We start from the raw sequence: 115343 nt of genomic DNA, 5'->3' as shown, positions 1-115343 counted from the left end.
TTCCACATATTTTGGGAATAGGAGATGGAATTTTAGTGCGAGATGCAGTAAATGATAGATTCGATTTGCAAAATTCGGAACTTGTTGTTGGATTTGGTTTAAATCCTGCCTGGTCAGCCATGGGAAATGCAACGCATTGGTATCTGGAAATGAAGAAAAAGGGATGTAAATTTGTAATTATTGATCCAGTATATACAGATACAGCAGCTACTTTAGAGGCTGAATGGATTCCAATTAGGCCTGGAACAGATATGACAATGCAGTTAGCAATGGCATACACAATGCTGGAGGAAGATGATCCTGTAACAAACCCATTAATTGATTGGGAGTTTCTAAATCACTATACCTATGGTTTTGATGCTGAACATATGCCGCCAGATGCAGAGCTAAATGAAAACTTTAAAGATTATTTGCTTGGCAGATATGATAATGTTCCTAAAACTCCTGAGTGGGCGGAAAAAATTTGCAGCGTACCAGCTGATACAATTCGTAAGCTGGCACGAAGAATAGGCAAAAATGTAAAAGTAGCATTATTAACTACCTGGGCACCTGCACGTACTCATGATAGTGATTCCATGCCTCAATTATTTATAACATTGGGTGCTATGGGCGGACATATTGGTAAAACTGGACATGCTACTGGGACATCCTGCTGGAATAATGCTGCTAATTTTGGAAAAGCATTAGTGGTTGCCGGCAGTGATGGTATGGTATCAAAGGCGAAGACTTATAAACCTCTTTATTTAAATGATACAGAAGGCTGGAAAGCTATTTTGGAAGGAAGTTATAATCCATCCTCAGTCTTTCCTTCTATTAATGGTAAACCAGCTGATTGGAAAAAAGTAGTGTCAAAAGTAGATTTGAAAAAGAAAATTGAGAGAAAATCAATTAATATCCAGATGATATGGCATAGTGGAAGTGCACTTCTTCAGACACGTGAAGGCATGAAGCAGGGTATAGAAGTACATAGAAAAGTAGAATTTGTATTAAGTCAGTCTTCATTTCTAACTACAAATTCAAAATATGCAGATATTGTTCTTCCTATTACTACTTGGTGGGAACGTGAAGGAAATTTTCCCTCTTCTGGCTGCAACCGTGATATTATGCTGGTATACAGCAATGTAATAAAACCTATTTATGAAGCGAAGGATGACGAATGGGTAAACCTTCAGCTTGGTAAATTGCTAGGTGTGTCAGAAAAAGATATGTATCCTATAAGTCAAAAACAAAGATTCTTTAATAAGTTAGCAAATTCTACCGTAATAAATAAGGAAGGTACAGCTTATGAATCTTTATTAGAGATTACAGCTAAAGATATAGAAGAGTGGGGGTGTGAGGGTAAGCCGCAATCAGGAAGAGTTCCTTTAAAGAAATTTTTAGAAGATGGTATTTATCAGGTGGAAAGACATGCGGGAGATAATTATGGGAATATTGCCTATGAAAAATTTATAAAAGATCCTGTAAAAAATCCTTTAAATTCTAAAACAGGTCTCATTGAAATTTACTCTCAGACAAAGGCTGATGTTTTATACAGTCAGGGTTATAATGAAGTTTCACCTCTGCCAAAATATGTGTCGCCAAGGGATGGGTATGAAAGTACATATTCAGATTTTCATGATAAGATTAAAGGGAAATATCCTTATCAGTTAATAAATCCTCATTATATCAGACGATCTCATTCTATTTATGATAATGTTCCATGGCTTAGAGAGGCTTTGAAGCAGCCTGCCTATATTTCAAAGAAAGATGCTGATAAAAAGAGAATTAAAAATGGAGATACTGTTTTAATTACAAGTGCCTATGGTAAAACACTTCGTCCTGCTTATGTAACAGAACGTATTGCTCCAGGGGTTATCGGTCTTCCACATGGCGCCTGGGCAGATATAGATGAATCTAATGAAATTGACAAAGCAGGGGCAGATAATTATTTATGTGGTAATATCTCCACAGGTGGAGGAGTTTCAGGATGGAATACGCAAAATGTAAACTTAGAGAAGTGGACAGGATCTCCATTGCCAGATGATGTGGATGTTCCGCAGCGAATTATATTTTAGGCATGTGAAAATAAATAAGAAGTCAAAGATGCGACGAATATTTTGAATTCAACAAGGAAACAGGTTCTGATGATAGCCTAAGCTATCAGAAGGTTCTGTTGACACAGTGGGATTCAAAATAGGCTAGCATACTGACTTAGTTATTTTTTAAAGATGACTTAAAGAAAGGTGTGAAATAAAATGAGTCAATATGGATTTTATTTTGATATGACAAAATGTATAGGATGCCGTACCTGTCAAATTGCATGTAAGGATAAAAATCGCTTGGAAGTGGGAAGTTTGTTTCGTAATGTAAAAACATACGAAACAGGTACTTTTCCCAATCCAAGTATTTATCATCTTTCTACTACTTGTAATCATTGTAAAAATCCTAAGTGTGCAGAAGGTTGTCCAACTGGAGCATTGCATAAGGTGGAACAAAACGGGATTGTAGATTATGAGCCGGATATGTGTATTGGATGCAAATATTGTATCTGGAATTGTCCTTATGGAGTACCACAGTATGTAGAGGATGAAGGAATTATAAACAAATGTGATGCATGCAAGGACTTGGTAGCTAAAGGGCAAAATCCAGCCTGCGTAGATGCTTGTCTTATGCGCTGTATTGAATTTGGCGAACTAGATGATTTAAAGAAAAAGTATGGCAAAGATGCAGTTAGTGAACTACCAATTTTACCATCAGCGTCTGTTACAAATCCATCGGTATTGATTAAGCCAAGAAAAGCAGCATATTCAAAGGTTTATGTTGAAAGAGAGGTATAACGTATGTCGGAATTAGGATTGCTAATATTTTCTATAGGAATTGAATCATCAGTAGGCATTATATTATTTTTAGCTATTATTAAATTAAAAAATAGAGATAGTATTAAAAAACTACCTATTATTATAGCAGCAGCATTCATAATTATTGCTGTATTTGCATATTGGTTGAATCTAGGTCAGCCATTTAAAATGGTGAACACTTTAAAAAACATTAAAAGCTCTTGGTTGTCTAGGGCAATTTTATTTTCTGGAATATTGGTAGCTTTAAATGTAATAAATACTATTGTTACATTTGTGAAACCTTCCCAAAGAATAACACAGATTATACTTACATTATTAGCAGTGGCTATAGGTCTTACAGGATTATCTAAAGAAATTTTATTCTTTGGAATATTAATAGCATTAATTGTGGCAAATGTTATAATAACATTTGTAAAACCTTCCTCAAGGCTTACACAAAATATATTTATCTGGTTATCATCAGTTATAGGCATTATAGATATAGCTATCATTGGAAATGTTTATACATTTACAGGTATTCCTTCTTGGAATGGCATAGGGACCTTTATAAATTTTTATACTAGTGTAATTTTGATTGGAGGAATATTATATTATTCTTCTGATTATAGATATCAGACAGAAAAGTCTAAAAAATTTATTGGTACAGCAATATTTTTGGCATTTATAATACAAATTGTAAGTGAAGTTTTTTATAGGTACAATTTATCTACATTAGGAACAGTATCTGCTAGTGGGAGCAGTATATTGGTTATATTAAAATATTTATTTGCAGTTTTTGCAGTTATATTTTTCTTCTGGAAGGGTATTTCAGGGAAAAAATATAATGGAATAAATTTGATAAGGGTGGGAAATGAAGCAAAGCTTTTAGCTGTTCTTTTTATAATAGTGTCAGCGATTATAAGTAAATATTTGTTCTATGCAGTATTTATAACCACTAAGATTGGAGAAATTTAACATGATAGATCAAAGAGAAAGTATTGAAATACTTATTGCAAGCAGAACTTATTTGTATGGAATATTTCACAATATATTTGGTGCTGAACCAAGCCGTGAACAATTAAAATTAGTAACCGCTCACACTACCACAGATGCTTTGGAGTTATTGGATATGGAAGATAATCATTCCATGGTGGATGCAGCAGAATTTTTGAAATCTATTGCCTATAAAATAAAGGATGATTTTATTGATAAACTTAAAATGGAGTATACAAGATTACTTATAGGACCGGAAAAAATGCCAGCCCCTCCCTGGGAATCTGTATATATAACAAAGGAACGTATTTTATTCAGGGAAAGCACTTTACAAGTCCGTAAAATTTATATGAAGCATGGCATTATTCCCACCAGATATCTTCATGTAGCAGATGACCATATTGCACTGGAATTAGAATTCATTTTCTGCTTAAGCAAAAAAATGCAAAAGGAATTTGAAAATGAAAATATGGAAATAGTAGTTCAACTGTTAAAGGATCAAAAAAATTTCTTGGAATATCATCTTCAAAAATGGATTCCTGATTTTGCAAATGCAATGCAAAAGTCAGATTCTAAATTATATTATCCAGAGATGGCTAATATTTTGAAGGAATTTTTAGTTATTGATTACGATATTATTATTGAGGTATTAGATAATATAAATTTAAAGAGGTGAATTGTTGTAAAACGTAAAATAATACCTATAAGTATTTCATACTGTTGATGAAACTGCTATATAGTATGAACAGTATGAAAATTTAAGTACTGAGTGCTATACGAATTAAAGTAGCTTCAACAAAATTTTAGTATATTGAACGGAAAATTAACCAAACTTATAGAGTTTTATAAGGTTTTGACAACGGTACTATAATGTTAAATGATCTGTTAACTAATTATTTATTCAATAAATTAATAGATGAAAATCATCCAACTATTGAATATGATGGTTGTATCAATAAAAATCAGAGGAAAAAGGTATGTACAGCATGTCAGACATTCTGCAGTCAGGGAATAATAAAATCTACAAATTTAAAAAAGATTGATTGGTATAAATGTATTAATTGTAATATATGTGTTTCTGTATGTCCATCAAGAACGATACGATCTTCTTCTAGTACCATGAATAAAATTCTAAATATTATATATGAAGTAAAGGGAGAGGAGATTATTTTAGCATGTCACAAGGAAGAAATATCTGTGGATATAAAATTACATTGTATAGCTTCCTATCCCTGGGAGATATTGGCTTGTTTAGCTTTAGAAAGACCAGTAATAATTGTCAGAAGAAGTTGTGATAGTTGTTCAGAAAAGTCTTCTGATGAAAAATTAATAGAAATAAAGCTAAAACGTGTAAGAGAATTTTTGGGAGAGGAATTATACAATAAGCGCATTATTATCAACGATATTGGGTCAGCAATGCCTCAAAAACATTTTTCTAGAAGGGATATGTTTGCATTTATATTGAAAAAAACAAAGGCGACAATTACTACTCTGCTGCCAGAAGATGCAAGTATTAAATTAGATGGAATACTTTATAGGAAAGTATTACTAAACAGATTAAAAAATATTAAATATCTGAATATTGATCAAAAAAAATTTGGATGGTATACACCTGTATTTGGCAGTAGATGCTGGGGGTGTGGAATTTGTGAAAAAGTTTGTCCTCAAAAAGCAATTCATATTTCTGAAGGAGAAAAGGGCACAAGGATTATAAATCATACTGTATGGAAATGTGACAGCTGCAGAGTATGTGAAAATGTCTGTATAAATAAAGCAATTGAAGGGATGAAATTAGTATATATTTACAATGCTTTTCTCCCAGTAAAAACAAAAATTAAGTCGGCAGTTTGTAAAGAATGTGGTGCACCTGTAAAGCCGGAGGCAGAAGAAGAGCTTTGCATGTCATGTTATAGTAAAAAGAAATACTTGAAACCAATTTAGTTATGGATGAGATTGTCTCAAAATGATTTTAGAAATCAGTAGGAAAGAAATCTCTTTTATATTGTTAAATGATGCTGTATTACAATAAATATATACATTGTAATACAGCTCTAATTTTAGAAGGATAAATTATATTATTATTGCATCAGATTCGTTTTTTAACTAATTTACATGCTAAAATACTGATTTCATAGAGAATTATAATGGGTATAGCCATTGAAATTTGGGAAACCACATCAGGTGGAGTTAATATGGCTGCAATAACAAATATAGCAAATATAACATATTTTCTATATTTTGAAAGCTTGCTGACAGTAATTATGCCTAATCGTGTTAAAATAATAAGTACTATTGGAAGTTCAAAAGTTATTCCAAAGGGTAGTAGAAAACTAAATAGGAAATCTACATATTTGCTTATGGAAATCATGGGAGTTGCCGAAGTACCACTGGTATAAACAAAAAAATTAATGGATAAATTTAGTACAACTAAATAGGCAAATACTACTCCCAAAATAAATAGGAAAATACCTGAAATAAACAGACTGCCAAATATTAATCGTTCTTTCGGGTAAAGAGCTGGTTTTAAAAAAGTCCAAACTTGCCAAAAAATAATTGGTGATACTACAATTACACCGGCAATTAAAGAAACCTTAACTTGTGAAGTAAAGGATTCAGACAATCCAGTATAGATAATTTCAATATGCATAGTTTTTAAAGGCCTAACTATAAAATCCATTATGTAGGTTACAAAAAAGATAAGAATTATATTAAAAGCAGCACCTATAGAAATAGAAATTATTAATAACATTTTACGCAGATCTTTTAAGTGATCTAATATAGTTTTTGGGGTTCCTAATTTATTGTCATTAAATTTTTCATATATTAGGAATTTAAAAATTTTTTGTATAAAAATATTGCCCGGCAGGGCTTGAAAAATCTAATGTTAGAAGTTTGAGGAAAATATTACAAGTAATATTTTGGAATAGGATTTTTGATATAATTATTAGCAAATTTAGTGATTGGTGATGATTATGCAAGGTGTTATAAAACAAATATTTGTGGATAATTGGGAAAAATTCAGTGAGATATATAAAGGGAAAATTAGAGCTAACATAAGTAGAGAAGTTGATAAGATGATTAATTGTAAATCCTTAGATAATGGATTTATTGAGTTTAAGTGTGAAAATTGTGGTCATATAAAAAGAGTTGGATTTAGCTGTAAAAGTAGATTTTGTACCTCATGTGGTAAGAAAAAATCTGAAGAATGGTCTGATGAAATGGTGGCAAGACTTATTAACTCAAAGCATAGACATATGGTATTTACAATTCCACAGGAACTTAGAATATATTTTGCTAGGGATAGAAAACTATTATCATTATTACCTAAATGTTCAGCAAAAGCAATTATGAGCTGGTTTAGAGATTTAAATAAAAAAGAATGTTTTACACCAGGAATAATCTCAGTAATTCATACTTTTGGAAGAGACTTAAAATGGAATCCACATGTTCACTTAATTGTCACCGAAGGTGGTGCTGGAGAAATTACAATTTGGAGGAATACAAAACATATAAATTATACAGCACTAAGGAAAAGATGGCAAAAAATATTGTTAGACGAAATAGGAATTAATCTTAAAAGTGGAAAAAAAGAATTTAAAAAATTAAAAAATAAGCTATATAAAAGGTTAGAGAATGGATTTTATGTATATGGAAAAGGTGAAATAAAAACAGCAAAGCAAGCAGGAAAGTATGTTGGAAGATATACAGCAAGACCAGCTATCGCTGAATCAAGAATAATAAAGTATGATGGTAAAAAAGTAACTTTTCGTTATGAAAGACATGAAGATGGTGAAGAAGTTGTAGAGGAAATAGATGTTATTGATTTTATAGGTAGAGTAATAAGACACATACCAGAAAAGAATTTTAAGATGATAAGATATTATGGAATATATGCTAAAAACACAAGACATAAAAATAAATTTTTTAAGTTGGTAAATGAAAAAGTTGCTGAGTTCAAAAGAAAAATTAATAATTGGCAAACAAGAATACTTCTTACATTTGGAGTGAATCCATTAAAATGTGAAAAGTGTGGAACACAGATGAAATTTCATGATATATACTATAAAAATGTAAGTGTAAGAGAAAAATTTAAAGAGAAAATAATAGGTGAAAACAAAATAAAAATTGAAGAGATAATGTACAATTATGGTGTGATTAAGGGAATAATTCGTGATAAAATAGAGCCATTATATGTATAAAGGAAGGTAGTTATTATGGCTAAAAAGAATAAAAAAATAAAAGATAAACAAAGGGCAAAATATAAAGCTAAATTGAAAGAAAATTTAATTGAAGAAGACGGAGTCTTATATATATGTACAGAATGTGGAGTTGAAGAATATATACCAAGGGATGTAGTTGAGATGTTTGATGAAATAGATGATGAAAATGTAATTGAACCTCCTACATTTAGTTGCGAGAAATGCGGAGCTATAATGAGACCAAGAAAATATGACGGAGTTCATGGTATAACTTATGAGTATTAAAATGCGGAGCATCAATATGCTTCGCAAAGGTTTTAGCTTTATAAAAATATTATGAAATAGATATGCTAAGAAATGGGTCTAATTAAAGGGCTTCGCCCAAAAGAAGTTGAGCGAAGCGAAATAACGCGGCTGTGGCCGCTTTTTTATTATAAATATGGATATGTTCTTCTAATTTATGCTTTCTCTTTATCATCAGATTCAGCCTTCTTAACTGTTTCTTTGTTATTATCTTTTATTTCTTCTTTGAACTCTTTTATACTTTTTCCAAGAGATTTACCCACGTTGCCAAGTTTCCCACCGCCAAAAAATATTAGTGCAAGCAATATAAGTAATAAAATTTCTGCTTTTCCAAATCTCATAAATTTTCCTCCTCATAGTATGATTATAAATTAAATAAGTTTTTCATTATGATTTTCTTTGATATAAATTAAGTTTTTAATTTATGTAATTCTTATGTAAAAATTATATGAATCAGAAATTACTTGATTTTTTTAATGTCTTTTCAGTTGATTTCAATTTCTCTTTTACGTCGTTTATTTCATTGTCAATATCATTTAACGGATTAACATTTTTTACTGTCTGTTGAATTTTACTTTTTACATTACTGATTTCAGTTAATTCTGAATCTAAGTTTACAGATTGTGTTATTTCACCTATAATACCATGAAAATACTTCAAGGCACGGGCAAGTGCTCTGGCAACTTTAGGTAAGTCCTGAGGACCAACTACAAGGAAAGCAATCAATAGAATTAAAATTAATTCACCAAAGCCAATATTAAACATAATAAATTTCCTCCTTTTCTATATGGAAAAATTACTTTTATTAACAAAAAATAAATATTAAAGATTAAAATAAAAAATATTTTAATAATTATTAAATTTAAATAAAATAAAAGGCTAATTTTTTCTTAAATATTTTTAAGAAAAAATTAGCCTCTAGTTTTTCTAGTCAACCATAATATTTTTATTTGTTTAATATATTTATATTATCCTTATTTTTTCCCTTTATGTCAATATGATTATAAACAAAACTGGTATTTATCTAAAAATTATTTTATTTAATTACAAATTTACAAAATTTATTTAAAACATATTGACATAATATAAAAAATGGTGATAATATATATCTTACTAAACACATAAGAATAATATGTTATATTGCTATTAAATTCTAAATTGGAATCATAATAATTATTTAGTTGACTAGAAGACACTAGAGACTAATTTTTCTTAAGCTTATTTCAGAAAAATTAGTCTCTTGTTTATATTATAGGGGGCTTAGTATGAATTTTTATAATGTAGTATCTGTAGAAGAGGCAAAGAATATTATAAACTGTAACTTTAAGTTAATTTTAAAAACAGAATTGATAGATATTAAAGAGTGCAATGGCAGAGTGTTATCCAAGGATATTACATCACCTTTAAACATTCCTGGATTTAAAAGATCTATGGTGGATGGATATGCTGTTAAGTTTAGAGATCTTCAGGGTGCTAGTGAAAGTATGCCTTCCTTGCTTGATTTAAAAGGAGAAGTTAAAATGGGGAAAATGCCAGTTAAATCACTAGAGTATCCAGGTGAATGTATGTATATACCAACTGGAGGAATGCTTCCTGAGGGTACTGATAGTGTGATTATGATAGAATACATAGATAAAATGGATGATGCTACTGTACTTGCCAATAAGTCTATTTCCTTTGGAGAAAATGTATTGAATGAAGATGAAGATGTGGAATTTGGAGAAACTGTGCTGAAACAGGGAACAATACTGAAACCTTACGGCATAAGTATGCTATCCAGCTTAGGAATCACTAAAGTACAAGTATTTTGTAAACCGAGGATTGGAATAATTTCTACAGGAGATGAAATTGTATCTCCTGAAAAACAGCCGCAGCTTGGTGAAATTAGAGATATTAACTCTTATCTTATTTATTCTTCGGTTATTGAAGATGGTGGACAACCTATACTATATGGGATCATTAAAGATAATTATGAAGAATTATTTGAAACTGTTAAAAGAGCTGTAAATGAATGTGATTTAGTGCTAGTATCTGGAGGCAGTTCTGTAGGGAAAAAAGATGAAACTGCAAAGGTTATTGATGAACTTGGAGCTCATGGAATACTTTTTCATGGAATATCTATAAAGCCAGGTAAGCCAACTATACTTGGGAAGATAAAAGATAAGCCTATCTTTGGTCTTCCAGGGCATCCACTTTCCTGTGCTGTGGTTTATAGAATACTAGTTAGATACATTATTAATGCAATGATGGGATTTGAGGATGTGGATTATCCTATTCCCTGTAAATTCAACATGAATTATCATAAAGCTAAGGGAAGAGAAGAATATCTTCCAGTTACTATTAACAATGTGAATGGAGAATATATAGCTGCACCTGTTTTGAGTAAATCTGCAGCTATCAGTGGATTTACAAAAGCATGGGGTTACATAAAAATCAATAAAAATGTGGAAGGAGTTTATGAACATGAAAAAGTATATGTTTATAAATTTCAGAGGTGATCATTATGGTGCAAAAAGTATATTTGTCAAATTATGAATTAAAAGAAGCTCTCAGTGAATATTTGGGAAGAATAAAACATTCATTTTTAAATAAGGAATTGCTAAATACAGAAGAAGCCTTAGGAAGGGTTACTTCAGAAGCAGTTTATTCAAAAATATCTTCTCCCTTCTATAATTGTTCTGCTATGGATGGTATTGCTGTCCAAAGCTTAAAAACTATAGGTGCTTCTGAAAAGAGGCCTATTACACTAGAAGAAGGCAAGGATTATTTAGTTGTAGATACAGGTGATCCAATTCCAAGAGAATATGATTGTGTAATAATGGTTGAGGATACAGTTAAAATAGATGGAGATAAAGTTAAAATATATAAAAGTGCAGCACCCTGGCAGCATATAAGGCCATTAGGTGAAGATATAGTTGAAAATCAACTTATTGTACCCTCTGGGCATATGATAAGACCGGTGGATATAGGAGCAATGTTAGCAGGAGGAGTAAATACCGTTGAAGTGTATAAAAAGCCTTTAATAGGTGTTATTCCAACCGGCACTGAACTTGTAGATCCGGGCAGCAATCTTAAAATAGGAGATATAATTGACTTTAATTCAAGAGTATTTAGTGCTCAAGTTACTCAATACGGCGGGATACCAAAACGATATGGGATAGTTAAGGATAATTATGATATTTTAAAAAGTATCTTAAAAAAGGCTGTTTCAGAATGTGATATAGTGATAATAAATGCGGGTTCTTCTGCAGGTAGGGAGGACTATACCAGCGATGTGATTTCGGATTTAGGAGAAGTTTATATACACGGTGTATCTATAAAGCCAGGTAAACCAGTTGTCCTGGGAGAAGTTGAAAACAAGCCGGTTCTTGGAATTCCTGGATATCCAGTTTCCGCTTATTTTATAATGGATAAGATTCTCAAAGTAATTATAGAAGGATATCAGGGAAAGAAAACTGAAAAAGTACAAAGGCTAGAGGCTACTCTATCGAGAAGAGTTATGTCTTCCTTAAAGTATTTGGAATTTGTGAGAATGAAGCTTGGATATGTGGGAAATAAATTCATTGCTACCCCACTTTCAAGAGGGGCAGGGTCTACCATGTCTCTTGTAAGAGCAGATGGAATATTGGAAATTCCACAAAATGTAGAGGGGATTGAGGCTGGAAGCAAGGTACAAATAAGCCTTATGAAAAATATAGATGAAATTAAAAATACTATTGTTTGTATAGGAAGCCATGATCCTATATTGGACATACTTTCCGATCTGATTCATGTAAAAAATCCTGATTATTACTTATCATCTGCTCATACTGGAAGTATGGGAGGTATAATGGCACTGAAAAATGGAGAAACCCATATCGCTCCAATTCATCTATTGGATATGGAAAGTGGAAAATATAATATTTTTTACATTAATAAATACTTAAAAGGTAAAAATATAGCCTTAATAAAGGTAGTAAATAGAATCCAAGGGCTTATGGTTCAAAAGGGAAATCCATTGTGCCTTAAAGAAATCTCAGACATATACAAAAAAGGTGTACGTTTTGTAAATAGACAAAGAGGAGCAGGCACAAGGCTGTTATTAGATTATTATTTGAAAAAATTAAATATTTCTCCAAAAGATATTAACGGATATGAAAGAGAGGAATTTACTCATCTGTCTGTAGCTGCAGCAGTAGCCAGTGGAGATGTAGACTGCGGTCTTGGAGTATATTCAGCAGCAGAGATTATGGGTCTTGATTTTATTCCAGTGTGCAATGAAGAATACGATTTTGCAGTGCCTGAAGAATATTTGGAAATGGAGACTATTAAAGAGTTAATTGATATTATGAAAAGCAATATATTCTTAAAAGAACTGGATAGGCTTGGAGGCTATGATTATTCAAGTATTGGCAGGGTAATAACACATAATGATAAAAAGTTGACTTTTGCAAAGAAAGTAGATAAAGATGTTCATTTAAAAGCTATTGATAGAGTTTAAAGTTAAACATTAATTATTGAAATTTATTAGTTTGAAAGTTTTACAATAGATGTAAACAAAGCAACATATGGGGTATATTGTAAAAGATAAATAGCTGTCTTTAAAGGGGGAAGAGTAGTGGCCAGTATTGTTGCATTAAACATAAGTGAGAAAAAAGGAATCGCAAAACATACTATTGAAAAGGGATATTTTAAAGTTGATTATGGGTTATTAGGTGATGTCCACGCTGGAAGCGGAGCTAGGCAGGTAAGTTTACTTGGTCAAGAGAGTATAGATAAGATTAACAAATTAAAAATAAAGGGATTTTGCAATGCTAAGTTTGTGGAAAATATTACTAGTGAAGGAGTAGTTTTTCATGAACTTTCTGTGGGAAAAAATCTTAAGATTGGAGAAGTTATTTTAGAAATTACTCAGATAGGTAAGGAATGCTATCAAGGATGTAAAATAAAAATAAGAAATTCAACAGGCACCTGTGCTATGTCAAAAGAAGTTATATTTGCCAGAGTACTGAGGGATGGGTGGATAAAATCAGGAGATGAAATTCAATTGTTATGATATTGGATATTACTAAATAATTTATGTGAAAATAGAGTGCCTAACAAAGTGTTTTTATACATTGTAAGGCACTTTTTTAATTAATTTTATTTGGCTTTATTCAATGCATTTTGAGTTGCATCAATAATGCCTTTACTGCTATAAGTTGCTCCAGATACAGTATCAACTGAACTTGTTGATTGAGTTGAAATTATTTTATTTGGAATAATATTTTCCACATTTTTATAAAAGTCTGGAGTATCTTCAGTTGATATTGTTTTGATAGCATTAATTTTACTATTTTTTATAGTAACAGAAACTTTTGTTGTACCGCCATTAAAGCCTATACCAGTTCCTGGGTAATCTCCATCCTTATATTTAATTCCTTGTGAAACAGTACTGGATATTACTGCATTGGAAGAAGCTAAGCCTTTCTGAATTGAGATTGAATTTCCAAAATTAGTTATGCCATATATACCTGCAAAAATAGCTACAACAAAAGAACTGGCTGTTGCTGAATTAACTTCTGTATTAATTATATTTACATGTGGATTTTCCCTATGACAGGTTTCTACACATCTTAAGCAATTTATACATTCTCCTCCACGGATGTTATCTATACTATAAAGTTTTAATCCCATTGAACAATTATTTGTACATATTCTACAATTACCACATTTCTCAGTTGGTTTGCTTATTTTTAATATACTTATTTTAGAGATTAAAGAAAACACAGCACCTAAAGGACACAAATATCTGCAAAAAAATCTTTCAATAAAAATATTTCCTATAAGTATCAAAATTAAAAATATAAAGCCAATAGTTATAGTAGATATTACAGTGGAGAAATTAGTTATCTGCGCAAAAGCATCCCAAGGACTTGTGCCGTTTAGAATGTCATTTTTACCAGTAAGTATAAAAATTAGAATTAAAGCTAATATTCCATATTTTATATATTTGAGTATAGAATCAAGTTTTTCACTAATTTTAAAATCAGTTTTTAATATTTTTTTTGAAGCTATATGTATCCAATCATTAAAGCTGCCAAAAGCACAAAACCATCCACAGAAAAATCTACCCATTAAAATAGTAAAAATAATTGCTACTGTAAATTCTATTAAACCAGGAAGAGATTGAATAAAATTAAAATTTCCTCTGATGATCATCTGGAAAATAGATTTTAATTCACTAAAGGCCAATATGTATACACCGGGTAAAAGAAAAAATAAGATTATCTGTATGATATGCCTGAAGATTTGTATTTCCTTTATTTTTTTTGACATGTTTACAACTCCTTTTAGAATAATTTTTAAATATAGGTTATATTAAATATTTATAAAATTTGTAAATATTAATTTCTAATTTATTTACATAATATAAAAAGGCTAATTTTTTCTCAAATTGTTTTGAGAAAAAATTAGCCTCTAGTATTTCTAGTCAACCATAATTACAATTTTGTTTAATATTTTCTATAAGTGTTTTAAAAGAAATAGCTATCAGTATGCTGATTCATTTTTTATATCTTTAGTCTTATTATCATTTTAATATATTTATATTATCATTATTTTTTTATTTTATGTCAATACGATTATAAAAAAAGTTGGAATTTACTTAAAATTTATATTAAAATTATAAATTTTGAAAATATATAAATTATATTTCATATTTAACAATAAATTATATATTTATTTTAGAATAGTAAAATAAATATTAGTTTGTTATGTGTTTATTGACTTTAATTAAATAATTCACTTATAATTCATTTAAAGTATAACAAGGGGGTTCATATACTGAATTTTAAAATTTAGTATACTGATTACAGCAATTTAAAAATAAAAGGGGAGATTTTATGGTAATAGATATTAATGAGAAGACAATAAATTTAGTTAAAAATCCAGTATTTAAAGAATATGCATCCTTTTATCTGGATATTTTAAAGAATTTTATTGAACAGGTAGAGCAATACGGAATTTCTTTTGATAAAAATGAAGAGATAAGTATAGAGACAAAAAAGGTATTAAATCGCTTAAAACAAAAACAAATTATTTTTCGCAATGATGATAAAAGTATTTATAATAATTTTATATCTCCTGCCTGTGAGGCTTGCGCTAAGGGCATTGGAAGTGTAACTACATATATTTCTTTGATGTGCCATAGAAATTGCTATTATTGTTTTAACGCAAATCAGGAAGAGTATGAATCGTTTCATAATAGTAAAAGAGATTGGAAATCACAATTAAAACATATCATAAAAACAGAGAAAAATATTAATTATATGGCTCTTTCAGGAGGTGAACCACTCTTACATAAGCAAGATACTGTTGAGTATTTTAATTATATTAAAAATTACATGAAAAATGTACATACAAGATTATATACCTCTGGTGATCTATTGGATGAAAAGCTTGCTAAAAAATTGTGTGAAGCAGAATTAAGAGAAATACGTTTTAGTATTAAATTAGAAGATGGTTTAGAATTACACAATACAGTATTGAAAAAAATAGCACTTGCTCGTCAATATATACCTGAGGTATTTGTAGAAATGCCTGTTATTCCAGGAACCTTTGAAGAAATGAAGCAATTAATATTTGATTTAGAAAAATTAAATGTAGATGGAATTAATCTCTTAGAATTTTGCTTTCCATATAACAATAGAGATGAATATGTAAAAAGAGGATTTAAGCTAAAATATCCACCTTTCAAAGTACTTTATAATTACTGGTATTCTGGTGGCTTGGCTGTATCTGAAAGTGAGCTTTTAAGTTTAAAATTATTAGAATTTATATTGGATAACAATTTGAAAATAGGTGCACATTACTGTTCGTTGGAAAATAAACATACTGGCCAGATATATAGACAAAATACAATTTATAAAGCTTCATTGAAAAACACAATTTTTTCAAACAGAGATTATTATTTAAAGACAGCTAAGGTATTTGGAAAGGATATTTCAGAGGTAATATCAGCATTTAGTAAAAATGGAATAGAAGATTATGAAGAAAATAAGGAATATGGCTTTATCCAGTTTGAACCAGAGAAAATTAAGTATTTGAAAGGTACTGAAATAGAAGTGGCTATTTCCTATAATATTACAGAGAAAAGAGATAATATGACCTGTTTAAGGGAATTAAAAGTTGATTATACGACGCCGGAAATGTTTAGTTTAAAAGATATATAAGTTTGAATTTTTTGTTGGAATTATTTAAGTGATTTTTAAATAAATATTGGATTTACTAAAAACCATATTGACATAATATGATAGAACAGAGATAATATATATCGTACTAAATATATAAGAATAATGTGTATAATTAAAACTTCGAAATCAAACTTTAATATTATGGTTGACTAGAGCACTAGAGACCAATTTTTCTTAAAAGAGTTTAAGTTTAAGAATAATTGGTCTTTTTATGTGTTTTAAATTTGAATATAATATTTGAGTTTCATAAGATTATAGAATTTAATTAGAAAAGATGAGAAAAAGGACGTGAACTTATGTCAAAGATACTTTTTTTGAATATTTCAGCCTATGGTCATGTTAATCCAACATTGGGATTGGTAAATGAATTGGTAAATCAAGAAAATGAAGTTATATATTTTTCTTCAGAAGAATTTAGAGAAAAAATTGAAAAGTCAGGTGCAGTATTTAAAACTTACAAAGGAGAATTAAATCCTTTAAAAATGCAGCATAATAAGGGCAAGGAAACTGGCATCAATAAATTGATGAATTTTGTAAATAAAATTCTTAATTGTAGTATTGAGATTATAGATGATATTTTGTATCAAACTAAAGATATAAAATTTGATTACATAGTTTATGATTCTATAATACCTATAGGAAATGTTATTGCTAAAATATTAGATATTCCATCTATTTCTTCTTTTGCAGTGTTTGTTACTCCAAAGGAACGTATGATGGGTAAGATCTATTCCATTGAAGATTTGATAAAAGATCATCCAATTATTCAAACGCATAAAGAAGTCTCTGGAAATTTAAAGAAAACTTATAATGTAGAATTATCTGATGATATAAGTGAATTGTTCTTTAATAAAGGTGATACAAATATTGCATATACTTCTAAGTATTTTGTTTCACATATTGAGTATTATGATGATAGTTTTAAATTCATAGGTCCGCCAATATATGATAGAAAAGAGAATTTAGATTTTCCCTTTGAAAGGCTGCAGGGGAAGAAAGTTATATACATTTCCCTGGGAACTGTATTTAACAATATGCATATTAATCTTTATGATATATTCTTTGAAAGTTTTAAAGATAGTGATGCTGTAGTAGTTATGACTGCATACAATATAGATATTTCCAAGTTTAACATACCTGAAAATTTCATAGTTAAAAATTATGTTCCTCAATCACAAATTTTAAAATATGCAGATGTGGCGGTAACACATGCAGGAATGAATAGTATTAGTGATTTACTGTATAATAATGTGCCATTTGTGGCAATACCTATAGGAGGAGATCAGCCCTATATGGCAAAAAGGGCATCGGAACTTGGCGCAGCTATTTCTCTTGATAAGGACAAACTTACTGCAGAAATTTTAAAAACTTCTATTGGAAAAGTTTTAACAGATTCAAATTATGTTGAAAATATTAAAAAGATAAGTGATTCTTTTAAGGAATCAGGCGGCTATGAGAAAGCAGTTGAAGCAATTTTTATATAGCAGAGAAAGATTTTTATTAGTTGTGATAATTGAAAGAAATATATAATATATTTCCCATATCAAATACATTTTCCCTGTAAAGTTTATAATAACAAATAGTAAAGCAATTGCAAGTAATCACAGAAAACATTGACAAGATACAGCTGTTTATATAATCTATAGATGTAGATGGTGATTATTAATATTTGATTGGAGATAAAGCTATGAGAAAATGTATGGATGTTCCAAAAGTACAAGCGAGATTAAAAAGAATTGAGGGACAGGTACGAGGAATTTCTGAAATGGTAGATAAAGATGTTCCCTGCGAAGATGTTTTAGTACAGATTAATGCTGCAAAATCTGCTTTACATAAAGTTGGACAAATAATTTTAGAGGGACATTTACAGCATTGTGTTCGAGAAGGAATCGAACATGGCGATGCAGAAAAAACTATTGCAGAATTTGCAAAGGCAGTAGAACATTTTTCGCGTATGGGATAAAAAGAATTGTAATCTCCTTGTAGCTATACAGATAACTATCACATTAGATTAAGAAAAATAGTTTCATAAATATAGTTTGTAACAAATTGTAAATTACCTTTAGTGATATTTTTTGCTAAAGGTTTTATTTTTTTAGATAAATATTGACATATATGATAATTCAATATACTATATAGGGGTATAAGGTATAAAGGAGGAATAACATAATGAAAGAATGGTTAGTGGATGAAGAAAAGCATACAATTATATTTGTTGTATTATCAGGATTATCACTTGTATTTAGTTTCTTTAATGTTTTTAAAGGTAACTTGCCCTTTGATATAGCTTGGATAGCTATTATACTTTGTGGGATTCCCATTATAAAAGGAGCAATAGAGGGCTTAATTACTGAATTTGATATAAAGGCTGATGTTCTAGTTTCTATTGCGTTAGTTGCAGCCATATTTATAGGTGAAATTTTTGCTGCGGGAGAAGTGGCATTTATTATGACTATTGGAGCTTTATTAGAGGAAAGAACTGTTGCCAAAGCTCGTGCGGGTATTGAAAAGTTGGTTAATCTCACTCCTAGTACTGCAAGAATCATAATAAATGGAGAGGAACGTATAATTTCTTCCAGTGAAGTAAAGATTGGAGATACTCTACGGGTCCTTGCTGGAGAAAGTATTGCAGTAGATGGAATAATTATAAGTGGACAAACATCTATTAATCAAGCAGTAATGACAGGGGAATCTTTGCCAGTGGATAAAGGTGTTAATGATGAGGTTTTTAGTGGAACCGTAAATCAATTTGGTACTTTTGAAATGAGAGCTACAAAAGTGGATTCGGATAGTTCAATGCAAAAAATGATTAAGCTTGTAGAATCTGCTGATGCCGGCAAGGCAAAAATTGTAGGTATGGCTGATAGATGGGCTACTTGGATTGTAGTAATTGCACTAACTGCTGCTATTTTAACATGGATTTTTACTGGTGAAATTATACGTTCTGTAACAATACTGGTTGTATTTTGTCCATGTGCCTTAGTGCTTGCAACACCTACTGCTATTATGGCAGGTATAGGCAATGTTACAAAGTATGGCATTTTAGTGAGAGAAGGAGATGCATTAGAAAGACTTGCTAAAATAAAATATATTGCCTTTGATAAAACAGGTACACTTACTTATGGTAAACCTATAGTAAATGTTGTAGAGAGTTTTGAAAAAGATATATCATCTGAAAAGTTATTGTTACTTACAGCGTCTTTAGAAATGCGATCGGAGCATCCTTTGGGAAAAGCAATTGTAGAGCACTTTAAATCTGTTTCAAAAGTTACAACAAAAGAAATAGAAAATTTTAATATGATAGCAGGACGTGGAGTTAGTGGAAAAATAGAAAAAGACTTTATCATTGCTGGAAATAATAAAATGCTATCTGAAAAATCTATTTCTATACCAAAAAAAATATCTGAAAAAGCAGATACATATATAAATGAAGGATGTACTATTATATACATAGCTGTAAATCAAGTGCTGGCAGGCTTTATAGCTCTTTCTGACGAGGTACGTGCAGGTGCTTCAAAAATGATAAAAAACATTCATGAAATTGGTGTCAGCAGTATATTATTAACTGGAGATAATAGCAGAGCGGCTTATCATATTGCCAATGCCGTTGGAGTAAAATATATAAAATCTGATTGCTTACCAGAAGATAAAATGGATCAGGTTGATAAATATCAAGATAAGGGTGAGATGATCTGTATGGTAGGAGATGGAATTAACGATGCTCCTGCATTAAAGAAAGCCCATGTTGGTGTTGCTATGGCTAGTATTGGAAGTGATATTGCTGTTGATGCAGCAGATATTGCATTGGTAAATGATGATATAAATTGTATTCCGCATTTACTTAGTTTATCAAAAAAGATAATGAAGACTATTAAGCTTAATTTAATACTTTCCATGGGACTTAACTTTGCAGCTATAATATTAGCTATAACTGGCATTTTAAATCCAATTGTAGGTGCCTTAGTACATAATGTTGGATCAGTTGCAGTTATTATAAATTCATCTCTGTTATTAAAATGGAAAGATAAGAGATAGTATTTACTTAGTGGGAGTTTGTATTCCCACTAAGTTTAGATAAATTATTCAAGAACCTATGGATGTTATCTTTAATTTTTAAAAAAGCAGAAAAATTATCTATTCACCTAAAATGTGTTTTTTTGAACTATATACAGTATGTAATAGTTCTTCAGCTAATGGACTTAATGGTTTTTTAAAAAATTCATCATATACTTTTGTTATATCAGGATTTTCATGAGCAAGTCTTTGGGTAACACTTTGATCTTTGTTATAAAGACCTGCAATTCTCTTTTGGCGGACTTTATCTGCCATAGGAATTTTAACTTTAGGTTGTCCGCCACCACCGATGCAGCCTCCACGACAGGTCATAACTTCAACAAAATCATATTTTTTTTCTCCACTTTTTACTTTTTCAATAAGTTTTCTTGCATTAGCGGTTCCATGTACAATAGCTATGTTAATAGTATAATCACCAATTGTAACCTGTGCCTCTCTGATGCCATCCATATTACCTACGGCTTCTAGATTATATAAATCTTTTGGTGGATTTTTCTTGGTTATATAATAATAGGCTGTTCTAATAGCTGATTCCATAACTCCACCTGTAATTCCAAAGATTATACCCCCACCTGAACCTCTTGATAGCAGGGAATCAAATTCTGCTCCTTGAAGAGCCTTAAATTCTATTTTGTCTTCCTTAATCCAGTTTGATAACTCTCTTACAGTAATAACATAATCCATATCACGTATGTTTTCATCATTGTAATATTTACCAGCATCATTTTTTTCAGCACGAGTGATTTCATATTTTTTTGCAGTACAAGGGGTTACAGCAACGTTCACAATTTTTTTAGGATCTATAGCTGCCTTTTTTGCAAAGTAAGTTTTTATAGTTGGACCCTGCATAAGTATAGGACTTTTAGAGGATGACAGATTATTTATAAGTTCAGGATAATATATTTCCACAAATTCTACCCAGGCTGGACAACAGCTTGTAAACTGTGGTAAAGTGCCGTTGCCGCTGGTAATCCTTTGAACCAGTTCTGAAGCTTCTTCGGTTATAGTTAAATCTGCTCCGAAGGTAGTATCAAATACATAATCTGCTCCAAGATTTTTTAACACTGCAGCCATTTTGTCTTCAACATAAGTGCCTGGCTCCATGCCAAAGGCTTCTCCAAGTGACACTCGTACAGAAGGAGAAGTTTGAAATATAACTATTTTATCAGGATCATTAATGGCGTCTTTTACTTGTTGAACATCAGAAACTTCTGTAATTGAATAAACAGGGCAAACATTAGCGCACTGGCCACAGTAAATACATATAGCTTTATCTCCTGTTTTCTCTAGATCATAATGACCATATACAGAAATCTCCTCAGTACAGACCTTTTTGCATACTTTGCACTTAACACAAAGCTCTTCATGTCTCATAATTGATGGGTTATCTTTTTCAATGGGAACTCTGATATCTGTAAATTTGTGTTTGCTATTCATTATACTATTGTCCTCCTTTAATTAACCTTTGGAATATTTTATTATTACATTATAATATTTTCATATTTTTTGATTGATTACAAGTAAATTATTAAATTGGTAATAAAAAATTAAAAAATTATTTAGTCATGAGAAATTTTTATTTTGCCGCAATTACATATTTCCTACCTTTTTGAAACTCTACTACTAAAAAGTAACTTCTTTTTTTTAGTAATTGAGAAGCCTATACTAATACTTGTATTAACCATATAAAAATTAATGGCCAAATGGTATTGGTAAAAGGGGGAAATAATTAAAATGAATAGATTTACTATACCAAGAGATGTTTATTTTGGAGATAATGCTATAGAACACTTAAAATCAGTAAAGGGAAATAAGGCTATACTGGTTATTGGATCTCAGAGGTTAATAGAGGATGGAACAATTCCCAAAATACAAAATTTATTAAAAGAAGCTGATATTGATACAGATGTATTTTCAGGTGTTGAGAATGACCCTTCAGTTGCCACTGTTAAAAAAGGTGTTCAAAAAATGTCAGAATTCAATCCAGATTTAATAATTGGTGTAGGAGGGGGTTCGCCAATAGATGCAGCTAAAGCAATGTGGATATTTTATGAATATCCAGAGCTTACCTTTGAAGATGTGTCTAAACCATTCACTTTACCAGAGCTTAGGGAAAAAGCAAAGTTTATAGCTATACCAACTACCAGCGGTACAGGTTCAGAAGTTACTTCCTTTTCCATAATAACTGATAATGAAACAGGAATTAAATATCCAATAGCAGACTACAATTTAACTCCAGACATTGCTATACTTGATACTAATTTAGTCCAAAGCATGCCTAAAGCACTAATTGCTAACACTGGAATAGATGCTTTAACTCATGCTTTTGAGGCTTATGTTTCGAAAGCTGGAAATCCAATAACTGATGGTTTAGCTATAAAAGCAATAGAAATGATTGTAAATAATTTAGTTAGCTCCTTTAATGGAAAACAACAATCCAGAAAAGATATGCATATAGCACAATGCTTGGCTGGTATGGCATTTTCCAATGCAATACTTGGGATTGTTCATTCTATGGCACACAAGTCAGGAAAAATATTTAATGTTCCTCATGGACGTTTGAATGGAATATATTTACCTCTTGTTATAAAATTTAATTCTAAGAAAGCTGGAGAAGCTTATGCTGATATAGCTAAAAGATTAGGCTTAAAGGGAGAAACAACAGATGCACTAGTTCAATCACTAATTCAATTGGTTAAAGATATTAGAGCCTCTATGAATATGCCTATAACTTTGAAAGAATATGGTATATCAGAAGAAAAGTTCAGGGATAATCTAGATGAAATATCTAAGGCAGCAGTAAAGGATCCATGTACAGGTACAAATCCAAGAGAAATATCTGCAAAGGAAATGAAAGAATTATTTGAAGCTGCTTATTATGGAACAGCAGTTGACTTTTAAAATTTAAGGGGAGTAAAAACTCCCTCTGTATCTATAAATTGATGCATATAAAAAATTAAAACTAATTATATTGATATGCTTTGTTAATTGGCGGCTTAAATGGCTTTTATGGTTATTTTAAGGCTGCCTTTTTTATATTAAAAAAATTTAGTTTGATGCATTATGTAAGTTCATAAAATTATTTACAAAGCGTTTTCCCCATTTATCCATTGATTTTAAAATGGGAATTAAATCTAATCCTATTTTAGTAAGTGAATATTCAACCATAGGCGGAACTTGACTATAGATAGTTTTGTTTACTAATCCATTATCATTTAGATCTCGTAATTGCTGTGATAACATTTTTTGAGTTATCTCTGGAATCAGTCTTTTAAATTCATTAAATCTGATAACTTTATGTTCACTGAGATTTAAAAGAATAAGTGCTTTCCATTTTCCACTTAAAACCTCTAATGTAACTTCAACTTCACTTTTATAATTGCTACAACTGATTTTATTAAGTCTATCTTTTGGCATATTTTCACTTCCCTTTAACATTCAAAAATTTAACCTGACTAACTTGGCGTAAGTCTCCAACGCACTCTGTACAGACCTCACACAAAATCAAAAAAAGATTTTGGTTCTCTGCTTCCACTCTGTACAGCGATTCACACCAAATACAAAATAAATTTTGTTTTGTCTGCTTTTCTTCAAGTGGCAGTTCAACGCCAAGTAAGCCATGCATTTGCAGTTCTAAAATTCAGATGGGGTAGAAGAATTCCCACCTGAATTAAGAACTTGCTTCAATAAAAGTATTAATAATATATGCTCTATTTAAAATTATAGCATTAAATTTCATATCTATGAATTTATTTTTTGCACCACCTTACTGTTTTCATAATATTTTAAAAAGTGAAGGGGAATCTGAAAACTATGTTATAGAAAAGATAATGAAATAAATTTTATAATTTGCCTGTTAATAAAATTACTAGGATAACAATAGAAGATAGGCAATTATAAGGAAAAGTTCAAATCACTATAAGAGGTGATATATTATGAAGCATAAATTTATTTCAAAAAAATATTCTAACAATATGAATACTACCATGTTCGATTTATCACCAGAATTAAAGAAAAATAACGATATAATAGATTTAAGTATAGGAACTCCTGATTTTATAACTGATAAAATTATAATTGAAAAGGCTATGGAGGATGCAAAAAATGGCCATACAAAATATACGGATCCTGCAGGTGATCCAGAATTTCTTAGAGAATTAATAAAATTTTATAAACAAGAATACAATTATAACTTTAATATAGGAGAAGTAATGGCTGTAGTAGGTGCTTGCCATGGAATGTATCTGGTACTTGAATCAATAATAAATGATGGTGACGAAGTAATAGTCCATGAACCTTATTTTACACCTTATAAAGAACAGATAAAATTAGTTGGCGGTAAGGCGGTTATTTTAAAAACTTTAGAACAAGATAACTTTAATATAAATATAGATGGACTAAAAAGTTTAATAAACAATAGAACAAAAGCTATAATATTGAATTCTCCTAACAATCCTACAGGAGCTTTTTTTGATAGAAAATTATTAGAAAAGATAAGTGAAATAGTTATAAAAAATGATTTAATGGTAATATCAGATGAAGTATATGATGATTTTATTTATGGAGAAAAATTTTATCCTATTGCTGCTATGCCAGGAATGAAGGAAAGAACTGTAACTATAGGAAGCTTTTCTAAAGGTTATGCTATGACAGGCTGGAGAATTGGATATGTAATTGCTCCAGTGTCTATAATAGATTGTATAAAAAATATTAATGAAAATATATGTTATTCAGCACCTTCTATTTCACAAAGGGCAGCCTTACATGCGCTGAGAAAGAGAAAACAAGTACAACCTAAAATAATAGAGGAGTTTAGAAGAAGAATATTCTATTCTTATAAAAGAATAAATAAAATTCCAGGACTAAGTGTATTACCACCTAAAGGAAGTATATATCACTTTGTTAATATTAAGAAGACTGGAATGACTTCCGTAGAATTTTCGGCTATGCTGGCAAGAAGAGCCAAAGTAATTGTTATACCTGGTACTGCTTTTGGAGATAGTGGAGAGGGGTATGTGAGAATAGCTTGTATTGTTGGAATAAAAAAGCTTAAAGAGGCTTTTGATAGGATTGAAAAAATTTGAATAAAGTTTATAAAGTAATCATTAATGGAATATAAATTTATGCACTGAAAGTAAAGGTACTTTTGTATATAATTAAAAAAATTGTCTCACAACATATATACATTGTGAGACAACTTCTATTTTAATATAGTAACTATATACTATAATTTTTATAAAAATTAATTATTTTAAACGATTTTCATAGTCTTGAACCATTTTTTTAACCATTTGACCGCCAACAGAGCCATTTTGTCTTGAAGTAAGATCTCCATTATAACCGTTAGTTAAAGGAGTACCAACTTCGTGAGCAGCTTCCATTTTAAATTGATTTAAAGCTTCTTTTGCTTCAGGAACTAAAATTCTATTTCTACTTGACATAATTAACATCTCCCTTTGATTTTATTTAATATATATTTTATTAGATTTAAGTTATTTTAAACGATTTTCATAGTCTTGAACCATTTTTTTAACCATTTGACCACCAACGGAACCATTTTGTCTTGAAGTAAGATCTCCATTATAACCGTTAGTTAAAGGAGTACCAACTTCATGAGCAGCTTCCATCTTGAATTGGTTCAAAGCTTCTTTTGCTTCAGGAACTAAAATTCTATTTCTACTACTTGACATAACTAACATCTCCTTTCTGATATTATGTTATGTGGTTTTAATAAACATATCCTATGTAATTATAGGACAAGTTGGTATTACAAACTAGATAAAATAATAATTTGAAATATAACAACATATTGACATATGAAATTTTTTTAATAATAGATTTTTGACAGAAATAAACATAAAGACTATACTAAAATTGAAAATATTTTATTAAATTAGGAGTTCTAAATATGAAAAATACAGTATTTTTAAATTCTAAAAAATTAAATTTTGATAATAACATTGATTTTTCTAATTTGAACAATTTTACTAAGGTTACACAATATGATAGTAGTGCTGAAAGTGAAATATTAGAGAGAATTAAAGGACAAAATATAGTAGTAACTAAAGAATTTCCACTTAGTGGAGAATTGATATCTAAATTTCCACCTTCTGTAGAACTTATTTGTGAAGCTGGTACGGGCTATAATAATATAGATATAAAAACTGCAAGGAAGAAAAATATTACTGTATGTAATGTACCAGATTACAGTACTGATGCCGTAGCACAGCTGGTTATAGCTTTTATATTGAACTTAAGTTCATCACTTTCAAAGCAGCAGGTTATGATTAAGCAAAATAATTTTGATAATTTCAGCAAAGATTTACAAGTGCCTCATTTTGAAGTAAAGGAAAAAACTTTAGGCGTAATTGGAGCTGGGGCTATAGGACAACGTGTAATAAAAACTGCGTTAGCTTTAGGAATGAAGGTATTAGTGTATAACAGAAGTGTAAAAGCTATTGATAATGTAAAGTTTGTTTCCTTAGATGAATTACTTGAGAAAAGTGATTTTGTAACATTACATTGTCCACTTACTGAGAGTACCAAAAATCTTATCGATAGAAGTAAATTAAATCTTATGAAATCCTCTGCGTTCATTATAAATACAGCAAGAGGTGCTATAATAAAGGAAACGGATTTAATTGAAGCTCTTAAAAATAAAGAAATTGCAGGGGCTGCTTTAGATGTTCAATATCCAGAACCACCAGCTTTTGATAATCCTCTTTTTTCTATGGATAACGTTATTTTAACGCCACATATAGGATGTAAATGCATTGAATCGAGACAAAGACTAATTAATTTATTAGGTAAAAACATAGAATCCTTTATTAATAATAAAGCAACTAATGTAGTAAATTAACATCATATAGAGTATAAAAATTTAGATTGATTCAGCATAATATAAGGCTGATGAACTTATATTACTTATATTTATGAATATTTTAATAATATGATTTTGTAAATAATTAGCCTACTATTCCTATTTGACAAATTTAATAATAATATTTATAATAATTTTAAACTAATATTGCAAATAGTTGACTAGAAAAACTAGAGACTATGTTTACTGCTATTTCAGAAGATAGGGTAGACATAGTCTTTTTTTATAAAATGTTAATAGTTTTGAACAGTTCGATAATTAGTAATTATGAATTTTTATAGGGGGAACATATGGGATATAATGGGGTTAATATAGAAAAAACTTCAGTTGAAATAAGAGAAAAAAGACTGAATTCAATTAATGGATATGAAGGTACTGCTTCTGATTTATGTAAAAGTTATGATAATAAAACTTTATGTAATCGTAATAGATCTTTTACTCAATGCACTACTTGCAGTGCAGATCAGGTTATGAACCAGTTATCCTGTATTCAGGATGCGGCAATTGTAGAGCATGGTCCTGCGGGATGTAGTGGTGATATACCAAGACGTAACCTAGTAAACAGATCGGGAAGAAGAGCTAGAAATATACCAGTAGCTAATGTGCAATATATAAATACTAATTTGATGGAGAAAGATACTATATATGGTGGATTAAAAAAACTGGAGAATGCTATAAGAGAAGCAAAAAATAGATTTGATCCTAAGGCTATATTTGTTACTACTACTTGTGCATCGGCAATAATTGGAGATGATATTGAGAGTGTAACAGATAAAATAGAGGAAGAGATTGGAATACCTGTAGTAGCTATATACTGTGAAGGTTTTCGTTCTAGAATATGGGCCACTGGATTTGATGCTTCTTACCATGGTATATTAAGAAAGCTAGTTAAACCTGCAGTGAAGAGACAATCAGATGTAGTTAATATAATAAATTTTCATGGTACAGATGTATTTTCACCACTTTTTGCTAAAATAGGTCTTAAGGTTAATTATATTGTACCATTTACTACTATAGAACAACTCAGTAATATTTCAGAAGCAGCAGCTACACTTCAAATATGCTCTAGTCTAGGAACTTATTTAGCTGCAGGATTAGAAAAGTATTTTGGTGTGCCTGAGGTAAAAGCTCCAGGACCTTATGGGGCTGCGGGATTTAATGCATGGATTAGGGAACTAGGTAAAATAGTTCATAAGGAAGAGGAAGTAGAGAAACTTATAGAAGAAGAAAAAAATAGAACAGCACCGAGAATAGCTGAATTAAGAGAAAAGTTAGCTGGCAAAAAGGTTTTTATAGGTGCAGGTTCAGCTTATGCTCATGGAATAATTGCAATTGTAAAAGAACTTGGAATGGAACTTGTAAGTGCATCTACCTGGCATCATGATCCCATATTTGATAATTTTGATAAAAAAGCAGATACATTAAGAAGTGCTTTGGAGAATTATGGAGATTTTAAAATTTCTGTTTGTAATAAGCAATCTTATGAATTAGTAAGTATGCTTTACAAATATAAACCTGACATATATATAGGAAGACATACTGGAACAATATGGGCTACAAAACTTGGAATACCATCATTTTTGTCCTTAGATGAGCACTATGGTGTTGGATATCAAGGATTAATAAATTATGGAGAATTAATTTTAGATACTATAAGCAATACTTCTTTTGTAAAGGGTATAGCCGCACATAATAAATTGCCTTATACCGATTGGTGGCTTAAACAAGAAACTTTTAAATTTATGGAGGAAAGCAAATGATGAGTGAATTAATTCAAGAACCAAGGCATTTTTGTGCTCTCGGTGCTCAGCAGACAGTTATATCTATAGAAAGAGCTATTCCCATATTGCATGCGGGACCAGGATGCAGTGCCAAGCTATCTGCAGCTATGTCTACTTGTGGTGGATACCAAGGTACTAGATATGCTGGAGGAGATGCTATTCCCTGTAGTAATATGTTAGAAAAAGATGTGGTTTTTGGAGCCGAAAATAAACTTAAAAAACTTATAGAAAGCACTTTAAAGATAATGGATGGAGATCTATTTGTAGTTCTTACAGGATGTACTTCCGATATAATTGGTGATGATGTTGGAGATGTTGTAAGAGGCTTTCAGAAAGAGGGAGTTCCAATAGTATATGCAGAAACAGCAGGATTTAAAGGGGATGCTTATAAGGGGCATGAACTTGTACTTGAGTCTATAATAAATCAATATTTAAAAGAAGAAAAAGAAAAAGTTAAAGGTCTTGTAAATGTATTTGCATCAGTTCCAATTCATGATCCATTTTGGGAAGGGGATTTAAATGAGATAAAGAGATTGCTTGAGAGTATAGGGCTTAAGCCTAACATATTATTTGGTTATGATAGTGGTGGTATTGAAGCAATAGATGATATACCTAAGGCAGAATTTAATATTGTAATTTCTCCATGGATAGGTGTTAAAATTGCAAAACTCTTAGAGAAAAAGTTTAAAATACCCTATTTACATTATCCTGTGTTACCTATTGGAGCAGTTGAAACCTCAAAGTTTTTAAATAAAGTAGCTGATTATGCTGATATAAACAAAGAAATAGTTAATAAAGTTATAGAAAAGAAAGAAAATGAATACTATCACTATTTAACCAGGCTCGCAGACTTTTTAGTAGAATTTAGATTTGATTTGCCAAAGAGATTTTTTACTATAAATGATTCAGCTTATTCATTGGCAATGACGAGATTCTTAGTAAATGACTTAGGGCTTTTACCTGAACATCAATTTATAACTGAAGATGTACCGGAGGTATTTAAAAATAAAATAAGAGAATATTTTAAAGATATAGCACCAGACATATTTTCTGAGATAACTTTTTCTCAGGATGGCGGAATAATTAATTCACAATTAAAAAAGTTTCATGTTAATAAAAGTCCATTGATTTTAGGAAGTTCTTGGGATGTTGATATTGCTTCTGAGATTGGTGCTACAAATATAAGCGTAGGACTTCCAGTAGTTGATAGAACTATACTCCAACGAAATTATGTGGGATATACTGGAGGATTAAATTTAATAGAGGATATATATAATAAGATACTATCAAAGCATAATTGATTATAAAAAATAAAGAATTTAAATTATAAAATGGAGAGCTATTCAGGTGAGAAAAAATAAATAGCTCTCTATTTTTAAATAAAAAAATATTTTTTAATATTCATCCCAGTAATCATCATAAAATCCATCGAATGGAAAGAAAAATGGGAATATAATGAAAGGAAATTGTTGTCTGCGTCTACGTCTCCTACGTCTTCTGCGTCTAGGTCTTCCATAATATTCATAATCCTGCTGCCTAAATTGATAATTTGGATTAATATTGAGATATTCATATGAATCTGGAGCCTCATAATTATCAAATGTAGGTTCATCATAAGATCTATAATCATTGTATTCAGGATAATAAGAATAATATGGTGATGGATAAGTATTGGTATTAAGATTGTAATTTACACTTTCTGGATCATAGTAATTGTTTATTTCTTGCTCTTTGTTATTGTTATTAGTATTCAAAGTGTACCTCCATAAATTTTACTATAGTTATATAGTATTCATTAGTAAAAAAATGGTTAATAAATCTCAGAAAGAAATTATATAAATAAAAAAATAACTAATTTATGGTTTATTAATAATAAATTTCCAAATAATGAAATGAAAAATTGTCATTTTACATAAAGTTTTTTTGATAATATAATAAAATTATTGACTTCTAACATAAAAATCAGTAGAATATTAGATGTTATTAATATAATAAAAAATTATTTTAAAAGGGGGTTTTTTACATGAATGGAGTAAATTCAGGAGATACGGCATTTGTCATTATGTCAGCGGCATTAGTTTTATTAATGACTCCAGGACTAGCATTATTCTACGGAGGAATGGTAAGAAGAAAGAATGTATTGAGCACCACTATGTATAGTTATGCAGCAATGGCAATTGTTTCTGTTCAATGGTTATTTATAGGTTATACTTTATGTTTTGGAACTGATATAAGTGGAATAATAGGTAATTTTAAATTTTTTGGATTAAGTGGTGTAGGCTTTGCACCAAATGCTGATTATGCAGCTACAATACCTCAACAGGTATTTATGTTATTTCAGCTTATGTTTGCAATAATAACTCCAGCATTAATTTCAGGAGCTGTTGCAGAAAGAATGAAATTTTTAGCTTTTGCATTATTTGTATTATTATGGACAACTTTTGTTTATGATCCGATTGCTCATTGGGTATGGGGCGTAGGAGGATGGATAAGAAAGTTAGGAGCTCTAGACTTTGCCGGAGGAAATGTAGTTCATATAAGCTCTGGAGTATCAGGTCTTGTAGCAGCTATAGTTCTTGGAAAGAGAAAGAAGACAGGTACACCACATCATCTTCCAATGACTATTTTAGGAGCAGCACTATTATGGTTTGGATGGTTTGGATTTAACGCAGGAAGTGCTCTTGGAATAAACGAATTGGCAGGAAGTGCATTTTTGACAACTAACACTGCGGCAGCTGCTGCGGCTATAGCTTGGAGTGCTTGCGAATATGCTCATAGAAAAAAGGTAACATCTCTTGGGGTTGCAAGTGGAATAGTTGCAGGTCTTGTATCTATAACTCCTGGTGCAGGTTTTGTAACACCAATTGCATCATTGGTTATTGGTCTATTAGGTGGAGTTATCTGTTTTTACGGAGTTACAGTTATAAAATCTAAATTTGGATATGATGACGCTTTAGATGCTTTCGGATGCCATGGTATTGGTGGAATCTGGGGTGGAATTGCTACTGGAATATTTGCATCTACAGGAATAAACTCTGCAGGAGCAAATGGATTATATTATGGAAACCCTAAATTATTAGGAGCTCAACTAATAGCTATTATAATAACTGTTATATATGCAGCGATAGTTACATTTATAATACTAAAAGTGGTTGATAAAATAGTAGGACTTAGAGTAAGCGAAGAAGAAGAAGAAACAGGTTTAGATGTAACACTTCACGGCGAAGAAGCCTATGGTGGAATAGAATAATTATTTCTATGAATAAATGTTCTTTTAAGGGTATAATATACTAAAAAGGGGGTATTACTATGAGCGAGAAACTTACTAAAGTTGATATTATAACTGCACCTGGAAAGTTTGATGAATTAAAAGATGCCTTAAATGAGATTGGAATTACAGGTATGACGGTTTCAAATGTTTTAGGATGCGGTATGCAGAAAGGTCATAAAGAATACTACAGAGGAAAGACAGTAGATATAAAGTTATTACCAAAAATAAAAATAGAAATAGTAGTATGTGATGTACCGGTAGATTCTGTGGTTGAAACAGCGAAGAAAGTACTTCATACAGGTAAAATAGGTGATGGAAAAATATTTGTATATGATGTACAAAATGTTATACGTGTAAGCAGTGGTGAAGAAGGAAGAGACGCATTACAATATAATGAATGATTTACAATAGATAGTAATGAAAATACCAGTTCATAATTTATGAACTGGTATTTTTGTGCTTGAGTTAAGCATTGATATAATTTAATGGTTTAAAGTTTATATCATAGGTTTAATAACATATATGCTAATACTTATTGTATAAATAATGTAGAAAATATTAATAATTGATGAATTATATTGACAAAATAAATAAAGTGTAATAATATATAAACATATCAATTAAATAGGAATACTATGCAATACTTGCGAAAATTATTATTAGTTGACCAGAAATCTGGAGGCTGAATACCTATTATGGAGGGTTATTTAGCCTTTTGTTATATTTAAAACTAAATGGAATTTTGATATTTGAATGGAGTCTTAATAATGAAGAAGGATAAAAAAAAGATATTGATTGTAGATGATGAAGTTAAAATCATAGAAGTTATAAAATCCTATATAGAGAATAATGATTTTTATGCTTTTTTTGCCAATAATGGAAATGAAGCTATAAATTTATTTTACAATATAAATCCAGATCTTGTGATCTTGGATTTAATGTTGCCAGACATAAATGGTGAAGATATATGTAAGTTTTTAAGAATAAAAAAATCAAAAGTACCTATAATTATGCTTACGGCAAAAATTGCTGAAGAAGACATGATTAATGGATTTGATATGGGGGCAGATGATTATATAACAAAACCCTTTAGTCCAAGAGAACTTATTGCAAGAGTAAAGGCTTTGTTAAGAAGAGTGGAAGTTGATGAGGTTCAGTATGATGATTTATATTCTTTTAGACAAAATGATCTTGTTATAGATAATATATCTTATGAGGTCAGAAAGTCTGGACGTTTAATCAATCTCACACCTAACGAATATAATATACTCATAACTATGGCTAAATATCCTTCAAAAGTATTTACTAGAGAAGAGTTAATTCATATTGCATTAAGTAAAAATTTTGAGGGATATGATAGAGCTGTTGATTCTCATATAAAAAATTTGAGACAAAAAATTGAAGATGATCCTAAAAATCCTGATTATATTCAGACAATACGAGGTATAGGTTATAAATTTGGAGATGTTTAATTATAGAGGGAGTGTAATAAATGAATGGGAGTTTAAGGACAAAGTTATCTCTTACCTATTCCTTAGTGGCTATTATAAGTATATTAATGATAAGTTTTATGATAAACATATTTTTAGGAAAACAATTTAAAAGATATACTATTGAAAATCAAGAAAGAAAAAATATGGAGTTAGTTGATTTGATTGGAAAACAATATGCAGAAGATAAAATATGGAATTATAAGGCTGTTGAAAGTATAGGAATAAATGCCATTGAACAGGGCTTAATTATTAAATTAGAAGATAACTCCAGGAATACAATATGGGATGCAGCTACACATAATAATGGCTTATGTAAACAAATGATAGAACATATGGAAAATAATATGAGTAAATATTATGACAGTAATGACGGTAAATATGAAGAAAAATCATATGAAATTTATAATAACAATAATGTAATTGGACATTTAGAAATAGGTTATTATGGTCCTTTTTATTATAGTGATAATGATATGAATTTTATAGATACTTTAAACAAAAATTTATTCATAATAGGTATATTATCATTATTTCTTGCTTTAATTATAGGATTATTTATGGCTAAAGTTTTAAGTAATCCCATATCAAGAGTTGTAAGGGCAACACAAAATATTTCTAATGGATTTTTTAATAATAGAGTTATTGAAAAATCTAAAACTAAAGAAATTGATTTATTAATTTCATCTATTAATAATTTAGCAGAAACTCTTGAAAATCAAAAAAATTTGAGAAAGAGAATGTCTACTGATATTGCTCATGAACTTAGAACACCTCTGGCAACCCTTCAAAGTCATTTAGAAGCTATGATAGATGGAATATGGAAGCCAGATAAAGAACGATTAATAAGTTGTCATGAAGAATGTATAAGAATAAATAAATTAGTAGGTCAATTGAAAAGTTTAGATGAATACGAAAGTGGAAATTATGGATTATCAAAAGTTACATATGACATCTACGATCAAGTAAAAAAGATAATATATAATTTTCAAGCTGATTTTAAAAACAAGGGTATTAATATTAATTTAAGCGGTAAAAGGGAACTTGTATTTGCGGATAAAGATAAAGTTAGTCAAGTTATAATAAATCTTTTATCAAATTCATTAAAATATACTAAAGAGAATGGAACTGTAGAGGTGAGTATTAATAAGATTAATAATGAAATAATAATAAAGATTAAAGATACAGGTATAGGAATAGCACAAGAAGATTTACCATATATCTTTGAACGTTTTTATCGTGCTGATAGATCTAGAAACAGGGTTACTGGAGGTGTTGGTATAGGACTTGCCATTGTAAAGGCAATTATTGATTTTCACAATGGAAATATAGATGTAAAAAGTATTTTAGGAAAAGGTACTGAATTTACTGTACTATTACCTGTAGGTTGTAAATAAATTTTTATTTGCAAAAAATAAAAAAACTGTAGAATTTATTTACATTTTATGCTATTATAATAAACAGATAGGAATAGTAGGTTAATTAATTATACAAATATGATTTTAGGAGGAAATAAGTATGTCAAAAATAGCAAAGAAATTAGTGGATTTAATAGGAAATACACCATTGTTGGAATTATCAAATTATAATGCTCACAAAGGGTTGGAAGCAGAAGTCATTGCTAAATTGGAGTATTTTAATCCTGCAGGAAGTGTAAAAGACAGAATAGGATATGCTATGATAAAAGATGCAGAAGAAAAAGGATTAATAAATAAAGATACAGTTATAATTGAACCTACAAGCGGTAATACTGGAATAGGACTTGCGTTTGTAGCAGCTTCAAAAGGTTATAGACTTATATTAGCTATGCCTGAAACTATGACTTTGGAGAGAAGAAATCTTCTCAAGGCACTTGGAGCTGAACTTGTATTAACACCAGGTCCGGAAGGAATGAAAGGTGCCATTAAAAAGGCAGAAGAATTAGCAAAAGAAAATCCAAATTCTTTTATACCACAACAATTTAAAAATCCCAATAATCCTGAAATTCATAAGAAGACTACTGCTGAAGAAATTTGGAAAGATACAGATGGTCAAGTGGATATTTTTATAGCTGGTGTTGGAACTGGTGGAACTGTTAGTGGTGTAGGTGAAACTTTAAAAAGTAAAAATCCAAATATAAAAATTATTGCTGTTGAGCCTTACGATTCACCAGTATTATCTGGAGGAAAGCCAGGACCACATAAAATTCAAGGAATTGGAGCAGGTTTTATTCCTGATACTTTTAATCCGAAGGTTATAGACGAAATATTTCAAGTCAAAAATGAAGAAGCTATTAATACAGCAAAAGAATTAGCAAAAAATGAAGGACTACTAGTAGGAATATCTTCAGGAGCAGCTACTTTTGCGGCAACACAAATCGCAAAGAGACCAGAAAATAAAGGTAAGAAGATAGTGGTTTTGCTACCGGATACTGGTGAAAGATATTTATCAACTCCATTATTTCAATAATATATTAATACATTATTCTTAAGATTAATAAGTTTGCCATAAAAACTGGAGGTTAAGTATATTTTAACATTTATTATATGCTTAGCCTTTTTAAATCTATATTAAAATATTATACTTTAATTTTATTAAATAAACTTTAAATACTTTAAAATTGGATGTGGGAAATGTGTTGAAAAATATTTCACTTAATATATATGGAATGACTTGTGCCCTATGTTCCATGACGATAGAATCAACTTTAGAGAAGTTAGATGGTATTGGTAAGGTAAATGTTAGTTATGCTTCTGAAAAAGCAAAATTAGAATATGATGATTCAAAAATAAAGTTGGAATACATAATAAGGCAAATAGAATTATTAGGATTTTCAGTGGATGAAAGCGAAAGTAAATTAGTTTATAAAAATGGATTAACTGGAAATGAAATTGAAAGAAAGAAAATGAGAAATACATTTATAATATCTGCTTTATTTAGCACACCGTTGGTATTGGCTATGATATTGGGGGGATTGGGTTTTTGTCATGATAATTTTGATCCCCAAACATCAACTAAAATAGGAGAGTATATTCAGTTGCTAAGATACAAGGCCTATGGACTTCATAACTGGAAACTACAGTTAATATTAGCAACTATTGTTCAATTTACTGTTGGATTAAGATTTTATAAAAATTCTTATTATGCCTTAAAAGCTAAAAGTGCAACTATGGATTTATTAGTGGCCATAGGAAGTACTGCAGCCTATCTATATAGTGTTTATATAGTATTTTTCCAAGTGGCTACATATACTCTTGGGATGAGAGATATATATTTTGAAGCTTCAACTACTATAATTACCTTGGTTTTACTTGGTAAATATTTAGAAGCTAGTGCTAAGAGTAAAACTTCAAAAGCTATACAATCATTAATAAATCTTCAACCTAGAAAAGCTAAAGTGATAAGAAGTGAGATTGAAATTGAAATACCTGTAAATGAGGTGAGTGTTGGAGACATTATAGTAGTTAGACCTGGAGAAAAAATACCTGTTGATGGTATTATTATAAATGGATATTCAACTGTAGATGAATCTATGATTACTGGTGAAAGTATTCCAATAGAAAAAGTAGAAGGAGATTCTGTAACAGGAGCTTCTTTAAATAAATTTGGAACATTTAAATTTAGAGCTACGAAGATCGGAAATGATACTATACTTGCAAATATAATAAAATTAGTAGATAATGCTCAAAACAGTAAACCTCCAATTCAAAAAATCGCTGATAAAGTAGCGGGTAATTTTGTGCCTTTTGTACTTATTGTATCTGCGTATACTTTTGTTATATGGTATTTTTTCATTTTTGGAAGGCAAACTTTTCTTCTTGACAGTGCAATTATTTATGCAGTTGCAGTACTTGTGGTTTCATGTCCATGTGCACTAGGTCTTGCAACTCCAGCTGCTATTATGGTAGGTATGGGGAAAGGCGCACAAAATGGTATTCTTATTAAAAATGGCGAGGAACTGGAGCGGGCTTGTAAAATAAATACAATAGTTTTTGATAAAACTGGTACTATAACCACTGGTAAGCCAGAAGTGACAGATATAATATTATTCAATAATAAAAATATAGGTGGAAAAGATGATTTTGATAAGAAGAATTATTTACTGCTAATTTCCGCAATAGCTGAGAAGAAGTCCGAGCACCCGCTAGGGGAAGCCATATATAAATTTGCTAAAGTTAAATTTACAAGAGAATTAGAAGATCCAGATGAATTTGAAGCTATTCCAGGTAAAGGGATAATTGCAAGGGTTAAAGATAAGAGAATATTGATAGGAACAAAGAATTTTTTGGAAGAAAATAATATAGAGTCAAAGGAATTAAATAAATTATTAAATTCACTGCAAAATCAAGGTAAAACGGCTGCTTTAGTGGCAATCGATAACAATTTAGCAGGTATTATTGCGTTGTCAGATAAAATAAAAGAAGACTCAGCAGAAGTAATCAAAGTATTAAAGAAAATGAATATAGAAATTTATATGCTTAGTGGTGACAATGAAAAAACAGCACTTACAGTGGCAAAAAAAGTTGGAATAAATAATGTTATTGCGGAGGTACAACCTAAAGATAAAGCTCATGAAATAGAAAAACTAAAAAAATCAGGGGAAATTATAGCTATGGTAGGGGATGGAATAAATGATGCTCCTGCGCTTGCAGTTGCAGATGTGGGTTTTGCTATGGGGACAGGTACAGATGTGGCTATTGAAACCGGGGATATAGTTCTTTTAAGTGGTGAATTAAAATCTTTAGTAAAAGCTATAGAATTGTCTAAAATTACAATGAAAAAAATTAAACAGAATTTATTTTGGGCATTTATATATAATATAATTGCCATACCAATTGCAGCTACAGGACATTTAAATCCAGTTGTGGGATCAGTGGCTATGTGTTTTAGTTCCATATCTGTTTTGTTGAATTCGCTTAGCTTAAAAAATTCTAAAATTCAAACATCTAATAGCAGCGGTATACGATTAATAAAAGTATTTTCTAATTTATTTTTTAAATTTAGAATAAATAAACAATTTAAGCATCAAGGAAATTAAAGGGGATGAAGAAAAGTGACCGCTGATAATATTCTAGAGTTTTTACAAAATTTATTACTTTTAAAATATTTACCTAATATACAGACTGGAGCTGGCTATGGACTTATTTTTATATTTGGAATATTGACATCATTTCATTGTTTAGCAATGTGTGGAGGTATAGCAATATCCCAATCTATAGGAAATAAAAAGTATAAAAAAAATATCTCTATTCTTCCTACATTGTTATATAATCTTGGAAGAATATTATCCTATACAATCATAGGAGGAATAGTTGGAGGAATTGGGCGTATAATAAATTTTCCAGGAATTTTAAGAGGAATTATACCTGTTATAGGTGGAATATTTATGGTGATTATGGCTATTAATTTAATTGGAATATTTCCCTTTCTAAGAAAATTAAATATTAGGATGCCTCTATTTATTGCAAAGAAAATAAGAAATGACAATAGTTATGGGCCGCTATATATTGGAATTGTGAATGGTTTAATGCCTTGTGCTCCTCTTCAGATAGTACAGTTATATGCGTTGAGCACCAGGAGCTTTTTATATGGAGCAGTATCCTCTTTTATTTTTGCATTAGGTACAGTACCTATATTATTTACTTTTGGAATAATTAATTCAGCTATAAATAAAAAATATTCAGTTAAAATATTAAAAGTAAGTGCTGTTATAGTACTTATATTAGGAATTGGAATGATTGGAAGAGGACTGTCTTTATCTGGAATACATATCAATGCTCCAAGTATTTTTCAACAATCTGATAAATTGTCTAATTCAAAAATAGAAGGTGATGCGCAAATTATCACTACGGAAATAGATGATGATAGTTATCCTCCTATTACTGTGCATAAGGGTATACCTGTAAAATGGACAATAAAAGTAGATAAAGATAAAATTAATGAATGTAATAACAGTATAGAAATCCCAAAACTAAAAATAGAAAAAAAACTTAGTGTAGGAGACAATTTAATAGAATTTACTCCTGAAGAAGCTGGAGAAATTCAATATACATGCTGGATGGGAATGATTAAGAGTAAAATAGTAGTAAAATAATATTATATTTAAAAAATGTAAACAAACTATTGACACTTAGTTAAAAATATAGTATTTTATAGTAAACACATCGGAATAATAAAATAAATTTTAGGTGACCAGAAATACTGGAGGCTAAGTTCTTTATTAATTTAAAAAACTTAGCTTTTTTTATAAAATTTATTTTGCTAATAAATATATTTCGGTTCTATTAGCAATAAAAATATTTTGTACAAAATTTATTATTCTATATAGTAAACAGACGTATATTATAAATAAATAGTTTTAGGTTCACTGGATATACTGGAGACCAAAGCTTTTCAAGATTAAGAAAAGTTTTGGTCTCTTTTAATATTTTAAATAATATGAATACATAAAAATTAGGAGGAATCAATTTATGTTTAAGAAAAGATCTAACAAAAAATTTTTTTTGCTGATTATTTCACTAGTATGTTTAATAAGTTTGGTAGCAACTGCCTGCGGCAAACAGTCTTCTAGCGCGTCAACATCTTCATCAACAGCAAAAGAGGATAAACTGAAGCCTGATAGTGATGGATTAATTCCAATAAGAACTTCTTCAAAAATAGCCTGCGATTCTACACCATGGGTTGTTGCCGATAAAAAAGGATTTTTTAAAAAATATGGCTTGAAAGTAGTGTATACTGGAGAAACTCAAGCAGCTCAAAGGATCCCAGCACTTTTAAATGGAAATAATTATGTTGAATCATTTCACCCAAATACCTACGCACCAGCAATAGCAGGAGGAGCTAATATAATAGGTATTGGACCAGCAGGAATAGATCCAGCCCCAGATATAGATCCTAAGTATAGACATATGTGGTGGTTTGTCAGCGCTAAAGCTTCAGAAGCAGGAGTTAAAAGTTTTAAAGACTTAGCAAATTATAAAAAAGGTCAAAAATTAAAGTTTACAACAGGTTCTGCTAATATTTGTACTGATTTTGAAGGAAATACGCTAGCTGATAAATTTGGAATCCCAAGGGATAGAATAGAATGGGTAACAATGCCAGATGTTCAAGCACTGCAGGCTCTTACTCAGGGAACAGTAGATGTATCAGCAGTACATCCACCATTTTATATTGGAATGGAGAAAGCAGGAAATGTAAAAATAGCAGATACACAAGATACTGGTCTTGGAGCAACAGCAGGTTTGACTTATTGGGTTGTTAATAAAACTTGGGCAGCTGAAAATCCAAATGTAGCTAGAAAATTTCTTAAGGCAATTACTGAAGCAAATACTTGGTCAAATCATAATACAAAAGAAGCAGCAACTTTAACTGCAGAACATATAAAGCAGCCAGTAAGTGGAAGTCATTATTATACTGAAACTTTAAATATTGATAATGAAAAATATTTAAAACCATGGCTAGAGGATTCTGTTAAAAATGGTTCAATTCCAGCAGGCAAAGTGAAAGTTTCAGATATGGTAACAGATGAGTATTATAAATAAATAGTTTTAGGTTAACTAGATATGCTGGAGACCAAAACTTTTCATAAATTTGAAAAGTTTTGGTCTCTTTAATATTTTAAATAATATGAATACATAAAAATTAGGAGGGGTTAATTTATGTTTAAGAAAAGATCCAACAAAAAGTTTTTTTTGCTGATTATCTCACTAATATGCTTAGTAAGTTTGGTAGTAACTGCCTGCGGTAAACAGTCTTCTAGTGCATCAGCGTCTTCATCAAAATCCAAAGAGGATAAGTTAAAACCTGATAGTGATGGGTTAATTCCAATAAGAACTTCTTCAAAAATAGCCTGCGATTCTACACCATGGGTTGTTGCTGACCAAAAAGGATTTTTGAAAAAATATGGTTTAAAAGTAGTGTATACTGGAGAAACTCAAGCAGCTCAAAAGATTCCAGCCATATTAAATGGTAATAACTATTTTGAAGATTTTCACCCAAATACTTACGCACCGGCAATAGCAGGAGGAGCTAATATAGTAGGTATTGGACCAGCAGGAATAGATCCAGCCCCAGATATAGATCCTAAATATAGACATATGTGGTGGTTTGTTAGTGCTAAAGCTTCAGAAGCAGGAGTTAAAAGTTTTAAAGATTTAGCAAACTATAAAAAAGGTCAAAAATTAAAGTTCACAACGGGTGCTGCTAATATTTGCACTGATTTTGAAGGAAATACTTTAGCTAATAAATATGGAATTCCAAAGGATAGAATAGAATGGGTAACAATGCCGGATGTTCAGGCATTACAGGCTCTTACTCAGGGAACAGTGGATGTATCAGCAGTTCATCCTCCATTTTATACAGGTATGGAAAAAGCAGGGAATGTAAAAATAGCAGATACAAGTGATACAGAGCTTGGGCCAACAGCAGGTTTGACTTACTGGGTTACAAACAAAACTTGGGCAGCTGAGAATCCAAATGTAGTTAGAAAATTTCTTAAGGCAATGACAGAAGCAGAAACTTGGGCAAATCATAATACAAAAGAAGCAGCAGATTTAACTGCAAAACATATAAAGCAGCCAGTAAGTGGAAGTCATTACTATACAGAGACTCTAAACATCGATAATGAAAAATATTTGAAGCCGTGGTTAGATGATTCAGTTAAAAATGGTTCAATTCCAGCAGGCAAAGTAAAAGTTTCAGATATGGTAACAGATGAATATTATAAATAAATAGTTTTAAAGTAATTGAAAAGTTATTGAGATCAAGTCTTTTATATTTTAAAAGATTTGGTCTTTTTGTTTATGTATTTTTTGATTAAAGTATTGACATCAAGAAAAGATTATAGTATTTTATATTAAACAGGTAGGAATAATATAAAATAAATTTTGGTTGACTAGAAATACTAGAGGCCAAGTTTTTTCTTAAATTGAAAGAACTTGGTCTCTATTTTTTATAGTTCAATATAAAAAATTAGGAGGAATAAGTTCAATGGTAAAGAAAAAATTTAACAAAAAAATTGTATTAACTTTAATTTCACTCATATGCTTAATAAGTTTAATAGCAACCGCATGCGGTAATCAGTCTTCTAGTTCCTCAGCATCTTCATCAAAATCCACAGGTGATGAATTAAAGCCTGATAAGGATGGATTAATTCCAATTAAAACTTCTTCAAAATTGGATTGTTCTTCTACACCATGGGTTGTTGCCGACAAAAAAGGATTCTTAAAAAAATATGGTTTAAAAGTAGTGTATACTGGTGAAACTCAAGCAGCTCAGCAAATTCCATCCATATTAAATGGAAATAATGATGTAAATTCATTTCACCCAAATACTTATGCACCAGCAATAGCAGGCGGAGCTAATATAATAGGAATTGGGGCTGCAGGAGTAGATCCGGCATCTGAAGATATAGATCCTAAATTACGTCATATGTGGTGGTTTGTTAGTCCAAAAGCTCAAGCAGCAGGAGTAAAAACTTTTAAGGATTTAGTAAATTATAAAAAGGGCGAAAAATTAAAATTTACAACAATATCTGCCAATATTTGTATGGATTTTGAAGGCAATATTTTAGCTGATAAATATGGCATTCCAAGAGACAGAATAGAATGGGTAACAATGCCAGATGTTCAAGCAATACAGGCTCTTACTCAGGGAACAGTTGACGTATCAGCGGTACATCCACCATACTATACAGGAATGCAGAAAGCTGGAAATATTAAAATAGCAGATACATTTGATACTGGCCTTGGACCAACAGCAGGATTAAGCTATTGGGTTGTCAATAAAACTTGGGCAGCTAAAAATCCAAATGTAACTAGAAAGTTTCTTAAGGCAATGACAGAAGCACAAGTTTGGGCAAATCATAATCCTAAAGAAGCAGCAGATTTAACTGCAAAACATATAGGGCAACCAGTTAGTGGAAATCATTATTATGCTGAAACTTTAAATGTGGATAATGATAAGTATCTAAAACCTTGGTTGGATGAATCATTAAAAAATGGTTCAATCTCTAAAAAGTTAACTACTAAAGATTTAGTAACAGACGAATATTATAAGTAAATTACAAGTTTCAATAATTTATAGAAGAATAATATTTATAATTAAAATGTCTATAACTCAACTAAAACCTACCTACTAATTTGTAATTGTTAATCAGTGTCAGTACTAAAAATAGTATTGACACTAATTTTTTTAAAAATTTATTTGTTACAATTTATTATGTTTAATTTTAAATTTCTTCTTTACTGTAGAAAATAAATAAACAGAGGATATACTTACAATAGGAACTATACAACTTAATCCACAAGCCCCGCAGGTTCCTGTACATGCTCCTAAACCTGGTATAAAATTACTTGTTGCAGCTATACTTACACTGGCAATGCCAATTCCAGTTCCGATTTCTTTCATTTTACTATTCATTTACAACCCTCCTTATTTCAGGAGTAAGAGTATCAGAATCATTAATATTTCCACTTCTCCATCCAGAGTCCCCTATACCATAAGAAATTGCATTTTTGGGGCAGGTAGCTTCACATTGTCTACAAGTGATGCAATTAAGAATCTCATAGGTTATTTCTCCGTTCTTTTTTTGTAAAGATCCCATTGGACATGTTTTTACGCAGGATCCGCAGGAAACACATTTTTCTCTTGATAGTTTTAATTTAAAAGTAAAACCAAATTTTGAGCTTATACTTTGTACAATTCCCTGTATAGCCCCTACAGGACACATAAAATTACAATAACCTCTTCCACCTTTAGTGAATATTCCAAAAACAAATAACCAAAGAAATCCTGTTACAATTGTAGTTGAACCAAGGAATCCAAAATTACCCCAAAATCCCCCATTCATAAGTCTTTGTAAAAAGGAAAGATTACAAAATGCACAGGCAATACTTCCAGCTAAAAATGGAGTTATTAGATATCCAGCTAAAAACCCGTATCTAATAGGTATTGGATTTATTGTGTTATACCAATTTATTTTGAATTTTTCAGGAACTAAACGACTTAAGTATTCAGTAAAAGCTCCTGCAGCGCATAGACGTCCACAATAAAATGCACCAAAGAAGAATGTAAGAATAAAGAATAAAACTACTGTTATAAATACAACAGACATAAACTGTATGCCCTTACCTGTAAAAAGATATAGTAATGGTATTCGAAGGCATATTGAATGGATATCTGGAGAGTTCGCAGCATTAGGTATTAATTTTCCCAATAGCTTTTCATATAAAGCGAAAGGGGCATAGAACAGAATTATTCCTAATAAATACCATAGTCCTCTTTTAATTAAAAATTTATTACTTCTTTTTATTTCTATCATTATTTTATAATCCTCCTATAAATTTTTCACCTGACTAACTTGGCGTAAGTCTCCAACGCACTCTGTGCAGCCCTCACACAAAATCAAAAAAAGATTTTGGTTCTCTGCTTGCACTCTGTGAAAGCGATTCACACAAAATCAAAAAAAAGATTTTGGTTCTCTGCTTTTTTTCAAGTGGGAGTTCAACGCCAAGTAAGCCATGCATTTGTAGTTCTAAAATTCAGATGGGATAAAAGAATCCCAACCTGAATTAAGAACTTGCTTCAATGTTTATCTGCAGTATTTGAATTGATAATTTTGATAGGTATGGTCCCAATTATGCTGTTATTTTTCAAATTTATTATATTTATAATTCCCTCAGTTACTAAATGTCTATTTGTTACATTTCTAGGTATATTCAATAAAACTGTTATATTGAATTCTTCAGTTGCTTTTAATACAGTATTTAAATTACCATTTACTCCAAAGGATTTATCCATTTTAGAATTTATTGATATTTTTCCGTCAAAATCTTTATACTGTAATTGTAAGGAAATATCTTCTCTATCTTTATTTACAATAGTACCTTTAATTGATTGAACATTAGGCTGGATTAATTGTTTAGGCAATCCCTGCTGAGCTATATCCACTATTGTAGTCTTTGATATATTTTTATTATCACTTTTATTGCTGACTTCAATTTTAAAATTTGAACTTTGTTCTAAGGCTGTTGCCTTTTTATAATATCCTAAACCTATTGTTGATAAAGTAATTAATATAAATGCGGTAATAAATATGAATACTCTGAAAAATCTTTTTTTCATTATGATCATCTCCCTGTATGATTATTGTGAAATATTCTATATGCAAAAAAGGCTAGGATAATCAATTAAGATAATCCTAACCTCCAGTTTTCTGGTCAGTTCAAATAAAAACAAGTGCATGCTATTTCTATATTTTTAATGTGCCTTTTGTAAGATTTTATTACTTTATTGTTTTATTGTCAATGATAAAATTATATTTATGTGTAATTATAATGTAGAATTTATTAATATTTTATGAATAAAACTTATTTTAAATATTTTACTTATCGAAGACTTTTTTGTTAGTCTTCTTTTAATTATCTTAATTTACCAACAGATTTATACTAAGTAAAAATTGGTTGATTAATAAAGTAATATTCATAAATTATTCATATTATCTGCATTATATCTACATAAAATAAAAATAAAATTATATATTTTTATTGACAAATAAAATATAATCTCTTAATATTAAATCACATTAATCAAATAGGTATAATATTGTTTTCTCTTTTATTGTAAAAGAGTTGTGCTAACCAGAAATACTGGAGGTTGACTTGTTTATGAAAGATTTATTTTTCATAAAACGGCCAGCCTTTTTATTTACAAAAAATCATAAGATGGGGGAATAAAAAATGAACAAAAAGAAAATAATAGCAATTCTGCTTTCTGCAGCAATAGTGACCTCAGGATTATTTACTACACCAGTAGTACAAGCACATAATAATGATATACATTCTGAAGCACAAATAGGAGTTAATTATCAGGCCCATGTACAAAACTTAGGATGGCAGTCAATAGTTTCAAATTCTTCAGAAGCAGGTACGCATGGAAAGTCTTTAAGATTAGAAGCGTTAAAAATAAATCTTATTAATGCACCTAAGAATGCAAAAATAAATTATCAAGCTCATGTACAAAATCAGGGATGGCAATCGTGGAAATCAAATGGATCAGAAGCAGGTACAGAAGGTAAAAGTTTAAGAGCAGAAGCCATAAGAGTATCTTTAGAAAATTTACCGGGATATAGTGTTCAATATAGAGTACATATACAGAATGAAGGATGGCAGCCCTGGGTATCAGATGGAGCAGAAGCAGGAACTACGGGAAAAAGTTTAAGGCTTGAGGCTGTAGAAATAAGAATAGTTAAAAATAGTAATATAGGAGTTAGTTATCAGGCACATGTACAAAATCAAGGATGGCAGTCATCAGTTTTAAATGGGGCAGAAGCAGGAACAGATGGACAATCTTTGAGGTTAGAAGCATTAAAAATAAGTCTTGTCAATGCACCTAAAGACGCAAAAATAAATTATCAAGTTCATGTACAAAATCAAGGATGGCAATCATGGAAATCAAATGGAGCAGAAGCAGGTACAGAAGGTAAAAGTTTAAGAACAGAAGCCATAAAAATATCTTTAGAAAATTTACCGGGATATAGTGTTCAGTATAGAGCACATGTACAGAATAAAGGATGGCAGCCCTGGGTATCGGATGGAGCAGAAGCAGGAACTACTGGAAAAAGTTTAAGACTTGAAGCTGTAGAAATAAGAATAGTTAAGACATCTGATGGAGATACACCAATTCCAAGCACTCAGACATTTACAGGATATATTACAACAGAAGATGATTTTGTAAATCCTCGAATAGGGGGAATCGATCCTAGCTCAGATACAAAGTCTATGATATTAATGAAAACTATGGCTAGATCAGGACTAGGTATAGCTGTTAGAGAAAATAATGGATGGAAATTTTATTATCTTGATGGGAAATTTGCTACAGATAATAATGATGGGGCAGATGGTAAATGGAAGTTTGATGGCACTGATTCACAGCTAGATGCCTGGAATCTTGTACAAAATACTACAAAAGCTAGCCATATCTCTGTTACTGTTACAGGAGAGCTGACTGAAGATAAAGCTACTAATACAGGGAGTGATGCAGATGGAATATATTATCCTGTAATAAAAGCATCATCCATAAAGGAAACTTCAGTGCTAAATAGTATAGCGATAACAAAACCTGCTGATAAACTTGTTTACTCGGTAGGAGACAAATTAGATATTTCAGGATTAGAAGTAACAGCAACCTATAGTAATGGAAGTAAGTCGGTAATACCAATAACCGCAGCAAATGTAACTGGATTTAATAGCTCGAAGACTGCTAATGATCAAATATTGACAATTACGGCAGGAGGAAAGACAACTACTTATACAGTGGATATTAATTCTACAGGAAATGCTTTGACTCTAAATAATATTTCTATAACAAAACCAGCGGCTAAATTAATTTACTCAGTAGGAGACAAATTGAATATTGCAGGGTTAGAAATAACAGGAACCTATAGTGATGGAAGTAAATCAGTAATACCAATAGCAGTAGCCAATATAACAGGGTTTGATAGCTCAAAGCCATTGAGTAAACAAGTATTAAGCATTAATGTTAACGGCAAAACAGTTAATTATACAATTGATGTAAAACCTAAAGTACAAACTTTTAAAGGCTATATTACAACGGAAGATGATTTTGCGGCTAACCTTGGGGAAGATACTGCTTTTATGGTATATATGAAGATGATGGCACTATCAGGACTAGGAATAACCTTTGAGCAAGATGGGAAGTGGGTTTTTTATTATCTTGATGGTAAAATTGCCACAAATAATACTAATGGAGATAATGGTAAATGGAGCTTTGATGGAACAGGTTCTCAGTTAAGCGCATGGAAAATAGTTGAAGCACAAGTTAAAGAAAATAGCGGAGCTAATAAAATGAAACCAGTGCCAGTTACTGTAACAGGTACATTAAATGGAAATGTTCAAACTAATCCTGGACCTGATGCTGATGGAAAAAGTTTCCCTGTAATAACTGTAAATTCAATGACTAAAAATTAAAATAGCCTAGGAAGGTAATATAAATGAAAATAAAGAGAAAGTATTTTTTATTTGCAATTTTAATAATATGTTTGTTAATAGCAAGTGTTGGATGTGGTAAAACTAATAATCTATCATCAAGGAATAATAAAAATGTAGAAAATAAGACTACTCAATCTAGTAAGAGCAATAATAATGTTTCATCACAAATTAGTGATAATGAATCTAAAGTGGCAGATAATAGTGCCGTAAATTCATCTAAAAATAATACTAACTTTCAAAATGAATTAGCAGTAACTAATGCTGGTAATAATCAATCTAATATATCATCCACATCGAAAGATAGTGGAGATAAGCAGTCTTCTTTAACAACAAAGTCTGATGTACAACAATCTCAACCATCAGCAAAGGTATCAACACCAAAAGCACCAGCGCTAACACCAAAAGCACCAACACCAGCACCAAAAACATCAGCACAAGCAGTAAAAACACCAACGCCAAAAACATCGACGCAAACCATTCAGACCTTTAAAGGATATATTACAACAGAGGATGATTTTGCAGCGGGGCTTAAAGAAGATACTGCTTCTATGATATACATGAGATTGATGGCATTGTCAGGGCTTGGAATAACCTTTGAGCAAAATGGACAATGGGTTTTCTACTATTTTGATGGAAATATTTCAACAGATAATAAAGGATCTGATGGTAAATGGGTATTTAATGGGAAAGGTTCTCAATTAAGTGCATGGGAGATAGTTGAAGCACAGGTTAAAGAAAATAATGGATCTAATAAGATGAAAGCAGTGCCAGTTACTGTAACAGGGATATTAAATGGAAACACTAAAACCAATCCAGGTCCTGATGCTGATGGTAAATATTTTAAAGTTATAACAGTAAAATCTATAAGCAAAAATCCATAATAAATAACTATCGAAAAGTATTGACATCTGTTAAAAATTGTAGTATTGTATACTAAACAGATAGGAATGATATATTAATACAAAGTTGACCAGAATAACTGGAGACTGGGTTTTCTAAAATTTAATTTGAGAAAACTTGGTCTCTTTATTTTATGTATTAAGAGGAGGAGAATTCTTAATGATTACATAAATAAAGGAATAAATGATTATTATCAATGGTTTAAGCAATAAAAAATTATTTATATAAGGGGGATATATTTTATATGTCAGCTATAACAATTGAAAAATCAAGCAAAAAAAAGTCAGATGTAGTGGGTAAACTGCAAGTTTTTACTAGAAAGTCTATAGCCATAATAGTCTTTTTTATTTTATGGGAAGTATTACCTCAAATAGGAGTTATAAATAGCCAGTTTATACCACCGGTATCTGAGATTGTAGTATATCTTGGGAAAATGTTAGCAGATGGAGATTTACTTATTCACGTACAGGCAAGTTTTATAAGGGCATTAGAAGGCTTTGCACTGGCAGTATTAGTAGGAACACCACTGGGATTTCTTTTAGGAGGATGGTTCAAAAAATTTGAGGAATTGTTAGATCCATTACTACAGGTTCTTTCACAAATTAATCCTTTTACACTTTTTCCTATATTTATGTTGTTCTTTGGAATTGGAGAAGTAGCAAAAGTAGCAATAATCTTTTGGACATCTATATGGTCAGTATTGTTTCAGACAATTAATGGTGTGAAAAATATTGATCCTGTTATATTAAAAGGAGCAAAGGCTATGGCTACACCTAAATTTTCTCTTTTTTATAAAATTGTTTTACCAGGTGCAGCTCCTTTAATTTTTGCAGGACTTAAAAATGCTGTGGGTACTTCATTTTTAATGCTCATTGCTGCAGAAATGATAGGTGCAAGTAAGGGGTTAGGTTGGCTAATATTAAATGCACAAGTAAATTACAATATTGACAGATTGTACGCTGCAGCAGTTGTTATTGCAGCACTTGGACTTGGAATGAAAAAGTTGTTGACTGTAATAGAAAATCTAGTAATCACATGGAAAGAAGATTCTTCAAATATGTAAAAATTTATTATATAAAAGGGAGTGTACGTATATGAGTGGAGAAAATACAGTATTAAAGGAAAATGTTTTTGTCAATGAGAAAGAAAAAAGAACTGGTGTACACAATAATGTTAATTCAAAAAAAAATAAAAAGGAGATAAAAATTTTAGCTAAGAATATAACTCGTACTTTCACAGTTAAAAATCGAGGAGAAAAGGGTGTAAAGGAATTTACAGCAATTAAAGATATTAATTTAGAAATACGCGAAGGTGAATTTATAACTATAGTAGGACCCAGCGGATGCGGAAAATCCACATTTTTAGATATACTTTCAGGTCTTTCAAAGCCAACTTCTGGAGAGCTATATATTGATGGTAAATTAGTTACTGGACCAGCATTGGATCGTGGTATAGTACTTCAAGGATATGCCTTATTTCCTTGGAGAAATGTACGCAAAAATATTGAATATGGATTAGAATTAAAAAAGGTTCCTAAAAAGGAAAGAAAAGAAATTAGTCAAGAGTTTATAGATCTGGTTGGATTAAATGGATTTGAAGATAGATATATTCATGAATTATCGGGTGGTATGAGGCAAAGAGTAGCTATAGCGAGATCTTTAGCCTATAATCCATCAGTACTTTTAATGGATGAACCTTTTGCAGCTGTTGATGCTCAGACAAGAGAAACCATGCAGGAAGAACTTCTAAGAATATGGGAGAAGACTAATAAGACTATAATTTTTATAACTCACAGCATAGATGAAGCCATATTCTTAGCAGATAGAGTTGTAGTTTTGTCAGCCAATCCAGGAATGGTAAAAGAAATTATTGACATAGATCTGCCAAGACCTAGAAAACTTGGAGATGTAAAAAATTCGCCAGACTTTAACTGGTTAAGCCATAAGGTATGGGAATTACTTCATAATGTTGAGGGTAACGAGAAAACCAAGGTGATAAATGAAAATCGTGATATTGCTGAGGAAATATCTCCTACAGTAGATTTATAACTTTTTTATTTCACTAGTGGTAAAAATTATTAAAAAATGAAGTTATGATTGGAAATCTGGGAGGACATCAAATGTCAAAAATAGCTAAAAAGCTGGTTGATTTAATTGGAAATACTCCATTATTAGAACTATCTAACTATAGTCAATATAAAGGGTTGGAAGCGAAAATAATTGCAAAATTAGAGTATTTCAATCCATCAAGAAGCGTTAAAGATAGGATCGGATATGCCATGATTAGGGATGCTGAGGATAAAGGAATAATAAATAAAGATTCAGTTATAATTGAACCAACTAGTGGGAATACGGGAATTGCTTTAGCCTTTGTTGCAGCTTCAAAAGGCTATAGACTCATATTGACTATGCCAGAAACTATGAGCATAGAAAGAAGAAATTTACTTAAAGCACTAGGTGCTGATCTGATTTTAACACCAGAGGTTTACGGAATGAAGGGCGCAATAAGAAAAGCTAAAGAATTAGCAGATCAAATTCCAAATTCTTTCATTCCAAATCAATTTGAAAATTCCATAAACCCTATTATGCATAGACAAACTACAGGTGAGGAAATATGGAGAGATGTAGATGGAAAAGTTGATATATTTGTTGCAGGGGTAGGTACAGGAGGAACTATTACTGGAGTGGGAGAAGTTTTAAAAAAGCGAAATTCTAATGTGAAAGTTATTGCAGTAGAACCTTTTGATTCATCTGTTTTTCCAGGTGATTCAAAAGGTTTAAATAAAATAGAAGGTCTGGGAGCAGGTCTTATGTCTACTATATTTAATTTGAACATAGTAGATGAGATATATAAAGTAAAATCTAATGAGGCATTTGAAACTTCAAGAGTATTGGCTAAAACTGAAGGCTTATTAGTTGGAAAGTCATCGGGGGCAGCTGTATTTGCTGCAATGAAAATTGCACAAAGAATAGAAAATAAAGGAAAGAGTATTGTAGTATTGTTACCAGATACCGGGGAAAGGTATTTATCTACACTATTATTTTCTCATCTACGTATTATAAAATAATAGAGTATTTCATAGTATTTATATATGTTTAATATAAAATTATTTTTTTGCAGTGACTTTATATTAGTCTATATATTTAAGATATGTTATAAAATATAGAGTTTTGTATGACTATATTAAACTTAAATTGAGCAATTTTATTTTATGGGGATAAAAATTATTGTATATTAGGAGGCATAAAAATGGCAATAAATTTACAACGTACTCAGGCAATTATAAGAGAAAATAGACTTAAATCAATTGTTGGATACAAGGGATCTATAAAAGATTTAGTAAAGCAGTCTAAAGAAGGGTGTTTAAAAAATTCAAAAAGATGCTTTAGCCAAACCACCAGCTGTAGTTCTGGGTGTGCACAATTTTATCTCTCATCTATAACAGATGCTGCAGTTGTCAATCATGCACCTATTGGATGTGTTGGTGATACTGCAGGTGCAAATGCCAATTTAAAATGGGGACAAAATATGAGAGGCTGGGAATTTACAAATATAAAAATTGTAAATACTAATATGACAGAAGGTTCTACTGTATTTGGCGGAAGTAAAAAGCTTAAAGAGGGTGTAAGGGAGGCTTATAGAAGATTTAATCCTAAAGCAATTTTTGTAACTACTTCCTGCGCTTCTGGTATTATTGGAGATGACATTGATAGTATAGTGCAAGAAGTAGAAGAAGAGGTTGGTGTTCCTGTAGTACCAGTCTATTGTGAAGGGTTTAAATCTCAAATTTGGGCATCAGGTTTTGATGCAGCATTTCATGCGTTACTTACACGAATAGTAAAAACACCAGAACAAAAGAGACCAGAATTAATAAATGTTATTAATTTTTCTGCTAGTAAAAGTGGAAGTGTAAAGGAGATATTCTCACGTTTAGGTCTTGTACCTCAATTTGGAATACCATATAGCAGTATTGAAGAAATATCAAGAATGTCTGAAGCTGCAGCAACTATAAGTCTGTGTGGTACTTTAGGTGGCTATTTTGGTAATGCTCTTGAACAGAGCTATGGTGTTCCCTATGTAAAAGCATTACAGCCTCATGGAATTGCAGGTATGGATAGCTGGTTAAGAGCTTTAGGAAAGATTGTGGGAAAAGAAAAAGAAGTAGAAGAATATATTGCAGAAGCTAAGGAAAGAATAGCTCCTGAATTAAAAGAAATAAGAGAACAACTTAAGGGTAAAAGAGTAGTAGTTGGAATGGGACCTAGTTTTTCTCATAATTATATCAGGTTATTGCAGGAATTGGGTCTCGAAGTTGTATGGGGTACATCCTGGCATTATGATTCAAAACATGATGATGGTGGTTGTCCTGAATGTTCATCAACTCTAAATGAGCAGGAAAGTGATATACCTGTAAGTGTAAGTGATCAGCAAAGTCATGAAATATTAAATTTGCTAAATAGGTTAAAACCTGATTTATATATAGGAAGACATGGAGGTTTAGTAATATGGCCAACTAAAATGGGTATTCCTTCAATTATGGTAAATGACGAGTATAGTGCTTTTGGATATGATGGAACTATAGAGTTTGGTCATAGAATAATCGATACATTAACTAATACAAGTCTTGTTCGTAATATTTCAAAGAGAATTAAACTTCCATATACACAGTGGTGGTTTGAACAGGATCCATTTAAATTCTTAGAAAGTGAGGCGAAATAATGGCTCAAACAGTTGAACAAATAAGACACGTGTGTACTCTTGGAGCCTTTGAATCAGTATTGGCTATTGACAGGGCAGTACCTATACTACATTCAGGTCCAGGATGCGGACAAAAGCTATGGACTACTTTAGGATTACAAAATGGATGTCAGGGTTCCGGATATGTAGGAGGTCATTCTATACCATGTACTAATGTTTCAGAAAAAGAGGTAGTATTTGGTGGTATAGATAAGTTGAAAAGTGTAGTAGAAAATACATTTAAAGTTATGGATGGAGATTTATTTGTGGTCTTAACGGGATGTACGTCAGATATTGTAGGAGATAATGTGGCTGATCTAATAAAGAAATTCCAGGATCAAGGTAAGCCAATTGTTTATACAGAAACGGGTGGCTTTAAAGGAAGTAATTTAGAAGGACATGAAATTGTATTGGATGCTATTATTGATCAGTATTTAAAACCCGCACATAACGTAGAAAAGGGATTAGTAAATATTTGGTCTGTAGTTCCCTATCAAAATACTTTTTGGGCAGGAGATATTGAACAAATAAAGGAATTAATTTCATCTATAGGACTTAAACCTAATGTTATATTTGGCTTAGGTGGAGGAATTGAAGCGTTAAATAAAGTTCCTCAAGCAGAATTTAATCTACTTATTTCTCCATGGGTTGGTCTTAAAAATGTGAAACATCTTCAAGAAAAACTTGGAACTCCATATTTACATTATCCTGTTTTACCGGTAGGTCCTACTGAAACCTCTAAATTTTTAAGAACAGTTGGAGAATTTGCAGGTGTAAAATTATCTACTGTTGAAGATGTAATAAAAAAACAAGAAGATAGATATTACTACTATATTGAAAGAGCAGCAGACTCACTGCTGGAAACTAGATTGATTCCAAGACGTTTTATTACCATAGCAGATAGTATTTATTCACTGGGCATTTCAAGGTTTCTGACTAATGATCTGGGATTAATACCTGAGACTCAGTTTATTACAGATAACACACCAGCAGAATATCAAATAGATGTTGGTAAAGAATTTACAAAATTTACAGATAATATTACTGCAGAAGTTTTGTTTACAAATGATGGTGGAAGTGTTCGAGAACATTTAAAGGATTTAAAGCTTAGAAATAAACCTTTAATAATTGGAAGTGCCTGGGATAGGGTGGTTACCAGAGAATTAAAGGGATATCAATTGTCAATTGCTACTCCAACTAGTGACAGAATGGTATTAAGCCATTCCTATGTAGGGTACGAAGGTGGACTTAATTTAACAGAAGATATTTATTCAGTGGTTTTAGACGATTTTCAATAAGGTATGTGAAGATAAGTAACAAGTCGAAGATACGATGGATATTTTTTAAAGATGCCTAAGATACGTTTAAAAGAAATAACTAGCCAACTAAAGTATTTGGCTTGTTATTTCTTTTTAAAGGTTTAACAACTTTTAGTTTTTAATAAATTATTGATTTTAAGGAGTGTTTATAGATGTCAGAAAAAAATTATAGATTTGAAACTTTACAATTACGAGGAGGATATGATCCAGAAAAACATAACTATGCTTCAACAGTACCTATTTATCAAACTGCTTCTTTTAATATTGGTAATATAGAAAGGCTTAGAAGAATACGCAATTATGAGGAGAAAGGATTTTTATATAGCAGAAGTGGGAATCCAACTTTAGATGTGCTTCAGCAGAGAATAACAGCTCTAGAAGGAGGAACATCAGCTATTGCAGTTGCTTCAGGTATGGCTGCAGTGTCTTATGCCTTATTAAATGTAGCAGAAGGCGGTGGAGAAATAGTTGCACCAGCTGCATTATATGCGGGCTCTTTTAATTTATTAAAGTATACACTGCCAGAACTTAATATAAAAGTAAATTGGGTAGAAGATCCTAATGACCCTGAATCTTATAGAAAAGCTATTACACCTAATACAAAAGCAATATTTGCTGAGACTATAGGAAATCCATTGATAAATGTACTAGATATTGAAAAAGTAGCTGAAGTTGCACATGAAAATGGAATTCCGCTTATAGTTGATAATACTTTTCCTACGCCATATCTTTTAAAACCTTTTGATTTTGGTGCGGATATAGTTGTATATTCATCTACAAAGGCATTAGGTGGACATGGCAATACTCTAGGAGGATTAATTGTAGAAAATGACAAATTTAATTGGGATAACGGTAAATTCCCTCACTTTACACGACCGGATTATAAAGCACAAAACAAGAACTTATATGAATTATTTCCGAAAGCAGTATTTACTACAAGAATAAGAATACATTATTTATCTAATTTTGGTGCAGTACTCAGTCCTTTTGATGCATTTTTAATTCTTCAAGGTATTGAAACTCTATCTGTAAGAGTGGATAGAGAAGTTAGAAATACAGAGGAAATTGCTAAGTACCTTTCTAATCATCCGTCAGTTTCTTGGGTAAGTCATCCTAGTCTCAAGGATGATATAAATAGAGGATTAGCTGAAAAATATCTTCCTAAGGGAGCTGGTTCCATATTGTCCTTTGGATTTAATGGAAATCAAGAAGAAATAGATGTATTTCTTGATAGTTTGAAAGTCTTTAGTTTCCTTGTAAATGTGGGCGACTCAAAGTCCTTAGCTACCCAACCATCAGAAACTACCCATGGATCATTGACTGATGAAGATAAGGCAAAAGCTGGAGCATTTTCTAATGCAATAAGACTATCCATTGGAATAGAGAATGTGCAGGATTTAATAGAAGATTTAGAACAAGCCCTTGCAAAAGCTAAAGGTAATTTTATAGAAGAAAAATAAAAAAATAAAATTAATATTTGACAAATCTAAAAATAAGAATTATAATAATTTCAATAAAACAAATATGAATGCTTGGAATTAGTGATTTTAGTTTACCAGAAAAACTGGAGACTAAGTTCTATCTATAACGTTATTAGATGGGGCTTAGTCTATTTTTGATTCCAAAGAAATTTGTGCATTCAATAAAATTGAAAAAATTTATATTAAAACTATTAGGAGGGAATTTTATGTTAAAACCAAATAAAGATTCAGGATTTTCCCATCTTTCCAAAATACATCCTTGCTTAGGAGGAGAAGCTCATCATAATTTTGGAAGAATTCATCTTCCAGTAAGTCCAGCCTGCAATATACAATGCAAATTTTGCAAAAGAGATTGCAATAGTAATGAAGAGAGACCGGGAGTTGCCAATGGAATATTAGATCCTAAAGATGCTGTAGATACTATTAGAAGAGCATTGGAACTTTGCCCTCAAATAACAGTAGTAGGTATAGCTGGACCAGGAGACACTTTGGCAACACCACAGGCAATTGAAACCTTTAAACTTGTGGACAAAGCTTATCCTGACCTTGTTAAATGCTTAAGTACAAATGGATTGTTACTTGAACGTTATGCTCAGGATATTTACGATGCTGGAGTGAGAACTATAACAGTAACTGTAAATGGAGTTGATCCAAAGATTCAAAGTCAGATTATATCTCATATAGTATTAGATGGCAAGATATATCATGGGGAAGAGGCTGCAGACATACTTATAAAAGCCCAACTTAAGGGAATTGCTAAAATAAGCAGTTTAGGTGTAGTAGTAAAGGTAAACTCTGTGCTTATTCCAACTGTTAATGATGAACATATAGAGGAGATAGCGAAAACTGTGAAAGAAGCAGGAGCTACTTTATATAATATTATACCTTTAATACCACAACACGATTTAAGTCATATTCCAGCACCTACTTGTGAACAGTTAGATAAAGCAAGAGTAACTGCTGAAAAATACCTTGGAGTATTTAGACATTGCAAACATTGCCGTGCAGATGCATGTGGAATACCAGGTAAAGAAGATCTTTCCTTAAAACTTTACGGAGTTATAAATGAAAAACTTGAAACTTTTTCACATGGTTAATGGGTTAGAATTTAAATGATTTTGTGTATAAAGGGATGAGAGTTTATGACTATAAATATTAAGAGAATAGAAGCTGTTACTAGAGAAGGTAGGCTTGGATCAATTACTGGATATACGGGAACTATAAAGGATCTTGTAAAGAAGGCTAAAACAGGATGCCTTAAAAATAAAGAAAGATGTTTTAGTCAGGCTACTAACTGCAGTTCTGGATGTGCGCAAGGATACTTAGCACGTATAATGGATTCAGCTATTGTAAATCATGGAGCTAAGGGATGTTCAGCAGATGTTATTGGAGAAAATACTAATTTTCTTTGGGGTCAAAATATACGAGATCTTGAAAAGAGAAATGTGAATGTCATTAATACTAATATGACAGAGGAAACTACTGTTTTTGGCGGACTGAAAAAATTAAGGGATGCAATATGGGAAGCTTATAGGAGATTTAGTCCTAAAGCTATCTTTATAACTACTTCTTGTGCGTCAGCTATTATTGGTGATGATGTAAAAAGTGTCGCAGATGAAATAGAAGCACAGATAAATATACCGGTAGTACCAGTTTTTTGTGAAGGATTCAGATCAAAGATATGGGCCTCTGGCTTTGATGCAGCATTTCATGCTTTACTTACTAGAATAGTAAAACCACCAAAAGAAAAGCACCCAGAGATCATTAATATGTTAACTTTTAATGGTAGTGGTCGTGATTATGTAGCAGAAATATTGTCAAATTTTGGCCTTGTTCCTAAGTTTGGAATACCTTTTTCAACTATAGAAGATATATCTAAAATGTCTGAGTCAGCAGCAACTATGAGCATATGTGGTACTCTTGGCAGTTATTTTGGAAATGGATTAGAACAAAAGTATGGAGTCCCTTATATAAGATCTTTGCAGCCCCATGGAATTGCCGGTATGGATAATTGGCTTCGTGAATTGGGAAAAGTCGTGGGAAAGGTAGAAGAGATAGAGGAATATATAAAGCAGGAAAAAGAAAAAATAGCACCTGAACTAGAAGAAATAAAAGAAAAGCTGAAGGGAAAGACTGCAGTAGTAGGCATGGGCCCAAGTTTTTCTCATAATTATATTAGAGTACTTGGAGAATTAGGTATTAAAGTAATATGGGGTGCTTCTTGGCATTTTGATCAGGAGTACGATCATGGTAGTATACCTGAATCTACTATTGAATTGTCTGAAAAGGAATATGATACACCAATAAGTGTATGTGATCAACAAAATTTTGAAATATTAAATCTGCTTAATAAATTAAAACCAGATTTATACTTATCAAGACATCCTGGTACTACTGTATGGCCAACTAAAATGGGTATTCCCTCTGTAATGGTAGCAGATGAATTTAGTGCCTTTGGCTATAGAGGAATAATAGATTTAGGATACAGGATAATAGATGCTTTAGCAAACAATAATCTTGCCCTTAGTCTATCAAAAAGAGTTAAACTACCTTATACTTCCTGGTGGTTTCAACAGGATACATTTAAATTTCTTGAAGATGAGGTGAAATAATGAGTGAGGTAGTTGAACAATTAAGACATGTTTGTACCCTTGGGGGATATGAATCGGTACTTGCTATAGAAAAAGCAGTTCCAATAATACATGCCGGACCAGGCTGTGCTGCAAAAATATGGTCCACTTTAGGACTGCAAAATGGATGCCAGGGAACTGGTTATATGGGAGGGCATTCAATACCCTGTACTGATGTAGGAGAAAAAGAGGTAGTTTTTGGAGGAGGCAATCGATTACGTAAAGTTATTTCAAATTCATTTAAAGTAATGGATGCAGAGCTTTACGTAGTATTAACTGGTTGCACTTCTGATATTGTAGGAGATAATGTACCTGAAATTGTTAAAGAATTTAAAAATGGGGAGAAATCTATAATATATGCTGAAACAGGAGGATTTAAAGGAAGTAATTTCATAGGACATGAACTGATTATGGATGCTATTATAGATCAATATTTAGAGCCGTCAGATGAAATAGAGGAAAAACTTATAAATATATGGGCTACCGTACCTTATCAGGATACCTTTTGGGCAGGAAATTATGAAACAATAAAAGATTTATTATCTCAGATAGGAGTTAAAGCCAATATTATTTTTGGACCAGGTAATGGATTAAAGGCCCTTAATGATGTGCCAAAAGCTCAATATAATCTATTAATATCTCCATGGGTAGGACTTAAGAATGTTATTCACCTTAAAGAGAAGTTTGGCACTCCTTATTTACACTATGAAACACTTCCTATTGGACCAACAGAAACAGGTAAATTTTTGAGGACTATAGGAAAAATTCTTCATATTGATGATAATGTTGTTGAAGAAGTGATAAAAAAGCAGGAGGATAGATATTTCTATTATATAGAAAGAGCAGCAGATGTTTTACTTGAAACCAGACTTTTGCCAAAGCATTTTATTACTATAGCAGATAGTGCTTATACACTAGGTATTTCTAAATTTTTAACAAATGATTTGGGGTTGTTAGGTGATAAACAGTTTATTACAGACGATGTACCTAAAGAGTATCATAAACAAATAAAAGAATATTTTAATGAAAACCCTAGTTCTAATATAGGGGATATTCAGTTTACCAGTGATAGTGGAAATATAAAAAACTATTTAAGAAATACTAAATTCAGAACAAAGCCGCTTATATTGGGCAGTGGTTGGGATAGAGTAATTTCAAGAGAGGTTAAGGGCTATCAGCTTTCTATATCAGCACCTGTCAGTGACAGAATGGTACTTAGCAGATCATATCTGGGATATGAAGGTGCACTTAGATTAACAGAAGATATTTATTCAGCAGTATTGCAGGATTTTCAGTAAAATTTTTATTATAGTTCTATAAACTTTTACTTGGTATTTATATATAGATAAATTTATTTAGAATTATATATTTATAGATTATTTATAAAATTTAAATTGATAAAGTATTGGGATTTATGAAGAGGGTTTAATATATAGGATTATTACACTGGGAATGTAATAAAACCATAAATTTTATTAGTTAATTTTAATATTTATTTTTGGAAGGAATGGTAATTATATGTCAGAACTTAGTTGTAGAAAAGCATTGGATAATATACTATCTTATGCACCTGCTAAAACACTTCAGGAAATACAGCAGGAACTTGGACTTAACAATATTTTGAGACTTTCGGCAAATGAAAATACTATGGGACCATCTCCTTTAGCATTAAAGGCAATAGAAGAGGGATTAAAGGGAGTCTATCTGTATCCAGATGGTCAATGTACTGAACTTAGAAAAAAATTAGCTTATACTTATAATTTTAATGAAAATCAATTGATTTTTGGTAATGGATCTTTTGAATTGATTAATTTAGTAGCAGAAGGATTTGTTAATCCAGGAGATGAGTCTATAATACCAATACCAACTTTTGGGTGGTATAAGGTTGTAACTTTGGCCATGGATGGTATCCCTGTTGAGATTCCGTTAAAGAATCACGCAATCGATTTAAATGAAGTAAAGAATAAAATAAATAGTAAAACTAAAATTATATGGTTATGTAATCCCAACAACCCTACAGGAACTATTTTTGGTAGAGAAGCTTTAATAAACTTTTTAGATTCAATACCTAAAAATATATTAGTGGTGTTGGATGAAGCTTATTACGAATTTGTTACACATGAAGATTATCCTCAGACTGCTTCATTAGTAGATAAGTATAATAATATAATAGTTTTAAGAACTTTTTCTAAGGTTTATGGGTTAGCTGCACTTAGAATAGGATATGGAATTGCAAATGAAAATTTAATTGGAGAATTAAATAAAATAAGATTGCCTATTAATGTTAATGGGTTAGCACAAGTAGCTGCTATAGCTAGTTTAGAGGATGAAAATTTTAGAGAATCATGTGTCATAAACAATAATATAGGTAAAGAATTTTTCTACAAAGAGTTTGATGAAATAGGTCTTGAATATATACCAACAGAAACTAATTTCGTTATGGTTAATGTTGAGGAAGACAGTACTGAAATATCAAATAAAATCCTACAAAAAGGTATTGCTGTTCGTGCTGGTATTGAATACAATATGCCAACTTGGCTTAGAATTACAATTGGTAAACCTAAAGAGAATAAGTTGCTAATTGAGGAATTGAAGGTTGCTTTAAAATATTTTGAGAGGGTGATATAATGATAAAAATTAAGGCACCAGAAGTCTATATTAATGAAGAAAATATTTTACAGCATGCTGGTGAATATATCGCAAAGCTTGGAAATTATACTTTGGTTATTGGAGGTAAAACAGCTTTAAAGATAGCTGGGCCAGGTGTTTTTGAAAGCCTAAATAGTGAAAAAATCAAATATGAAATTGAAGAATTTAGTGGATATTGTACTTTTGCTAATATAGATAAATATGCTGAACTATCTAATAGATTAGGAGTAAATATAATCATTGGTATTGGTGGAGGTAAAGTATTAGATTTAGTTAAAGCTATAGGTGAAAAGACAAATTTGCCTGTAGTAACAATACCAACTATTGCGGCAACTTGTGCAGCTTGGTCCGCTTTATCTGTAATATATAATGATAAGGGCGAACATATTGATTATTTGTTATTGGAAAAATCACCTAAGCTCATATTAGCAGATACAAATATAATATCAGAGGCTCCTGCTAGATATTTAAATGCAGGTATTGGAGATACCATTGTAAAATGGTATGAAGCTGCACCACATCTATCAGATAATAGTGATATATCTTTGAGAATTGGTCTTCAAACAGCAAAATTAGCTCTTAATATATTAGAAAAATATGCTGATGAATTACATGTACAGCATAAAGAAAGCTATGTAAAAAGTCAATATAAAGATGTAGTTGACTCTATTATAATTTTAGCAGGATTGGTTGGAAGTATAAATGGAGGAAAGCATAGGGCGGCTATAGGACATGCCATTCATAATGGCTTAACTTATATTCCAGATACTAAGGGAACTTTGCATGGTGAAAAAGTTATCTTTGGATTGATTGTTCAATTTGTATTAGAAGGAAAAAGTGAAGAGGAAATAGCAAGACTTATTAATTTACTTAATAAGTTAGAATTACCAGTTACATTGGGTCAATTGGGAATAAAAGATAATATCCATGATAAAATACAGATTATTGCTGATAGTGTAAATTTCGATTCCAGTGAATTAGAAAATTTAAATTTTCAAGTGAATAAGGATCTAATTATAAAAGCAATTACCAAAGTAGATGAACTAGGAAGTAGTAGTTTAAAGTTGAAAGCTATAGTATAAAGATACCATAAGATTTTCTTAAGAATGGTAATTTTTTGAATAATTAATTTATTTAACTTTTATGTAATAAAACAGAATTACTTTTTTATTTATATAATAGCTAAAAAGCCGTTTTACAATATATATTATTGTGAAACGGCTTTTTAGCTATTATTCTTATACAAATATTTATTGACAATTTGATAAAACTTATTTATAATTGAGTAAAGTTAACATACTGGTAAACTATGATATGTGTCGACTGGAAAAACCAGAGACCATAAGCAAAGATAATTATCTTTGTTTATGTTTTCTGGTTTTTTGCTTTATTAAATCAGAAAACATTTATAGAACCAATACATTTAAAACAGCTGATTTTAATTTTATTTTATAGGAGGTTATAAAATGAATCAAACATTAGATAACTCTGTTAAGTTATCAAAATCAAAGAAATTGGAGAATGAATCTATAGTTTTTAAAATTATAAATTTAATATTTGGTTTAAGACAATTGTTAGGTATAGCAATTTTTTTAGCATTATGGGAAATAGTGCCGCGAATAGGTCTTGTGGATAGTAATTTTTTACCGCCATTTTCTGTAGTGTTAGAGACATTTTTTCAAATGTTATTTTCTGGAGAACTTATTGAGAATATTTCAGTTAGTCTAAAACGTTCTTTAATGGGATTTTCTTTAGGAATAGTATTAGCTATACCATTAGGGCTTATAATAGGTTCCTTTAAGAAAATTGAATTTTATGTAGATCCTCTGCTTCAATTATTTAGACAAACTTCTACCCTTGCACTATTACCAGTTTTTTTACTGTTTTTTGGAATTGGTGAAACATCTAAAGTTGCTATAGTTTTTTGGGGTGTATGGTCTGCTATATTGTTAAACACTATCAATGGTGTGAAAAATGTAGATACTAATTTAATTAAAGCTGCCAGATCCATGGCATCTCCTCAATTAACAATATTTATGAAAGTTATATTGCCTTCAGCTTTTCCTTCAATTATTACGGGTATAAGAATTAGTGCAACTTCGTCAATTTTAGTTTTAATTGCAGCAGAAATGATGGGAGCAAGTTCTGGATTAGGATTTTTACTATATGATACTCAAATGAAGTATCAGATACCGAAGATGTATGCATCTATTATTACAATGTCTTTAATAGGGCTTATTGTCAATTATATTATAGTAGCTTTTGAAAAAAGAATCTGTGTTTGGAAACCTGAGAACTAAAGGAGTGTAGAAACTAATGAAAAAATTTTTAGTAATAATTTTAATATTAATGACTATTGTATCTTTATTTTCAAGTTGTGGGAAAAGTAAAGATAATAGTTCTAATTCAAGTAGTAGTACAGCTGAGGTTGGAGATAATACGAAAGCATATACAGGTAAATTTGTGAATGGAAAATTGACAAAACCATTTCGTCTGAAAATGCCTACTCCAACAGGATTTACTGAAGAATCTATTATAGCCTATAAAAAAGGTTTTTATGAGGAAGTAGGAATAATTCCAGAGTTTACAGGTGTATTACCTCCTAATGTAAGTTTAGTTCAATCTATAATTAGCGGAAGAAACGATTTGTTTAGTTCAGGACATATCACAACAATTGCACAAGCACGTCAATCAGGTGCAAATTTAAAAATTGTGCTTACTGGTAGTAGTGATAGTCAGGATCCTCGTAAAAATCATATGGTTTGGTTTGTAAAAGACGGTGAAAATATTAAATCCGCAAAAGATTTAGTTGGAAAGACTATTGCCATGAGTGGTAAAGGTAGTTGTGCAGAACTTTGGAATTCAGAATTCCTACGTCAAAACGGAGTGGATGTAAAGCAAACTAAAATTGTTGTTATGCCAGACCAACAGCAGGAACAAGCACTTAGACAAGGTAATATAGATGTAGCAATATTACATGCTCCATATAATATAAAAGCAAGAAATGCAGGCGGATTAAAAGTCTTAACTACAAGCTATGATATAACTCAAAAACTTGGAGATGGACGTCTAAGTGGAGTTGGAGCTCGTGCCTTTAGTGAAGATTTTATAAAAAAATATCCTGATGTAGTAAAAGCGTATATAGTAGCTACTGTTAAGTCTCAGCAATACATAAATGATAATTTTGATGATTCATTAAAAATTGCTGGAGAATTTTTGAAAATGGATACAAAAGATATGGGAGGATTAACATACCCTGATCAAAAGTGGGTTGAAGAGAAACAAGTTGATTTTTGGATTAATGCGGCAGAAAAAAATAAATTAGCTGGATTTGAAACACCTGGGAAGGTAAAGGCTTCAGATTTGTATACTAATGATTTAAATCCTTATTATACTGGAGAATTAAAATAAATATACGTTTGAGAATGGAGAGCAGTTAAATGAAAAAAATTTTAGTTTCAACCATAAGTTTAATTTTTATTATATCATTGTTATTAACAGGATGTGGAAAATCTAAGGCTACTGATTCTTCTAGTACATCTGAAGTGGGAGATAGTAGTAAACCTTACATTGGGAAATTGGTAAATGGTAAACTTACAAAGCCATTTAATCTTAAAGTACCAACTCAAACAGGCTTTAATGAGATAATAATAGCTGATAAAAAAGGTTTCTTAAAAGAGGTAGGAATAAATCTTCAATATACAGGAGTTTTACCTGCTAATGTGAGTTTGGCTCAATCAGTAGTTAAAGGTGATAATGATTTATATAATTCAGGACATGTGGTTACAATAGCACAGGCACGTCAAGCTGGTGCTAAACTTAAAATTGTACTTCAAGGTATGGTAGATAGTGCTGATTTTGATAAAACCCATATGACCTGGGTTGTAAGAAATGATAATAAAATTAATTCACCTAAAGATTTAGTGGGAAAGAAAATTGCAATGAGCAGTAGAGGAAGCTGTGCAGAGCTTTGGAATTCTGAATTTCTTCGCCAAAATGGAGTGGATGTAAGTAAAAATCAAATTGTTGTTATGCCTGATCAACAGCAAGTACAAGCACTTAAACAGGGAAATATAGATGTAGCTATTCTGCATGCACCATATAATATGAAAGCTAAAAATCTTGGCCTTAAAGTTCTTACTACAAGTTATAAGATTGGAGAAACAGCTGGTGATGGAATTACTAGTGGACTTGCAGTTCGTGCCTTTAGTGAAGATTTTATAAAAAAATATCCTGATGTAGTAAAGGCTTATATAATAGCAGATCTTAAAGCACAACAATATATAATGGATCATTATGATGAAGCATTAAAAATTGATGCAGATTATCTAAAAATGGATGTTAAAGATGTTTCTGGTAATGCATATCCTGTTGATCAAAAATGGTTAAAACCAGAGCAGGTTAATTTTTGGATTGATATAGCAGAAAAAAATAAATTTACTGGATTTGAAACACCAGGAAAGGTAAAAGCTACAGATTTATATACAAATGATTTAAATCCTTATTATACTGGAGAATTAAAATAAATATATGTTTTTTATAAAAAATTAATTATAATTAAAAAAATATTTGACAAAATATCCTTTTAGTCTTATAATTTTAATTAAACAAATATGAATACTTGGTAATCTTTATATACAGTTGACTAGACAAACTAGAGACTATATTTACTTTGATTTTTAATTTTAGAGTAAATATAGTCTTTTTTGATATCTTAACTTATTTAATGATTAGTTATTGTAACATTTTACAAAGTTTGAGTTATCGGTAATGGGTTCTTAGATAATTCATTTAAAATTTCATGAATTACAATAATTTTCCCAAAATAAGAGTCATTAATATATTATTTCATAGTACTCATATTGCGTAGTAAAGTATTTTAGTAACTTTATAAGATAAAACGAAGGAGATAGTAAAATGAGTGAATTATCAAATGAAGCAGTAAAATACATAGAGCAATCTAAATTGGGATGGCTTATTACTGTAGGGGGGGATAAAAAACCTTATATAAGACCTATGGGAGCATTTTTTAACGAAGGGTTAGATTTATATTTCTTAACTGCAAAGGAAACTGAAAAAGTTAAGCATATAAATGAAAATCCAACTGTTACTTTTTACTTTGAAAATCCAGGGCAGCCCTATGATACCTTTAAAAGTGTTGCTGTAAGTGGTGAGGCTATTGAAGTTTTAGAAGAAAATGATGAATTTAAAAAAGCTGTAGAGGGTATAAGTATTCGTTATCCAGTTATAAAAGAAAGTGTAGAAAATGGCAATATTAAATCTTCATCAATTTATAAAATAAATGCTAATTTTATAAAAGTAGCGGATTACACAAAGTTACCAAAAGAATTATCAGAAGATATTTAATAAAACTAACTATAGATTTAAATATAATAAAAAATTTAGACCAGCTAGTAAAAGTCAATAAAAATTAAAAAAATAATTTATGAGTAAAAATTTGCATAGCAAATAATCCATTGAAAAAGCACGAACAATGGAATTAATTGTAAGATGATTAGTCTTTAAGTTTTTAGCCGTTAGGCTGCTGTAGTAGAACCATTATTAAGATACATTTTAATATGTATTTTAGGATCACGTATTTCATACTCTTTTTGGTTCCTTAGGACGGAGAATATGTAATTAACAAGTTTATGCATTATTGCCACTAAAGCAACCTTTTTGCTTTTACCATTTAGGTTTTCTTTATAGTAGGTAAGTAAAACTTTGTTTATAGGTTCACCGCTTCTACTGGTTCGTATGGATGCTAATGCCACAGCATATAAGGCTCTTCTGCCTATTCTGGTACCACGTTTAGACATAGTATTTTTATTACTGTTAAACTTACCAGATTGATTGACAGATGGGTCAATACCAAAGTAAGCAACTAAATGTTTAGCTTTTACAAAACCTTTAATATTGCCTATTTCACTCATTATTGTGATGGCAGTTAATTCACCAATACCTGGTATTGAGTAAATCAATTGAACATTTTTCTTAAATTGCTCTGAAATCCTATTGCTTTTCATCAATGAATGAATTTCATTTAATAAATTGTTAAGCTGATTTTCTAAAGTTTCTATTACAGAAATTGTGTTCATGATTTTTACAAACAGGCTAGGCGATTTAAGACCAATGTAAATAGCTTCTTCAGCAGCATCAATTAGCTTTTTATAGATTTTTTCACTATATGTTAGTCCTTTTCTTGAATGACTGCGAATAAGATCTATTAACTCATTTTTATCAGCATTTAAGATAGCTTTAGGACTTGAATATTCTTTTAAAATTGCTATTGATGTTTTGCAAGTAATGTTTGAAAAAACAGAGCTATAGCTAGGAAAAATAATTTTTAAGTCGGTAGAAAGCTTTTTCTTAAAAGTAGATTTACTATCAGTAAACTTATAGTAATCTCTACAGAGAGCTTTTAAGGTATAAATTTCAATATCAAATGCAGAAGTATATTTAACATTTTGAAATTTGCCTATTTTAGCAATGGTTAATGCATCTTTTTTATCATTTTTCACTTTTCTTATGTCTCCATTCTTGTTACAATTAGTAATGAGTGGATTTAAGATACATGTTTCAAATGTATCCCTAAGAAAGTGGAAAAGAGTAAGATGGTATACACCAGTAGATTCCATGAAAATTGCCGTTTTCATGTTAAACTCTTCTTCCGCTTTTTTTATTTGATCTACTAGGTAATCAAAACCATTTCTATTGTGCTTAATTTTAAAAGGCTTTCTATAAACTTCACCGTCAGGTGCTAGTATAGCAACTACTGAAAAGTCTGCTGATACATCGATTCCAACTATTGGTCTATAAAAAAATTTACTCATAAAATAATATCTCCTTTGCTTTGTGAGATAGAATAGATATTCCATTTCTATCAGTAATTCTATAACCTTGTTTGTGACACGGGTAATTCCCAAAGGGAAACCCAACCAGCTAAACATAGAACTCTCACTGATGGAATGATACGCTAATTTTCGGGTATCAATGACTCGTTAGAGTTACTTCCCAGGAGGAATACATCTATCTTCTATTCAGGAGATATTATACATCAATATTTACTAGTATGGATTCCCACTTGGGAAAAATAGAAAACTAAGTTAGATGAGATTAGTACACCCTATCGGGTAGAAAATCTTCGAATAAATTAAAAGAAATGAGTTGTAATGTTCGTTAGAATTCAAGATAGTTTTCTATTGAATGTTATGACTACATTATACAAGGAGGAATGTTTAAATGAGACAGGTGGCTATTTATGGAAAAGGTGGAATAGGTAAATCAACTACAACACAGAATCTTACAGCAGGTTTAGCTGAAAGAGGAAATAAAATAATGGTAGTAGGTTGTGATCCTAAGGCGGATTCAACGAGATTATTACTTGGCGGTCTTGCACAAAAATCAGTCCTTGATACATTAAGGGAAGAAGGAGAGGACGTTGAATTAGATTCTATATTAAAAGAGGGTTTTGGTGGAATCAGATGCGTTGAATCCGGTGGTCCAGAACCAGGAGTAGGATGTGCAGGAAGAGGAATAATCACTTCAATAAACATGCTTGAACAGTTAGGAGCTTACACAGATGATTTAGACTATGTATTCTATGATGTACTTGGAGACGTTGTGTGTGGTGGATTCGCAATGCCAATTAGAGAAGGAAAAGCTCAGGAAATATACATAGTAGCCAGTGGAGAAATGATGGCACTATATGCTGCTAATAACATATCAAAGGGTATTCAAAAATATGCTAAGAGCGGTGGAGTTAGACTTGGTGGTATCATTTGTAACAGTAGAAAAGTTGCAAATGAATATGAATTACTTGATGCTTTCGCTAAAGAACTAGGAAGTCAATTAATACACTTCGTACCAAGAAGTCCAATGGTTACAAAAGCAGAAATCAACAAGAAGACTGTTATAGATTTTGATCCTAAGTCTGAACAAGCTGATGAATATAGAGAATTGGCAAGAAAAATAGATGAGAATGAATTATTTGTTATACCAAAGCCAATGACACAGGAGAGATTAGAAGAAATATTGGTTCAATATGGTCTTAATGATCTATAAAAATTACTAAATACACATTAATAAATTTTATGCTTGCAGTTAACACTGCAAGCTAAAATATCTTTAAAATATTATTACATTCTAATTAATTATTTATTTTAAAATGTTAATGAAATACTAAAAATTCAGGAGGATGGATTTATGTCAATTAATTTTAAAATATCTGCAGTACCCACAAGAGAAAATCGTTTGGGATCTGTAACAGGTTATAGTGGTGATCTTCACGATATTGTCAGCAAATCAAAATGTGGAAGCTTAAAGAATAGGGATAGATGCTTTAGTCAATCCAGTTCCTGTAATGCTGGTTGTGCATTAGGCCAACTTTCAGGTATAAGAGATGTAGCAATAATAAATCATGCTCCTTCTGGATGTACAGCTATGGCACCTAATACTGATGTTACTAACAGACAACTAGCTGCTAAAAGAGGAATTACAAATGCTACAGTTTTTGTAGGAACAGATATGAGTGAAAAGGATACGGTGTTTGGCGGTGCAAGCAGCCTTAGTGATATAGTAAAAGAAACCTATAATAGATATAAGCCAAAAGCAATTTTTATAGGTACATCCTGCCTGACAGGTATTATAGGAGAAGATGTTGACAGTGTTGTGGAAGAACTTAAAAAGGAAATACCAGTACCTATAGCAGCAGTACATTGTGAAGGATTCAGATCAAGAATCTGGGCAACGGGTTTTGATGCTTCAGATCATGCTGTACTTACAAGCATTGTTAAACCGCCAGAAAAGAAAGCTAATGTAATAAATTTTAAAAACTTTTATGAAAGTGCCAGAGAGGAAATAACTAATATATTCTCAAATTTTGGTGTTAAACCTTTATTCTTATATCAAAATTCCACAGTTGAAGAGCTTTCTCATTTGTCAGAATCCTTGGCAACAGTAAGTATATGTGGTGTGCTGGGATCTTATCTTGGAAATGGCCTGGAGGAAAAATATGGAGTTCCTTTTGTAAAAACTATAAATCCATTGGGAGTTGCTGGTTTTGAAACCTGGCTTAGAGGTATAGGAAAGGTTATAAATAAGGAAGCAGAAGTTGAATCCTATATAGAGAGAGAAAGGGCTATATACTTACCTAAAATAGAAGAAGTAAAGAAGGAACTTAAAGGTTTAAGAGCAGTACTTGGAATGGGACCTGGTTATACTTATGAGGTATCCCGCGTGCTTCAGGAATTAGGTATGGAAGTAGTATGGGCAGCATCCTGGCATCATGATAAGAAGCATGATAATGGAGAACTTCCAGCAGCACTTAAATACTTAGATGAGAATTCACCTTACAATTTTAAAGTAAGTGTAGCAGACCAGCAAAATTATGAAATACTTAATATACTAAATGAGTATAAACCTGATATATATTTTTCACGTCATCCGGGAACTACAGTATGGGCAATAAAACAGGGTGCATCTGCACTATGCGTTAATGATGAGTATATGATATTTGGGTATAAAGGAACATTGGATTTTGCATATACAGTACTTGATACAATAAGAAACAGAAGTTTTGAAAAAAATCTAGCAGCTAGAGTTAAATTACCTTATACAGATTGGTGGTATAATCAGGATAATTCACTGTTCATGACAAAGGAGGCAAAATAAGTAAATGGCAAAAATATTAGATCAACCTAGGTATAAATGTGCTTTAACAGCAATGCAAACTGTACAGTCAATTCCAGGAGCACTTCCTATTCTACATTCAGGACCCGGTTGCGGTCAAAAACTTGCAGGGGGAGCTGGGAGTTCTGGACATTTTTCTCATAATATATTTCCTTGTACAAATATAAGTGAAAAGGAAGTAGTATTTGGCGGGGAAAAAAAACTTAGAGAAACTATAACTAATGCGATTAAGGTTATAGATGCAGAATTGTATGTAGTATTAACTAGTTGTACATCAGAAGTTATAGGTGATGATGCAGAGGAAATTGTGCGTTCATTTAAAAGCTCTGAAAAACCAGTAATATATGCTTCAACACCAGGATTTAAAGGTAATAATTATCTTGGTAATGACTGGGTGATTAAGGCTATTATTGAACAATATTTAAAACCATCTGATAAAAAGATAAAAGGACTTGTTAATATATGGGCTGGAGTTCCATTACATGACCCATTTTGGCTTGGAAACTTAAGACAATTGGAAAAACTTGTAGAAGAGATTGGATTAATACCAAATACAATATTTGGTTATGATAGAGGAGTTAAAAACTTAAATAGGATACCTGAAGCAGAATTTAACCTTCTAGTAGCTCCTTGGGCTGGACTTGAAAATGTTAAACTTCTAGAGAAAAAATTTGGAACACCATACTTACACTATCCAACTCTTCCAATAGGAGCTGCTGAAACTAGTAAGTTTTTACGTGCAGTGGGAGAATTTGCAGGAATAGATAAGCAAAAAGTTGAAGATATTATCACAAAAAATGAAGAGGAATACTATTATTACATAGAACGTTTTGCAGATGTATTTCTTGAAACTCGTGTAATGTCAAAAAGATTTGTGGTGGTATCAGATGCTCAGTACTCACTGGCAATAACAAAATTTTTAGTTAACGATTTTGGACTTTTCCCATCAAAGCAATATATAATTGATGACACACCAGAAAAGTATAGAAAAGATATAGAAGGATATTTTAAAGAATTAAATTATGATATAGAAGCAGAAGTTGCATTTTCTAGTGACGGATATCAAATACACAATGAAATAAAAAATACTGATTTTCATGGATATCCATTAATTTTAGGAAGTTCTTGGGAAAAAAAGGTAGCTCAAGAAACTAAAGCTCATTACCTATCAATTTCATGGCCTATTCAAGAAAGACTTGTAATAAACGGTTCTTACGTAGGTTATGGCGGTGGACTTAAACTTTTAGAGGATATTTATTCAGTGGTTCTTACTAGATTTAATTAAAGTTATTTCACAATGATATAAAAATATAAAGAATATGTTTTAAAATTGAGGGGGGGAGTATTAATATGGCAAATGAAGAATTAAAATTTGATACATTAAAAATAAGGGGAGCCTACAATTCCGCTGAACATAATTATGCAGCTTCTGTACCTATTTATGAAACTGCTGCTTTTGACCTTGGAAGCGCTGAAAGGGCAGGAAATCTATTTTCATTTTCTGAACTAGGCTTTATATACAGTAGAGTAGGAAATCCTACTACTAATGTTTTAGAACAAAGAGTAGCAGCACTAGATGGAGCTGCTGGTGCTGTAGCTGTAGGATCTGGAATGGCAGCAGTAACTTATGCATTATTTAATGTAGCTGAAAATGGAGGAAGAATACTTACAACACCATATCTTTATGGAGGAACTATCGATAGCTTTAAAAAGATATACCCTAAATTTGGAGTTGGAATAGATAAGTCAGAGAATTTTCATAATCCTGAAGAACTTCCTAAAGATATAAAACCAGATACAAAAGCAATATTTGTAGAGAGTATTAGTAATCCTAATGCCGTTGTAGCTGACTTAGAGGCATTGGCTAAAGTTGCTCATGATCATGATATACCACTCATAGTTGATAATACTTTTGCAACCCCTTATCTCCTTAATCCTATAAAATATGGTGCGGATATTGTTATATATTCGGCTACTAAGGCTTTAGGAGGACATGGAAATTCAATTGCGGGTCTTATTTTGGAAAGTGGTAAATTTAATTGGGGAAATGGTAAATTTCCACAATTTTCTGAAGAACTAGATTATACTTTAAGAGATTCAGAAGGTAAATCGAGAACTTTTTTAGAAGTATTTCCTGAAGCTCCTTTTACTTGGAGAGTAAGAAAAAACTATCTTGCATATTTTGGTGCTGCTCTTAGTCCATTCAATGCTTATTTGACATTAATAGGAATAGAAACTCTTTCAGAGAGAATTCAAAAACAAGTTGAAAATACTAAGAAAATAATTGATTATTTAGAAGATAACGATAAGGTTGAATGGATTAAACATCCATTTGCTAAAGACAATCCATATAAGGAACTTGCAGAAAAATATGTGCCCAAAGGTGCTGGATCAATTTTTAGTTTTGGATTTAAAGGCACAGATGAGCAAATTAATAAATTTTTAAATACGATAAAACTGTTTAATTATCATACCAATGTTGGGGATGTAAGATCTCTTATTATTAACTCACCAAAGACTACTCATGGTGAGCTTACAAGAGAAGAACAGGAATTTTCAGATATAGCTCCAAATACAGTTAGAATATCTGTAGGATTAGAAGATCCTCAGGATCTTATTGCTGATTTGGATCAAGCATTTGAGGCAGCTTCAAAAAATAATTAAGTCAGTATGCTAGTCTATTTTAAATCCTACTGCGTCAACAGAACCCTCAGATAGTTCACTATCTTCGGAACCTGTTTCCTTGTTGGATTGAAAATATACGTCGCATCTTTGACTTGTTATTTATTTTCAGATGCCTAAAAAGCATTTGAATAATGTTTTGAGTATGCTTTCACAAGGAGATGGTTTAATGTCGTACAAAGTTGCTATTGCCACTTCTGATGGTAAACATGTCAATCAGCATTTTGGTAAAGCTACACAATTTGCAATCTATCAGGTTGAAAATAAAAGATTTAATTTATTAGAAATTAGAGAAAATAATCCTTCTTGTGGTGATAATGGTCATCAGGAAAATGCTATATATGATAGCATAAATCTTTTATTGGATTGTAAAATAGTTCTTATAAGTATGATTGGTGTGGGACCAGATCAGATACTGTTTGATAAAGGAATACTCAGCTATGAAACTTCTGATTCCATAAATGATGCTTTAGAATATGTTTCTTCTAATATTGAAGGAAAGTATTTTTAGTATAGATATTTTCCGAGTAAATAAATTTGTATTATAAGAATAGAGGTGCTGTAAGATGTCATATAAGATAGCGGTTGCCAGTAGTGACGGTAAAGATATAGATCAACATTTTGGAAGGGCTGAGCAGTTTTTTGTATATGAAGTAGAAGATAATAATAATTTTAAATTTGTAGAATTGAGAAGAGCTACAGATTTTCATAGTGAATATGAGGATCATGTAACTAAATTGAAGAATACCATAAGAGGACTAAATGGATGTAAAATTGTATTAGTTACACAAATAGGTGATGGTGCTTCAAGAATATTGAGAAGTAATGGAATAGAAGCTTTTGACGTAGAAGATTCTATAGAAAATGCTTTACCTAAATTAATTAAGTATTATTCTACTATTAATCCACAACAAAATTATTAAATCAATATCAATAGAATATTCAATTTGGTTGATTAGGTATACTAAAGGCTAAGTTTAATTTTTAAGATTAAATTTTAGCCTTTTGTTATTTTAATAAGTTAGAAGTATAAGTCTTGCTAAATAGAATTTAATGATGGGGTGGTATGTATATGACAACAAGCATACTAAAAAAGATACAAAATATAGCTAATGAAGAGGTGTTTTTTTTCAAAGATTATAATGGAAAAAACATATATACAAAAGTTTGGTATCCACCGAAAAAAGATAATATAAAGGGAATTATTCAAATAGCACATGGACTAGGGGAAACTGCTGAGTATTACGAGGAATTTGCAAATTTTTTTAGAAAAGATGGATATGCTATATATCTTAATGAAGCATTGGGACATGGCAGAACAGCAGGTGATATTCATGATTTAAACTATAAATGTAATGCGGGGGATGCAGGAACAGATGGATTAAATCACATGGTTGAAGATTTGAAAATATTAACAGATAATATTAAAGATAAATATCCTGATAAGAAGATATTTCTTATAGGTCATAGTTTAGGATCTGTAATATCACAAATTTATGCTTATAAATATGGTTATGGTATAAATGGAATTATATGCACTGGAGCAATAAGTGAATTAGATGAAAAAAGATTTGAGTATTTGCTACAAATAGCTAGAAGAGAAATGGAAAAACGTGGGAGACTAGAACCTTCAGTAGATATATTTAATGCCCTATTTGGAAATCTAAATGACAAATTTAAGCCAGCCAGAACTGAATTTGACTGGATAACCAGTGATAAAAAATTGCTTAAAGAATCATTAGAATCTCCTTATGCAAATATATCCTTTAATGTTGGTTTTTATTTTGATTTTATTAATGCATTGAAAGATAGAAGTGAAAAAAATAATATTAAAAATATTCCAAAGGATTTGCCTGTATTTTTCCTATCGGGCAGTGATGATCCATTTATTGATAATGGTAAGGGGATTAAAGAATTATTCAATATTTATAAAGAGCAAGGATTAAAAGATATATCTTTTAATCTATATGAGGGAAAAAGACACAGTATACTGAGAGAAACTAATAGATATCTAGTTTTTAAGGATATACTTGATTGGATTAATATACACTGAATTTAAAGTTGAGAATAAATTAAAATATTTAAACTTTAGGGGGAGAAGATTATGTCAATTAATTTAAAACTATCTGCAGTACCCACAAGAGAAAATCGTTTGGGATCTGTAACAGGTTATAGTGGTGATCTTCACGATATTGTCAGCAAATCAAAATGTGGAAGCTTAAAGAATAGGGACAGATGCTTTAGTCAATCCAGTTCCTGTAATGCTGGTTGTGCACTGAGTCAACTTTCAGGTATAAGAGATGTAGCAATAATAAATCATGCTCCTTCTGGATGTACAGCTAATGCCCCAAGATCAGAAGTTACTAATAGACAACTAGCTGCTAAAAGGGGAGTTACAAATGCTACAGTTTTTGTAGGAACAGATATGAGTGAAAAGGATACGGTGTTTGGCGGCGCAAGCAGCCTTAGTGATATAGTAAAAGAAACCTATAATAGATATAAGCCAAAAGCAATTTTTATAGGTACATCCTGCCTGACAGGTATTATAGGAGAAGATGTTGACAGTGTTGTGGAAGAACTTAAAAAGGAAATACCAGTACCTATAGCAGCAGTACATTGTGAAGGATTCAGATCAAGAATCTGGGCAACGGGTTTTGATGCTTCAGATCATGCTGTACTTACAAGTATTGTTAAACCGCCAGAAAAGAAAGTTAGCGTAATAAATTTTAAAAACTTTTATGAAAGTGCCAGAGAGGAAATAATTAGTATATTTTCAAATTTTGGTGTTAAGCCTCTATTTTTGTATAGAAATTCCACAGTTGAAGAGCTTTCTCACTTGTCAGAATCCTTGGCAACAGTAAGTATATGTGGTGTGCTGGGATCTTATCTTGGAAATGGCCTGGAAGAAAAATATGGAGTTCCTTTTGTAAAAACTATAAATCCATTGGGAGTTGCCGGTTTTGAAACCTGGCTTAGAGGTATAGGAAAGGTTATAAATAAGGAAGCAGAAGTTGAAGCCTATATAGAGAGAGAAAGGGCTATATACTTACCTAAAATAGAAGAAGTAAAGAAGGAACTTAAAGGTTTAAGAGCAGTACTTGGAATGGGACCTGGTTATACTTATGAGGTATCCCGCGTGCTTCAGGAATTAGGTATGGAAGTAGTATGGGCAGCATCCTGGCATCATGATAAGAAGCATGATAATGGAGAACTTCCAGCAGCACTTAAATACTTAGATGAGAATTCACCTTACAATTTTAAAGTAAGTGTAGCAGACCAGCAAAATTATGAAATACTTAATATACTAAATGAATATAAACCTGATATATATTTTTCACGTCATCCGGGAACTACAGTATGGGCAATAAAACAGGGTGCATCTGCACTATGCGTTAATGATGAGTATATGATATTTGGGTATAAAGGAACCTTGGATTTTGCATATACAGTACTTGATACAATAAGAAACAGAAGTTTTGAAAAAAATCTAGCAGCTAGAGTTAAATTACCTTATACAGATTGGTGGTATAATCAGGATAATTCACTGTTTATGAAAAAAGAAGCAAAATAAGTATAATTTAACGAGGTAAAGGCTACTGAATATATATTCAGTAGCCTTTATATTCATACAGAGTAATTTTGCTAATATATTTTTAATTCATTGACAAAATCCTATTTATATGTTAAAAATATATTAAGTAAGTTTTAGTGTGATTAAATACCTACTTTTCTTATATGTTTAGTAGACGACGTTGCAATAATAATTAAGATAATTCGCTATAAAGTAATACTAAATTGATCTCATCAAGAGAAGCAGAAGGACTGGCCTGATGAAGCTTCGGCAACCTTCATATGTATTTTTTAGAAAGGTGCCAAATCCTGCAGTTGAATGGTAACGATAGATGAGGGAGGTTATATGAGTTAAAATACCTCTTTCATCCATATATTGGATAGGGAGGTTTTTATTATGTGTTGAGTGACTAGGAGGATAATGAATTATTTGAAAAAATTATATTTTTAGGGGGAAAATATTTTGGAAGGTACAAATAATGTAAGTAGATTGTATAAAAAGAAAAATCCTGTTTCTCAAGCAAATTTAGAAAAAATAGTGCAATTATTAAGTGAAATAAAATATGGTTCAGTAACACTAGTTGTTCAAGATGGAGTCCTTATACAAATTGAAACAAATGAAAAAATAAGACTTAAATAAAGTTAATGTTAATTATTGAAAAAATCATTTAGTTTATAGAAATTGAAATTATTTTATATAATTATTTACAATATTAAACAATTTATAAAGCTCAAACTACTATTGTATTAAATTCATAATAATTTTATAATACGAAGCAAGATTTCCTATAAAACCTATAAAATAAATATGTATAATATAAAGTATATTGCTTTAAATGATTTTTTTTAATTATAAAGATATTTAATATTTATATATAAATTTAATTTAGAAGGTGATTGAAAATGACAAGATTATTTACATCCGAATCTGTTACTGAGGGACATCCAGATAAAATATGCGATCAAATATCTGATGCAGTATTAGATGCACTTATAGAAAAGGATAAGAACTCAAGAGTTGCTTGTGAAACTGTGGTAACAACTGGTTTAGTATTACTTGTTGGGGAGATATCAACAAAGGCTTATGTAGATATTCCTAAAATAGTTAGAAAAACTATTGCAGAAATAGGATATGATCGTGCAAAATATGGATTTGATGCTAGTACCTGCTCAGTAATAACCTCACTTGATGAACAGTCAGCAGATATAGCTCAGGGGGTAGATGAAGCATTAGAAGCTAGACAGGGAGAAAAAGACGATATTGAAGCTATAGGAGCAGGTGATCAGGGAATGATGTTTGGATTTGCAATCAATGAAACGCCAGAATATCTTCCATTGCCAATAGATTTAGCACATAAATTGTCAAAGAAATTAACTGATGTTAGAAAGGATGGAACTTTGAAGTATTTGAGGCCAGATGGAAAAGTTCAGGTTACTATCCAATATGATGATGGTGATAAACCTATAGGAGTTCATACTATTGTGGTTTCTACTCAGCATAGTCCTGATGTAAGTCGTGAGCAAATAGAAGAGGATATAAAGAAATATGTGATAAAGGCAGTAGTTCCATCAGAATTTATAAATGAAAATACAAAATATTTAATAAACCCTACAGGTAGATTTGTAATTGGCGGACCTCAAGGTGACTCTGGTTTAACAGGAAGAAAAATTATAGTTGATACCTATGGTGGTTATGGTAGACATGGAGGTGGAGCTTTTTCGGGGAAAGATCCTACAAAAGTAGATAGATCAGGAGCTTATGCAGCTAGATGGGTTGCAAAGAATTTAGTGGCAGCAGGAGTGGCAGATAAAGTTGAAATAGAATTAGCTTATGCTATAGGTGTTGCAAGACCAGTATCAATTACGGCAGATACCTTTGGTACAGGCAAAATAAAAGAAGAAAAAATAGTAGAAATAATAAAAAAAGTATTTGATTTAAGGCCAGCTGCTATTATAAGAGATCTTAACTTAAGACGACCAATATACAGACAAACAGCAGCGTATGGACATTTTGGAAGAACAGACGTAGATTTACCTTGGGAGCAACTTGATAAAGTTAATGAGATAAAAAAATATATATAATAATCATTAAAATTAATTTGGTAGATTGGTTTTTTACCAGTATCTTTGTAGAGGTAATTTATGAACTAAATTCTTATATTTCTAAAAACACTATGAAATTATATCATTAAATTCTCATAGTGTTTTTATTATTTAGGTATTTAAAAATAAAACTAGTATGCCAATTGTTTATTTTAATATAAAATTTTTAGCGTTTAATAGTATTTTTTACATGCTGCATAAATTCATCCGGGGTAACAATTCTTACTTTTAAATAAGTTTGTGTATCTAAAAAAATATATAATATTTAAGTATATTTGAATTGTCTTTTACTGTTTTTTCTACAGATGTAATTAAAGAGAATTTTTCCAAGATAGTTTTTTCATCCCCATAGGTCTCTTTATACACAGCTTCTACAAGCGATTCAATATCCAATTTGTCTTTTATTCTAAGGGCAAATTCTTTGTCAGTTTCGTAGGATAGTTTTGTTACGTTTATAGTTTTTAATCTTTTTAATATGAATATATACAGAGGTATTAGAGATTCACTATTATTTATCCGTCTTATGATAAATTTTCTTCTCAATAGTTTGATCAATATAAGTATTATAATTATAGCCCCACTAATAAGTATATAATTATAATTTTTAATGAGATTAATATTGTGAAGTTTGTTGTTTAAATTATACTGTTTTTCTTTATTAGAATTTTCTAAATTAGGTTCAGTTTGCTTAGCATTATTCTGTAGGTTTCTTTCCTGTGGTGATTCGGTATTTTGAATATTTGTTTCTTCTTGAGTAACTTCTATATCATTTGCAGCACTATTTTCAAAATCGGGGATGGGGGTAGTTTCTAGTATAGACCAAATACCCTTATCTGCAGAAGTAAGGACCTCAACCCACGCGTGAGCATCATAGGATCTTATAACATAATTTCCCATATTGTCAACTTCGCCCCTAACTTTAAAGCCTTCAACATATCTAGAGGGTATGCCTACAGCTCTACACAACATTACAGCAGCAGTAGCAAAAGACTTACAATATCCTTTTTTTTCATTAAATAAAAAGAAATCTACATAGTCTGGTGAATTAATATTAATTGCATTAGGTTGTAAGCTGTATTTATAATTATTAAGAAGATATCTCTGTATAAGCTTTAGTTTATCATTATTATCTCTAGCTCCTAAAGTTATTTCTTTTGCTAAATTTCTTACTCTTTCAGAACTTGTAAATTTTAATGAGTCATTTATTAACTCATAATTAATATTATTTTTACCTACAATGCTGTTCAGTGTGTTTATATCATCTTTATATGGAGAATTTGAATAATTTTCTATAGTTTCTGTATCACTATAATCATAATAATTTATAGTATAATTGTGTTGAGATTGTCCAGTTAAATAATTTTCGTTATTATACATATATATATTTGAGGTTTTAGGTGAAGCTACTTTTGTAATATAGTTAGGAGATATCATTACGTCATCAAAACTATCATTTAATGTTTCAATTGAAATAGTTTTAATTTTAGTTTCTTTCTCTCTATTATACTTAATATTTCTTTCAGCAAATTCACCCTTCGGCATTAAGTTAGCTACATTTAGTGATTGTTTAGATTTTATTGAAGGTAAGGATCTATTTTCTATCCATCTATTATAATTATAGTCATAGTAAACTTTTGTCTTTAAATATTTAGGTACATCACCCTTTAGAAGGGAAAGTCTAATATTGTTTATCTGCAATTTACTTCCGAGAAAAGAGGTACTAGAAGTATTTAAACCAATAGTAGCAAAATCAGAGGGAATATTTTTGTTAATATGCAATATGTCATTAAATCTATATTGAAGCCAATTTGTGCTCTTGTCAGCGGTAAAAGGAACAAGTAAATATATAATACTAGAAAAAGTTATACATATAATTAAATAATAGATAACAATAAATTTCATTTGGAATTTTTTAATTTGTATAGTGTTAATTTTAAATAAGTTTAAGTTTATAAAATTTAAGAAAATATATGCAGGTAAAATATACATAGTCTCCTTATTAAATCCTAGTAAGTAATATAATAATAATATAACTGTATTAAATAATATTATTACTATGCCTAGGTTAAACTTAGAGAGAATGATATAAAAGAATGTTAGTAAAGGTATTATTAAAATATAAAATGGAAAAATTAATGAAAAATCTACCTTAGAACTAGTTGTAGTCAATGTGTTTATTTTTAATCCCAAATTAAATAAATTACTGAAAAATGTTGTTAAATCAGAATATTTATAAATAAATATATATGCAATAGACATTAAAAGTAAAATCAATAATAGTATAGAAATATTTTTGTAATTGCTTACAATATAGGATATGAATTCAAATACTAATAAGGTCATTATAAATAGTAGTGTTATATTTTTATAGGAAATATTTGTAACAATATAAGCTTTATTGATTAGAATAATGATTAGTATAATATTTATTATAGCTATGGGAATATAAATTTTTTTCAATATATCACCTCCCAGATATTATGGATGCTACTTTTATATTATTATTGGATAAAAGATTTTTTATAGTAGGTGGAACATCCATCAGTGTAAAAATAATTAAGAGTTCACAATTAGCTGATATTTTTGAAAGTATTTCTATACTTTTTAGTGATATTGTATAAGTTATAATAAAAATAGTTTTATGATTTTCCATAATTGTTAATTCTTTTTCTAGAATATTGTTAAAAAAGTTACCTTTTCCTAAACTCTTATGTTCTAAGTAATAAGATAAAACTAAATTATAATCATTATCATTTTCCAATTGAAAAACTGTACTTTCTAAATTTTCTATATTTAAATAAATGGTTTTATGCATAAATAATAGATATTTAATTATAGATAGTGAAAATGAAACTAAAGTTTCATCTGTTATATTATCAAAAGTATCAGATAAGAGTAAGCAGTCTGTCATGTCCATATAAATATAAACATCATTTTTTACTGAGGTATCAAATCTTTTTATATATAAATTATTTTTTTTAGCACTTAATTTCCAATGTATATTTTTTAAATTATCTCCTTCTGTAAATTTGTCAATATATGAATAGGTATCAGAAGGATATAAATTTTTATCGTTACTAGACAAACTGATTGAACTATCAACAAGCTTCTCAATGTTTAAGGGTAATTGCATATTTTTAGGATATACCGTTAAAGTAAATTCATTTTTAAGATTTAATTTTTTAGAAGATATTAAAAATAGGTCATTTGCCTTAAAAAAGCAATTTGTGGAAGTATAAAATCCTCTAGTATTTACTTTAAAATTTAGCTCCATATTAACTTTCTTAAAAGGCATTAAAGTTAGAGTTTTTTCACTAAAAAAATCAGAAGAAAATTTTATATTAGGGTATAAAAAAGGGCTTCTATTATGAATATGTAATAAAATTTTAATATTTTCATCAGTGAAAAATTTTTGCTTTTCTGAGTAATTTAAATCAATAGATATATAGTTTCTCAAGAAAATTAATGATAACAATGAAAATACTAAAATTAAAAAAAATACTAATAATAAAGAGTTAATTATTTGATTCCCATAGAAATATTGAACTATTATAAGTAAAAATAAAGTTATTATAAAAGAAAATTTAAATTTTATCATGCATACTTAATATCTGGTACTGATACTTTTTTAATAATACTATCAATAATATCAGATGTATTAGTACCGTTAAATCTGTGTTCTTTTGATATTATTATTCTATGGGAAAGTACTTTTTTTATATTTTCTTTTATATCATCTGGAGTTACATAGTTTCTGTTATTTATATAGGCTGTTGCCTGAGATATTTTTAGCAGTGCAATAGAAGTCCTTGGAGAAGCTCCCAGGAGTAATTCGTCGCAATTTCTTGTTTTATTAACTATATCAACTATGAATTCTAATATTTTATGACTTACATTTACTTTTTTTACATTGTTCTGATGAAGTTTTAATTCTTCTAAATTTATTACTGGAAATATACTATCTAACGGATTTTTAGTTTTATAAGTGGATAACATTTTTATTTCTTCATCCTTTGAGGGATAGCCTAAAGATAATTTAATTAGAAACCTATCTAGAACGGCTTCGGGAAGAGAAAAAGTTCCAGAGTATTCTAATGGATTTTCAGTAGCCATTACCATAAAAGGTAAATCTAAAAGGTAAGTATTATTACCATCACTGACTTGTTTTTCTTCCATAACTTCAATTAATGCGCTTTGAGTTTTGGGAGAAGTTCTATTTATTTCATCTGCTAAGATCATATTTGCAAAAATTGGACCTTTTTTGAAATTGAATTCATGTGCTTGTTGATTATAGATAGAAACTCCTAGTATATCAGAAGGTAATATATCTGGAGTAAATTGAATTCTATTAAAACTTAAATCTATACTTTTGCTTAGAGCTTTTATTAACATAGTTTTGCCAACACCAGGTACATCTTCAATTAAAATATGTCCTTCCGCTAAAATTGCCTTTAATATATCTATAACTACAGATTCTTTTCCAATTACAACTTTTGATATATTTTCTATGACTTTTTCCATGTCTTTTATCAAGTGTATTCCCTCCTTGAAATTTTACAAATTTATTTTCAGTTTGATGTAAACAAAATTTATACATAAGATAATTTATTTAAGTAAATTATCTTATGTATAAAAATTTTTTAGTAACAATGTTGTTTCACCTAACTAACTTGGCGTAAGTCTCCAATTTCTTCAAGTGGGAGTTCAACGCCAAGTAAGCCATGTATTTGCAGTTCTAAAATTTAGATGGGGTAAAAGCACCCCTACCTGAATTAAGAAACTTGCTTCAATATAATTATATCACGTAACAAAAATAGACCTCTTAAATTTACAGAAATTTTACTGTTTTTTTATTTAAGGAGTCTATTTTAAAAATTAATATATACATAAAAAGTTTAAGAGTGCAGTTCATGAGAAATAGAATTTGCAGCTCCTATATTAGAAGATACAGTTTTACTAATCCATTCACCTATATTAGAAAATATCTTTTTATTGCATAATTCGTTATGAAGGGAGTGGTATAGTCCTTCATAGATTTTAATAGTGCACAAGTTATTAGGAACTTTTTCAGCAAAAAGTTTACTTTTTTCTGAAGAAGTTATTTTATCTGAATCACCATGAATTAATAATAATGGAACATTAAAATTTGAAGCATTATCTATAGCCCATAATCCTGCTCTGTATGCAGTAGTGAAAAGCCTGGCTGAAATACAGCTATGGGTCAATGGATCATTTGAATAAGCCTGAAGGATATCGGGATTATGAGATAGCGCAGCTTCATTAACTATATTATCTACTAAAAATGATGGCCATATTTTGTTAAGTAAAAAGGTAAAATACAGTTTAGATTTAGGTGGATCTGAATACAGACTAAGCCAAGGGCTGCTTATTATAACTCCATTAATATCTGGCTTGCGTCTCAGTACATAATTCAATGTTAGATTTCCTCCAAAACTATGACCGTAAAAAAATGTAGGTACTTTACCAAAATGTTTTTTTGCAAAATTTAATAATATATCTATATCATCCATAAAAATTTCATAAGAAGGGGTATGACCTCTTTTTCCTTCTGATTTTCCATGTCCTCTGAGGTCAAAGGCTATTACGGCAAATTTATTCTTATTAATATAATTTACTAATCCACTGTACCAGTTACTATGATCGCCAAGACCATGTATTATGCATAAAACACCTTTTATATCTCCATTTGGAATCCATTCTCTAAAAAATAATTTAGTTCCATCTATAGCATCATGATAAAATTCTTTTATTTCCATATATAATCACCTCAAGTTATAAATATTTTAATTTTATTGTATTTAAATAAAACCAAGTATTCATATATGTATTATATATAATATAACATTATTATTCAAGAATGTCTATAGATATACGAAAATAAATTATATGATTAAATAATTGTCTATGACAAATTTTAAATACAGTGGATTATAATTGAAAAATTATTAGAAAAAAATTCAAAAAGTTAGTATAATTATATGTAATATTATTTATAACTAACAAACTAATTTGGAGGAAATAATGCTTATCAAAACAAGACTGCCGTTAATGATGATTTTATTGTCATTGATTCCTTTATTTTTACTAAGTTTTTTAATATATAGACATACATCTAAGGTCCTTATAACAAATAGTAAAGTAAATATATTACAGACTACTAATGCCTATAGTAGCGCTTTGGCAGCTGTTATAGATGGACAGAGAAGAGAGGTAAACAGCTCAAAAGAGAGCTTGGGTATAATCAATGTATTAAGTAATAGATCAAGAAATAAAGATGACTCATTTTATCATTCCAAAGAAGTATTAAATCTAAATAAATCTCTTAAGGAAAATAAAGATAATTTCCCTGAAATTCAACATTCACTTGTAATAGATTTAAATGGAAATGTAATTGCCAGCAGTGAGGAGAATGCTTTAAAATTTAATGTAATTGATAGAGAATATTTTAAAGATTCTATAAAAGGTAAAACATTTATTAGTAATACATTAATTTCTAAAGCCAGTAATAAATTAATAGTGGTAGTATCTTCTCCAGTAAAAGATTTAGATGATAACATAATTGGAGTTTATGCCAATGCCATATATATAGATTACTTTCAAAAATTTATATTAAATATTAAAAATGGAGATACTGGATATGCATACATAGTTGATAAAGATGGAAATATTATTGCTCATCCAGATTCTAAAAAGATAGGTAAAAAATCCGAAAACACTAAGCTTATAGATATTTTGAGAAATATTAAAGATAGCAATAAAGTTTATGATGGTTTAGATGTATATACTTATGATAATAAAGATAAATTAATGGGATATAAAACAATTCCAGAATTAAAATGGACTTTTGTATTCACAAAAAATATAGCTGAAGTGAACGAACCAGCTTATGGTGAACTGAAAATAATAATGTCAGTGGCAGCATTTATATTTATATTATCTGTATTTATAAGTATTTTTGCATCAAGATCTATAACTAAACCTATTGGATATTTAATAAATGTAATGAATAAAGCGCGAAAGGGAGATTTAAACTCTTTATGTGAGTATAAATCCAATGACGAATTAGGAATGCTTACAGGAAACTACAATAATATGATAAAAAAACTTAACAATAGTTATGAAGAACTTTCAGCAGTGTATGAAGAATTATCTGCTACAGAAGAGGAACTTAGAAGCCAATATGATGAATTGATTGAAAATAAAGAAGCTCTTGAAGTAAGTGAATGTAGATATAAGGAAGTATTAAATGGTATTAATGATGCCTTATGGGAATATGACGTAAATACTGGTAGGTTTTTTGCTTCGGATAAATGGTATGATATAACAGGGTATCAAACTGAGCATTATAACATTCTAAAATTAATAGAAAAAGCAGTTTTCCCTAAATGTAAGAAAAAGCTATATGATGATATAAAAAAACATATAAATCTTAAAACTCCTTGGTTTGAAACAGAAGTTAAAATAAATGCAGGAGATGGTAAAATAAAATGGATTTTAAATAAAGGTAAGGTTATCAAAGATGATGATGGTAGAATTTTAAAATATTCAGGTATAATATCAGATGTTACGGTAAAAAAGAAGGCTGAGCTTAGAGTAAAACAACTAGCATATTTTGATACACTAACAGGACTTCCAAATAGGACTAACTTTATTGATCAACTAGATAATGAAGTGAGAAACTATGAAAGAGATAAAAAAATGGGTGCAGTACTTTTTGTTGATTTAGATGATTTTAAAAGAGTAAATGATTCTTTAGGACATGATGAAGGAGACAAACTGTTAAAGACTATAGGAAATGAGTTTTTTCACACTATTGATGAAAAAAATACTGTTTGCAGATTTGGCGGAGATGAATTTTTAATTTTGCTCAGAGATGTAAGTGGAAAAGATGAAATTATAGATATAGTAAATAATTTAATAGATATATTTAATAATGGTTTTGAATTTAACAAAAAACGTGCATTTATAACGTGCAGTATAGGAATATGCATGTTTCCAAAAGATGGGAAGAATAATAATTCCATTTTAAAAAATGCTGATACAGCTATGTACAAGGCCAAAGAGACAGGAAAAAATAGATATGAATTTTACGATGGAGAAATGTCCAAAGGCTTAAATAGGTATATACAAATAGAAAAAATTCTTAGAAGTTCCATTCATAATAATGAAATATATTTATGTTATCAACCGCAAGTTGAATTAAAAACTGGTAAAATTATAGGAACAGAAGCTCTTATAAGAATTGAAAGTAAAGAGGCTGGTTTTGTGTCTCCAGGTGAATTTATACCTGTAGCAGAGAAATCAGGACTTATTATACAAATAGGTGAATGGGTTATGAAAACAGCTTTTAAACAAAATAAAGAATGGATAAAAAAAGGATATGGTGAAAAACGTATTTCTGTTAATGTTTCATCAATACAACTTAAACAGAGTAATTTTGTAGAAAGTGTAAAGAAATGTATAGAAGAAACTGGTATATCACCTGAGTTAGTAGAAATAGAAATAACGGAAAGCGTTTTAATGGAATCTCTTGAAACAAATGTGGAAATACTGAAACAACTTAGAAGTTTTGGAGTAAGGACTTCTTTAGATGATTTTGGAACAGGATATTCTTCATTAAATTATTTGAGAATAATGCCTATAGATACTTTGAAAATTGATAAATCCTTTATAGACGATATTCATTTTAATAGAAAGCAGGAAGCTATAGTAGATGGTATAGTAAATATTGCTCATAATCTAGAAATAGAAATAGTAGTAGAGGGAGTTGAAACTCGAGAGCAGCTCAATATATTAAAACAAAAAGGATGCAATATCATTCAGGGATATATCTTTAGTAAACCAGTGACTGCAGAAAACATAGATGAAATAATAAAGAAGACAATATTATTTTAATAGAAAAATAAGTATTTTCATGTATTAATAAAAGGACTTTTAAAATACAATATAGGTTTTAAAAGTCCTTACTTAATTAATCTATTTTAAAATATAACCTGCTATTTGATTTCTTCCCCGTTCCTTTGCCAGATATAAAGCCGTATCTGCTTGTCTTATAAATTCATTTATAGTTATGTTTTCATTGGGAATGACAGAAGCTGCCCCTAATGTTATGGTCACTATATTTTTGATGTTTGAAAATTCATGCTTTAAATTTAAATATTCTATCTGTTTTCTAAACTTTTCTCCAAGGTTTAAAACTTCACCTAAGCTAACTTTTGGGAAAATTATTACAAATTCATCGCCTCCATATCTAGCAGCTATATATTTTTTATCAATGTAATTTGAAAGAGCGGAACCGATTAAAGATAGACATTTATCACCCTGAACATGACCATAATTATCATTATATTGTTTAAAACAGTCTACATCCAATAAAATTAAAGATAAATTATATTTATTTTTCTTTGCCAGGTCCCATTGTATGTTCATGACCTTGTCAAATTTTCTTCTATTAGGAATACCTGTTAAACTATCATTTTCCGATATATATAATAATTTGTTATTTAATTGTTCAAGCTCCTTTTGTATTTTCTTTCTGTAGTCAATTTCAGTTTTAAGGCTGTTAGATTTAATAGCATTGTTTACAGCTATTGAAGCATAGGTGATAATACCTTTAACATTTCTATATCCAATGGCTTAAAGGCTTTTAATACTACTTTGAACTGTCATAACTCCTAATAAGATATCATCCATTATGAGAGGACAGTAAATGGCGGATTTTGCTGATATAGTATTAATATAATTTGGATTATCTACATATCTTGAATATTCATTCTCTATATCATTTATTATAACTAATTGTCTATTTCTTAAATAATAGGCAGCTATATTTGATTTACTGGTAATAGATGCATTTGGAACATTTATGATTTTATTATTTTCACTATAATAATTATATTGAAGAATTTCATTATCTGTATTATACAATGCAATACCAAAAATAGATATATCAATAAAATCTCTAACGCTATTGCATAGAATATTCAATATTTTATCTAAATTTAAAGTAGAAGTAATTTTTTGTCCTAGCTCACTTATTATAGATATATTTTTAATACTTTCTATGAGTTTTTCAAATCTTTTTCTGAAATTTTCACTCTTCTTCATTATGTTAAGTTTTTCTTCTTCTAATTTCTGGAGTTTAATTTTTGAGTTAATATTATTAAGTCTCTGAGTACATATAACTTTTTCTAATTTGTCGTGATATTTAAAATATAACTTATAATATTCATAAGCTTTATCATCATTTTTTAACTCCTCGTACAAACTAAAAAGCTTTTTGCACACTTCTATGGTTTTAAAAATAATATTATTTTCTACAGATATATTAAAGGCAATTTTTAACTTGTCTAATGCCAGGGAGAGATTTCCTCTATTTTTAAGATAATCACTGTAATCTAAAAGTATATTAATCTTGTAAAATAAAAAAGTTTCTTTTAGGTCTATATTTAATGCTTTACAAAAATATTCATTTGATTTTGTAAAATTTCCTTTTTTTTCATATATAAGAGCTAATATTCTGTATACTTCTGGTAAGACTAATTTATAATTGAAAGAGTTCATTATTTCAATGGATTTATTTAAAAGTAATATTGCCTTATCATAATTTCCACTTAAATAATTCATTTCTCCTAGATTATATAAGGACACTCCAAAGGTAGATTTATAATTTAATTTTTTATCAAAGGTAAGGGCTCTATTATAAAATTTAAAGGCATTTTCATAATCTTTAAGATTTTTATAGATTTCTCCTATATTAGTAGAAGTTTTTGCAAGATAGAATTTGTAATTGTATTTACTGTAGTAATTTTTATTCACAGACATTTTTAAAGCAGTTTTTTCTGCATCATTATAGTAATCAAAGCTTTTTTCATAGTCTCCTAGATTAAGCAAATTATTGCCTATATATATTAAGGATAAAACTTGTATATCACAAATATCTTCTTTTCTTGATATACTTAGAGATTCAAAAAGGAGGGATAGAGATTTTTCATAATTACCTATGTTGGTTAAAGCTTCACCAACCCTTAGGAGTGAAACAGCCATACCTATAGTATGATTAAATTTTTTACATAATTCATAAGAGTTATTGCCAAATTTTATTGTATTAATGGAATTTTCATATTTAATTTTATCAAGTTTTTCTAAAATCTCATTTATGGTAGTTGCATTGTCACTGTTAATCATAACAATTAATCACTCCAATGTGTTGATAAATTTTATATATTAAAAATATAACAATAAAATGATGTAAATTCAATTATTACTTGATATTTGTACATTAATAAAGTTGAAAAATAATTTTACAATTATAAATTTTAGGAGTATAATGTTATTAAAAATAAAATATTTATTTGCTAGGGGTGCCAAATTGGCTGAGAAGGAAAAATCCTAACTCTATGAACCTGATATGGTTAACACCATCGTAGGGAAGCAAGGGTTTGTATATTATAGAATTACAAAGCTTGCTTTATGCAGGCTTTTATTATACGCATAAAGAGAACAAACCTGATGTTTATCCTGCATCAGGTTTGTTCTCTTTTTAAATTTAAAAATAAAGGAGTGTACTATTATGAATTATACAACACAGATGGATGCAGCAAGAAAAGGAATTATTACAAGAGAAATGAATATTGTTTCAGAAAAAGAAAAGATAGATGTAGAAAAATTAAGAGAATTAATTGCTGAAGGAAAAGTAGTTATACCAGCTAACAAAAATCATAAGTCTTTAGATCCAGAAGGTATTGGAGAAGGTCTTAGAACTAAGATAAATGTAAATTTGGGAATATCAAAAGATTGTTGCAGTATAGAAAAAGAATTAGAAAAAGTTAAAGTGGCTATTGAGATGAAAGCAGAAGCTATAATGGATCTATCTAACTATGGAAAAACTGAAAATATGAGAAAAAGAGTTGTAGAAATGTCTACAGCAATGCTTGGAACTGTTCCCATGTATGATGCTATAGGATTTTGTGATAAGGAACTTCAAGATATAACTGTGGATGAATTCTTTGATGTTGTGGAAAAACATGGACAAGATGGAGTGGATTTCATTACAATTCATGCAGGCCTTAATCGTGAAACTGCAAAAGCGGTTAAAAATAATCCACGATTGACTCAGATAGTATCTAGAGGTGGAAGTCTCTTATTTGCATGGATGGAACTAAATAATAGAGAAAATCCATTCTATGAATATTATGATAGACTTTTAGATATCTGTGAAAAATATGATATAACTATTTCATTAGGAGATGCTTGCAGACCTGGTTCATTAAAGGATGCTACAGATCCAGCACAAGTTAAAGAACTTATAACATTAGGGGAACTTACTAAAAAAGCTTGGGAAAGAAATGTACAAGTTATGATAGAGGGACCTGGACATATGGCACTTAATGAAATAAAGGCAAATATGTTACTTGAAAAAAAATTATGTCATGGTGCACCTTTTTATGTGTTAGGACCTTTAGTTACTGATGTAGCTCCAGGATATGATCATATTACTGCAGCTATAGGTGGAACAGTGGCTGCTTCCAGTGGAGCGGACTTTTTATGTTATGTTACTCCAGCAGAGCATTTGCGTTTGCCATCTCTTGAAGATATGAAAGAAGGAATAATTGCCTTTAAGATTGCAGCACATGCAGCAGATATAGCTAAGGGAATAAAGGGAGCTGTTGAGTGGGATAATGCCATGAGTAAAGCTAGGGCAGAGCTTGATTGGGAAACTATGTTTGATTTAGCTATAGATAGCGATAAGGCTCGTAAATATCGTACGGAATCTTCACCAGAAGATCCAGAAACTTGTACAATGTGTGGAAAAATGTGTTCTATGAGAACAATGAAAAAAGTGCTTAATAATGAGACTTTAAATATAAAATAGAATTTGATTCACAATAGGATTAAAGGGCAAAATTCTTTTTAGTTCGTCTTTTCTCCTATTGTAAATATATGAAGTTTGAGGGAAGTGAATCATATGGTTGTTAACGGAAAAGAAATGAATTTCAGAGATGGTATAACTATAGAAGAATTGTTAAATGAACTCAAAATAGAGGCTTATAAAGTGGTGGCAGAAGTAGATCTAAACATTATAGATAAAACAGAATATGCCACAACTAAGCTTACTAGCGACTCTAAAGTAGAATTAATAAGATTTGTAGGAGGAGGTTAAGGTATCTAGTCTAATAATTTATTAAATTTAGAATTAAAAAATATTAGCATAGCATACTTAATTAATTTTTTACTTTAATATGCTTAAAGTTAGGAGACAATTAAAATGGATGAATTTATTATTGGTGGTACAGAGTTAAAAAGCAGACTTTTTATCGGTAGTGGAAAATATTCTTCAAATAAAGTCATACCAGAACTACTGGAAAAGAGTGGGGCACAAGTTATTACTGCAGCACTTAGAAGGGTAGATTTTGAATCACAAGAAGAGAATATTTTAAATTATTTAAAAAAAGATACAATAATAATGCCTAATACTTCAGGAGCGAGAAATGCAGAAGAAGCTATAAGACTTGCAAGAATTGGAAAGGCAGCAGGATGTGGAAACTGGGTGAAAATAGAAGTTATTTCAGATAATAAATATCTTCTTCCAGATAATATAGAAACAATAAAGGCTACAGAAGTTTTAGCAAAGGAGGGGTTTGTAGTTTTGCCATATATGAATCCAGATCTTCCTGATGCAAAGAGAATGTTAGAAGTTGGTGCAGCTGCAATAATGCCTTTAGGTTCACCTATAGGAAGTAATAGGGGTATTAGAACAAAAGAAATGATTAGAATTCTAATTGAAGAAATAGATCTTCCAATAGTAGTAGATGCAGGTATAGGTAAACCATCAGATGCTGTTTTAGCCATGGAAATGGGGGCATCAGCAGTATTAGTTAATACAGCATTGGCTACTGCAGGAAATCCTGTGCTTATGGCGGAAGCCTTTAAACTTGCCGTTGAAAGTGGTAGAAAAGGATATTTAGCAAAGGCTGGTATGGAGAGAGAATACGCTGAAGCATCTTCACCTTTAACAGGATTTTTAAGATAGGGGGATGGAATAATGAGTTTTTTTGATGTAGCTGCTAGATTACAAGATTATGATTTTGATAGCTTTTTTAATAGTGTAACCAAAGAACAGATTGAATATATATTATCTAAAGATACACTAAGCAAAGAGGACTTTATGTGTCTTTTGTCACCAGCAGCAGAGGACTATATTGAAGTCATGGCACAAAAGGCGCATAAAATAGCAATTAATAATTTTGGCAGATCTGTTACCTTGTATACTCCTATATATATAGCTAATTATTGTGTTAATAAATGTGCATACTGTGGATATAATGTAGAGAATGATGTGCACAGAAAAAAACTTACTATGGAAGAAATTGAAAAAGAAGCACAGGCAATATATGCTTCTGGTTTAAGGCATATAATTCTTCTTACTGGTGAATCAAGATTTCATAGTCCGGTGTCTTATATAAAGGACGCTGTGAAATTATTGAAAAAATATTTTAGTTCTATCTGTATTGAGATATATCCTTTAGAGGAAAATGAATACAGAGAACTTATAGAAGCAGGGGTGGATTCACTTACTATATATCAGGAAACTTATAATATGAAAAAATATGATGAAATTCACTTAGCAGGCCCTAAAAAGAATTATAGATATAGAGTAGAAACTCCTGAAAGAGCTGCAAGAGCTGGAGTAAGAGGAATGGGTGTAGGGGCACTTTATGGACTTGACAGTTGGAGAAAGGAAGCTTATTTTTCCGGACTTCATGCAAGATACATTCAGGATATGTTCCCATACATGGAGATAAGTATGTCTGTACCTAGAATAAGGCCTCACGCAGGAAGTTTTACTGACATTAAAGATGTAACTGATAAAAATTTAGTACAGATAATGCTTGCTTTCAAAATATTCCTTAAAAGGTCAGGAATAAATGTAACTACTAGAGAATCAGCAGAGCTAAGAGATAATCTTATACCACTTGGAGTAACTAAAATTTCAGCAGGAGTTTCTACAGAAGTAGGAGGACATTCTTGTAAAACTGAAGATCAAGGAGAAAAACAGTTTGAAATTTCAGATAAGAGAAGTGTAGGAGAAATAAGAGAAATGCTTAAATCAAATGGATACTGTCCTGTCATGAAGGATTGGGAGTATGTGTAGTTATGAATAGAAAACTCTTTATAATTACAAATAGAAAACTTATAAAAAAAGGTGATTTATATACAGTAACAGAAGCCTGTGTACAAGGTGGAGCAGATGCTATTATTTTAAGAGAAAAAGATCTTTCATCAGAAGAACTTTATATTATGGCCTGTAGATTAAAAAAAATTATTAATAACAAAATACCTCTTATAATTAATGGTAATTATGATGTTGCTGTTAGGTGCAAAACGGAGGGAGTACATTTAAGTTATGATATATTTATTAAATTCAATAATAAATATAATGAATTAAAAGGTGTATCAATTCATTCCTTAGAAGAAGCTAAAATGGTAAATAATATGAATGCTGACTATATTTTGACCGGTCATATATTTAATACAGCTTGTAAAGCAGGACTTCCTGGAAGAGGAATAGAGTTTTTGAAGGATATTTGTGGAAATTTGTCATTACCAGTTATTGCAATAGGCGGTATAGATGAAAATAACATTAACAGCGTTCTAGAAGCAGGAGCTAGCGGAGCAGCCATAATGTCATCTGTTATGGAAGCTGATAATCCTAAAGATGTTGTATATAAAATGAAAAGTATTATTAATAATTTTTAGTGTAAATAATACAACAATTATGATGCGTAATTTTACTAAGAAAAGTGTATATAAGACATATGAAAATGAATATATACATTTTTCTATGTAAAATTTGTTTTTTTATTGATTTATATTAGTACATTGTGTTAAAATGGATTAGGTAATTTAATAAGTCGAATGAAGATAGTGGAATAATTAGACATGTGAAAATAAATAATAGGTCAAAGGGAGCATATTTGACTGATATTATTTAAAATGTTTTAATTTAAACCGTTATTGGACGAAACTCTGGAGAGACTCAAAGGAGCACCGAAGGGGAAAACTAGATTTATAGTGAAACTCTCAGGTAAAAGAACGGAGATTATATATTAAAAGAAACGTCTATGTTGTGTATCAAAAGTTTATTTATTACATAGAGAGTTGTTTTTAATTCTTCGCGCTTCTCAGAGACTAATTTTATTTAGTCTTTTTTTATTTATACATATTGATTGTTTTATTTTAAGTTAATTAAGCCTATACTATGTTTAGGTAATTTATTATTCAGGAGGAATTTGTTAAAATGAAATCATTTATCACAGTAATCGGAGAAGATAAAATAGGTATTATTCAAGGCATAACTTCAATACTAGCAGAAAATAAAATAAATATTATGGATATAAATCAAACTCTTTTGCAAAACTATTTTACAATGATAATGTTTGTGGATTTATCTAAGATGGAAATAGATGCTAAAAGGCTAAAAGAAAAGCTTGATGAAGAAGCTGAAAAACTTGGAGTTACAATTAAACTTCAACGTGAGGAAATATTTAGATCAATGCACGAAGTATAATAGATTAGGAATTGGGAGTTGAAAAAATGATTAATAATAAAGACATACTTGAAACTATCAATATGATTGAAAAAGAAAATCTAGATATTAGAACAATAACTATGGGTATATCACTTTTAGATTGCTGCGATCCAGATGGTGAAAAGTGTAGACAAAAAATATATGATAAGATAACGACAAAAGCTAAGGATTTAGTTAAAATAGGTGAACAAATAGAACTTGAATATGGAATACCTATTATACATAAAAGAATATCAGTAACTCCAATAGCATTAGTTGCTCAAAGCAGCAGTGATACAGATTATGTAGAATATGCAAAAACTCTGGATAAAGCTGCAAAGACTGTAGGTGTTAACTTTATAGGTGGATTTTCTGCATTAGTTCATAAAGGATGCACACCTGGAGATAGAATACTTATAAAATCTATTCCAGAAGCATTAGCAGTTACAGATAGAGTTTGTTCTTCTGTAAATGTTGGAACTTCAAAAGTTGGAATAAACATGAATGCGGTAAGGGATTTAGGAGAAATAGTCAAAGAGGCAGCTTATATTACAAAAGATAATGGAAGTCTTGGATGTGCAAAACTTGTAATATTCGCTAATGCAGTTGAGGATAATCCTTTTATGGCAGGAGCATTTCATGGTGTAGGAGAAGCAGATTGTGTTATAAATGTAGGTGTCAGTGGTCCTGGAGTTATAAAATCAGCTTTAGAAAATGTAAAGGGAGAAACCTTTGATGTTGTAGCTGAAACTATAAAGAAAACTGCATTTAAAATAACAAGGGTTGGCCAATTGGTAGCTACTGAGGCTGCAAAAAGACTTGATGTACCTTTTGGAATAGTAGATTTATCTCTTGCACCTACTCCGGCAGTAGGTGACAGTGTAGCTAGAATACTTGAAGAAATAGGACTTGAGGTTTGTGGTTGTCATGGTACAACTGCTGCATTAGCTATGCTTAACGATGCAGTTAAAAAGGGTGGTATAATGGCCTCTTCACATGTAGGAGGACTAAGTGGCGCTTTCATTCCCGTAAGTGAAGATGAAGGTATGATACATGCTGTAGAAATTGGTGCATTAAATATAGAAAAGCTTGAAGCTATGACTTGTGTTTGCTCAGTAGGTCTTGATATGATTGCTATTCCAGGAGATACACCTGCATCAACTATTTCTGGAATGATTGCTGATGAAATGGCAATTGGAGTAATAAATAATAAAACCACAGCGGTAAGAATAATTCCCGTTTATGGAAAAAGCGTTGGTGACAGAGTTGAATTTGGCGGACTTTTAGGAGCTGCACCAGTAATGGCTGTAAGCAAATTCTCTAGTGAAGATTTTATTGCTAGAGGTGGAAGAATACCTTCACCAATCCACAGTTTTAAAAATTAACTATATTCTAATTAATTATAAAAAGTAAAAATAAGATATGTAAATATAAAAAGCTACCTTGATTTGAAAGTTATTTTCTATTAAAGGGTGGCTTTTTTATTATCTGTTATTGAAAATGTAATATAAACAAGTTGTAAGGATGTGATATTAATATGAATGGAGAAAAGAATGGTGTAGTTTTAGCACTAATGTTAGCCATGTTTTTAGGGGCTGTTGAAGGAACTGTAGTAACTACTGCTATGCCTTCTATTGTGAAAGAATTAAATGGATTTAGTCATATGAATTATGTTTTTTCCTTATATTTATTAACCTCAGCAATTTCTACTCCTATATATGGAAAATTATCTGATATATATGGAAGAAAAATAACTTTGTGTACAGGTATTATAATATTTTTATTGGGAAGTATTCTATGTGGATTTTCACACAATATGTATGAACTTATAGCTTTTAGAGCTGTACAGGGAATAGGAGCTGGGGCTATATTTACCATAAGTTACACTATAGTTGGTGATATATTTAATGTTTCTGAACGAGCAAAAGTACAAGGATTTCTCAGTACTGTCTGGGGAATATCAAGTATAGGAGGGCCATTTCTAGGAGGATTTTTGATTCAATATATATCCTGGCACTGGATTTTTTTTATAAATATTCCTTTTGGTATAGTATCTATAATACTTTTAAAGAAATACTTAAAAGAAAATTTTAAAAAAAATATTGTCAATATAGATATTTTAGGTTTAATAATTTTAAGTTTATCCATTATAATATTTTTATATGGAATAATTTCTATTGAAAAGAATAGTAATTTTTATTCGATATTTTTAATAGCTTTATCAATTGGCTTTTTAATTATATTTTATTATATAGAAAAAAGAGCAAAAGATCCTATTATGCCTTTTGAAATTTTTACGAGGCATAACATAATAGCTAATATTGTAAGTTTACTAGTTTCAGCAATTTTAATAGCTTTAGATGTATATATGCCTTTATACATACAAAGTATCTTAGGATATAGTGCAGCAATTTCAGGATTAGCTATGGCACCAATATCTATAGCTTGGCTTATATCATCAATTATATTATCTAAATCTATATCTAAGTATGGTGAGTCTTTGTTAGCTTTTGTATCATCTATAATATTACTTCTTAGCTGTATATTCTTAGCTACTTTATATCTAAAAACTTCTTTGATTTTAATGATATTATATGGATTTATTATGGGATTTGGTTTTGGTGGATTATTTACAACTCTTACTATGATAGTTCAAGAATCGGTAGAGTATAATAAAAGAGGAGCTGCTACTGCATCAAATTCATTACTTCGTACTATAGGTCAGACTATAGGGATAAGTGCTTTTGGAATTATATTTAATTTAAATGTTTCAAAATATTTTTATAAATTAGGAATAACAAATATAGATACCAATAATTTATACAGTACTGGAAAAGTAAATCTTTATCAAATAAAAGGAGCATTGAATTATGGTATACATATAGTGTTTTTAATATTAATAATAATTTCTATTATTTCAGTGTTTCTATCTTATAGACTTTTAATAAATAGTAAGGATGCTTAATGCTGAAATTAACAACCTGACCCTGAAGTATTATAGTGACTATATTTAATTATTTATCTAAGAATATGAGGTGTAAAAATGGGGGCTTTTAAGAAATATATACATAAATACTGGAGAGGATTTTTACTTGCGATAGTATGTCTTATATTAGAGGCCAGTTGTGATTTGCTGCAGCCAACTATAATGTCAAAAGTGATTGATATAGGTGTAAAGAATAGGCAAATAGATTATGTATTTAAAATGGGAGGAATAATGCTGGGAGTTACAGCATTAGGGGCTTTGGCTGCCTGTGGACGTAATTTCTTATCCAGCAGTGTTTCTCAAAAATTTTCATCAGATATAAGAGTAGATATATTTAAAAAAATACAAGATTTTTCTCTGGATAATATTGATAAATTCTCTAAGGGATCTCTTATAACAAGAATTACAAATGATGTGACTTTACTTCAAAATTTTGCTAATGGGCTCATGAGAATCTTTGTAAAATCACCTATTGTATGTATTGGAAGTATTATTATGGCTTTAAGGCTTAATATTAAACTTTCTGTAGTGCTACTTGGAGTAATTCCAATAATTGCTTTAGTTATATTTTTAAATATGAACATAGGATATCCCTATTTTATTAGAGTACAAAGAGCATTAGATAGAGTCAATAATACGGTTAGAGAATATCTTTCAGGAGTTAGAGTGGTAAAGGCATTTAATAGATTTGATTATGAAACAGATAAGTTTAAAAAAATAAATGATGATTATAGCCTTTTATCTGCTTCAGCAATGAGAATAATGTCTATATTTTCACCTATAAATGGCATTATTGTAAATATTGGAATAATTATAATATTGTGGATTGGAGCCGTTAATGTGAATGCAGGTAATATGCAAGTAGGTCAAATAATAGCTTTTACAAATTATATGACACAGATACTTTTCTCAATTATGATAATATCTTCATTATTTAATATGTCAGTGAGAGCTAGAGCCTCAGCAGAGCGTATAGGAGAAATATTTAAAGAAGAGAGTACTTTAAAATACAACAATATTGAAGATAAAGAAATTAAGTATAAAGGAAGAATTGATTTTGAGCATGTTTATTTTTCCTATGGTAATAAAGATAAACCAGCATTAAAGGACATAAATTTTACCTGTATGCCAGGAGAAAATGTAGGTATTATTGGATCTACAGGTTCGGGAAAGACAACTTTAGTCAATCTTATTCCGCGTTTTTATGATGTGACTTCTGGTAGTGTAAAGATAGATGGTGTGGATGTAAAAGATATGGATAAAGATAATTTGATGGATAGAATAGCTATAGTGCCGCAAAAGTCTATATTATTTACAGGGAAGGTCATAGATAATATAAAATGGGGAAAAGAAGATGCATCCTTAAATGAAGTCATAGAAGCATCCAAGATCTCACAGGCTCATGAATTTATTTTGAAATTTCCAGAGAAATACAATGTACTTATTGGTCAAGGAGGAGTTAATTTTTCAGGAGGACAAAAACAGCGTGTAGCCATAGCAAGAGCAGTAATTAAAAGAACTGAAATACTTATAATGGATGATGCTACTAGTGCGGTAGATGTTACTACAGAGAGTAAAATAAGAAAATCATTAAAAAATTATACAAAAAATTTTACCCTCATAACAATAGCTCAGCGTATTACTTCTGTTATGGGATTGGACAAAATAATTGTACTTGATAATGGTGAAATAAAGGGAATTGGAAAACATGAGGAACTTATTAAAAATTGTGATGCATATAAAGACATTTTCTATTCTCAAATGGGAAAGGAGATGATATCTATTGTCAGAAAATAACAGCAAATATTCAAAAGAAAATATTAATATGTCCCGCATCAGTGGACGAAGCAGAATAAGAAGAAGTAAAGGTCCTGTAGAGAAACCAAAAAAATTTAAAGAAACTCTAAAAAGACTATGGTATTATTTCGGAAAACAACGAAAACTATTATTAATTGTATTTTTTATTACAATAGTTGATGCCATAATTACATTATTGGTTCCTTATTTAATAGGAAGGGCTATTGATACTATACCTATTGATGGCAAAGTTAATTTTAAAATACTTAAAATTATTTTACTTGCATTAATAATATCTTATTTTTTAGACGCAGTATTAACTTTTTTTCAAGGATGGCTTATGGCAGGAACAGCACAACATATAGTGAAAAATATGAGAGCAGATTTATTTAAAAAATTTCAAAAGCTTCCTATAGTATTTTTTGATGGAAATACTCATGGTGAAATTATGAGCAGAGTATCTAATGATGTAGACAATGTAAGCAGTACTATATCTCAATCAACTACACAGCTTATGTCTGGTATGATAACTATAATTGGATCACTGATTATGATGATTATTCTCAGCCCATTACTAACTTTAGCTAGTATGATTACTGTTCCCTTAGTATTTTTGCTAACTAGAATTATTGCTAAAAATACAAATGTTTTATTTAAAAACCAACAGAAAGAATTGGGAAGGTTAAATGCTAAAATAGAAGAAGCCATTTCTGGAATTTATGTAGTAAAGGCCTTTAATCATGAAAATAGAGAGATACAAGAATTTGAAGAAATTAATAATGATTTATATAAAGTATCTTTAAGAGCACAAATATGGTCTGGATATTTAATGCCTCTAATGAATGTAATCAACAATATTGGTTTTGCGGTGGTTGCAGGTGTAGGAGGAATTCTTGCAGTAAAAAATATTGTAACTATTGGTATTATAGCTAGTTTTTTAAGTTATTCAAGACAATTTTCAAGGCCCTTAAATGATCTAGCCAGTATATTTAACACTCTTCAATCTGCTGTAGCAGGAGCTGAACGGGTATTTGATACATTAGAAGAGAAAAATGAAGATGAGGATGCTGTAGATGCTACAATATTACATAATCCAAAGGGAAATGTAATATTTCAAAATGTTAGTTTTGGATATCGTAAAGATTTAAAAATTCTTAAGAATATAAATTTTAAAGTAAAATTTGGAACCAGTGTTGCTTTAGTGGGCCCTACAGGAGCAGGAAAAACCACTATAGTGAATTTACTTACAAGATTTTATGATGTTTCTGCAGGTAAAATATTTATAGACAACAAAGATATAAGAGAATATACTCGCGATAGTTTAAGAAGATGCTTTGGTATGGTACTTCAGGACACTTACTTATTTACGGGAACAATAAAGGAAAACATAAGATATGGAAAATTAGATGCTGCCGATGATCAAATAAGGAGAGCAGCTATTATGGCAAAAGCTGACGACTTTATAAGGGATTTACCTAAAGGTTATGATACTTTATTATTTGAAAGTGGGAGTAATTTGAGCCAAGGACAAAGACAACTTTTAGCTATTGCTAGAGCCATACTTTCCAATCCGTCTATATTAATTTTGGATGAAGCTACAAGCAGTATAGATACTAGAACTGAAATGAAAATACAACAGGCAATGTCAAAATTGATGGAAGGTAGAACAAGTTTTATTATAGCCCATAGATTAAGTACTATAAAAGATGCAGATGTTATTATGGTCATAGACAATGGACAAATTATTGAAAAGGGAAATCATGATGAACTTATAGAAAAAAAAGGTTTTTATTATGATATGTATCTTAGTCAAGTTAATAGTATGGAAAATTAGATAATAGGAGAAAAGTGCGGAACACTTTTCTCGGTGGAAAGTTGAATACATGATTCTTGCTTCGTCTTTTCCAACAAAACTGTACTATTTTGAATTTTCTAAATATTCATAAGCGTATTCAGCATATAAACTGCTAGCTATTTGAAGAGCATCCTCATCAATGTTAAATCTGTCATTGTGCAGTGAATAAATAGCATCTTTTTCAGTATTTCTTGCACCAACTAATGCAAAAACTCCAGGAACTTCTTGAAGATATTCAGCGAAGTCTTCAGATATTAAAAATGTCTTTTTTTCAGCTATGGCATCTATAGACAATATTTCTTCTACAGCATGTCTACCCATTAAAGCAAGAGTATAATCATTTATTACTGGTGGAACAGTAAAATCATATTCTAGATCTGCTTCGGCTTTATAAGATCTCGCTGTACTTTGAATTACACGTTTTATAGCATGAGGAATATTTTTTCGTACCTCATTGTTAAAACATCTTGTAGTACCATGCAGTACTGCTGTATCTGCTATTACATTATATTGAGTTCCGGCAGTCATGGTACCTACACTTACTACCACTGGTTCTAAAGGGTCTATCTCCCTACTTACAATGGATTGTAAATTTAAGACTATGGCTGATGCTACAACTAGGGCATCTACAGCTAAATTTGGCTTTGCACCATGTCCGCTTTTACCCTTTACGGTTATTTTAAATTTATCTGAGGAAGCCATTCTAGGGCCACCTTCAATAGATATTTTACCACAATCTATATCGGGAACTAAATGTATACCAAATACACTATCAACTCCATCTAAAAAGCCCTCGGTAACTAGAGATTTAGCTCCACTTCCAGCTTCTTCTCCTGGTTGAAAGATAAGTTTAACAGTTCCACTAAGATCAGGTTGTATTTCTTTTAGTATTCGTGCAGCTCCAAGTAGTGAAGCCATATGACCATCATGACCGCAAGCGTGCATATATCCTGTATTTTTTGATTTATAATTTATAAGGTTACACTCGGTAATAGGCAAGGCGTCTATATCAGCACGAAGAGCAATAGTTTTACCTTTTTTTCCACCTTCGATGGTTGCAAGTATACCTGTACCGGTATTGCTGGATATTTTATAGGATATTCCCAATTTATCCAGTTCGCTTCGTATTTTTCTTGAAGTTTCAAATTCCTGCAGACTCGGTTCAGGGTATTTATGAAAATGTCTTCTCAATTCTACTATATAATCCTTATATTTTGGTGCAATAGCTTTAATATTCATTTATTTCATCTCCAATCCTTTAACAAATTATCAATATTATTGTTGATTATATAATAATACTGTAGATATTAATTTGATTATTAACATATTGTATAATTTAATTATACTACAATATTAAGAATTTTAACATGGTAAGAGCTTTATAGAAAATGTAAAGTTTTGTATTGACATTAAAATATTAATGTGCATATAATCAGATAATAGTGAATCTTAGTAAACTACAATTTAGATTGTTATTTATCTGAAAGAATTGTATAAGGTATGTGGTTTCTTATATACATATAAACAAAATTATTTATATTGACACTGTGTAAATTTCAATTTATGTTAGAAATATAAGATGTTAAAATTAAATATCTTATTTGGGGGATTTATGGATTTATTTAATGGAACATTAGAGAATATAGAACCATTGTATGATGACAAAATTGTTTTAGCCAAGAAGCGATTGGATTCTTTGGCAAAACCTATTGGTAGTCTTGGCGAACTAGAGGAAATATCTTGGAGGATGGCCGGGATAACTGGTAAGATAAATAATAATATAAAAAAGAAAAATACAATAATAATGTGTGCCGACAATGGAGTAATTGAAGAAGGTGTCAGTTCCTGTCCTAAAAATTTAACAGCCGTTGTAACAGAGAATTTCACTAAAGGTCTATCGGGAGTATGTGTCCTTTCTTCCCAGGCAAAAGCAGATATAACCATTGTAGATATAGGGGTGGACTATGATTTTAACAATAAGCATGTAATAAATAAAAAAATTGCCTATGGCACTAAAAATATGAAAAAGGGTCCGGCAATGACTAAAGAAGAAGCCATAAAGGCTATAGAAGTTGGGATAGAAATAGTAGATGATTTGGTAAAGAAAGGCTATAACCTTTTTGGTACAGGAGAAATGGGAATTGGAAATACATCTACCAGTACAGCAGTATTAAGTGTACTTTTAGATATGGATCCAGACTATTTATGCGGTAAAGGGTCTGGTATTACTGATAAAATGCTTGAAAATAAGAAAAATGTTATAAAAAAGTCTATAGAATTTAATAATCCGGATAAAGATGATATATTAGATGTAATATCAAAAGTAGGTGGATTTGACATTGCTGGATTATGTGGATGTTTTTTAGGAGCAGCAAAGAATAGAGTACCAATTGTCATAGATGGTCTTATATCATCTGTAGCTGCACTTTGTGCTTATAGATTGAATAAAAATGCCAGAGAATTTATGTTTCCATCTCATCTGTCAATGGAACCTGGAGCTGAATATATAATGAAGGAGCTTAATATGAGGCCATTTTTACATATGGAAATGAGACTAGGAGAAGGTTCAGGATGTCCACTGGCTTTTAATATAATAGAATCAGCACTGGCTGTGATTAATAATATGAAAACTTTTGAAGAATTGAAAATGGAAACAGATTATTTAATAGATATAAGGTGATTAAATGGGAAAGATAGTATTAGTAACAGGGGGAGCAAGAAGTGGAAAAAGTGGCTTTGCTGAATCTTTGTTTAGTGGAACCAAGGAAGTTGTCTATATAGCTACGGCAAAAATATATGATGAAGAAATGAAACAAAGAGTTGAATTACATAGAAAGTCAAGACCTAGTGAATGGATTACTTATGAAGGTAATTATAATATAAAAAATGCGGTGGTGGACAAAAAAAATTATATTCTAGATTGTATCACAGTTTTTACTTCTAATATTATGTTTGATATTACTAAAGATTGCGAAATTATTTCACCTGAGAAACAAAGAGAAGTGGAAAACACGATTATGACAGAAATAAAATCTTTAATAGATAAAATTAAAGCTATAGATGGAAATATTGTTATGGTTACAAATGAAGTGGGATATTCTATAGTTCCGGAAAATCATTTGGCTAGGGTTTATAGAGATATAATTGGAAGGATAAATCAAAAAATTGCTAAACTTTCTACAGAAGTCTATCTTGTAACCTGCGGCATACCAAGGAGGATAAAATAATATGCTTAAAGCATTTATACTGGGACTTCAATTTCTAACTAGACTGCCAGTAAATATACAGGTGGATTTTCAGAAGAAAATTCTTGCAAAAACTCCTGCTTTTTTTTCTATAATAGGAATGATAATAGGTGGAATAGCAGCTATAGTATATTATTTATTGAGTTTTTTTAATAAGGATTTTGCAGCTGCTGGGGCAGTTTTAAGTCTTATAATAGTTACTGGAGGACTTCATATGGATGGACTTTCTGATACCTGCGATGGATTCTTCTCTTCAAGGAGTAGAGAGAGAGTACTTGAAATTATGAAGGACAGCAGAGCTGGAAGCTTTGGAGTTATTTCCATAGTATTTGATATATTGTTTAAATATGTTTTGTTAAAAAGCATGACTATAGAAGCAGCAATACCAGCACTTATTTTATCCTGTGCTATAGGGAGAACTATGATTGCAATGCTTCTTTCCTTTGGAAAGTCTGCAAGACCAGGTGGTATGGGAGAGATATTTATGAGTAAAAACTCAAAATTATATTTTGCTGTAACGCTTTTAATATTGATTATTATTGGAGTGATTATTAGTAAATATGCTTTTTTGATAGCATTATTTGCAGCAATTATTTTTTCACTGATGTTTATGAAGTATTCCTATAAAATAATAGGAGGAGTTACAGGAGATGTGTATGGGGCTAATTGCGAACTAAGTGAGATAGTTGCTCTTACAGTATTTCTTGTATTAATGAGATGAATATAGTTTTTGTAAGACATGGTAGTACTGAATTAAATCATAAACATGTATATGCAGGTGTAATTGATTCAGAAATATCTCAGAAGGGAATAGAAGAAATAAAGAGTATAAAAAAGTATCTGCAAAAAATAAAATTTCATGAAGTTTACAGTAGTCCTTTAAAAAGAGCTGTCAAGACCACAGAATTGTTAGATGAAAATTATAAAATAGATAGCAGGCTTTCTGAAATGAATTTTGGAATATTTGAAGGTTTAAGCTATAGTGAAATAGAAAGCAAATATGCTAGGGAAAGCAAAGCTTGGGTAAAAGATACGTTGAATTATAAAATACCTAAAGGAGAAAGCTTAATAGAGGTTTTTAATAGGACTAAAGCCTTTATTGAAGAGGTAAGCAGTAAGAGAGGAGATATACTTGTGGTTACCCACGGTGGAGTAATTGCCTGTGCTCTGTCTTTGGTTTTTAATCAATATGATTATTTTTATAGGTTTAAAATAATGCATGGAACTGCTTCGGTGATTTCAATAGAGGATGGTTATATGTATATTAAAGCGATAAATTGTAGAGATAATATAATGGATGTGTTATAAAAATGGTGTATCAATTATTCAAACCTACTTAAAGTATTATTTGAACCTTAGATATACCCTAAAATTTAGTATTTACCAAAATAGGCTTACTTTTATTTAAAACCCAATGCATAAAAACATTTATTTAATAAATTTAGTATTATCCGAAAGACATCCAACACCTTCTGGAACATTTAAGTGACCATTTCCATCTAATTTATACTCTTTTCCTTCAATTACAAATACAGAGTTACTTGTATATCCATCTTTAAACCAATTTACTTGATTAAATGCACGTCTTTCAGCTTCAACCTGATATTCTGGATATATAAGTCCATTATCTGTTAAATAAAACTTATTGGAATTTCCATCGCTATTAACTTGAAACCATCCTGGCTTAATACCAACATTATTCAATATATCTTTAATTTCAGTATTACTATATCCACCAGTACGAACAAGAAAAGCAGTTTTATCTTTTGCAAGGCTTGAAATCAGTCTCGATGTTTTACTTATTTCACCGTAGTCTGATGATGGTAAGGTCAAATCGCTATCTAAGCCAAGTTGAGAAAAAGGCATATAAACATTGCCATTATCACCAACTGTAAATATGGATGTTGTACCAGAACTTGTCTGCAGCTTATAAAAAGAACCTTTATTCAAATTAAGCACATTATTATTTGCAGTAAACTGCTGAATATTCTTGCCTTGTACTTCTGTAAGGGATGAAAGCTGTTGTCTATTTGCAATAAGTTGTTTTCCAGTATCAATGGATATACTGTCTGAAGATGAATTATTATTTAAACTTCTTTTAGCCAAATTATTTAAAGATTGTATTAATTTCAACTGCTGACTTCTAAAATTGTAATATATATTTCTATTAAGCTGTGAATATATATTATTATTCAATCTCAACATTAATCAATTCCTCCCATATTTTTTATTTAATTTATCGGATATGTTTGCCAAATCTTAACATCTATTTCAAATTATATTAACTTTTATAATACAATTTTTAATATTATCACTTTAATTTTTAAGTGTACAATAATGAAGTCATAATATAATTTTATACAATAAATAACCCTTGATAAAATATTGGCAAATCCTAGTGGTTTCTCTATATTCTTTTCATCATTAAACTCCTATAATCTTTTTAATATCAACTTGATGGACATATCCTACAATTGTAAATTAAAGTTTAAATTGTATTGATAGTTGACTACTCAACTATAATGATATATTATATATCTAACGAGTTATAAGAAAGGATACCATATATGAATGATGAAATAACATCTTTGATTAAATTTAATGCAAAAATATATAGAATTACCCAGTGTTACATGGATAAAAGACTTGAAAAATTCAAATTGAGCACAGGACTATATCCATATTTAATTATACTGAGCAGAAAGCCTGCAATAAGTCAAAATGAAATAAGTAAAGAAATAAATGTAGATAAAGCCATGTCTGCTAGAGCTATTAAAAAGCTTATAGAATTGGGATACATATATAAAAGAGAAAATAAAGAGGATATAAGAGCTTATAAATTATTTTTAACGGATAAGGGAAAAAGTATTGTTCCTGAAATTCTTGTTATTATAAATAATTGGATATCTATTATAGTGGATGGATGTAGTGAGGAAGAAAAAAAAATAGGAATTGAATTTTTAAATAAAGTATTAGTAAATGCTAGAAAATATAAAGGAAGATGTGTAGAAAGGACTGAGGAATTTTGAAAAATAAAAGTGTTCTAAATAAGAATAGATGGTTAATACTGCTTACAGTAGTATTAAATACTTTTATGTGTTGTTTAGATGCAAGTATTGTAAATGTAGCTTTACCTGTAATGTCTAAAGAACTTGGTGTGAATATGGCATCTATTGAATGGGTAGTTACCAGCTATCTGATAGTCATATCTGCTACGATTCTTATATTCGGAAGATTAGGGGACATTAAAGGCAAAACTAAAATATTTCAATTGGGAATAATTTTATTTACCATCGGATCTTTTTTATGTGGTATGACAAATTCTCTTCTTATATTAGTTATGGCAAGGGGAATTCAGGCCATAGGAGCAGCGGCTACCATGTCTAATAGTCAGGGAATTGCAACTCATGTGTTCCCATCTAATGAAAGGGGTAGAGCACTTGGAACAATTGGAACATTTGTAGCCTTAGGAGCAATGGTAGGACCGCCTATAGGAGGATTTATTTTATCCGTACTAAGTTGGAAGTACATATTTTTAATAAATGTACCTATAGGTATAGTTACTTTCATACTTTCGATGAAAATATTTCCTAAGAGTACAGCGGAATTAAATGAAAGATTGGATATTAAAGGGGCAGCTTTTTTCGTAATAAGTATAGTAACTCTATTTGGGGCATTAGTTCATGGGCAAAATACAGGATATAATCATCCTATAATAATTATTGGGTTCATAATATCTATAATATCTTTAATACTATTTATAATTGTTGAAAATATAGTAAAACTTCCATTACTTCAACTGAGTATTTTCAAAAACAATTTATTTTCCTTAAGTATATTTTGTGGATTTGTATCATTTATAGCTCTTAGTGCAATGACTATTATTTTACCTTTTTATTTTCAAGATGTACTAAAATTATCACCGGCTATAACTGGTTTATTTATGATGATTTCACCAATAATTTTATCTATAGTTGCTCCTGTAAGCGGTTATCTATCGGATAAGATAGGCTCAGAATTTCTTACTTTTATTGGACTTATATTTATGAGCTTAGGTTTTATATTGATGTCTAATTTAAATGAAAATTCAGGTTTGATTATTACAGCTATGTTTATAGCTATTATGACTATAGGAAATGGTATGTTTCAATCACCTAATAATTCTCTAGTTATGTCTACTGTAAGTAAAAATAAGCTAGGTATAGCTGGCAGTATAAATGCATTTGTGAGAAATTTAGGAATGGTTCTTGGAGTTTCATTAGCTACTTTAATTTTATATAATAGAATGAGCTATAAAATAGGATACAGAGTTACAAATTATATAGAGGGAAGAAATGATGTATTTATCTATGGTATGAAGTATGTATTTATTGGAGCAGCAGTATTGTGCAGTATAGGAGCTATAATAACTGCCGTAAGGTTGTATTCCGGCAAAGAAGATAGCGAAAATAAAAGTAAAAATACTATTGAAGAATATTAATATAAATTTATATTTTTCTGGATTTACCTAGAGATAACTTGTTTAAGAGCGTATTAGAAAAAATCTAATACGTTTTTTTTTAATTATTTATCATGTTATGGCAGGGTAGTAACATATATATTTTATAAACAAGTAATTAAAAGACTATACATGATTAAATATAAATTTGTTTCAGGGGGTGCAGTATGGAATTTAAAGACTTAATAAAAAATGACAGAGAAGGTAGAAATAACATAAAATTTAAAGGAACATTTTTGGATTATCTTGATATTGTTAAAAAGGATCCAGACGTAGCTAAATTATCTCATAAAAGGTTGTATGACATAATTATGAGACGTGGTTTTGAAGTATTGAAGCCAGAAGAAAATCCTAGAATAAGAAAAATATATGGCAATGATGTTATCAAAAAATATAATTTTTTTAAAGATGACTTTTTTGGCATAGATAAAGTTATTATGAAAATAGTAAATTATTTTTATTCTGCTGCAATGAAGGGTGAAGAATCAAGACAGGTATTATATCTAGTTGGACCAGTAGGAGCAGGAAAATCTTCTTTAGTAGAAGCTCTTAAAAAGTCCTTAGAATCAGCTCCGCCTGTATATCATTTAAAGGATTGTCCTTTACATGAAGAACCTTTGCACTTAATACCAAATCATCTTAGAGAAAAATTTGAAGAACTTTTAGGAATAGAAATTGAAGGTGATTTATGCCCTGCATGTAAATATAAATTATTACATGAATATGATGGTCAGTATGAAAAATTCCCTGTGGAAACTAGTAATTTTTCAATAAGATCACGAAAAGGGATAGGGGTTGTACCACCAGTAGATCCTAATAATCAGGATACTTCTATTTTGACAGGTTCAGTGGATATATCCAAAATGGATATGTACTCAGAAGATGATCCTAGAATATTCTCTTTAAATGGAGCTTTTAATGTTGGTAATAGAGGACTTGTAGAATTTATAGAAGTATTTAAGAATGATGTAGAGTATCTGCATACTATTATAACTGCTACACAAGAAAAATCTGTACCATCACCAGGAAAAGGTTCAATGATATATTTTGATGGTATAATTCTTGCCCATTCCAATGAAGCTGAGTGGAATAGATTTAAATCAGATCATACCAATGAAGCTATATTGGATAGAATTGTAAAAGTTGAAGTGCCTTATTGCTTGGAGTTAAATGAAGAAGTAAAAATATATAATAAAATACTGAAAAAGAGTAAATTTAAGGCTCATATAGCTCCGCATACCATAGAAACAGCTGCTGAATTTGCTATATTAAGTAGATTGAAACCTTCAAATAAAGCAGATCCACTCACAAAACTTAAAATATATAACGGAGAGGATATTGTAGAGAAGGGAACTACTAAAAAAATAGATATTTCTGAACTTAGAGAAGAAGCTGGACTTGACGAAGGTATGCATGGTATATCAACAAGATTCATAATAAAAGCAATAGATAATGCTCTTTCAGTTTCTGAACATGAATGCATAAATCCCTTAAGTATTATGGAGAGTATAATTAAATCTGTTAAAGATTTAGATATAGCAGAAGATCAAAAGAAAAAGTATTTAGGATTTATACAAGATACTATTAGAAAAGAATATAATAAGACTTTGGAGAAGGAAGTTACAAAGGCATTTATAAATAGCTTCAGGGAACAGGCAGAAAGTTTATTCAATAATTACTTGGATAATGCAGAAGCTTATGTAAATAAAACAAAACTTAAAGATAAATCTACAGGTGAAGAGCTTCAGCCAGATGAAAAATTCATGAGATCAATAGAAGAGCAAATTGGAATTTCAGAGAATTCAGCTAAAGGTTTTAGAAGCGATGTTACTTCCTATATGTTCTATGTAGTAAGAAATGGCGGAAAAATTGATTATACTGCGTATGAACCTTTAAAGGAAGCTATAGAGAAGAAATTAACTACTTCGGTTAAAGATTTGTCACGAATAATAACTAAGTCAAGAGTGAGAGATAAAGAGCAGGATGAAAAATATAATGCTATGGTGCAACAGATGAAGGAAAATGGATATTGTGATCATTGCTGTGATGTAGTATTGAAATACGCTGCGAACAATTTATGGAAGGATTGATATTATGGCATTATTCAGAGATCATAATTCAACTCCTTTAGGTCATGATAGAGCAGTGGAGGACAGAAGAAGACATCGTCAGCTTGTTGAAAAGTCTATAAAAGAAAATCTTGGGGATATACTTTCAGAAGAGAGTATAATAGGACAGACGAAAGATAAAAAAATAAAAATACCTATACGAGGAATAAAAGAATACCAGTTTATATACGGAAAAAATGCACCTGGAGTTGGCAGTGGTGATGGAAGTGAAAGGAGAGGGCAGGTCATAGGAAAAGATGGCTCTCAAAGCGGAGGTAAAGGTAACAAAGGTGCTGGTAATGAAGAAGGGGAAGATATCTACGAAACAGAAATTACTTTAGAAGATGTAATGAATTATCTTATTAATGATTTAGAACTACCAGAAATGGATAAAAAGAAATATGCAAAAGTGCTAACTGAAAATGGAACAAAAAAGGCTGGATATCAAAGGCATGGTATCAATCCTCGTCTTGCAAAAAAGAAAACAGTTGTAGAAAAATTAAAAAGACAGCAGGGAAAGAAAAGAGCACTGAGAGAAGAAAACATCGATGAAGAAATAGTGAGATTTCCTTTTAGAAATGAAGATTTAAGATATTATAGAATAAAAAAAACTTTTAAAAGGGAAAGCAATGCAGTAATTATATGTGTTATGGATGTTTCTGGATCCATGGATAATACAAAGAAATATTTGGCGCGATCTTTCTTTTTCATTCTATCTCAGTTTATAAGAACAAAATATTCCAACGTAGAAATAGCCTTTGTGGCACATTCAACAGTAGCAAAAGAGGTAAATGAATTTGAATTTTTTCATAAGGTAGAGTCTGGTGGTACCTATATATCCAGTGGGTTAAATATGGCATTGGATATTATAGACAAAAGATATAATCCATCTAATTGGAATATATATACCTTCTATGTTAGTGATGGTGACAACTGGACAGAAGATAATGCTAGAGCAGTTGCAGCTTCAAAGAAACTTTCCGAAGTATGCAATATGTTTGGATATGCAGAGATTATGAGTGGATATTATTCCACTAATATAAAAGAAAAACTTGTAAAGGAAGTTCCAAATAAGAATTTTGTTGCTGTATCCATTAAGCAGAAAAATGATTTATGGACTGCGCTTAAAGATATGCTGAAAAAGGAACAAGTGAGGTGATATATTTGGAATATACTGTAGCTAGTTTAGAAGATTGGAATAAGAAAATTGAAAATATAGTAGATGATATTGGACTTGACTATTATGATCAGGAATTTGAAATAATAGGATATAAAGATATGCTTGCCTATGAAGCATACCTTGGTATGCCTTCTAGATATCCTCATTGGAGTTTTGGAAAAGCATATGAAAAAAATAGTACTACTTACAGTTATAATTTAAGTGGTCTTCCCTATGAAATGGTTATAAATTCAGATCCTTGTATTGCCTATTTGATGAAAGAGAATACATTACTATTACAGATATTAACTATGGCACATGTATATGGTCATAATG

Annotated in this window: 97 protein-coding genes and 3 riboswitches (2 of these 100 cut by a window edge); of the genes, 76 read left to right on the top strand and 21 right to left on the bottom strand. The window is 30.4% G+C overall.

Annotated elements, in window-relative coordinates:
- The 5 genes from CLPA_RS16605 to CLPA_RS16585 form a co-directional block, all read left to right on the top strand.
- On the top strand, positions 1-2054 hold the 3' portion of the coding sequence (locus CLPA_RS16605) for a molybdopterin-dependent oxidoreductase (RefSeq protein ID WP_003446387.1). The gene continues 616 nt to the left of window position 1, outside the view; 2054 of the gene's 2670 nt are visible here — the last part of the coding sequence; its start codon lies off the left edge, out of view; it ends in the stop codon at positions 2052-2054.
- 180 nt (positions 2055-2234) lie between these two features.
- Positions 2235-2816 carry a DMSO/selenate family reductase complex B subunit gene (locus CLPA_RS16600; protein ID WP_003446391.1) on the top strand — a complete coding sequence of 194 codons (582 nt, stop codon included), beginning with the start codon at positions 2235-2237 and terminating at the stop codon, positions 2814-2816.
- Between the two features lie 3 nt (positions 2817-2819).
- Positions 2820-3791, top strand: a complete 972-nt coding sequence (locus tag CLPA_RS16595; RefSeq protein ID WP_003446392.1) for a DmsC/YnfH family molybdoenzyme membrane anchor subunit — start codon at positions 2820-2822, stop codon at positions 3789-3791.
- Between the two features lies 1 nt (position 3792).
- Positions 3793-4485 carry a TorD/DmsD family molecular chaperone gene (locus tag CLPA_RS16590; protein WP_003446394.1) on the top strand — a complete coding sequence of 231 codons (693 nt, stop codon included), beginning with the start codon at positions 3793-3795 and terminating at the stop codon, positions 4483-4485.
- 194 nt (positions 4486-4679) lie between these two features.
- Positions 4680-5750 carry a 4Fe-4S dicluster domain-containing protein gene (locus tag CLPA_RS16585; protein WP_003446396.1) on the top strand — a complete coding sequence of 357 codons (1071 nt, stop codon included), beginning with the start codon at positions 4680-4682 and terminating at the stop codon, positions 5748-5750.
- 145 nt (positions 5751-5895) lie between these two features.
- On the opposite strand, the gene tatC is transcribed toward CLPA_RS16585, so the two are convergent.
- The gene (tatC, locus tag CLPA_RS16580; protein ID WP_071167530.1) at positions 5896-6633 is read right to left on the bottom strand and encodes a twin-arginine translocase subunit TatC; all 738 of its coding nucleotides are present in this window, start codon (positions 6631-6633) and stop codon (positions 5896-5898) included.
- Positions 6634-6781: 148 nt separating this feature from the next.
- Here tatC and CLPA_RS16575 point away from each other — a divergent pair, with 148 nt between their 5' ends.
- Both CLPA_RS16575 and CLPA_RS16570 read left to right on the top strand, forming a co-directional pair.
- Positions 6782-8008, top strand: a complete 1227-nt coding sequence (locus CLPA_RS16575) for an IS91 family transposase (RefSeq protein ID WP_003444845.1) — start codon at positions 6782-6784, stop codon at positions 8006-8008.
- Positions 8009-8023: 15 nt separating this feature from the next.
- Positions 8024-8293 carry an SIR2 family protein gene (locus CLPA_RS16570; protein WP_003444843.1) on the top strand — a complete coding sequence of 90 codons (270 nt, stop codon included), beginning with the start codon at positions 8024-8026 and terminating at the stop codon, positions 8291-8293.
- A 173-nt stretch (positions 8294-8466) separates the two neighbouring features.
- Here CLPA_RS16570 and CLPA_RS16565 read toward each other — a convergent pair whose 3' ends face one another.
- Together CLPA_RS16565 and CLPA_RS16560 are read right to left on the bottom strand one after the other, a co-directional pair.
- Positions 8467-8652 (bottom strand): twin-arginine translocase TatA/TatE family subunit, encoded by a 186-nt coding sequence (locus tag CLPA_RS16565; protein ID WP_003446404.1) that lies wholly within the window; start codon positions 8650-8652, stop codon positions 8467-8469.
- 112 nt (positions 8653-8764) lie between these two features.
- Positions 8765-9076: a twin-arginine translocase TatA/TatE family subunit gene (locus CLPA_RS16560; protein ID WP_003446405.1), complete on the bottom strand. Its 312-nt coding sequence runs from the start codon at positions 9074-9076 to the stop codon at positions 8765-8767.
- Positions 9077-9576: 500 nt separating this feature from the next.
- Between CLPA_RS16560 and CLPA_RS16555 the strand changes: the two genes are divergently transcribed.
- The 3 genes from CLPA_RS16555 (at position 9577) to CLPA_RS16545 (ending at position 13346) form a co-directional block, all read left to right on the top strand.
- Complete coding sequence (locus CLPA_RS16555; RefSeq protein ID WP_003446406.1) at positions 9577-10809, top strand: molybdopterin molybdotransferase MoeA; 1233 nt, start codon at positions 9577-9579, stop codon at positions 10807-10809.
- Between the two features lie 5 nt (positions 10810-10814).
- Positions 10815-12791, top strand: a complete 1977-nt coding sequence (locus CLPA_RS16550; protein WP_003446407.1) for a molybdopterin biosynthesis protein — start codon at positions 10815-10817, stop codon at positions 12789-12791.
- A 117-nt stretch (positions 12792-12908) separates the two neighbouring features.
- Positions 12909-13346, top strand: coding sequence for an MOSC domain-containing protein (locus CLPA_RS16545; RefSeq protein WP_003446408.1), 438 nt, complete (start codon positions 12909-12911; stop codon positions 13344-13346).
- An 86-nt stretch (positions 13347-13432) separates the two neighbouring features.
- On the opposite strand, the gene CLPA_RS16540 is transcribed toward CLPA_RS16545, so the two are convergent.
- Positions 13433-14608, bottom strand: coding sequence for a 4Fe-4S binding protein (locus tag CLPA_RS16540; protein WP_003446409.1), 1176 nt, complete (start codon positions 14606-14608; stop codon positions 13433-13435).
- A gap of 566 nt (positions 14609-15174) precedes the next feature.
- Here CLPA_RS16540 and CLPA_RS16535 point away from each other — a divergent pair.
- The 4 genes from CLPA_RS16535 to CLPA_RS16520 all read left to right on the top strand — a co-directional run bounded on the left by CLPA_RS16535 (position 15175) and on the right by CLPA_RS16520 (position 20559).
- Positions 15175-16503 (top strand): radical SAM protein, encoded by a 1329-nt coding sequence (locus tag CLPA_RS16535; protein WP_003446410.1) that lies wholly within the window; start codon positions 15175-15177, stop codon positions 16501-16503.
- Between the two features lie 317 nt (positions 16504-16820).
- Entirely contained in the window at positions 16821-18008 is a 1188-nt protein-coding gene (locus CLPA_RS16530) for a macrolide family glycosyltransferase (RefSeq protein ID WP_003446418.1), read from the top strand.
- A gap of 203 nt (positions 18009-18211) precedes the next feature.
- A complete protein-coding gene (locus CLPA_RS16525; protein WP_003446419.1) occupies positions 18212-18487 on the top strand; it encodes a metal-sensing transcriptional repressor in 276 nt (91 codons plus the stop codon).
- A 206-nt stretch (positions 18488-18693) separates the two neighbouring features.
- Entirely contained in the window at positions 18694-20559 is a 1866-nt protein-coding gene (locus tag CLPA_RS16520; protein ID WP_003446422.1) for a heavy metal translocating P-type ATPase, read from the top strand.
- Positions 20560-20658: 99 nt separating this feature from the next.
- Here the strand turns inward: CLPA_RS16520 and CLPA_RS16515 are convergent, their stop codons facing one another.
- Entirely contained in the window at positions 20659-22035 is a 1377-nt protein-coding gene (locus CLPA_RS16515; protein WP_003446424.1) for a [FeFe] hydrogenase, group A, read from the bottom strand.
- A gap of 297 nt (positions 22036-22332) precedes the next feature.
- Here CLPA_RS16515 and CLPA_RS16510 point away from each other — a divergent pair, with 297 nt between their 5' ends.
- Positions 22333-23499, top strand: coding sequence for an iron-containing alcohol dehydrogenase (locus CLPA_RS16510; RefSeq protein ID WP_003446425.1), 1167 nt, complete (start codon positions 22333-22335; stop codon positions 23497-23499).
- A gap of 147 nt (positions 23500-23646) precedes the next feature.
- Here CLPA_RS16510 and CLPA_RS16505 read toward each other — a convergent pair whose 3' ends face one another.
- Positions 23647-24015 carry a winged helix-turn-helix transcriptional regulator gene (locus tag CLPA_RS16505; RefSeq protein ID WP_034829863.1) on the bottom strand — a complete coding sequence of 123 codons (369 nt, stop codon included), beginning with the start codon at positions 24013-24015 and terminating at the stop codon, positions 23647-23649.
- Positions 24016-24533: 518 nt separating this feature from the next.
- Here CLPA_RS16505 and CLPA_RS16500 point away from each other — a divergent pair.
- Positions 24534-25682 (top strand): pyridoxal phosphate-dependent aminotransferase, encoded by a 1149-nt coding sequence (locus CLPA_RS16500; protein ID WP_003446427.1) that lies wholly within the window; start codon positions 24534-24536, stop codon positions 25680-25682.
- Positions 25683-25844: 162 nt separating this feature from the next.
- On the opposite strand, the gene CLPA_RS16495 is transcribed toward CLPA_RS16500, so the two are convergent.
- Both CLPA_RS16495 and CLPA_RS16490 read right to left on the bottom strand, forming a co-directional pair.
- Positions 25845-26039 carry an alpha/beta-type small acid-soluble spore protein gene (locus tag CLPA_RS16495; RefSeq protein ID WP_003446428.1) on the bottom strand — a complete coding sequence of 65 codons (195 nt, stop codon included), beginning with the start codon at positions 26037-26039 and terminating at the stop codon, positions 25845-25847.
- A 51-nt stretch (positions 26040-26090) separates the two neighbouring features.
- Positions 26091-26288 carry an alpha/beta-type small acid-soluble spore protein gene (locus tag CLPA_RS16490; protein ID WP_003446429.1) on the bottom strand — a complete coding sequence of 66 codons (198 nt, stop codon included), beginning with the start codon at positions 26286-26288 and terminating at the stop codon, positions 26091-26093.
- 218 nt (positions 26289-26506) lie between these two features.
- Here CLPA_RS16490 and CLPA_RS16485 point away from each other — a divergent pair, with 218 nt between their 5' ends.
- From CLPA_RS16485 to CLPA_RS16475, 3 genes are all read left to right on the top strand, one after another.
- A complete protein-coding gene (locus tag CLPA_RS16485) occupies positions 26507-27457 on the top strand; it encodes an NAD(P)-dependent oxidoreductase (RefSeq protein ID WP_003446430.1) in 951 nt (316 codons plus the stop codon).
- A 311-nt stretch (positions 27458-27768) separates the two neighbouring features.
- Positions 27769-29238 (top strand): nitrogenase component 1, encoded by a 1470-nt coding sequence (locus CLPA_RS16480; RefSeq protein ID WP_003446431.1) that lies wholly within the window; start codon positions 27769-27771, stop codon positions 29236-29238.
- On the top strand, positions 29238-30560 hold the full coding sequence (locus tag CLPA_RS16475) for a nitrogenase component 1 (protein WP_034830080.1): 1323 nt from the start codon (positions 29238-29240) through the stop codon (positions 30558-30560). Before CLPA_RS16480 ends, CLPA_RS16475 begins: the two co-directional genes overlap by 1 nt.
- Positions 30561-30653: 93 nt before the next feature.
- Here CLPA_RS16475 and CLPA_RS16470 read toward each other — a convergent pair whose 3' ends face one another.
- Entirely contained in the window at positions 30654-31013 is a 360-nt protein-coding gene (locus tag CLPA_RS16470; protein WP_003446433.1) for a hypothetical protein, read from the bottom strand.
- Positions 31014-31282: 269 nt separating this feature from the next.
- Between CLPA_RS16470 and CLPA_RS16465 the strand changes: the two genes are divergently transcribed.
- The 10 genes from CLPA_RS16465 to CLPA_RS16420 all read left to right on the top strand — a co-directional run bounded on the left by CLPA_RS16465 (position 31283) and on the right by CLPA_RS16420 (position 44058).
- A complete protein-coding gene (locus CLPA_RS16465; protein ID WP_003446434.1) occupies positions 31283-32509 on the top strand; it encodes an ammonium transporter in 1227 nt (408 codons plus the stop codon).
- A gap of 59 nt (positions 32510-32568) precedes the next feature.
- Entirely contained in the window at positions 32569-32931 is a 363-nt protein-coding gene (locus CLPA_RS16460) for a P-II family nitrogen regulator (RefSeq protein WP_003446435.1), read from the top strand.
- Between the two features lie 366 nt (positions 32932-33297).
- A complete protein-coding gene (locus CLPA_RS16455; protein WP_003446436.1) occupies positions 33298-34002 on the top strand; it encodes a response regulator transcription factor in 705 nt (234 codons plus the stop codon).
- Between the two features lie 20 nt (positions 34003-34022).
- Positions 34023-35417, top strand: a complete 1395-nt coding sequence (locus CLPA_RS16450) for a sensor histidine kinase (protein ID WP_003446437.1) — start codon at positions 34023-34025, stop codon at positions 35415-35417.
- A 121-nt stretch (positions 35418-35538) separates the two neighbouring features.
- Positions 35539-36468 carry a cysteine synthase A gene (cysK, locus tag CLPA_RS16445; RefSeq protein WP_003446438.1) on the top strand — a complete coding sequence of 310 codons (930 nt, stop codon included), beginning with the start codon at positions 35539-35541 and terminating at the stop codon, positions 36466-36468.
- A gap of 166 nt (positions 36469-36634) precedes the next feature.
- Entirely contained in the window at positions 36635-39037 is a 2403-nt protein-coding gene (locus tag CLPA_RS16440) for a heavy metal translocating P-type ATPase (RefSeq protein WP_003446439.1), read from the top strand.
- 15 nt (positions 39038-39052) lie between these two features.
- A complete protein-coding gene (locus CLPA_RS16435; RefSeq protein WP_003446440.1) occupies positions 39053-40093 on the top strand; it encodes an urease accessory protein UreH domain-containing protein in 1041 nt (346 codons plus the stop codon).
- Between the two features lie 376 nt (positions 40094-40469).
- Positions 40470-41540 (top strand): ABC transporter substrate-binding protein, encoded by a 1071-nt coding sequence (locus CLPA_RS16430; protein ID WP_003446442.1) that lies wholly within the window; start codon positions 40470-40472, stop codon positions 41538-41540.
- 117 nt (positions 41541-41657) lie between these two features.
- The gene (locus tag CLPA_RS16425) at positions 41658-42728 is read left to right on the top strand and encodes an ABC transporter substrate-binding protein (protein ID WP_003446444.1); all 1071 of its coding nucleotides are present in this window, start codon (positions 41658-41660) and stop codon (positions 42726-42728) included.
- Positions 42729-42987: 259 nt separating this feature from the next.
- A complete protein-coding gene (locus CLPA_RS16420) occupies positions 42988-44058 on the top strand; it encodes an ABC transporter substrate-binding protein (protein WP_003446446.1) in 1071 nt (356 codons plus the stop codon).
- Positions 44059-44205: 147 nt separating this feature from the next.
- Here the strand turns inward: CLPA_RS16420 and CLPA_RS16415 are convergent, their stop codons facing one another.
- The 3 genes from CLPA_RS16415 to CLPA_RS16405 all read right to left on the bottom strand — a co-directional run bounded on the left by CLPA_RS16415 (position 44206) and on the right by CLPA_RS16405 (position 46122).
- Positions 44206-44418, bottom strand: coding sequence for a hypothetical protein (locus CLPA_RS16415; RefSeq protein WP_003446448.1), 213 nt, complete (start codon positions 44416-44418; stop codon positions 44206-44208).
- Positions 44411-45319 carry a 4Fe-4S binding protein gene (locus CLPA_RS16410; RefSeq protein ID WP_003446450.1) on the bottom strand — a complete coding sequence of 303 codons (909 nt, stop codon included), beginning with the start codon at positions 45317-45319 and terminating at the stop codon, positions 44411-44413. The genes CLPA_RS16415 and CLPA_RS16410 overlap by 8 nt, the downstream gene beginning before the upstream one ends.
- Before the next feature lie 263 nt (positions 45320-45582).
- Positions 45583-46122, bottom strand: a complete 540-nt coding sequence (locus CLPA_RS16405) for a hypothetical protein (RefSeq protein ID WP_003446452.1) — start codon at positions 46120-46122, stop codon at positions 45583-45585.
- A gap of 614 nt (positions 46123-46736) precedes the next feature.
- Here CLPA_RS16405 and CLPA_RS16400 point away from each other — a divergent pair.
- From CLPA_RS16400 to CLPA_RS16320, 17 genes are all read left to right on the top strand, one after another.
- Positions 46737-48986, top strand: coding sequence for a bacterial Ig-like domain-containing protein (locus CLPA_RS16400; RefSeq protein WP_003446454.1), 2250 nt, complete (start codon positions 46737-46739; stop codon positions 48984-48986).
- 23 nt (positions 48987-49009) lie between these two features.
- On the top strand, positions 49010-49888 hold the full coding sequence (locus CLPA_RS16395) for a hypothetical protein (RefSeq protein ID WP_003446456.1): 879 nt from the start codon (positions 49010-49012) through the stop codon (positions 49886-49888).
- Positions 49889-50151: 263 nt separating this feature from the next.
- Positions 50152-50970 carry an ABC transporter permease gene (locus tag CLPA_RS16390; RefSeq protein WP_003446458.1) on the top strand — a complete coding sequence of 273 codons (819 nt, stop codon included), beginning with the start codon at positions 50152-50154 and terminating at the stop codon, positions 50968-50970.
- 31 nt (positions 50971-51001) lie between these two features.
- A complete protein-coding gene (locus CLPA_RS16385) occupies positions 51002-51955 on the top strand; it encodes an ABC transporter ATP-binding protein (RefSeq protein ID WP_003446459.1) in 954 nt (317 codons plus the stop codon).
- Between the two features lie 71 nt (positions 51956-52026).
- A complete protein-coding gene (cysK, locus tag CLPA_RS16380; protein ID WP_003446461.1) occupies positions 52027-52974 on the top strand; it encodes a cysteine synthase A in 948 nt (315 codons plus the stop codon).
- 182 nt (positions 52975-53156) lie between these two features.
- The gene (locus CLPA_RS16375) at positions 53157-54626 is read left to right on the top strand and encodes a nitrogenase component 1 (RefSeq protein ID WP_003446463.1); all 1470 of its coding nucleotides are present in this window, start codon (positions 53157-53159) and stop codon (positions 54624-54626) included.
- Positions 54626-55942: a nitrogenase component 1 gene (locus CLPA_RS16370; protein ID WP_003446466.1), complete on the top strand. Its 1317-nt coding sequence runs from the start codon at positions 54626-54628 to the stop codon at positions 55940-55942. The genes CLPA_RS16375 and CLPA_RS16370 overlap by 1 nt, the downstream gene beginning before the upstream one ends.
- A gap of 173 nt (positions 55943-56115) precedes the next feature.
- Positions 56116-57423, top strand: coding sequence for an O-acetylhomoserine aminocarboxypropyltransferase/cysteine synthase family protein (locus CLPA_RS16365; RefSeq protein WP_003446468.1), 1308 nt, complete (start codon positions 56116-56118; stop codon positions 57421-57423).
- Positions 57424-57650: 227 nt separating this feature from the next.
- Complete coding sequence (locus CLPA_RS16360) at positions 57651-58541, top strand: radical SAM protein (protein WP_003446469.1); 891 nt, start codon at positions 57651-57653, stop codon at positions 58539-58541.
- Positions 58542-58586: 45 nt separating this feature from the next.
- Positions 58587-60056: a nitrogenase component 1 gene (locus CLPA_RS16355; protein WP_003446471.1), complete on the top strand. Its 1470-nt coding sequence runs from the start codon at positions 58587-58589 to the stop codon at positions 60054-60056.
- On the top strand, positions 60056-61372 hold the full coding sequence (locus CLPA_RS16350; RefSeq protein WP_003446473.1) for a nitrogenase component 1: 1317 nt from the start codon (positions 60056-60058) through the stop codon (positions 61370-61372). The genes CLPA_RS16355 and CLPA_RS16350 overlap by 1 nt, the downstream gene beginning before the upstream one ends.
- A 220-nt stretch (positions 61373-61592) precedes the next feature.
- A complete protein-coding gene (hisC, locus tag CLPA_RS16345) occupies positions 61593-62702 on the top strand; it encodes a histidinol-phosphate transaminase (RefSeq protein ID WP_003446475.1) in 1110 nt (369 codons plus the stop codon).
- Entirely contained in the window at positions 62702-63805 is a 1104-nt protein-coding gene (locus CLPA_RS16340; protein WP_003446477.1) for an iron-containing alcohol dehydrogenase family protein, read from the top strand. The genes hisC and CLPA_RS16340 overlap by 1 nt, the downstream gene beginning before the upstream one ends.
- A 384-nt stretch (positions 63806-64189) precedes the next feature.
- The gene (locus CLPA_RS16335) at positions 64190-65023 is read left to right on the top strand and encodes an ABC transporter permease (RefSeq protein ID WP_003446480.1); all 834 of its coding nucleotides are present in this window, start codon (positions 64190-64192) and stop codon (positions 65021-65023) included.
- A gap of 16 nt (positions 65024-65039) precedes the next feature.
- Positions 65040-66134: an ABC transporter substrate-binding protein gene (locus CLPA_RS16330; RefSeq protein ID WP_003446482.1), complete on the top strand. Its 1095-nt coding sequence runs from the start codon at positions 65040-65042 to the stop codon at positions 66132-66134.
- 29 nt (positions 66135-66163) lie between these two features.
- Positions 66164-67249, top strand: coding sequence for an ABC transporter substrate-binding protein (locus tag CLPA_RS16325; protein WP_003446484.1), 1086 nt, complete (start codon positions 66164-66166; stop codon positions 67247-67249).
- A 391-nt stretch (positions 67250-67640) separates the two neighbouring features.
- A complete protein-coding gene (locus CLPA_RS16320) occupies positions 67641-68090 on the top strand; it encodes a pyridoxamine 5'-phosphate oxidase family protein (RefSeq protein WP_003446486.1) in 450 nt (149 codons plus the stop codon).
- A 170-nt stretch (positions 68091-68260) separates the two neighbouring features.
- Here CLPA_RS16320 and CLPA_RS16315 read toward each other — a convergent pair whose 3' ends face one another.
- Positions 68261-69556: an IS110 family RNA-guided transposase gene (locus CLPA_RS16315; RefSeq protein WP_003440352.1), complete on the bottom strand. Its 1296-nt coding sequence runs from the start codon at positions 69554-69556 to the stop codon at positions 68261-68263.
- Positions 69557-69965: 409 nt separating this feature from the next.
- Between CLPA_RS16315 and nifH the strand changes: the two genes are divergently transcribed.
- The 10 genes from nifH (at position 69966) to metK (ending at position 80747) form a co-directional block, all read left to right on the top strand.
- Entirely contained in the window at positions 69966-70787 is an 822-nt protein-coding gene (gene nifH, locus CLPA_RS16310; protein ID WP_003446488.1) for a nitrogenase iron protein, read from the top strand.
- 141 nt (positions 70788-70928) lie between these two features.
- The gene (locus CLPA_RS16305; protein WP_003446490.1) at positions 70929-72395 is read left to right on the top strand and encodes a nitrogenase component 1; all 1467 of its coding nucleotides are present in this window, start codon (positions 70929-70931) and stop codon (positions 72393-72395) included.
- Positions 72396-72399: 4 nt separating this feature from the next.
- Positions 72400-73698 (top strand): nitrogenase component 1, encoded by a 1299-nt coding sequence (locus tag CLPA_RS16300; RefSeq protein WP_003446492.1) that lies wholly within the window; start codon positions 72400-72402, stop codon positions 73696-73698.
- A gap of 65 nt (positions 73699-73763) precedes the next feature.
- Positions 73764-75077: an O-acetylhomoserine aminocarboxypropyltransferase/cysteine synthase family protein gene (locus CLPA_RS16295; RefSeq protein ID WP_003446495.1), complete on the top strand. Its 1314-nt coding sequence runs from the start codon at positions 73764-73766 to the stop codon at positions 75075-75077.
- Between the two features lie 187 nt (positions 75078-75264).
- On the top strand, positions 75265-75606 hold the full coding sequence (locus tag CLPA_RS16290) for a NifB/NifX family molybdenum-iron cluster-binding protein (RefSeq protein ID WP_003446497.1): 342 nt from the start codon (positions 75265-75267) through the stop codon (positions 75604-75606).
- A gap of 55 nt (positions 75607-75661) precedes the next feature.
- On the top strand, positions 75662-76018 hold the full coding sequence (locus tag CLPA_RS16285; protein WP_003446499.1) for a NifB/NifX family molybdenum-iron cluster-binding protein: 357 nt from the start codon (positions 75662-75664) through the stop codon (positions 76016-76018).
- A 149-nt stretch (positions 76019-76167) separates the two neighbouring features.
- A complete protein-coding gene (locus CLPA_RS16280) occupies positions 76168-77148 on the top strand; it encodes an alpha/beta fold hydrolase (RefSeq protein ID WP_003446501.1) in 981 nt (326 codons plus the stop codon).
- A 51-nt stretch (positions 77149-77199) separates the two neighbouring features.
- Positions 77200-78666 (top strand): nitrogenase component 1, encoded by a 1467-nt coding sequence (locus CLPA_RS16275; RefSeq protein ID WP_003446503.1) that lies wholly within the window; start codon positions 77200-77202, stop codon positions 78664-78666.
- 227 nt (positions 78667-78893) lie between these two features.
- A riboswitch (SAM riboswitch) is annotated at positions 78894-79004 on the top strand.
- A 124-nt stretch (positions 79005-79128) separates the two neighbouring features.
- Entirely contained in the window at positions 79129-79305 is a 177-nt protein-coding gene (locus CLPA_RS20595) for a YezD family protein (protein WP_003446505.1), read from the top strand.
- 263 nt (positions 79306-79568) lie between these two features.
- A complete protein-coding gene (metK, locus tag CLPA_RS16270; RefSeq protein ID WP_003446507.1) occupies positions 79569-80747 on the top strand; it encodes a methionine adenosyltransferase in 1179 nt (392 codons plus the stop codon).
- Positions 80748-81014: 267 nt separating this feature from the next.
- Here metK and CLPA_RS16265 read toward each other — a convergent pair whose 3' ends face one another.
- The 4 genes from CLPA_RS16265 to CLPA_RS16250 form a co-directional block, all read right to left on the bottom strand.
- Positions 81015-82670: a transglutaminase-like domain-containing protein gene (locus tag CLPA_RS16265; protein ID WP_236900355.1), complete on the bottom strand. Its 1656-nt coding sequence runs from the start codon at positions 82668-82670 to the stop codon at positions 81015-81017.
- A gap of 562 nt (positions 82671-83232) precedes the next feature.
- On the bottom strand, positions 83233-84063 hold the full coding sequence (locus CLPA_RS16260; RefSeq protein WP_236900354.1) for a DUF58 domain-containing protein: 831 nt from the start codon (positions 84061-84063) through the stop codon (positions 83233-83235).
- A 299-nt stretch (positions 84064-84362) separates the two neighbouring features.
- The gene (locus tag CLPA_RS16255) at positions 84363-85289 is read right to left on the bottom strand and encodes an AAA family ATPase (protein ID WP_080751560.1); all 927 of its coding nucleotides are present in this window, start codon (positions 85287-85289) and stop codon (positions 84363-84365) included.
- Between the two features lie 374 nt (positions 85290-85663).
- On the bottom strand, positions 85664-86545 hold the full coding sequence (locus tag CLPA_RS16250; RefSeq protein WP_003446516.1) for an alpha/beta hydrolase: 882 nt from the start codon (positions 86543-86545) through the stop codon (positions 85664-85666).
- A gap of 265 nt (positions 86546-86810) precedes the next feature.
- On the opposite strand from CLPA_RS16250, the gene CLPA_RS16245 reads away from it, so the two are divergent.
- Positions 86811-89684, top strand: a complete 2874-nt coding sequence (locus CLPA_RS16245; protein ID WP_003446517.1) for an EAL domain-containing protein — start codon at positions 86811-86813, stop codon at positions 89682-89684.
- 81 nt (positions 89685-89765) lie between these two features.
- Here the strand turns inward: CLPA_RS16245 and CLPA_RS16240 are convergent, their stop codons facing one another.
- Both CLPA_RS16240 and CLPA_RS16235 read right to left on the bottom strand, forming a co-directional pair.
- Positions 89766-90275 carry a GGDEF domain-containing protein gene (locus CLPA_RS16240; RefSeq protein ID WP_257786254.1) on the bottom strand — a complete coding sequence of 170 codons (510 nt, stop codon included), beginning with the start codon at positions 90273-90275 and terminating at the stop codon, positions 89766-89768.
- A 150-nt stretch (positions 90276-90425) separates the two neighbouring features.
- The gene (locus tag CLPA_RS16235) at positions 90426-91976 is read right to left on the bottom strand and encodes a tetratricopeptide repeat protein (RefSeq protein WP_003446519.1); all 1551 of its coding nucleotides are present in this window, start codon (positions 91974-91976) and stop codon (positions 90426-90428) included.
- A 162-nt stretch (positions 91977-92138) separates the two neighbouring features.
- A riboswitch (TPP riboswitch) is annotated at positions 92139-92238 on the top strand.
- A 123-nt stretch (positions 92239-92361) separates the two neighbouring features.
- Between CLPA_RS16235 and thiC the strand changes: the two genes are divergently transcribed.
- From thiC to CLPA_RS16185, 10 genes are all read left to right on the top strand, one after another.
- On the top strand, positions 92362-93663 hold the full coding sequence (thiC, locus tag CLPA_RS16230) for a phosphomethylpyrimidine synthase ThiC (protein WP_003446520.1): 1302 nt from the start codon (positions 92362-92364) through the stop codon (positions 93661-93663).
- Positions 93664-93756: 93 nt separating this feature from the next.
- Complete coding sequence (gene thiS, locus CLPA_RS16225) at positions 93757-93951, top strand: sulfur carrier protein ThiS (protein WP_003446521.1); 195 nt, start codon at positions 93757-93759, stop codon at positions 93949-93951.
- A gap of 105 nt (positions 93952-94056) precedes the next feature.
- On the top strand, positions 94057-94821 hold the full coding sequence (locus CLPA_RS16220; protein WP_003446525.1) for a thiazole synthase: 765 nt from the start codon (positions 94057-94059) through the stop codon (positions 94819-94821).
- Positions 94822-94833: 12 nt separating this feature from the next.
- Entirely contained in the window at positions 94834-95943 is a 1110-nt protein-coding gene (gene thiH, locus CLPA_RS16215; protein WP_003446527.1) for a 2-iminoacetate synthase ThiH, read from the top strand.
- Between the two features lie 2 nt (positions 95944-95945).
- Positions 95946-96548: a thiamine phosphate synthase gene (locus tag CLPA_RS16210; RefSeq protein ID WP_003446529.1), complete on the top strand. Its 603-nt coding sequence runs from the start codon at positions 95946-95948 to the stop codon at positions 96546-96548.
- Positions 96549-96808: 260 nt separating this feature from the next.
- Positions 96809-96898: riboswitch (glycine riboswitch) on the top strand.
- A gap of 191 nt (positions 96899-97089) precedes the next feature.
- On the top strand, positions 97090-97359 hold the full coding sequence (locus CLPA_RS16205) for an ACT domain-containing protein (RefSeq protein ID WP_003446531.1): 270 nt from the start codon (positions 97090-97092) through the stop codon (positions 97357-97359).
- A 26-nt stretch (positions 97360-97385) separates the two neighbouring features.
- Complete coding sequence (locus tag CLPA_RS16200; protein ID WP_003446533.1) at positions 97386-98744, top strand: PFL family protein; 1359 nt, start codon at positions 97386-97388, stop codon at positions 98742-98744.
- Between the two features lie 152 nt (positions 98745-98896).
- Positions 98897-100324: an MDR family MFS transporter gene (locus CLPA_RS16195; RefSeq protein WP_003446541.1), complete on the top strand. Its 1428-nt coding sequence runs from the start codon at positions 98897-98899 to the stop codon at positions 100322-100324.
- 78 nt (positions 100325-100402) lie between these two features.
- Positions 100403-102142 carry an ABC transporter ATP-binding protein gene (locus tag CLPA_RS16190; RefSeq protein ID WP_003446543.1) on the top strand — a complete coding sequence of 580 codons (1740 nt, stop codon included), beginning with the start codon at positions 100403-100405 and terminating at the stop codon, positions 102140-102142.
- On the top strand, positions 102129-103976 hold the full coding sequence (locus CLPA_RS16185; RefSeq protein ID WP_003446545.1) for an ABC transporter ATP-binding protein: 1848 nt from the start codon (positions 102129-102131) through the stop codon (positions 103974-103976). Before CLPA_RS16190 ends, CLPA_RS16185 begins: the two co-directional genes overlap by 14 nt.
- 84 nt (positions 103977-104060) lie before the next feature.
- On the opposite strand, the gene CLPA_RS16180 is transcribed toward CLPA_RS16185, so the two are convergent.
- Complete coding sequence (locus tag CLPA_RS16180; RefSeq protein WP_003446547.1) at positions 104061-105236, bottom strand: amidohydrolase; 1176 nt, start codon at positions 105234-105236, stop codon at positions 104061-104063.
- Positions 105237-105609: 373 nt separating this feature from the next.
- Here CLPA_RS16180 and cobT point away from each other — a divergent pair, with 373 nt between their 5' ends.
- From cobT to CLPA_RS16160, 4 genes are read left to right on the top strand one after another with little or no spacing between them, the layout of a single operon-like run.
- Positions 105610-106677: a nicotinate-nucleotide--dimethylbenzimidazole phosphoribosyltransferase gene (gene cobT, locus CLPA_RS16175; RefSeq protein ID WP_003446548.1), complete on the top strand. Its 1068-nt coding sequence runs from the start codon at positions 105610-105612 to the stop codon at positions 106675-106677.
- Positions 106678-106681: 4 nt separating this feature from the next.
- Entirely contained in the window at positions 106682-107224 is a 543-nt protein-coding gene (cobU, locus tag CLPA_RS16170) for a bifunctional adenosylcobinamide kinase/adenosylcobinamide-phosphate guanylyltransferase (protein WP_003446550.1), read from the top strand.
- Position 107225: 1 nt separating this feature from the next.
- Positions 107226-107963: an adenosylcobinamide-GDP ribazoletransferase gene (gene cobS / locus CLPA_RS16165; RefSeq protein ID WP_003446556.1), complete on the top strand. Its 738-nt coding sequence runs from the start codon at positions 107226-107228 to the stop codon at positions 107961-107963.
- Positions 107960-108550, top strand: coding sequence for a histidine phosphatase family protein (locus CLPA_RS16160; RefSeq protein WP_003446558.1), 591 nt, complete (start codon positions 107960-107962; stop codon positions 108548-108550). Before cobS ends, CLPA_RS16160 begins: the two co-directional genes overlap by 4 nt.
- A gap of 120 nt (positions 108551-108670) precedes the next feature.
- Here CLPA_RS16160 and CLPA_RS16155 read toward each other — a convergent pair whose 3' ends face one another.
- Positions 108671-109447, bottom strand: a complete 777-nt coding sequence (locus CLPA_RS16155; protein ID WP_003446560.1) for a hypothetical protein — start codon at positions 109445-109447, stop codon at positions 108671-108673.
- A 362-nt stretch (positions 109448-109809) separates the two neighbouring features.
- Between CLPA_RS16155 and CLPA_RS16150 the strand changes: the two genes are divergently transcribed.
- The 5 genes from CLPA_RS16150 to CLPA_RS16130 all read left to right on the top strand — a co-directional run.
- Positions 109810-110271, top strand: a complete 462-nt coding sequence (locus CLPA_RS16150; RefSeq protein ID WP_003446561.1) for a MarR family winged helix-turn-helix transcriptional regulator — start codon at positions 109810-109812, stop codon at positions 110269-110271.
- Positions 110268-111722, top strand: a complete 1455-nt coding sequence (locus tag CLPA_RS16145; RefSeq protein WP_003446562.1) for an MFS transporter — start codon at positions 110268-110270, stop codon at positions 111720-111722. Before CLPA_RS16150 ends, CLPA_RS16145 begins: the two co-directional genes overlap by 4 nt.
- Before the next feature lie 185 nt (positions 111723-111907).
- Positions 111908-113830, top strand: a complete 1923-nt coding sequence (locus CLPA_RS16140; protein ID WP_003446563.1) for a PrkA family serine protein kinase — start codon at positions 111908-111910, stop codon at positions 113828-113830.
- A 4-nt stretch (positions 113831-113834) separates the two neighbouring features.
- Positions 113835-115007 carry a sporulation protein YhbH gene (yhbH, locus tag CLPA_RS16135; protein WP_003446565.1) on the top strand — a complete coding sequence of 391 codons (1173 nt, stop codon included), beginning with the start codon at positions 113835-113837 and terminating at the stop codon, positions 115005-115007.
- A 5-nt stretch (positions 115008-115012) separates the two neighbouring features.
- Positions 115013-115343, top strand: partial view of a SpoVR family protein gene (locus tag CLPA_RS16130; RefSeq protein ID WP_003446566.1) — the 5' end (the start) only. 1055 nt of this gene lie beyond the right edge of the window; only the first 331 of its 1386 coding nucleotides appear in the window; it begins with the start codon at positions 115013-115015; the stop codon falls past the right edge of the window.

It is taken from the genome of Clostridium pasteurianum DSM 525 = ATCC 6013, assembly GCF_000807255.1.
GTDB lineage: Bacteria > Bacillota > Clostridia > Clostridiales > Clostridiaceae > Clostridium_I > Clostridium_I pasteurianum.
Note: the sequence above shows the minus strand (reverse complement) of the source record. Positions and strands in the feature narration are given on the sequence as shown.

What these genes read in the sequence shown, in the direction of transcription:
- CLPA_RS16600 (WP_003446391.1), top strand. Translation starts at nt 2,235, where the DNA reads ATGAGTCAATATGGATTTTATTTTGATATGACAAAATGTATAGGATGC.
- CLPA_RS16595 (WP_003446392.1), top strand. Translation starts at nt 2,820, where the DNA reads ATGTCGGAATTAGGATTGCTAATATTTTCTATAGGAATTGAATCATCA.
- CLPA_RS16590 (WP_003446394.1), top strand. Translation starts at nt 3,793, where the DNA reads ATGATAGATCAAAGAGAAAGTATTGAAATACTTATTGCAAGCAGAACT.
- CLPA_RS16585 (WP_003446396.1), top strand. Translation starts at nt 4,680, where the DNA reads ATGTTAAATGATCTGTTAACTAATTATTTATTCAATAAATTAATAGAT.
- CLPA_RS16575 (WP_003444845.1), top strand. Translation starts at nt 6,782, where the DNA reads ATGCAAGGTGTTATAAAACAAATATTTGTGGATAATTGGGAAAAATTC.
- CLPA_RS16570 (WP_003444843.1), top strand. Translation starts at nt 8,024, where the DNA reads ATGGCTAAAAAGAATAAAAAAATAAAAGATAAACAAAGGGCAAAATAT.
- CLPA_RS16565 (WP_003446404.1), bottom strand. Translation starts at nt 8,652, where the DNA reads ATGAGATTTGGAAAAGCAGAAATTTTATTACTTATATTGCTTGCACTA.
- CLPA_RS16560 (WP_003446405.1), bottom strand. Translation starts at nt 9,076, where the DNA reads ATGTTTAATATTGGCTTTGGTGAATTAATTTTAATTCTATTGATTGCT.
- CLPA_RS16555 (WP_003446406.1), top strand. Translation starts at nt 9,577, where the DNA reads ATGAATTTTTATAATGTAGTATCTGTAGAAGAGGCAAAGAATATTATA.
- CLPA_RS16550 (WP_003446407.1), top strand. Translation starts at nt 10,815, where the DNA reads ATGGTGCAAAAAGTATATTTGTCAAATTATGAATTAAAAGAAGCTCTC.
- CLPA_RS16540 (WP_003446409.1), bottom strand. Translation starts at nt 14,608, where the DNA reads ATGTCAAAAAAAATAAAGGAAATACAAATCTTCAGGCATATCATACAG.
- CLPA_RS16535 (WP_003446410.1), top strand. Translation starts at nt 15,175, where the DNA reads ATGGTAATAGATATTAATGAGAAGACAATAAATTTAGTTAAAAATCCA.
- CLPA_RS16530 (WP_003446418.1), top strand. Translation starts at nt 16,821, where the DNA reads ATGTCAAAGATACTTTTTTTGAATATTTCAGCCTATGGTCATGTTAAT.
- CLPA_RS16525 (WP_003446419.1), top strand. Translation starts at nt 18,212, where the DNA reads ATGAGAAAATGTATGGATGTTCCAAAAGTACAAGCGAGATTAAAAAGA.
- CLPA_RS16520 (WP_003446422.1), top strand. Translation starts at nt 18,694, where the DNA reads ATGAAAGAATGGTTAGTGGATGAAGAAAAGCATACAATTATATTTGTT.
- CLPA_RS16515 (WP_003446424.1), bottom strand. Translation starts at nt 22,035, where the DNA reads ATGAATAGCAAACACAAATTTACAGATATCAGAGTTCCCATTGAAAAA.
- CLPA_RS16510 (WP_003446425.1), top strand. Translation starts at nt 22,333, where the DNA reads ATGAATAGATTTACTATACCAAGAGATGTTTATTTTGGAGATAATGCT.
- CLPA_RS16505 (WP_034829863.1), bottom strand. Translation starts at nt 24,015, where the DNA reads ATGCCAAAAGATAGACTTAATAAAATCAGTTGTAGCAATTATAAAAGT.
- CLPA_RS16500 (WP_003446427.1), top strand. Translation starts at nt 24,534, where the DNA reads ATGAAGCATAAATTTATTTCAAAAAAATATTCTAACAATATGAATACT.
- CLPA_RS16495 (WP_003446428.1), bottom strand. Translation starts at nt 26,039, where the DNA reads ATGTCAAGTAGAAATAGAATTTTAGTTCCTGAAGCAAAAGAAGCTTTA.
- CLPA_RS16490 (WP_003446429.1), bottom strand. Translation starts at nt 26,288, where the DNA reads ATGTCAAGTAGTAGAAATAGAATTTTAGTTCCTGAAGCAAAAGAAGCT.
- CLPA_RS16485 (WP_003446430.1), top strand. Translation starts at nt 26,507, where the DNA reads ATGAAAAATACAGTATTTTTAAATTCTAAAAAATTAAATTTTGATAAT.
- CLPA_RS16480 (WP_003446431.1), top strand. Translation starts at nt 27,769, where the DNA reads ATGGGATATAATGGGGTTAATATAGAAAAAACTTCAGTTGAAATAAGA.
- CLPA_RS16475 (WP_034830080.1), top strand. Translation starts at nt 29,238, where the DNA reads ATGAGTGAATTAATTCAAGAACCAAGGCATTTTTGTGCTCTCGGTGCT.
- CLPA_RS16465 (WP_003446434.1), top strand. Translation starts at nt 31,283, where the DNA reads ATGAATGGAGTAAATTCAGGAGATACGGCATTTGTCATTATGTCAGCG.
- CLPA_RS16460 (WP_003446435.1), top strand. Translation starts at nt 32,569, where the DNA reads ATGAGCGAGAAACTTACTAAAGTTGATATTATAACTGCACCTGGAAAG.
- CLPA_RS16455 (WP_003446436.1), top strand. Translation starts at nt 33,298, where the DNA reads ATGAAGAAGGATAAAAAAAAGATATTGATTGTAGATGATGAAGTTAAA.
- CLPA_RS16450 (WP_003446437.1), top strand. Translation starts at nt 34,023, where the DNA reads ATGAATGGGAGTTTAAGGACAAAGTTATCTCTTACCTATTCCTTAGTG.
- cysK (WP_003446438.1), top strand. Translation starts at nt 35,539, where the DNA reads ATGTCAAAAATAGCAAAGAAATTAGTGGATTTAATAGGAAATACACCA.
- CLPA_RS16430 (WP_003446442.1), top strand. Translation starts at nt 40,470, where the DNA reads ATGTTTAAGAAAAGATCTAACAAAAAATTTTTTTTGCTGATTATTTCA.
- CLPA_RS16425 (WP_003446444.1), top strand. Translation starts at nt 41,658, where the DNA reads ATGTTTAAGAAAAGATCCAACAAAAAGTTTTTTTTGCTGATTATCTCA.
- CLPA_RS16420 (WP_003446446.1), top strand. Translation starts at nt 42,988, where the DNA reads ATGGTAAAGAAAAAATTTAACAAAAAAATTGTATTAACTTTAATTTCA.
- CLPA_RS16415 (WP_003446448.1), bottom strand. Translation starts at nt 44,418, where the DNA reads ATGAATAGTAAAATGAAAGAAATCGGAACTGGAATTGGCATTGCCAGT.
- CLPA_RS16410 (WP_003446450.1), bottom strand. Translation starts at nt 45,319, where the DNA reads ATGATAGAAATAAAAAGAAGTAATAAATTTTTAATTAAAAGAGGACTA.
- CLPA_RS16405 (WP_003446452.1), bottom strand. Translation starts at nt 46,122, where the DNA reads ATGAAAAAAAGATTTTTCAGAGTATTCATATTTATTACCGCATTTATA.
- CLPA_RS16400 (WP_003446454.1), top strand. Translation starts at nt 46,737, where the DNA reads ATGAACAAAAAGAAAATAATAGCAATTCTGCTTTCTGCAGCAATAGTG.
- CLPA_RS16395 (WP_003446456.1), top strand. Translation starts at nt 49,010, where the DNA reads ATGAAAATAAAGAGAAAGTATTTTTTATTTGCAATTTTAATAATATGT.
- CLPA_RS16390 (WP_003446458.1), top strand. Translation starts at nt 50,152, where the DNA reads ATGTCAGCTATAACAATTGAAAAATCAAGCAAAAAAAAGTCAGATGTA.
- CLPA_RS16385 (WP_003446459.1), top strand. Translation starts at nt 51,002, where the DNA reads ATGAGTGGAGAAAATACAGTATTAAAGGAAAATGTTTTTGTCAATGAG.
- cysK (WP_003446461.1), top strand. Translation starts at nt 52,027, where the DNA reads ATGTCAAAAATAGCTAAAAAGCTGGTTGATTTAATTGGAAATACTCCA.
- CLPA_RS16375 (WP_003446463.1), top strand. Translation starts at nt 53,157, where the DNA reads ATGGCAATAAATTTACAACGTACTCAGGCAATTATAAGAGAAAATAGA.
- CLPA_RS16370 (WP_003446466.1), top strand. Translation starts at nt 54,626, where the DNA reads ATGGCTCAAACAGTTGAACAAATAAGACACGTGTGTACTCTTGGAGCC.
- CLPA_RS16365 (WP_003446468.1), top strand. Translation starts at nt 56,116, where the DNA reads ATGTCAGAAAAAAATTATAGATTTGAAACTTTACAATTACGAGGAGGA.
- CLPA_RS16360 (WP_003446469.1), top strand. Translation starts at nt 57,651, where the DNA reads ATGTTAAAACCAAATAAAGATTCAGGATTTTCCCATCTTTCCAAAATA.
- CLPA_RS16355 (WP_003446471.1), top strand. Translation starts at nt 58,587, where the DNA reads ATGACTATAAATATTAAGAGAATAGAAGCTGTTACTAGAGAAGGTAGG.
- CLPA_RS16350 (WP_003446473.1), top strand. Translation starts at nt 60,056, where the DNA reads ATGAGTGAGGTAGTTGAACAATTAAGACATGTTTGTACCCTTGGGGGA.
- hisC (WP_003446475.1), top strand. Translation starts at nt 61,593, where the DNA reads ATGTCAGAACTTAGTTGTAGAAAAGCATTGGATAATATACTATCTTAT.
- CLPA_RS16340 (WP_003446477.1), top strand. Translation starts at nt 62,702, where the DNA reads ATGATAAAAATTAAGGCACCAGAAGTCTATATTAATGAAGAAAATATT.
- CLPA_RS16335 (WP_003446480.1), top strand. Translation starts at nt 64,190, where the DNA reads ATGAATCAAACATTAGATAACTCTGTTAAGTTATCAAAATCAAAGAAA.
- CLPA_RS16330 (WP_003446482.1), top strand. Translation starts at nt 65,040, where the DNA reads ATGAAAAAATTTTTAGTAATAATTTTAATATTAATGACTATTGTATCT.
- CLPA_RS16325 (WP_003446484.1), top strand. Translation starts at nt 66,164, where the DNA reads ATGAAAAAAATTTTAGTTTCAACCATAAGTTTAATTTTTATTATATCA.
- CLPA_RS16320 (WP_003446486.1), top strand. Translation starts at nt 67,641, where the DNA reads ATGAGTGAATTATCAAATGAAGCAGTAAAATACATAGAGCAATCTAAA.
- CLPA_RS16315 (WP_003440352.1), bottom strand. Translation starts at nt 69,556, where the DNA reads ATGAGTAAATTTTTTTATAGACCAATAGTTGGAATCGATGTATCAGCA.
- nifH (WP_003446488.1), top strand. Translation starts at nt 69,966, where the DNA reads ATGAGACAGGTGGCTATTTATGGAAAAGGTGGAATAGGTAAATCAACT.
- CLPA_RS16305 (WP_003446490.1), top strand. Translation starts at nt 70,929, where the DNA reads ATGTCAATTAATTTTAAAATATCTGCAGTACCCACAAGAGAAAATCGT.
- CLPA_RS16300 (WP_003446492.1), top strand. Translation starts at nt 72,400, where the DNA reads ATGGCAAAAATATTAGATCAACCTAGGTATAAATGTGCTTTAACAGCA.
- CLPA_RS16295 (WP_003446495.1), top strand. Translation starts at nt 73,764, where the DNA reads ATGGCAAATGAAGAATTAAAATTTGATACATTAAAAATAAGGGGAGCC.
- CLPA_RS16290 (WP_003446497.1), top strand. Translation starts at nt 75,265, where the DNA reads ATGTCGTACAAAGTTGCTATTGCCACTTCTGATGGTAAACATGTCAAT.
- CLPA_RS16285 (WP_003446499.1), top strand. Translation starts at nt 75,662, where the DNA reads ATGTCATATAAGATAGCGGTTGCCAGTAGTGACGGTAAAGATATAGAT.
- CLPA_RS16280 (WP_003446501.1), top strand. Translation starts at nt 76,168, where the DNA reads ATGACAACAAGCATACTAAAAAAGATACAAAATATAGCTAATGAAGAG.
- CLPA_RS16275 (WP_003446503.1), top strand. Translation starts at nt 77,200, where the DNA reads ATGTCAATTAATTTAAAACTATCTGCAGTACCCACAAGAGAAAATCGT.
- metK (WP_003446507.1), top strand. Translation starts at nt 79,569, where the DNA reads ATGACAAGATTATTTACATCCGAATCTGTTACTGAGGGACATCCAGAT.
- CLPA_RS16265 (WP_236900355.1), bottom strand. Translation starts at nt 82,670, where the DNA reads ATGAAATTTATTGTTATCTATTATTTAATTATATGTATAACTTTTTCT.
- CLPA_RS16260 (WP_236900354.1), bottom strand. Translation starts at nt 84,063, where the DNA reads ATGCCTTTTAAGAAAGTTAATATGGAGCTAAATTTTAAAGTAAATACT.
- CLPA_RS16255 (WP_080751560.1), bottom strand. Translation starts at nt 85,289, where the DNA reads ATGGAAAAAGTCATAGAAAATATATCAAAAGTTGTAATTGGAAAAGAA.
- CLPA_RS16250 (WP_003446516.1), bottom strand. Translation starts at nt 86,545, where the DNA reads ATGGAAATAAAAGAATTTTATCATGATGCTATAGATGGAACTAAATTA.
- CLPA_RS16245 (WP_003446517.1), top strand. Translation starts at nt 86,811, where the DNA reads ATGCTTATCAAAACAAGACTGCCGTTAATGATGATTTTATTGTCATTG.
- CLPA_RS16235 (WP_003446519.1), bottom strand. Translation starts at nt 91,976, where the DNA reads ATGATTAACAGTGACAATGCAACTACCATAAATGAGATTTTAGAAAAA.
- thiC (WP_003446520.1), top strand. Translation starts at nt 92,362, where the DNA reads ATGAATTATACAACACAGATGGATGCAGCAAGAAAAGGAATTATTACA.
- thiS (WP_003446521.1), top strand. Translation starts at nt 93,757, where the DNA reads ATGGTTGTTAACGGAAAAGAAATGAATTTCAGAGATGGTATAACTATA.
- CLPA_RS16220 (WP_003446525.1), top strand. Translation starts at nt 94,057, where the DNA reads ATGGATGAATTTATTATTGGTGGTACAGAGTTAAAAAGCAGACTTTTT.
- thiH (WP_003446527.1), top strand. Translation starts at nt 94,834, where the DNA reads ATGAGTTTTTTTGATGTAGCTGCTAGATTACAAGATTATGATTTTGAT.
- CLPA_RS16210 (WP_003446529.1), top strand. Translation starts at nt 95,946, where the DNA reads ATGAATAGAAAACTCTTTATAATTACAAATAGAAAACTTATAAAAAAA.
- CLPA_RS16205 (WP_003446531.1), top strand. Translation starts at nt 97,090, where the DNA reads ATGAAATCATTTATCACAGTAATCGGAGAAGATAAAATAGGTATTATT.
- CLPA_RS16200 (WP_003446533.1), top strand. Translation starts at nt 97,386, where the DNA reads ATGATTAATAATAAAGACATACTTGAAACTATCAATATGATTGAAAAA.
- CLPA_RS16195 (WP_003446541.1), top strand. Translation starts at nt 98,897, where the DNA reads ATGAATGGAGAAAAGAATGGTGTAGTTTTAGCACTAATGTTAGCCATG.
- CLPA_RS16190 (WP_003446543.1), top strand. Translation starts at nt 100,403, where the DNA reads ATGGGGGCTTTTAAGAAATATATACATAAATACTGGAGAGGATTTTTA.
- CLPA_RS16180 (WP_003446547.1), bottom strand. Translation starts at nt 105,236, where the DNA reads ATGAATATTAAAGCTATTGCACCAAAATATAAGGATTATATAGTAGAA.
- cobT (WP_003446548.1), top strand. Translation starts at nt 105,610, where the DNA reads ATGGATTTATTTAATGGAACATTAGAGAATATAGAACCATTGTATGAT.
- cobU (WP_003446550.1), top strand. Translation starts at nt 106,682, where the DNA reads ATGGGAAAGATAGTATTAGTAACAGGGGGAGCAAGAAGTGGAAAAAGT.
- cobS (WP_003446556.1), top strand. Translation starts at nt 107,226, where the DNA reads ATGCTTAAAGCATTTATACTGGGACTTCAATTTCTAACTAGACTGCCA.
- CLPA_RS16160 (WP_003446558.1), top strand. Translation starts at nt 107,960, where the DNA reads ATGAATATAGTTTTTGTAAGACATGGTAGTACTGAATTAAATCATAAA.
- CLPA_RS16155 (WP_003446560.1), bottom strand. Translation starts at nt 109,447, where the DNA reads ATGTTGAGATTGAATAATAATATATATTCACAGCTTAATAGAAATATA.
- CLPA_RS16150 (WP_003446561.1), top strand. Translation starts at nt 109,810, where the DNA reads ATGAATGATGAAATAACATCTTTGATTAAATTTAATGCAAAAATATAT.
- CLPA_RS16140 (WP_003446563.1), top strand. Translation starts at nt 111,908, where the DNA reads ATGGAATTTAAAGACTTAATAAAAAATGACAGAGAAGGTAGAAATAAC.
- yhbH (WP_003446565.1), top strand. Translation starts at nt 113,835, where the DNA reads ATGGCATTATTCAGAGATCATAATTCAACTCCTTTAGGTCATGATAGA.